Source organism: Burkholderia sp. AU28863, assembly GCF_002223195.1.
In the GTDB taxonomy this organism is placed as follows: Bacteria; Pseudomonadota; Gammaproteobacteria; order Burkholderiales; family Burkholderiaceae; genus Burkholderia; species Burkholderia sola.
Genome location: NZ_NKFE01000005.1, coordinates 169,505 through 282,055, shown reverse-complemented (window position 1 = coordinate 282,055; position 112,551 = coordinate 169,505). Strand labels below are relative to the sequence as shown.

107 protein-coding genes and 1 pseudogene (2 of these 108 only partly in view) are annotated in these 112,551 nt (G+C 68.7%); 54 read left to right on the top strand and 54 right to left on the bottom strand.

The window, feature by feature from the left end; all coding sequences use genetic code 11:
* The 4 genes from CFB81_RS17820 to CFB81_RS17805 form a co-directional block, all read right to left on the bottom strand.
* Nucleotides 1–129, bottom strand: partial view of an SgcJ/EcaC family oxidoreductase gene (locus CFB81_RS17820; protein ID WP_069618856.1) — the 5' end (the start) only. Its footprint begins 345 nt before the window's first position; the window shows 129 of its 474 coding nt (coding positions 1–129); it begins with the start codon at nt 127–129; the stop codon falls past the left edge of the window.
* A gap of 67 nt (nt 130–196) precedes the next feature.
* A complete protein-coding gene (locus CFB81_RS17815; protein ID WP_089436038.1) occupies nt 197–1,063 on the bottom strand; it encodes a DJ-1/PfpI family protein in 867 nt (288 codons plus the stop codon).
* 152 nt (nt 1,064–1,215) lie between these two features.
* Nucleotides 1,216–1,962, bottom strand: coding sequence for an SDR family oxidoreductase (locus tag CFB81_RS17810; RefSeq protein ID WP_089436037.1), 747 nt, complete (start codon nt 1,960–1,962; stop codon nt 1,216–1,218).
* A 271-nt stretch (nt 1,963–2,233) separates the two neighbouring features.
* Nucleotides 2,234–3,139 (bottom strand): IclR family transcriptional regulator, encoded by a 906-nt coding sequence (locus CFB81_RS17805; RefSeq protein WP_089436036.1) that lies wholly within the window; start codon nt 3,137–3,139, stop codon nt 2,234–2,236.
* Nucleotides 3,140–3,433: 294 nt separating this feature from the next.
* Between CFB81_RS17805 and CFB81_RS17795 the strand changes: the two genes are divergently transcribed.
* From CFB81_RS17795 to CFB81_RS17770, 6 genes are read left to right on the top strand one after another with little or no spacing between them, the layout of a single operon-like run.
* Complete coding sequence (locus tag CFB81_RS17795) at nt 3,434–4,516, top strand: ABC transporter ATP-binding protein (protein ID WP_089436035.1); 1,083 nt, start codon at nt 3,434–3,436, stop codon at nt 4,514–4,516.
* Complete coding sequence (locus CFB81_RS17790) at nt 4,517–5,497, top strand: ABC transporter permease (protein WP_069618861.1); 981 nt, start codon at nt 4,517–4,519, stop codon at nt 5,495–5,497.
* Complete coding sequence (locus CFB81_RS17785; RefSeq protein ID WP_089436034.1) at nt 5,494–6,288, top strand: ABC transporter permease; 795 nt, start codon at nt 5,494–5,496, stop codon at nt 6,286–6,288. Before CFB81_RS17790 ends, CFB81_RS17785 begins: the two co-directional genes overlap by 4 nt.
* Nucleotides 6,288–6,635, top strand: a complete 348-nt coding sequence (locus CFB81_RS17780; RefSeq protein WP_089436033.1) for a (2Fe-2S)-binding protein — start codon at nt 6,288–6,290, stop codon at nt 6,633–6,635. The genes CFB81_RS17785 and CFB81_RS17780 overlap by 1 nt, the downstream gene beginning before the upstream one ends.
* Nucleotides 6,632–8,074: an NAD(P)/FAD-dependent oxidoreductase gene (locus tag CFB81_RS17775; protein ID WP_089436032.1), complete on the top strand. Its 1,443-nt coding sequence runs from the start codon at nt 6,632–6,634 to the stop codon at nt 8,072–8,074. The genes CFB81_RS17780 and CFB81_RS17775 overlap by 4 nt, the downstream gene beginning before the upstream one ends.
* Nucleotides 8,067–9,218, top strand: a complete 1,152-nt coding sequence (locus CFB81_RS17770; RefSeq protein ID WP_089436031.1) for an FAD-binding oxidoreductase — start codon at nt 8,067–8,069, stop codon at nt 9,216–9,218. The genes CFB81_RS17775 and CFB81_RS17770 overlap by 8 nt, the downstream gene beginning before the upstream one ends.
* Nucleotides 9,219–9,231: 13 nt before the next feature.
* On the opposite strand, the pseudogene CFB81_RS17765 reads toward CFB81_RS17770, so the two are convergent.
* Nucleotides 9,232–9,562, bottom strand: a pseudogene (locus CFB81_RS17765) (zinc ribbon domain-containing protein); the annotation flags it as partial.
* Nucleotides 9,563–9,828: 266 nt separating this feature from the next.
* Between CFB81_RS17765 and CFB81_RS17760 the strand changes: the two are divergent.
* Both CFB81_RS17760 and CFB81_RS17755 read left to right on the top strand, forming a co-directional pair.
* Nucleotides 9,829–10,875, top strand: coding sequence for an ABC transporter substrate-binding protein (locus CFB81_RS17760; RefSeq protein WP_069618867.1), 1,047 nt, complete (start codon nt 9,829–9,831; stop codon nt 10,873–10,875).
* A gap of 169 nt (nt 10,876–11,044) precedes the next feature.
* On the top strand, nt 11,045–12,382 hold the full coding sequence (locus CFB81_RS17755; protein WP_089436030.1) for an MFS transporter: 1,338 nt from the start codon (nt 11,045–11,047) through the stop codon (nt 12,380–12,382).
* An 11-nt stretch (nt 12,383–12,393) separates the two neighbouring features.
* On the opposite strand, the gene CFB81_RS17750 is transcribed toward CFB81_RS17755, so the two are convergent.
* Nucleotides 12,394–13,404, bottom strand: coding sequence for a 3-hydroxybutyryl-CoA dehydrogenase (locus CFB81_RS17750; RefSeq protein ID WP_089436029.1), 1,011 nt, complete (start codon nt 13,402–13,404; stop codon nt 12,394–12,396).
* Nucleotides 13,401–14,507, bottom strand: coding sequence for an NAD/NADP-dependent octopine/nopaline dehydrogenase family protein (locus tag CFB81_RS17745; protein WP_089437049.1), 1,107 nt, complete (start codon nt 14,505–14,507; stop codon nt 13,401–13,403). The genes CFB81_RS17750 and CFB81_RS17745 overlap by 4 nt, the downstream gene beginning before the upstream one ends.
* A gap of 149 nt (nt 14,508–14,656) precedes the next feature.
* Between CFB81_RS17745 and CFB81_RS17740 the strand changes: the two genes are divergently transcribed.
* Both CFB81_RS17740 and CFB81_RS17735 read left to right on the top strand, forming a co-directional pair.
* Entirely contained in the window at nt 14,657–15,631 is a 975-nt protein-coding gene (locus CFB81_RS17740) for an AraC family transcriptional regulator (protein WP_089436028.1), read from the top strand.
* On the top strand, nt 15,628–16,665 hold the full coding sequence (locus CFB81_RS17735) for a LysR family transcriptional regulator (RefSeq protein ID WP_089436027.1): 1,038 nt from the start codon (nt 15,628–15,630) through the stop codon (nt 16,663–16,665). Before CFB81_RS17740 ends, CFB81_RS17735 begins: the two co-directional genes overlap by 4 nt.
* A 26-nt stretch (nt 16,666–16,691) precedes the next feature.
* Here CFB81_RS17735 and CFB81_RS17730 read toward each other — a convergent pair whose 3' ends face one another.
* Entirely contained in the window at nt 16,692–17,810 is a 1,119-nt protein-coding gene (locus CFB81_RS17730; protein WP_089436026.1) for a porin, read from the bottom strand.
* Nucleotides 17,811–18,221: 411 nt separating this feature from the next.
* Between CFB81_RS17730 and CFB81_RS17725 the strand changes: the two genes are divergently transcribed.
* Together CFB81_RS17725 and CFB81_RS17720 are read left to right on the top strand one after the other, a co-directional pair.
* Nucleotides 18,222–19,625 carry an MFS transporter gene (locus tag CFB81_RS17725; protein WP_089436025.1) on the top strand — a complete coding sequence of 468 codons (1,404 nt, stop codon included), beginning with the start codon at nt 18,222–18,224 and terminating at the stop codon, nt 19,623–19,625.
* Between the two features lie 216 nt (nt 19,626–19,841).
* Nucleotides 19,842–20,822, top strand: coding sequence for a PDR/VanB family oxidoreductase (locus tag CFB81_RS17720; protein WP_089436024.1), 981 nt, complete (start codon nt 19,842–19,844; stop codon nt 20,820–20,822).
* 127 nt (nt 20,823–20,949) lie between these two features.
* On the opposite strand, the gene CFB81_RS17715 is transcribed toward CFB81_RS17720, so the two are convergent.
* Complete coding sequence (locus CFB81_RS17715) at nt 20,950–21,867, bottom strand: LysR family transcriptional regulator (protein WP_089437048.1); 918 nt, start codon at nt 21,865–21,867, stop codon at nt 20,950–20,952.
* A gap of 140 nt (nt 21,868–22,007) precedes the next feature.
* Here CFB81_RS17715 and CFB81_RS17710 point away from each other — a divergent pair, with 140 nt between their 5' ends.
* The 3 genes from CFB81_RS17710 (at nt 22,008) to CFB81_RS17700 (ending at nt 24,300) form a co-directional block, all read left to right on the top strand.
* On the top strand, nt 22,008–23,291 hold the full coding sequence (locus tag CFB81_RS17710; protein ID WP_089436023.1) for a Rieske 2Fe-2S domain-containing protein: 1,284 nt from the start codon (nt 22,008–22,010) through the stop codon (nt 23,289–23,291).
* A complete protein-coding gene (locus CFB81_RS17705; protein ID WP_069618877.1) occupies nt 23,288–23,791 on the top strand; it encodes an aromatic-ring-hydroxylating dioxygenase subunit beta in 504 nt (167 codons plus the stop codon). Before CFB81_RS17710 ends, CFB81_RS17705 begins: the two co-directional genes overlap by 4 nt.
* Nucleotides 23,792–23,913: 122 nt before the next feature.
* Nucleotides 23,914–24,300, top strand: a complete 387-nt coding sequence (locus CFB81_RS17700) for a tautomerase family protein (protein ID WP_089436022.1) — start codon at nt 23,914–23,916, stop codon at nt 24,298–24,300.
* A gap of 50 nt (nt 24,301–24,350) precedes the next feature.
* Here CFB81_RS17700 and CFB81_RS17695 read toward each other — a convergent pair whose 3' ends face one another.
* Nucleotides 24,351–25,898 carry a sensor histidine kinase gene (locus tag CFB81_RS17695; protein ID WP_089436021.1) on the bottom strand — a complete coding sequence of 516 codons (1,548 nt, stop codon included), beginning with the start codon at nt 25,896–25,898 and terminating at the stop codon, nt 24,351–24,353.
* A gap of 147 nt (nt 25,899–26,045) precedes the next feature.
* Between CFB81_RS17695 and CFB81_RS17690 the strand changes: the two genes are divergently transcribed.
* The 5 genes from CFB81_RS17690 (at nt 26,046) to CFB81_RS17670 (ending at nt 30,203) form a co-directional block, all read left to right on the top strand.
* On the top strand, nt 26,046–27,239 hold the full coding sequence (locus CFB81_RS17690; protein WP_089436020.1) for an acyl-CoA dehydrogenase family protein: 1,194 nt from the start codon (nt 26,046–26,048) through the stop codon (nt 27,237–27,239).
* 96 nt (nt 27,240–27,335) lie between these two features.
* Complete coding sequence (locus CFB81_RS17685; protein WP_011356094.1) at nt 27,336–27,713, top strand: hypothetical protein; 378 nt, start codon at nt 27,336–27,338, stop codon at nt 27,711–27,713.
* An 8-nt stretch (nt 27,714–27,721) separates the two neighbouring features.
* Entirely contained in the window at nt 27,722–28,243 is a 522-nt protein-coding gene (locus CFB81_RS17680; RefSeq protein ID WP_089436019.1) for a nuclear transport factor 2 family protein, read from the top strand.
* A gap of 31 nt (nt 28,244–28,274) precedes the next feature.
* Nucleotides 28,275–29,399: an amidase gene (locus CFB81_RS17675; RefSeq protein WP_089436018.1), complete on the top strand. Its 1,125-nt coding sequence runs from the start codon at nt 28,275–28,277 to the stop codon at nt 29,397–29,399.
* 60 nt (nt 29,400–29,459) lie between these two features.
* The gene (locus tag CFB81_RS17670) at nt 29,460–30,203 is read left to right on the top strand and encodes an SDR family NAD(P)-dependent oxidoreductase (protein ID WP_089436017.1); all 744 of its coding nucleotides are present in this window, start codon (nt 29,460–29,462) and stop codon (nt 30,201–30,203) included.
* Between the two features lie 12 nt (nt 30,204–30,215).
* On the opposite strand, the gene CFB81_RS17665 is transcribed toward CFB81_RS17670, so the two are convergent.
* Nucleotides 30,216–30,848 carry a response regulator transcription factor gene (locus CFB81_RS17665; RefSeq protein ID WP_089436016.1) on the bottom strand — a complete coding sequence of 211 codons (633 nt, stop codon included), beginning with the start codon at nt 30,846–30,848 and terminating at the stop codon, nt 30,216–30,218.
* Between the two features lie 351 nt (nt 30,849–31,199).
* Between CFB81_RS17665 and hpaC the strand changes: the two genes are divergently transcribed.
* Complete coding sequence (gene hpaC / locus CFB81_RS17660) at nt 31,200–31,745, top strand: 4-hydroxyphenylacetate 3-monooxygenase, reductase component (RefSeq protein ID WP_089436015.1); 546 nt, start codon at nt 31,200–31,202, stop codon at nt 31,743–31,745.
* 11 nt (nt 31,746–31,756) lie between these two features.
* Here the strand turns inward: hpaC and CFB81_RS17655 are convergent, their stop codons facing one another.
* Together CFB81_RS17655 and CFB81_RS17650 are read right to left on the bottom strand one after the other, a co-directional pair.
* Complete coding sequence (locus tag CFB81_RS17655; protein ID WP_089437047.1) at nt 31,757–33,007, bottom strand: YbfB/YjiJ family MFS transporter; 1,251 nt, start codon at nt 33,005–33,007, stop codon at nt 31,757–31,759.
* Nucleotides 33,008–33,186: 179 nt separating this feature from the next.
* Complete coding sequence (locus CFB81_RS17650) at nt 33,187–33,732, bottom strand: alpha/beta hydrolase (RefSeq protein WP_089437046.1); 546 nt, start codon at nt 33,730–33,732, stop codon at nt 33,187–33,189.
* A gap of 115 nt (nt 33,733–33,847) precedes the next feature.
* Between CFB81_RS17650 and CFB81_RS17645 the strand changes: the two genes are divergently transcribed.
* The 3 genes from CFB81_RS17645 (at nt 33,848) to CFB81_RS17640 (ending at nt 35,842) form a co-directional block, all read left to right on the top strand.
* Complete coding sequence (locus tag CFB81_RS17645; RefSeq protein WP_089436014.1) at nt 33,848–34,303, top strand: Lrp/AsnC family transcriptional regulator; 456 nt, start codon at nt 33,848–33,850, stop codon at nt 34,301–34,303.
* 404 nt (nt 34,304–34,707) lie between these two features.
* Complete coding sequence (locus tag CFB81_RS36595) at nt 34,708–34,830, top strand: hypothetical protein (protein ID WP_256976237.1); 123 nt, start codon at nt 34,708–34,710, stop codon at nt 34,828–34,830.
* A gap of 58 nt (nt 34,831–34,888) precedes the next feature.
* Nucleotides 34,889–35,842, top strand: a complete 954-nt coding sequence (locus CFB81_RS17640) for a leucyl aminopeptidase (RefSeq protein ID WP_069618889.1) — start codon at nt 34,889–34,891, stop codon at nt 35,840–35,842.
* 16 nt (nt 35,843–35,858) lie between these two features.
* Here CFB81_RS17640 and CFB81_RS17635 read toward each other — a convergent pair whose 3' ends face one another.
* The gene (locus CFB81_RS17635) at nt 35,859–36,368 is read right to left on the bottom strand and encodes a GNAT family N-acetyltransferase (RefSeq protein WP_089436013.1); all 510 of its coding nucleotides are present in this window, start codon (nt 36,366–36,368) and stop codon (nt 35,859–35,861) included.
* Nucleotides 36,369–37,000: 632 nt separating this feature from the next.
* On the opposite strand from CFB81_RS17635, the gene CFB81_RS17630 reads away from it, so the two are divergent.
* From CFB81_RS17630 to CFB81_RS17615, 4 genes are read left to right on the top strand one after another with little or no spacing between them, the layout of a single operon-like run.
* Nucleotides 37,001–37,675, top strand: a complete 675-nt coding sequence (locus CFB81_RS17630) for a PAAR domain-containing protein (protein WP_306427155.1) — start codon at nt 37,001–37,003, stop codon at nt 37,673–37,675.
* Between the two features lie 17 nt (nt 37,676–37,692).
* Nucleotides 37,693–38,241, top strand: a complete 549-nt coding sequence (locus CFB81_RS17625) for a M35 family metallo-endopeptidase (RefSeq protein WP_256122002.1) — start codon at nt 37,693–37,695, stop codon at nt 38,239–38,241.
* Between the two features lie 12 nt (nt 38,242–38,253).
* A complete protein-coding gene (locus CFB81_RS17620; RefSeq protein WP_089436011.1) occupies nt 38,254–38,724 on the top strand; it encodes a hypothetical protein in 471 nt (156 codons plus the stop codon).
* A gap of 33 nt (nt 38,725–38,757) precedes the next feature.
* Nucleotides 38,758–38,964: a hypothetical protein gene (locus CFB81_RS17615; RefSeq protein ID WP_256122003.1), complete on the top strand. Its 207-nt coding sequence runs from the start codon at nt 38,758–38,760 to the stop codon at nt 38,962–38,964.
* A gap of 7 nt (nt 38,965–38,971) precedes the next feature.
* Here the strand turns inward: CFB81_RS17615 and CFB81_RS17610 are convergent, their stop codons facing one another.
* Both CFB81_RS17610 and CFB81_RS17605 read right to left on the bottom strand, forming a co-directional pair.
* Nucleotides 38,972–40,990, bottom strand: coding sequence for a VTT domain-containing protein (locus tag CFB81_RS17610; protein ID WP_089436010.1), 2,019 nt, complete (start codon nt 40,988–40,990; stop codon nt 38,972–38,974).
* A gap of 108 nt (nt 40,991–41,098) precedes the next feature.
* Nucleotides 41,099–41,551 (bottom strand): hypothetical protein, encoded by a 453-nt coding sequence (locus tag CFB81_RS17605; RefSeq protein ID WP_089436009.1) that lies wholly within the window; start codon nt 41,549–41,551, stop codon nt 41,099–41,101.
* A gap of 334 nt (nt 41,552–41,885) precedes the next feature.
* On the opposite strand from CFB81_RS17605, the gene CFB81_RS17595 reads away from it, so the two are divergent.
* The gene (locus tag CFB81_RS17595; RefSeq protein ID WP_089436008.1) at nt 41,886–42,533 is read left to right on the top strand and encodes a response regulator transcription factor; all 648 of its coding nucleotides are present in this window, start codon (nt 41,886–41,888) and stop codon (nt 42,531–42,533) included.
* Nucleotides 42,530–44,329: a sensor histidine kinase gene (locus tag CFB81_RS17590; RefSeq protein ID WP_089436007.1), complete on the top strand. Its 1,800-nt coding sequence runs from the start codon at nt 42,530–42,532 to the stop codon at nt 44,327–44,329. The genes CFB81_RS17595 and CFB81_RS17590 overlap by 4 nt, the downstream gene beginning before the upstream one ends.
* 35 nt (nt 44,330–44,364) lie before the next feature.
* On the opposite strand, the gene CFB81_RS17585 is transcribed toward CFB81_RS17590, so the two are convergent.
* The 3 genes from CFB81_RS17585 to CFB81_RS17575 form a co-directional block, all read right to left on the bottom strand.
* Nucleotides 44,365–44,556: a hypothetical protein gene (locus CFB81_RS17585; protein WP_249190396.1), complete on the bottom strand. Its 192-nt coding sequence runs from the start codon at nt 44,554–44,556 to the stop codon at nt 44,365–44,367.
* Between the two features lie 128 nt (nt 44,557–44,684).
* Nucleotides 44,685–45,995 carry an MFS transporter gene (locus CFB81_RS17580; protein WP_069618897.1) on the bottom strand — a complete coding sequence of 437 codons (1,311 nt, stop codon included), beginning with the start codon at nt 45,993–45,995 and terminating at the stop codon, nt 44,685–44,687.
* Between the two features lie 120 nt (nt 45,996–46,115).
* Nucleotides 46,116–47,141: an ABC transporter substrate-binding protein gene (locus CFB81_RS17575; protein WP_089437045.1), complete on the bottom strand. Its 1,026-nt coding sequence runs from the start codon at nt 47,139–47,141 to the stop codon at nt 46,116–46,118.
* A gap of 237 nt (nt 47,142–47,378) precedes the next feature.
* Between CFB81_RS17575 and CFB81_RS17570 the strand changes: the two genes are divergently transcribed.
* Nucleotides 47,379–48,044 carry a response regulator transcription factor gene (locus CFB81_RS17570; RefSeq protein ID WP_027782307.1) on the top strand — a complete coding sequence of 222 codons (666 nt, stop codon included), beginning with the start codon at nt 47,379–47,381 and terminating at the stop codon, nt 48,042–48,044.
* A complete protein-coding gene (locus CFB81_RS17565) occupies nt 48,031–49,455 on the top strand; it encodes a sensor histidine kinase (protein ID WP_089436006.1) in 1,425 nt (474 codons plus the stop codon). The genes CFB81_RS17570 and CFB81_RS17565 overlap by 14 nt, the downstream gene beginning before the upstream one ends.
* Nucleotides 49,456–49,511: 56 nt before the next feature.
* On the opposite strand, the gene CFB81_RS17560 is transcribed toward CFB81_RS17565, so the two are convergent.
* The 5 genes from CFB81_RS17560 to CFB81_RS17540 all read right to left on the bottom strand — a co-directional run bounded on the left by CFB81_RS17560 (nt 49,512) and on the right by CFB81_RS17540 (nt 54,723).
* Nucleotides 49,512–49,961, bottom strand: a complete 450-nt coding sequence (locus tag CFB81_RS17560) for a hypothetical protein (RefSeq protein ID WP_089436005.1) — start codon at nt 49,959–49,961, stop codon at nt 49,512–49,514.
* Between the two features lie 87 nt (nt 49,962–50,048).
* A complete protein-coding gene (locus tag CFB81_RS17555; RefSeq protein ID WP_089436004.1) occupies nt 50,049–50,813 on the bottom strand; it encodes an ABC transporter ATP-binding protein in 765 nt (254 codons plus the stop codon).
* On the bottom strand, nt 50,810–51,667 hold the full coding sequence (locus CFB81_RS17550) for an ABC transporter ATP-binding protein (protein WP_089436003.1): 858 nt from the start codon (nt 51,665–51,667) through the stop codon (nt 50,810–50,812). Before CFB81_RS17550 ends, CFB81_RS17555 begins: the two co-directional genes overlap by 4 nt.
* Nucleotides 51,668–51,678: 11 nt before the next feature.
* Complete coding sequence (locus tag CFB81_RS17545) at nt 51,679–53,490, bottom strand: ABC transporter permease (RefSeq protein ID WP_089436002.1); 1,812 nt, start codon at nt 53,488–53,490, stop codon at nt 51,679–51,681.
* Between the two features lie 39 nt (nt 53,491–53,529).
* Complete coding sequence (locus CFB81_RS17540; RefSeq protein ID WP_089436001.1) at nt 53,530–54,723, bottom strand: ABC transporter substrate-binding protein; 1,194 nt, start codon at nt 54,721–54,723, stop codon at nt 53,530–53,532.
* Nucleotides 54,724–55,078: 355 nt separating this feature from the next.
* Here CFB81_RS17540 and CFB81_RS17535 point away from each other — a divergent pair, with 355 nt between their 5' ends.
* Genes CFB81_RS17535 through CFB81_RS17520 form a run of 4 tightly spaced genes read left to right on the top strand, consistent with a single transcriptional unit; the run spans nt 55,079 to nt 58,669 of the window.
* Complete coding sequence (locus tag CFB81_RS17535; RefSeq protein ID WP_089436000.1) at nt 55,079–56,092, top strand: LysR family transcriptional regulator; 1,014 nt, start codon at nt 55,079–55,081, stop codon at nt 56,090–56,092.
* Complete coding sequence (locus tag CFB81_RS17530) at nt 56,089–57,549, top strand: NAD(P)-binding domain-containing protein (RefSeq protein WP_089435999.1); 1,461 nt, start codon at nt 56,089–56,091, stop codon at nt 57,547–57,549. Before CFB81_RS17535 ends, CFB81_RS17530 begins: the two co-directional genes overlap by 4 nt.
* Nucleotides 57,546–58,076: a CMD domain-containing protein gene (locus CFB81_RS17525; protein WP_089435998.1), complete on the top strand. Its 531-nt coding sequence runs from the start codon at nt 57,546–57,548 to the stop codon at nt 58,074–58,076. The genes CFB81_RS17530 and CFB81_RS17525 overlap by 4 nt, the downstream gene beginning before the upstream one ends.
* The gene (locus CFB81_RS17520) at nt 58,073–58,669 is read left to right on the top strand and encodes a peroxidase-related enzyme (RefSeq protein ID WP_089435997.1); all 597 of its coding nucleotides are present in this window, start codon (nt 58,073–58,075) and stop codon (nt 58,667–58,669) included. The genes CFB81_RS17525 and CFB81_RS17520 overlap by 4 nt, the downstream gene beginning before the upstream one ends.
* A 257-nt stretch (nt 58,670–58,926) precedes the next feature.
* Here the strand turns inward: CFB81_RS17520 and CFB81_RS17515 are convergent, their stop codons facing one another.
* The 4 genes from CFB81_RS17515 to CFB81_RS17500 all read right to left on the bottom strand — a co-directional run bounded on the left by CFB81_RS17515 (nt 58,927) and on the right by CFB81_RS17500 (nt 64,825).
* Entirely contained in the window at nt 58,927–61,695 is a 2,769-nt protein-coding gene (locus CFB81_RS17515) for an Hsp70 family protein (protein WP_089435996.1), read from the bottom strand.
* A 5-nt stretch (nt 61,696–61,700) separates the two neighbouring features.
* Nucleotides 61,701–63,542, bottom strand: coding sequence for an Hsp70 family protein (locus tag CFB81_RS17510; protein ID WP_089435995.1), 1,842 nt, complete (start codon nt 63,540–63,542; stop codon nt 61,701–61,703).
* Nucleotides 63,539–64,123 carry a DUF2760 domain-containing protein gene (locus tag CFB81_RS17505; RefSeq protein WP_069618910.1) on the bottom strand — a complete coding sequence of 195 codons (585 nt, stop codon included), beginning with the start codon at nt 64,121–64,123 and terminating at the stop codon, nt 63,539–63,541. Before CFB81_RS17505 ends, CFB81_RS17510 begins: the two co-directional genes overlap by 4 nt.
* Nucleotides 64,124–64,384: 261 nt before the next feature.
* Nucleotides 64,385–64,825 carry an Rrf2 family transcriptional regulator gene (locus tag CFB81_RS17500; RefSeq protein WP_069618911.1) on the bottom strand — a complete coding sequence of 147 codons (441 nt, stop codon included), beginning with the start codon at nt 64,823–64,825 and terminating at the stop codon, nt 64,385–64,387.
* 140 nt (nt 64,826–64,965) lie between these two features.
* On the opposite strand from CFB81_RS17500, the gene CFB81_RS17495 reads away from it, so the two are divergent.
* The 5 genes from CFB81_RS17495 (at nt 64,966) to CFB81_RS17475 (ending at nt 70,040) form a co-directional block, all read left to right on the top strand.
* Nucleotides 64,966–65,880, top strand: coding sequence for an NAD(P)/FAD-dependent oxidoreductase (locus CFB81_RS17495; protein ID WP_089435994.1), 915 nt, complete (start codon nt 64,966–64,968; stop codon nt 65,878–65,880).
* Between the two features lie 113 nt (nt 65,881–65,993).
* Entirely contained in the window at nt 65,994–66,953 is a 960-nt protein-coding gene (locus CFB81_RS17490; RefSeq protein ID WP_089435993.1) for a LysR family transcriptional regulator, read from the top strand.
* Nucleotides 66,954–67,082: 129 nt separating this feature from the next.
* Nucleotides 67,083–68,213, top strand: coding sequence for a DSD1 family PLP-dependent enzyme (locus tag CFB81_RS17485; RefSeq protein WP_089435992.1), 1,131 nt, complete (start codon nt 67,083–67,085; stop codon nt 68,211–68,213).
* Nucleotides 68,214–68,321: 108 nt separating this feature from the next.
* Nucleotides 68,322–69,293 (top strand): ornithine cyclodeaminase family protein, encoded by a 972-nt coding sequence (locus CFB81_RS17480; protein ID WP_089435991.1) that lies wholly within the window; start codon nt 68,322–68,324, stop codon nt 69,291–69,293.
* A 24-nt stretch (nt 69,294–69,317) separates the two neighbouring features.
* Nucleotides 69,318–70,040, top strand: coding sequence for an HAD family hydrolase (locus CFB81_RS17475; RefSeq protein ID WP_069618916.1), 723 nt, complete (start codon nt 69,318–69,320; stop codon nt 70,038–70,040).
* A gap of 56 nt (nt 70,041–70,096) precedes the next feature.
* Here the strand turns inward: CFB81_RS17475 and CFB81_RS17470 are convergent, their stop codons facing one another.
* The gene (locus tag CFB81_RS17470) at nt 70,097–70,714 is read right to left on the bottom strand and encodes a glutathione S-transferase family protein (protein WP_069618917.1); all 618 of its coding nucleotides are present in this window, start codon (nt 70,712–70,714) and stop codon (nt 70,097–70,099) included.
* 95 nt (nt 70,715–70,809) lie between these two features.
* The gene (locus CFB81_RS17465) at nt 70,810–71,178 is read right to left on the bottom strand and encodes a hypothetical protein (RefSeq protein WP_089435990.1); all 369 of its coding nucleotides are present in this window, start codon (nt 71,176–71,178) and stop codon (nt 70,810–70,812) included.
* A gap of 80 nt (nt 71,179–71,258) precedes the next feature.
* Between CFB81_RS17465 and CFB81_RS17460 the strand changes: the two genes are divergently transcribed.
* Both CFB81_RS17460 and CFB81_RS17455 read left to right on the top strand, forming a co-directional pair.
* Nucleotides 71,259–71,726, top strand: a complete 468-nt coding sequence (locus CFB81_RS17460; RefSeq protein WP_069618919.1) for a MarR family winged helix-turn-helix transcriptional regulator — start codon at nt 71,259–71,261, stop codon at nt 71,724–71,726.
* 146 nt (nt 71,727–71,872) lie between these two features.
* The gene (locus tag CFB81_RS17455) at nt 71,873–72,634 is read left to right on the top strand and encodes an isocitrate lyase/phosphoenolpyruvate mutase family protein (protein WP_089435989.1); all 762 of its coding nucleotides are present in this window, start codon (nt 71,873–71,875) and stop codon (nt 72,632–72,634) included.
* Between the two features lie 185 nt (nt 72,635–72,819).
* On the opposite strand, the gene CFB81_RS17450 is transcribed toward CFB81_RS17455, so the two are convergent.
* A complete protein-coding gene (locus CFB81_RS17450) occupies nt 72,820–73,719 on the bottom strand; it encodes a LysR family transcriptional regulator (protein ID WP_089435988.1) in 900 nt (299 codons plus the stop codon).
* A gap of 105 nt (nt 73,720–73,824) precedes the next feature.
* On the opposite strand from CFB81_RS17450, the gene CFB81_RS17445 reads away from it, so the two are divergent.
* Nucleotides 73,825–74,703: an aldo/keto reductase family oxidoreductase gene (locus tag CFB81_RS17445; RefSeq protein ID WP_089437044.1), complete on the top strand. Its 879-nt coding sequence runs from the start codon at nt 73,825–73,827 to the stop codon at nt 74,701–74,703.
* 56 nt (nt 74,704–74,759) lie between these two features.
* On the opposite strand, the gene CFB81_RS17440 is transcribed toward CFB81_RS17445, so the two are convergent.
* Nucleotides 74,760–75,962, bottom strand: a complete 1,203-nt coding sequence (locus tag CFB81_RS17440) for an MFS transporter (RefSeq protein ID WP_089435987.1) — start codon at nt 75,960–75,962, stop codon at nt 74,760–74,762.
* Nucleotides 75,963–76,031: 69 nt separating this feature from the next.
* Between CFB81_RS17440 and CFB81_RS17435 the strand changes: the two genes are divergently transcribed.
* On the top strand, nt 76,032–77,081 hold the full coding sequence (locus CFB81_RS17435; protein ID WP_089435986.1) for an AraC family transcriptional regulator: 1,050 nt from the start codon (nt 76,032–76,034) through the stop codon (nt 77,079–77,081).
* Between the two features lie 103 nt (nt 77,082–77,184).
* On the opposite strand, the gene CFB81_RS36155 is transcribed toward CFB81_RS17435, so the two are convergent.
* Together CFB81_RS36155 and CFB81_RS17425 are read right to left on the bottom strand one after the other, a co-directional pair.
* Nucleotides 77,185–77,352, bottom strand: a complete 168-nt coding sequence (locus CFB81_RS36155; RefSeq protein ID WP_179235996.1) for a hypothetical protein — start codon at nt 77,350–77,352, stop codon at nt 77,185–77,187.
* Between the two features lie 85 nt (nt 77,353–77,437).
* Nucleotides 77,438–79,354 carry a DUF3857 and transglutaminase domain-containing protein gene (locus tag CFB81_RS17425; protein ID WP_089437043.1) on the bottom strand — a complete coding sequence of 639 codons (1,917 nt, stop codon included), beginning with the start codon at nt 79,352–79,354 and terminating at the stop codon, nt 77,438–77,440.
* Between the two features lie 706 nt (nt 79,355–80,060).
* On the opposite strand from CFB81_RS17425, the gene CFB81_RS17415 reads away from it, so the two are divergent.
* The gene (locus tag CFB81_RS17415) at nt 80,061–80,924 is read left to right on the top strand and encodes a crotonase/enoyl-CoA hydratase family protein (protein ID WP_069618924.1); all 864 of its coding nucleotides are present in this window, start codon (nt 80,061–80,063) and stop codon (nt 80,922–80,924) included.
* Nucleotides 80,925–80,974: 50 nt separating this feature from the next.
* Here CFB81_RS17415 and pdeR read toward each other — a convergent pair whose 3' ends face one another.
* From pdeR to CFB81_RS17395, 4 genes are all read right to left on the bottom strand, one after another.
* Nucleotides 80,975–82,978, bottom strand: a complete 2,004-nt coding sequence (gene pdeR, locus CFB81_RS17410; protein ID WP_069618925.1) for a cyclic di-GMP phosphodiesterase — start codon at nt 82,976–82,978, stop codon at nt 80,975–80,977.
* Nucleotides 82,979–83,555: 577 nt separating this feature from the next.
* Nucleotides 83,556–87,194: a hydantoinase B/oxoprolinase family protein gene (locus tag CFB81_RS17405; protein ID WP_089435985.1), complete on the bottom strand. Its 3,639-nt coding sequence runs from the start codon at nt 87,192–87,194 to the stop codon at nt 83,556–83,558.
* 128 nt (nt 87,195–87,322) lie between these two features.
* The gene (locus CFB81_RS17400) at nt 87,323–88,621 is read right to left on the bottom strand and encodes an MFS transporter (RefSeq protein WP_069618927.1); all 1,299 of its coding nucleotides are present in this window, start codon (nt 88,619–88,621) and stop codon (nt 87,323–87,325) included.
* A gap of 84 nt (nt 88,622–88,705) precedes the next feature.
* Nucleotides 88,706–89,479, bottom strand: coding sequence for a putative hydro-lyase (locus tag CFB81_RS17395; RefSeq protein ID WP_089435984.1), 774 nt, complete (start codon nt 89,477–89,479; stop codon nt 88,706–88,708).
* Nucleotides 89,480–89,684: 205 nt separating this feature from the next.
* Here CFB81_RS17395 and CFB81_RS17385 point away from each other — a divergent pair, with 205 nt between their 5' ends.
* Both CFB81_RS17385 and CFB81_RS17380 read left to right on the top strand, forming a co-directional pair.
* The gene (locus tag CFB81_RS17385) at nt 89,685–90,617 is read left to right on the top strand and encodes a LysR family transcriptional regulator (RefSeq protein WP_069618929.1); all 933 of its coding nucleotides are present in this window, start codon (nt 89,685–89,687) and stop codon (nt 90,615–90,617) included.
* A gap of 151 nt (nt 90,618–90,768) precedes the next feature.
* The gene (locus tag CFB81_RS17380; protein ID WP_089435982.1) at nt 90,769–91,659 is read left to right on the top strand and encodes a hypothetical protein; all 891 of its coding nucleotides are present in this window, start codon (nt 90,769–90,771) and stop codon (nt 91,657–91,659) included.
* A gap of 10 nt (nt 91,660–91,669) precedes the next feature.
* Here CFB81_RS17380 and CFB81_RS17375 read toward each other — a convergent pair whose 3' ends face one another.
* The 6 genes from CFB81_RS17375 to CFB81_RS17350 form a co-directional block, all read right to left on the bottom strand.
* Nucleotides 91,670–91,996, bottom strand: coding sequence for an antibiotic biosynthesis monooxygenase (locus tag CFB81_RS17375; RefSeq protein ID WP_069619066.1), 327 nt, complete (start codon nt 91,994–91,996; stop codon nt 91,670–91,672).
* Nucleotides 91,997–92,060: 64 nt separating this feature from the next.
* The gene (locus CFB81_RS17370; protein ID WP_089435981.1) at nt 92,061–93,047 is read right to left on the bottom strand and encodes a YkgJ family cysteine cluster protein; all 987 of its coding nucleotides are present in this window, start codon (nt 93,045–93,047) and stop codon (nt 92,061–92,063) included.
* Entirely contained in the window at nt 93,041–93,796 is a 756-nt protein-coding gene (locus CFB81_RS17365) for a MetQ/NlpA family lipoprotein (RefSeq protein WP_256976330.1), read from the bottom strand. The genes CFB81_RS17370 and CFB81_RS17365 overlap by 7 nt, the downstream gene beginning before the upstream one ends.
* Before the next feature lie 53 nt (nt 93,797–93,849).
* Complete coding sequence (locus CFB81_RS17360) at nt 93,850–94,899, bottom strand: formylglycine-generating enzyme family protein (protein WP_089435979.1); 1,050 nt, start codon at nt 94,897–94,899, stop codon at nt 93,850–93,852.
* A gap of 15 nt (nt 94,900–94,914) precedes the next feature.
* Nucleotides 94,915–96,864 carry an arylsulfatase gene (locus CFB81_RS17355; protein ID WP_089435978.1) on the bottom strand — a complete coding sequence of 650 codons (1,950 nt, stop codon included), beginning with the start codon at nt 96,862–96,864 and terminating at the stop codon, nt 94,915–94,917.
* Between the two features lie 137 nt (nt 96,865–97,001).
* The gene (locus CFB81_RS17350; RefSeq protein WP_089435977.1) at nt 97,002–97,931 is read right to left on the bottom strand and encodes a LysR family transcriptional regulator; all 930 of its coding nucleotides are present in this window, start codon (nt 97,929–97,931) and stop codon (nt 97,002–97,004) included.
* A gap of 127 nt (nt 97,932–98,058) precedes the next feature.
* Here CFB81_RS17350 and CFB81_RS17345 point away from each other — a divergent pair, with 127 nt between their 5' ends.
* The 6 genes from CFB81_RS17345 to CFB81_RS17320 all read left to right on the top strand — a co-directional run bounded on the left by CFB81_RS17345 (nt 98,059) and on the right by CFB81_RS17320 (nt 103,630).
* Nucleotides 98,059–99,078 (top strand): NAD(P)-dependent alcohol dehydrogenase, encoded by a 1,020-nt coding sequence (locus tag CFB81_RS17345; protein ID WP_089435976.1) that lies wholly within the window; start codon nt 98,059–98,061, stop codon nt 99,076–99,078.
* Between the two features lie 193 nt (nt 99,079–99,271).
* Nucleotides 99,272–99,562, top strand: coding sequence for a co-chaperone GroES (locus CFB81_RS17340; protein WP_011694564.1), 291 nt, complete (start codon nt 99,272–99,274; stop codon nt 99,560–99,562).
* A 12-nt stretch (nt 99,563–99,574) separates the two neighbouring features.
* The gene (groL, locus tag CFB81_RS17335) at nt 99,575–101,215 is read left to right on the top strand and encodes a chaperonin GroEL (RefSeq protein ID WP_069618936.1); all 1,641 of its coding nucleotides are present in this window, start codon (nt 99,575–99,577) and stop codon (nt 101,213–101,215) included.
* A gap of 567 nt (nt 101,216–101,782) precedes the next feature.
* The gene (locus CFB81_RS17330) at nt 101,783–102,043 is read left to right on the top strand and encodes a hypothetical protein (RefSeq protein ID WP_256976226.1); all 261 of its coding nucleotides are present in this window, start codon (nt 101,783–101,785) and stop codon (nt 102,041–102,043) included.
* A gap of 132 nt (nt 102,044–102,175) precedes the next feature.
* Nucleotides 102,176–102,697 carry a PTS sugar transporter subunit IIA gene (locus tag CFB81_RS17325; RefSeq protein WP_089435974.1) on the top strand — a complete coding sequence of 174 codons (522 nt, stop codon included), beginning with the start codon at nt 102,176–102,178 and terminating at the stop codon, nt 102,695–102,697.
* A 48-nt stretch (nt 102,698–102,745) separates the two neighbouring features.
* Entirely contained in the window at nt 102,746–103,630 is an 885-nt protein-coding gene (locus CFB81_RS17320) for an acetylglutamate kinase (protein ID WP_089435973.1), read from the top strand.
* A gap of 80 nt (nt 103,631–103,710) precedes the next feature.
* Here CFB81_RS17320 and CFB81_RS17315 read toward each other — a convergent pair whose 3' ends face one another.
* From CFB81_RS17315 to CFB81_RS17270, 10 genes are all read right to left on the bottom strand, one after another.
* On the bottom strand, nt 103,711–105,720 hold the full coding sequence (locus CFB81_RS17315; RefSeq protein ID WP_089435972.1) for a family 2A encapsulin nanocompartment cargo protein cysteine desulfurase: 2,010 nt from the start codon (nt 105,718–105,720) through the stop codon (nt 103,711–103,713).
* Nucleotides 105,695–106,627, bottom strand: coding sequence for a family 2A encapsulin nanocompartment shell protein (locus CFB81_RS17310; RefSeq protein WP_006479760.1), 933 nt, complete (start codon nt 106,625–106,627; stop codon nt 105,695–105,697). The genes CFB81_RS17315 and CFB81_RS17310 overlap by 26 nt, the downstream gene beginning before the upstream one ends.
* 137 nt (nt 106,628–106,764) lie before the next feature.
* The gene (locus tag CFB81_RS17305) at nt 106,765–106,986 is read right to left on the bottom strand and encodes a helix-turn-helix domain-containing protein (protein ID WP_011356215.1); all 222 of its coding nucleotides are present in this window, start codon (nt 106,984–106,986) and stop codon (nt 106,765–106,767) included.
* Between the two features lie 8 nt (nt 106,987–106,994).
* On the bottom strand, nt 106,995–107,933 hold the full coding sequence (gene epsC / locus CFB81_RS17300) for a serine O-acetyltransferase EpsC (protein WP_069618940.1): 939 nt from the start codon (nt 107,931–107,933) through the stop codon (nt 106,995–106,997).
* Between the two features lie 28 nt (nt 107,934–107,961).
* On the bottom strand, nt 107,962–108,432 hold the full coding sequence (locus tag CFB81_RS17295) for a rhodanese-like domain-containing protein (protein WP_069618941.1): 471 nt from the start codon (nt 108,430–108,432) through the stop codon (nt 107,962–107,964).
* Between the two features lie 370 nt (nt 108,433–108,802).
* Nucleotides 108,803–110,203 carry an amidase family protein gene (locus tag CFB81_RS17290; RefSeq protein ID WP_089435971.1) on the bottom strand — a complete coding sequence of 467 codons (1,401 nt, stop codon included), beginning with the start codon at nt 110,201–110,203 and terminating at the stop codon, nt 108,803–108,805.
* Nucleotides 110,204–110,279: 76 nt separating this feature from the next.
* Nucleotides 110,280–111,071 carry an alpha/beta fold hydrolase gene (locus CFB81_RS17285; RefSeq protein WP_089437042.1) on the bottom strand — a complete coding sequence of 264 codons (792 nt, stop codon included), beginning with the start codon at nt 111,069–111,071 and terminating at the stop codon, nt 110,280–110,282.
* 84 nt (nt 111,072–111,155) lie between these two features.
* Nucleotides 111,156–111,503: a DUF4148 domain-containing protein gene (locus CFB81_RS17280; RefSeq protein ID WP_069618943.1), complete on the bottom strand. Its 348-nt coding sequence runs from the start codon at nt 111,501–111,503 to the stop codon at nt 111,156–111,158.
* 289 nt (nt 111,504–111,792) lie between these two features.
* Nucleotides 111,793–112,335, bottom strand: coding sequence for a cytochrome P460 family protein (locus tag CFB81_RS17275; RefSeq protein WP_069618944.1), 543 nt, complete (start codon nt 112,333–112,335; stop codon nt 111,793–111,795).
* Nucleotides 112,335–112,551: the final stretch of an alpha/beta fold hydrolase gene (locus CFB81_RS17270; protein ID WP_089435970.1), read on the bottom strand. The gene runs 827 nt beyond the window's last position; only the last 217 of its 1,044 coding nucleotides appear in the window; its start codon lies off the right edge, out of view; it ends in the stop codon at nt 112,335–112,337. Before CFB81_RS17270 ends, CFB81_RS17275 begins: the two co-directional genes overlap by 1 nt.

The window sequence follows — 112,551 nt, the reverse complement described above, 5'->3', positions numbered from 1 at the left end:
TCGCGCGTTTTCGGCCTTGATGGCCGCTTCCGGCAGGCGTTGCGCACCGCCGGCGACAGCCGGCGCCGTGAATGCAAAAAAGGACACGCACGCTGCGAGCGCAGCCGTACAAAGATGAATCTGTCGCATCGAATGAATTCCGAATCGGGTTTGAATTGAAGAGGCGGCGACGCTGCACGCGTCGCCGGCAAGCGCGTCAGCGGACGCCGGGAACGCGTGCGAGTCCCTTTGATGCGCCGGGCAGCTTCTTGTCGACCATCGCGACGAGTTCGGGCCGTGCGTCTCGCGGATGACCGGAGTGGAACGGCGGGTCGGGATCGTATTCGACGACGAGTTGCGTGTATTCGGCAGCCTGCCGGCCGCGCAGCTTCGCCGCCACGCGCAGCGCGAAGTCGATGCCTGCCGTCACCCCGCCGCCGCTCATGAAGCGGCCGTCGTCGTCTTCGACGAAGCGATCGGGAACGGGAATCGCGCCGTATTCGGCCAGCTTGTTGACGAACGCCCAATGGCACGCGCTGCGCTTGCCGTTGAGCACGCCCGTCGCGGCGAGCACGAGCGAGCCGTTGCACACCGACGTCACGTGTTTCGCGCTTTCCGCCAGACGCCGGATCTGCGCCTGATACGCCGGTCGCATCGGCGCCGACAAATCGGAGCCGCCGGGCACGAGGATCACGTCCGTCTTGTCGATGTCGGCCAGCCGTTCGGTCTTGCCATACACGACGCCGAATTCGAGCGTCACGTTGCCGCCATCGAGGCTCGCATAGCGAACGTTCGTATTCGGCAGCCGGTGGAAAATCTCGCTGGGGCCCGCGAAGTCGAGCAGCGTGCCGCCGTCGTAGTTGACGATCAGGATGTCGAGCGGCGCGTTCGGCGCGAGCAGCCCGGCGCTGCCCGCCTGCGCCTGCGCCTGCGCCGGCGCAGGCGTGGCGTGCGCGAGCAACGCGCCGCCGCCCAGCACGGCGCCGAGCGTGGCGGCGCTGCCGAACTTCAGGACATCGCGGCGCGACCGGCCTGCCCGCGTGAGTTGCTTGGCAGAGGCATGGTTATCGCTACTGTCGGTCAAGATGATTGCTCCTTGCACTTCGGCCCATGGGCGAGCGCAACCCCGCCGGGCCGGATCGAATAACCGCCACCGCGAACGGCGTGGCGGACGTGAAATCGGAATGAGGATGAGCCGGGACGACGTGCCGGCCTCGGGAAGCGTGACGCGCCGGCTTAAAGCTGCGACGCACCGCCGTCGACGACCAGCTCGGTGCCGATGACGTACGAGGATTCGTCGCTGGCCAGATAAAGCGCCGCGTACGCGATATCGTCGGCCGTGCCCATGCGGCCCGCCGGATTCGCTTCCGCGAATTCGGCCTTGCGGTCGCGCACCCATTCGTCGGGCTTGCCCCACCTGGAAAGCAGCGGCGTATCGATCGGGCCGGGCGCGATTGCGTTGAAACGGATTTTCCGGTCGAGAAATTCATACGACCAGCTGCGGGCCAGCGATCGCACGGCGGCCTTCGCCGCCGCGGTCAACGAGATGCCATGCTTGCCTGTCTGATCGACGAACGAGGTATTGAGGATCACCGACGAACCTTCGCGCAAGTACGGCAGCGCTGCCTGAAGCGTGAACACCACGCCCTTGACGTTGACGTCCATGATGTCGTTGTAGAGCGTGTCGTCGATGTCGTCGACGGCGGACGGGAAAGCCCAGCCCGCGTTGGCGAACACGACGTCCAGGCCGCCGAACGTCTCGTCGACCTCGGCGGCAATCGCGCGCATGTCGTCGAGTGATCGTACGTCGCCCTTGAGCACGATCGCATGCGCGCCGAGCTCCGCCTTCACGCGCTCGAATACGGCTTCGTCGCGCCCCGTCACCGCGACGCGCGCGCCTTGCGCAATGAACAGCTTCGCGGTGGCCAGACCGATACCGCTGGTGCCGCCCGTGATCAACGCCGATTTACCCTTGAGTCGCATCTTCCGTTCCTTTTCATGTGATGAGTGAGCAGGCCTGATACGCGACACGCGGTGGTGGTCGCGTGCTTGTTCCGGCTTGATCGTTCACGTGCAGTATGGAACGGGAGGCAGATGTCTCAAAGGTCGTATAACCCTCGAAAAACGTCATTCGAGTTGTGCAAGCGGCGCCGCTAAAAAACAAAAGCGCGCAGGGCCACTGGACCCTGCGCGCCTTGACCGGACGGGAATGGCTTGCGCAAGCGAACCAATGAAACGGCAGCGCGCGACGCGGCTACACGGTTTTCCCCGATAACCCGTGCATCGGCCGCCGCAACGCGGCGTCGAACGGATTGGTGCGCGGCCCGATCGCATCGGCCTGCCGCCGCAGCAGTTCGACGACCATCGGCATCCGGTCGTCGCCGAGCCGCGACGCGAGCGTGCCGACGCTCAGCGCGCCGACCGGATAACCGGTGCGATCGAGGATCGGCACCGCGACGCCGGCCATCCCGTCGAGCACGCCGCTGTTGCGGCCCGCGTAGCCGAGCTGCCGCACGCGTTCGATCTCGGTGCGCAGATACACCTCGTCGAGCACGCCGTAGCCGCGGATGCGCGGCACGTTGAAACGGATCACTTCCTCGCGTTCGGCCTCGGGCAGGAACGCGAGGATCGCGAGGCTGCCCTGCCCGACGCCGAGCGCGATGCGCCCGCCGATGTCGCCGGTAAACGAGCGGATCGGAAACGGCCCTTCGCACAGGTCGAGACACACGGCGTCGAAGCCGCTCTTCACAAGCAGGAAGATGGTTTCGCCGAGGCTCGCGCACAGCCGCAGCAGCGCGGGCCGGCACAGCGTGCGCATGCTGCTCGGGTTGCCGGCCAGCGCGGCGAGCGCGAAGAAGTCGACGCTCAGCCGGTACAGCTTCGACTGCTCGTCCTGTTCGACCATCCCTTCGGCGATCAGCGATTGCAGGATCCGGTGCGCGGTGCCCTGCGTGAGACCGACGGCTTTCGCCAGATGCGTGACACGCACGCCGTCCTGCTGCATGCCGGCCAGCGCGCGCAGGATCGCGAACGCACGCTGCAGCATGCCGGTGCCCGGCGCACCGGCCGCATCGGCCGGGTCGGCCGGGTCGGCGGCGTCCTCGTCCGGGCGCGGCGTCCGTGCGGCCGGCGACGTTCCGGTCGAATGGGGTTCCTGCATGCCGGCTCTCCTCGACGATTTCATTGAACGGAATACGATAGACCCGATTGTCGTCCGGCCGAAAATCCGCGGGCATCCGGGTGTGCACGGGATTGACGCGCGCATTTCACCGGTCGGCCGCCCTTCATCCACCGGAACGATTCGCGGGCGATTTTCGCGTTCATTCCATTGAATGGAATTTTTCAGAAATTCATCCCGTTCAGCAGAATTCGAAATTGACGCTCCGAAATATGGCTGGCTAGAGTCCGCGTCATCGGCGCACCGGCCATGCGGTGTGCGAACCCGGAGCTCCCCATGTCGTTTCTCACGCTTACGGATCTGACGAAAACGTTCGGCGAGCTCACCGCCGTCGCGGACGTCAACCTGTCGGTCGAGCAAGGCGAATTCGTGTCGCTGCTCGGACCGTCCGGCTGCGGCAAGACCACCACGCTGCAGATGATCGCCGGCTTCGTCGACGTCACGCGCGGGCGCATCGCGCTCGACGGGCAGGACATCACGCACCTGAAACCGAACCGCCGCGGGCTCGGTATCGTGTTCCAGAGCTATGCGCTGTTTCCGCACATGAGCGTCGCGGAGAACGTCGGCTTCGGCCTCGACATGCGCGGCGTCGACAAGGCCGAGCGCGCGGAGCGCATCCGCGCGGCGCTGGCGCTCGTGCGGCTCGACGCGCTCGCGCACCGCTTTCCGCGCGAACTGTCGGGCGGCCAGCGGCAGCGCGTGGCGATCGCGCGCGCGGTCGTGATCGAGCCGCCGGTGCTGCTGCTCGACGAACCGATGTCGAACCTCGACGCGAAACTGCGCGAGGACATGCAGTTCGAGCTGCGCGCGATCCAGCGCAAGATCGGCACGACGACGATCATGGTCACGCACGATCAGTCGGAAGCGCTGTCGATCAGCGACCGCGTGGTCGTGATGGAGGCCGGCCGCATCACGCAGACCGATACGCCGTACCGCGCGTACGAGCGCCCGGAGAATCATTTCGTGTCGCAGTTCATCGGCAAGGCGAACCTGCTGCCCGGCACCATCGTCGCGCACGACGGCCACGCGATCCGCATCGACCTCGGGCACGATCTCGCCGAGACCGGCCACACCGCGCACCTGCCGCCGCGCGAGCGCGACATGCGCGTCGGCGATGCGGTGTCGGTCTGCATCCGCCCCGAGAAGCTGCGACTGTGCGCGCCCGACGCCGGCCGCTTCGCCGCGACCGTCACGAGCCGATTCTTCCTCGGCAGCCAGTGGCTGTACCGCGTCGACAGCGCGCTCGGCGAAGTGCTCGTGTGCTGCCAGAACGAAGGCGCGGAGCCGCTCGCGGAAGGCGCGCCGGTCGGCATCGACTGGCACAGCGACGCCGTGCGCGTGATGCGCCGGGAGGCCTGAATGGGACAGCCTTCCCGCCCGCTCTCGACCGACGGCGCGCCGGCCGGGCTCGCGGCCGCCCCGGCAGCCGCCGACGCAATGTCGCCGCGCGCCGTCGGCGGCCACGCGCCGCGCGCGAGCTGGCGCGCCCACGCGCCGCTGTGGCTGATGTGCACGCCCGCCTTCGCGCTGTTCGCCGCGCTCGTGCTCGTGCCGCTCGCGATGACGTTCGTGCTGACGTTCTACCGCTTCGACCCGGCCACCGGCCCGATCGCCGCGTTCCAGTTCGGCAACTACGCGGAAGTGCTCGGCTCGTCGTACTTCCACACGATCTTCGCGCGCACGTTCGGCATCGCCGCGCTGACGACCGCGATCTGCGTCGCGATCGGCACGCCGGAGGCGTACGTGCTGTCGAAGATGCGCGACCCGTGGCGTTCGCTGTTCCTGCTCGCGATTCTCGCGCCGCTGCTCGTGTCGGTGGTCGTGCGCGCGTTCGGCTGGAGCATGCTGCTGAACACCAGCGGCCTCGTGAACCAGGCGCTCGCGCTCGTCGGCCTCGGGCCGTACAAGCTCGAATACACGACGTTCGCGATCGTGATCGCGCTGGTGCACGTGATGCTGCCGTTCATGGTGATTCCGGTGTGGACCGCGCTGCAGCGGCTCGATCCGCAGACCGAACACGCGGCGCTGTCGCTCGGCGCGTCGCCGTTCACGACGCTGCGCCGCATCGTCGTGCCGCAACTGATGCCGGGCGTGCTGTCGGGCAGCCTGATGGTGTTCGGGCTGTCGGCGAGCGCGTTCGCGATTCCGGGCCTGCTCGGCGGCCGTCGGCTGAAGGTCGCGGCCACGGCCGTCTACGACGAATTCCTCGGCTCGCTGAACTGGCCGCTCGGCGCGACGATCGCGGTGCTGCTGCTCGCCGCGAACCTCGTCGTGATGCTCACCTACTACCGCGTGCTCGAACGCCGCTACGCGCGCAGCCTCGGAGGCGCATCGCGATGAGAAAGAACGGCCCCTTCGCCCTTGCCTTCCACACGCTCGTGATCCTGTTCGTGCTCGCGCCGCTCGCGATCGTCGTGCTGGTCGCGTTTACGCCCGACGAAACGCTGACGCTGCCGACCCGCGGCGTGTCGCTGCGCTGGTTCCGCGCGATCCTCGACTATCCCGACTTCGTCACCGCGTTCGTCAACAGCGTGAAACTCGCATTCGCGTCGGCGACGCTGTCGCTCGCGATCGCGTTGCCGGCCGGCCTCGCGATCGGCCGCGCGACGTTTCCCGGTCGCGCATTCCTGAACGGGCTGCTGCTGTCGCCGCTCGTGATCCCCGGTCTCGTGCTCGGCATCGCGCTGCTGCGCTTCTTCGCGCTGATCGGCGCGACCGGCTCGTTCGCGTGGCTGGTGCTCGCGCACATGATCGTCATCACGCCGTTCGTGATGCGGCTCGTGCTCGCGTCCGTCGCGGGCCTCGACCGCAGCATCGAGCAGGCCGCGTGTTCGCTCGGCGCGGACCCGTGGACGACCTTCCGCCGCATCACGCTGCCGATGATCGTGCCCGGCATCACCGGCGGCTGGCTGCTCGCGTTCATCAACAGCTTCGACGAGCTGACGATGTCGATCTTCGTCACGTCGCCGCAGACGGTCACGCTGCCCGTGCGCATGTACATGTACGCGACCGAATCGATCGACCCGATGATGGCGTCGGTATCGGCGCTCGTCATCTTCATCACCGCCGGCGCGATGCTGCTGCTCGATCGCGTGTACGGCCTGAACCGCATCCTGATCGGCCAACATTGATGACGACTCCCGTTTCCCGTTCCACCGGCATCGCGGACGACGGCGCGCAGTTCGTGCGCATTGCCGAACGCGAGCGCGCCGCCGTCACGTTCACGCTCGACGGCCGCGCCGCGCACGCGCTTGCCGGCGACACCGTGCTCACCGCGATCCTCGTCGCGCAGCGTCGCGTGCGCGTCAGCGAATTCAGCGGGCAGCCGCGCGCGGGGTTCTGCCTGATCGGCGCGTGCCAGGACTGCTGGGTGCGCACCGAAGCCGGTGCGCGCGTGCGCGCGTGCTCGACGCCGATCGCCGAAGGCATGCGGATTCTCACGACCGCCCGACCGGCCGCGACCGGAGACGCATCGTGAGCGCCGCACTGCAACCGGTGATCGTCGGCGCGGGGCCGGCCGGCGTGCGCGCGACCGAGGCACTCGTCGACGCCGGGCTGCGCCCGGTCGTGATCGACGAGAACGCGCGCTGGGGCGGACAGATCTATCGTCAACCGCCGGCCGACGCCGCGTTCGTGCGCGGCAAGCGCACGCTGTACGGCTTCGAGGCCGCGAAGGCCGACGCGGTGCACCGGACGATGGCCGCGCTGCTGCCGCACGTCGACTATCGGCCGAACACGCTTGCGTGGTCATGCGGCATGGGCCGCGTCGACACGCTGCAGGACGGCCGCGAAGTGACGGTGCCGTACTCGCACCTGATCGTCGCGAGCGGCGCGACCGATCGCACGCTGCCCGTGCCGGGCTGGACGCTCGCGGGCGTCTATACGCTCGGCGGCGCGCAGGTCGCGCTGAAGGCGCAGGGCTGTGCGATCGGCCGACGCATCGTGTTCGCGGGCACCGGGCCGCTGCTTTACCTCGTCGCCTACCAGTATGCGAAGGCCGGCGCACACGTCGCGGCCGTCCTCGACACGAGCCCGCTGCGCCGCCAGGCCGCCGCCGCGCCCGCGCTGCTGCGCATGCCGTCGATCTTCGCGAAAGGGCTCTACTACAACGGCTGGCTGCGCGCGCATGGCGTCCCGATCGAAACGGGCGTCACGCTCGAGCGCGTGCTCGGCGACCAGCACGTGACGGGGCTCGCATGGCGCACCGCCGGCAACGACGCACAGCCCGCGTCGCCGCGCCTGCTCGATTGCGATGCGCTCGGCCTCGGCTTCGGCCTGCGCGCCGAAACGCAGCTCGCCGATCTCGCCGGCTGCCGGTTCGAATTCGACCCGCTCAATCGCGCGTGGCTGCCCGAACGCGACGCGGCCGGTCGCACGTCGGTACGTGGCATCTACGTCGCCGGCGACGGCGCGGGCATCGCGGGCGCGGACGCGGCCGAAGCGTCGGGCCGGCGTGCGGCGCTCGCGCTGCTCGACGATGCCGGCATCGCATCGCGCTCGCCGTCCGGCCAGCCCGGCGCGGCGGCGCTCGACCGCACGCTCGCCCGCATCGGCGCATTCCGCACGGGCCTCGAGGCGGCGTTCGCGCCGCCGGCCGAACAGGTTGCCCGCTGCCCCGACGACACGATCGTGTGCCGCTGCGAGGAGATCGACGCGGGCACGCTGCGCCGCTGCGTGCGCGACGGCGCGGCGACCGAATTGAACCGGCTGAAGGCGCTGACCCGCGTCGGCATGGGCCGCTGCCAGGGCCGCATGTGCGGCGACGCGGCCGCGCTCGTGCTGGCCGTCGAAACCGGCCGGCCGCTCGCCGACGTCGGCCGGTTGCGTGCGCAACCACCCGTGAAGCCGTTTCCGATCTCGGCGGCGCTCGCGGGCGACGACGTCGCGGCGATTCCCGACGAGGCGCGCGATGAGTGAGATCCGGCATTACGACGTCGCGATCGTCGGTGGCGGCCTCGTCGGCGCGTCGGCCGCGCTCGCGCTCACGCGCCGCGGACTGCGCACCGGGCTGTTCGAGCGGCGCGACTGCGGCGCGCAGGCGAGCGGCGTGAACTACGGCGGCGTGCGCTGCCAGGGCCGCCCGGTCGAGCAATTGCCGCTCGCGCTGCGTGCACGGCGCATCTGGGATCGCCTGCCCGAGCTGATCGGCATCGACGGCGAATTCGTCGTGTCCGGCCACTTGCGGCTCGCACGCAGCGACGCCGACCTCGACGCGCTCGACGCATACGCCGTGCTCGCCGGCGAACACGGCTTGCCGCTGCGGCTGATGCGCGGCGACGCGTTCCGCCGCCGCTACCCGTGGCTCGGCCGCGCGGCGCTTGGCGGCTCACTGTGCGAAACCGACGGCCATGCGAACCCGCGCCTCGTGTCGCCCGCGTTCGCGCGCGCGGCCCGCGCGGCGGGCGCGGACGTGTTCGAGCACACTGCTGTCGACACGGTTCATCACGACGGCACACGTTTTCACTTGCAGGCGGGCGGCCGCGCGCACACCGCGACGTGGCTGATCAATTCGGCCGGCGCGTGGGCGAACACGATCGCCGAACGCTTCGGCGAGGCCGTACCGATGGAGCCGATCTACCCGAACATGTGGGTGACCGAACCGCTGCCGCCATTCATCACGCACAACCTCGGCGTGTACGGCGGCGGTGTCTATGCGCGCCAGGTCGCGCGCGGCAACTGCGTGATCGGCGGCGGCCGAGGCCGCGGCGATGGCGAGTTCGGCCAGCCGTCGGTCGACACGACGCGCGCGGTGATGCGCGATGCGTGCGCGCTGTTGCCCGCGCTGCGCGACGCACTGCTGATCCGCACGTGGAGCGGCGTCGAAGGCTGCACGCCCGACCACAACCCGATCATCGGCGCGAGCCGGACGACGCCGAATCTGCTGCATGCGTTCGGCTTTTCCGGCGGCGGCTTCCTGCTCGCGCCGGGCGTCGGCGACGTGCTCGCCGATCTCGTCACCACCGGCGAAACCGTCACGGCACTCGATGCATTCTCGATCGGCCGCTTCTTCCCGCAAGCCGCGCCGACCGCCCCTTTCCGTCAAGAGGAGATCCAAAATTGACGTCCCCCTGCGCCTAAAGGCGAAGGATTCCCACAGCTGGCGATGCACGTCCGCATCGGAGAATGATCAGCGCAGCATTGGTATCACGATAATGTGCGACACCACATCTACAGCAAGCTCACTCTCTTATTCGCAGTCCTGCGATACCTTTCAGCCGCGTCGTGCTGTCTTTCGATTCGCACGCCGAGCAAGACTGGGTAGAAACCGCTTCCTTCGACTTTCTTGAACGTGGCTCCGTGCGTAATCGCCTTGTAGCAGAGCTTGTCCCGGAAAGACGACCAGAACGCGTCGTAGACGCTTTTCGCCATCCTGGTATTGGCGAGTTTCGTGGCCGACACGAGCCCATTCAAGTCGAATCCGTCGATCACCTCTTGTTCCACTTGAGCGCATGCTTCCGCGTGTCGTTGCAGAGGTTCCAGACGTAGTTCTCTACGCGGCTCGTTCAGCAAACCGTCGAGCGACTTCACCCGGTAGCTGTAGACAAGAACCATACCGGTGATCTTAACCCGTGGAAGAAGCTGCCTGTCAACAGCAATCCTTTCACTCCTCGCCACACCCCCAAAGGAAGTCCCCTTGGGAGAAAGGCCGGGGTTTCCAGGAGTAAATTTTGATGAAACTGCTCGGAACGATCGCGGCGGCCGCCGCACTCTGCGTGGCAGGCGCCGCCGCGCCCGCGATCGCGCAAACGAAGACGATCTACGTCGGCATGAACGGCGGGCCGATGGAAAAGGCCTATACGAGCCAGGTGCTGCCTGACTTCGAGAAGGCGAACAACGTGAAAGTGGTGATCGTGCCCGGCACGTCGTCGGACGTGCTCGCGAAGCTGCTCGCGAACCGCAACAAGCCGCAGATCCACGTCGCGTTCCTCGACGACGGCGTGATGGCGCGCGCGGTGAGCCTCGGCGTGTGCCAGAAACTCGACGATTCGCCGGTGCTGAAGGAGCTGTACCCGTTCGCGCGGATGAAGGACGACGTCGGCGCGGGCGTGCAGCTCGGGATGACCGGCATCGCGTACAACAGGAAGCTGTTCGCCGAGAAAGGCTGGGCACCGCCGACGTCGTGGATGGATTTCGCCGATCCGAAATACAAGGGCAAGGTCGTGTTCCAGTCGGCGTCGAGCAGCACGTTCGGGCTGCACGGCTTCCTCGCGATCAACCGGCTGCTCGGCGGCAACGAGCAGAACGTCGAGCCCGGCTTCGGCAAGTGGGCGAGCACGGTCGGGCCGAACGTCGTCGAGTACATCCCGAACTCGGCGAAGATCTCCGAGATGGTGCAGACCGGCGAGGCCGGCCTGTTCCCGCTGACGCCGACCGGCGTCGGCGACCTGCAGGACAAGGGCATCCCCGTCGCGTACGCGAACCCGAAGGAAGGCCCGGTGCTGCTGCTCGTCGACCTGTGCGTGGTCGCGAACAATCCCGATCCGCAACTCGCGCAGAAGCTCGCGCAATTCCTGCTGTCCGCGCCCGCGCAGACGAAGGCGGCCGAGGCCGGCAAGCAGATTCCGACCAACCGCCTCGCGAAGATGCCGGCCGCGATGCAGCAGAGCCTCGGTAACGTCGATGATCTGGTACGCAAGGTGACGGTGGTCGACTGGACCGCGATCAACGCGCGTCGCGCGCAGTGGGATACGCGCTGGAACCGGCAGATCGAGCGGTAAGGGGCGCAGGCGCGCGCCGGCACGGAGCCCGCGCACCACGACCATCATTTGCGGGAGTGATGACACTCCCCTTTTTCTGCGGATTTGACCGGGGAGCGGCGAGCCGACAACACTAGCCCGCAGTGCCGCACAAGACGGCACACGCCCGCCTCCCCCTTCAGAGTCCGCCATGTACCCGACCGACACCGTGCAATCCCCGAGCGCCGCCCGGCCGCTCGCCGACCGGCAGCTACGCCGGATCGTCATCGCCTCCGTCGCCGGCAACGCGATGGAATGGTATGACTTTTTCGTCTACGGCACGGCCGCGGCGCTCGTGTTCGGCCACGTGTTCTTTCCGCCCGGCGCCTCGCCGCTCGCCGGCAGCCTCGCCGCATTCGCGGCGTTCGCGCTCGGCTTCGTCGCGCGGCCGCTCGGCGGGATCGTGTTCGGCCACGTCGGCGATCGCTACGGGCGCAAGGCGTCGCTCGTGTGGACGCTGCTGATCATGGGTGCGTCGACGTTCGCGATCGGCCTGCTGCCGACCTATGCACAGATCGGCCTGTGGGCGCCGGCCGCGCTCGTCGTGCTGCGCCTGCTGCAGGGCATCGCGTCCGGCGGCGAATGGGGCGGTGGCGTGCTGATGATCAGCGAGAACGCGCCGCCCGAGCAGCGCGGCTATTACGCGGCGTGGAGCCAGCTCGGCGTGGGCGGCGGCTTCGTGCTGTCGTCGGCCGCGTTTCTCGCCGCGCAGGCGCTGCCCGACGACATGTTCCGCTCGTGGGGCTGGCGGCTGCCGTTCCTCGCAAGCATCGCGATCTTCGCGATCGGCATCTATATCCGCCGCCATCTGCCGGAAAGCCGCGACTTCGAGCAGGCCGGCAAGCGCGGCGCGCATACGCATCTGCCGATCGTCGAGTGCATCCGCCGCCATCCGAAGGAAATCCTGCTGGCGATGGGGCTGCGCGTGGCCGAGAACGGGGGCGCCTACATCTTCCTCGCGTTCTCGCTCGTCTACGGCAAGTACGTCGGGATTCCGAACGGCACGATGCTGACCGGCGTGATGATCGCGATGATCGTCGAGATGGGCGCGATGCTCGCCTGGGGCCGTTTGTCCGACCGGATCGGCCGCAAGCCCGTATACCTGATCGGCGCGCTGAGCCTCGTCGCATGCGCGTTCCCGTTCTTCTGGCTGCTCGACACGCGCGTGACGCCGCTCGTGTGGCTCGCGCTGACGGTCGGCACGGCGGTGAGCCACGGCGCGATGATCGGTACGCTGCCCGCGCTCGTCGGCGAGCTGTTCAGCACCGAGGTACGCTACTCGGGCGTCGCGCTGGGCCATGAAGTCGCGTCGATCTTCGCGGGCGGGATGTCGCCGCTGATCGCGACCGCGCTGCTTGCGCGCTATCACGCGTCGTGGCCGGTGTCGCTGTTCCTCATTGCGCTCGGCCTCGTCACGGTCGCGACGCTGTGCGTGATGCGCGAGACGCGCACCACGCCCCCCGACGGTTCGCGCGGCAACGAGGCATGACCACGCGACGCTCAGCGCCCGGCGTCGCGCCGCGCGCTGTCGAACGCCGGCGCCAGCCCGAGATGGTCGAGCAGCCGCGCGAATTCGCCGAGCCGCTGGCGCATGTACGCAGGCACGTCGACCGCCGCATAGTCGTGAAAGCCGGCGCCCGTGCGCACGCCGTCGCGCCCGGCTTCCATGTTGCGCACGACGCTCGTGGCCGGCGCGAAACGCGGGCCGATCTCGCCCGCCAGGTACTGCGACGCGTAGTACAGGATGTCGCAGCCGCCCCAGTCGATGAATTCGAGCAGCCCGAGCACCGCGAAGCGCGGGCCGAAACCGGTGCGGATCGCGGTGTCGATGTCCTCGGCGCTGGCCACGCCCTCCTCGACCATCCGCGCGGCCTCGTTCATCGCGAGCGCCTGGATGCGTGGCACGATGTAGCCGGGCGCCGGCCCGCAGATCACCGGCTTCTTGCCGACGCGTTCCAGCAGCGCCGCGAGCGCGTCGACGACAGCTTGATCGGTCGCATCGCCGCGGCTGACCTCGACGAGCGGCATCAGCAGCGCGGGATTCAGCCAGTGTGCGTTCAGCATTCGCGCCGGGTGCGCAACGTGGCGCTGCAATTCGGTGACGACGAACGTCGACGTGGTCGACGCGATCGTTGCGTGCGCATCGACGTGTTCGCCGAGCCACCGCAGCGCGTCGGCCTTTGCATCGAGCACTTCGGGCAGCGCTTCGAACACGATATCGGCATCGCGCACCGCGTCGGCCGCGCCGTCCCGCGCCACGAGCACGATGCGCGCGACGACGTTGCTGGCCTGCGCGGCATCGATGCGACCCAGCGCGACCTGTGCATGCAGCGGCCGCGCGATCTCGTCGCGCGTGCGATCGTCGAACGCGCGCCAGCCGGCCGCATCGCGCGGCTTGAAATCGATCAGCGTCACGTCGAGGCCCGCGAACGCGAACACGAGCGCGATGCCCTGCCCCATGCGTCCCGCGCCGAGCACGTGGATGCGCGTCACATCGGCGGCCGCCTTCATGCCGCGTACCCCACGTCGAGCAGCGCGCGCAGCGCGTCCTTCGACAGCGCCGCGAGCCCGAGCCGCTCAAGCGTGCGGCCTTCCGCATACAGGTCGCGCACCGCGACCGCGCTCGCGACGCTCAGCAGCCCCTGCGCGACGGGCGTCGGCACGCCGGCCCAGCGCCCGCACGACACGATGAACGACAGCCCGATCCGGGTGTCCTCGAGCATGTAGCGATGCGTGCGCAGATCGATCTTCTCGCGCCAGTCGCCGCTATCGGTCAGCTTCCCGTGCGCGCCGCGCCCGTACATCCATTCGTCGCCGTCGGTCGCGTAGTGATCGGCGAGCGGGAAATGCGGCGCACGGTAGCCGAGCGCTTCGCGCACCGCGATGCGTTCGGCGTCGAGCGCGTTCGTCACGCGGCGGATCGACGGCTGCGTGCCTTCGTTGTGGATGTCCCACGCGTCGAAATGTTCGAGCGGCCCGGCGTTCATCAGGATCAGCGGCGGATGGATCACCGGGCCCGCATTCATCAGCGCGCCGGACAATGCATCCTCGACCGGCTCGACCGACGGATAGCCGGCGCGCAACACGTCGAACGCCCAGCCGGCTGCGTTCGCCGGCCACACGCCGGTCGGCAGGCGCGTCGCGTACGCGCTGATCACGACATCGTTGTCGCGATGCTTGCGCACCAGATACGGCAGCGTGCCTGTTTCGGCGAACGCGACGCGCGAACGGTTGCCGGCGTCGGCCGCCGCGCGGGCGAACACGACGCTGCCGAACGTGCCGGGCGGCAGGAACACGACCTGGCCGTCCTCCAGCAGCGGCGCGACCCGCGCGGCGAGCGCGTCGTGCGATGTGGCCGGCAACGGCACCACGACGAGCCGCGCGCCGTGCAGCGCGGCGGCCAGATCGTCGGTCAGGCGGATCGCGCCCGGCGCATCGCCGAGCGGCACCGCGCGCTTGCAGCGATAGTCGGTGACGTTCAGCACGCCAAGCGCACGCAGCCGCGCATGCGGCTCGCGATCGCGCCGCCACCACGTCACGTCGTGGCCTTTTTCGAGCAGGTCGATGGCCGCCGCATGGCAGCCGTGGCCGCCGCCCAGAACACATACCTTCATCGTCTTCTCCTGGTGATCGAGTACGTCCGAGACTACGCGGCCGCCTGCGCCGCGTCGCTTCAAAACACGCAACGACGCGCCCGTTCGCGCAACGCAATCGCGAGGCCGCGCAAGCCGACGCGCCCCTGCATCCGTTACGAGGTCTATCAATGGACATCGCCCTTTCCCGCCATGCGCCGAACCGGCTCGGCACACTGCACGCCCCCGACGAAGTCGAACGCGCGGTCGCGCACCGGCTCGGGCCGCACCGGATGGCCGCGTCCGGCCGCGATCCGTTTCGCGCGGAGCTGTACGAAGTGCCGCTGCATCACGGTGCACTGCTCGAACTCAGCTACGGACGCGAAACGCGCATCGAATTCGGCGACGACGCCGATCACTTCCTGTTCCGGCTGACGCTCGTCGGTGCGTGCGAGCTGCAGGCCGGCAGCGTCGTCGCGCGCGCCGGCCCCGGCGAGTTGACCGTGTCGTCGCCCGCGCTCGCGAGCTGCCTGCGTACGAGCCCCGATTGCCGCAACCTCGTGCTGCGGCTCGAGCGCGGCGCGCTCGAACGCAAGCTGCAGGACATGCTTCACGCGCCGCTCGCACGACCGCTGCAGTTCGACGTGGCAGCCGGCGGCGCCGGCGCGGGCGGCGCGCTCGTGCTGCCGACCTTCGAATACCTGTGCCGGCTCGGCGCGCAGCCGGGCATCGGCACCGCGTCGCCGGCGTTCGGCGCCGACCTCACCGCGTGGCTGATGTCGCTGCTGCTCACGCACCTGCCGCACGCTTACAGCGACGCGCTGCTGCGCGGCACGCCGCCGCTGCCGGCCCATGTGCGGCGCGCGTGCGCGCATGTCGATGCGCACCTCGGCGAACCGCTCGCGCTCGCCACGCTGGCGGCCGTCGCGGGCGTCGCGCCGCGCACGCTGCAGCATGCGTTCCGCGCGTTCCTGCACACCACGCCGGCCGCGTACGTGCGCGAACGCCGGCTCGCCGCCGTGCATGCGGCGCTGCAACGCGGCAACGCGCGCAGCGTGACCGACGTACTGATCGCGCACGGCATCCATGGCTTCGGCCATTTCGCGAAGGCGTATGCGCGGCGTTACGGCCACGCGCCTTCCGTCACCGCGAGGCAGACACGATGACGCTCTCCGCTTCCGGCCGCCCGGCGGCCCCGCCCCGCCCCGAACCCGCGCCGCACAACAGCGACTCCGCCGACGGCCTGCGCGTGCAGGATCTCGATCTCAACCTGTTGAAGACGTTTCGCGCGGTGTATGAAGAGCGGCACGTCGGCCGCGCGGCGCTGCGGCTCGGCGTCACGCAGCCGTCGGTCAGCTACGCGCTCGGCCGGCTGCGGCTGATGTTCCGCGACGCGCTGTTCGTGCGCACCGGCACCGGCGTCGAGCCGACCCCGCGCGCGCAACGGCTCGCGATCTCGGTCGACAAGGCGCTCGCGATCCTGCAGGACGTGCTCGACGAAGGCTCGCGCTTCACGCCCGACAGCACGCAGCGCGTGTTCCGCCTGCACATGAGCGATTTCGCGGCGAGCGCGTTCCTGCCGACGCTGCTCGCCGCGCTCGACCGGCGCGCGCCGGGCGCGGTGATCGAGACGCTGCACGTCGACGAATGCCAGCTCAACGTCGCGCTCGAATCGGGGCGCATCGACTTCGCGCTCGGCCATTTCGCCGATGCGTCGAGCCACTTCCAGCGCACCGCGCTGCTGCACGAACGCTGCGTGCTGCTGATGCCGCGCCGTACCGCGCAGCGCGCAGGTTTGCCCGACGGTTTCGTGCTCGACGACACGGCGCCCGATGCGCTGCGCTTCGTCGCGGTCACGTCGCATCCGCAGTCGATGCAGCTGCTCGAACGGCACGAACTGATGCCGCGCGTGCGGGCGGCGCTGCCCGACTTCATGGTGGTGCCGGCGCTGCTGCAGGACGGCGACTACGCGCTGATCCTGCCGGAGACGATCGCAATCACGTTCGCGGCGCGCCAGCCGTGCGTGCTGTACGAGATCGCCGGCGCCGGCGAATGGGCCGTCAACGCGTACTGGCATCGCCGCTTCGACGCGGACCCCGGCCATCGCTGGCTGCGGGCGCTGCTGCTCGAGCTGTTCAACATCGGCGAGCAGGCGCCGTTCGACGCGTGGCTCGCGCCGCAGCCGCCCGCCTGCGCGTAGCGGTGCGGGCGGGCCCGCCGACACGCTCAGAACGACGTGAGAATGCCCGCGACGAGCGAGCTCGCGGTCGCGCCCGGCTTCGCCACCGCGACACCGCCGCCCGCCGCGCCGTTGACGACGAAGCGTGCATGCGCGCCGTTGCGCACCATCGCGGCGCCCGTGTACAGCACCGTGCGCTTCGACAGCGGGTAGTCGAAGCGGATGCCGTACGAATCGGCATTGCCGTCGCTATCGGCCACCTTCCGGTAATGGCCGACGCTCAGCAGCAGCGACGCGCGGCCGATCGGCACCGTCGCGCTGAGTTCGACGATGTCGCTGTGCGGATACGCGCTCTGGCTGTCGATCGCGGTCGCGACGTCGGGGCCGCCGCGATGGCGCATATACAGCGCGGCGATCTTCACGACGTTGAAGTCGTACGAAATCGCACCGAGCGTGTAGTTGCCGTTCGCGGCCGTGCTCGTGGCGCCGAGCGTCGATGCGGCGACCGGGCTGAACTTCTGCTGCATGGTGTCGATGTCGACCGACAACCCGCCGCGCACGTAGTTGATGCCGGCGCCGTACGTATCGCCGAGCGTCGCCGGCTGCCCGGCCGCGCCGTTGGCGCCGCGCGCGGCCATCGCACGCAGCAGGAAGCCCGCGTAGCGCGGCGACGTGTAGCGCATCGAGTTGCGCACGCGCAGGAACGCGGGCCCGACGAAGTTGTTGGTCGCGTTGCCCCATGCGAGCCCCGCGCCGAGGCCTGGCAGGCTGTACGTGACGAGCGTCGTATGCAGGATCGTGTACAGCTCGCCGAACTGCACGCCGCCGAACGGCCCCGTGATGCCGACCCACGCTTCGCGGCCAAACAGCGCGCCGCTGTTCGACAGCGCGCCGCTCGCCGCGTTGAAGCCGTCCTCGAGCTTGAAGATCGTCGCGTAGCCGCCGCCGAGATCCTCGACACCCTTCAAGCCCCACTGCGACGCCCACAGGTTGCCGCTGCCCATGCGCGTCACGTGGTTCGGCCCGGCGTTCGCGTATTCGATCGCGGTGTCGATGCGGCCGTAGAGCGTCACGCTCGATTGCGCGACGGCAGGCAGCGCGTTGCACGCGAGCAGCGCGGCGAGCGGTACGGCAAGCCGGAAGGCCCGCCCGTTCGAATGGTTCATCTGCGTCGTCCCGTAGAAGTTGCGGCGCCTGTCGGCATCGCGCCGCTTGATGTGAAGCGCGTTCGCTTTCAGAGACGAACGCTGCCGATCAAAACCGGCCCGAGTCTAGGAACGACAATTTCGGACGTCGACGCAATGCGCTCTATAACGCTTATAGACGCGCCGCATGACGCGCACGGGCCCCGCCGCACGCGCGCTGCGCGGCGGCCCGCGCGCACGGCCTCGGTGTTTTCTTTATCCGGGTCGGTAGATGTCCGTGTGGCGCGGCTGTCACTCCGGCTATGGCGGCCGAATTTGGCCGACTACGCTGCGTCACCGATCGTGTCATCCGCACGCTTTCGCGCCCGCGACGGCGCCCGGCCCGCGAGGCCGATGCCGCGCTTTTCCACCGCCCGCTCCTGGAGAACCCGCATGTCCGCATCCACGGCCCGCGCTGCCGACAGCAAGCGCTATACGTACGAATGGTATGTCGTCGTCATCTGCATGCTCGCGTACATCTTTTCGTTCGTCGACCGCCAGGTCCTCGTGCTGATGATCGAACCGATCAAACGCGACCTGCACCTGTCCGATACGCAGTTCAGCTTGCTGAACGGCTTCGCGTTTTCGCTGTTTTATGCGGTGATGGGCCTGCCCGTCGCGTATCTCGCCGACCGCTATGCGCGCCCGCGCATCATCTCGCTCGGCATCGCGCTGTGGAGCGTCGCGACCGCCGCGTGCGGGATGAGCCAGCACTTCGTGCAGATGTTCGTCGCACGGATGGGCGTCGGCGTCGGCGAGGCCGCGCTGTCGCCCGGCGCGTATTCGATGCTCGCCGACTACTTCCCGAAGGAGAAGCTCGGGCGCGCGATCGCCGTGTATTCGCTCGGCTCGTTCATCGGCGGCGGCATCGCGTTCCTGATCGGCGGCTACGTGATCGCGCTGCTCAAGCATGCGAGCGCGTTCACGCTGCCGGTGGTCGGGCAGGTGCATGCGTGGCAGGTCACGTTCCTGATCGTCGGGCTGCCGGGCATCCTCGTCGCGCTGCTGTTCGCCGCGACCGTGCGCGACCCGCAGCGCAAGGGGCTCGCGCAGGATCGCTCGGGCGCCGTGCGGCGCGTGTCGATGCGCGATTCGCTGCGCTTCGTCGGCATGCACCGCGCGACCTTCGCGTGCCACTACCTCGGCTTCTCGTTCTACGCGATGACGCTGTACTGCCTGCTGAGCTGGACGCCCGCGTTCTATATCCGCCGCTTCGGGATGACGGCCGTCGAAGCCGGCTACACGCTCGGCATCGTGCTGCTGGTCGCGAACACGGCCGGCGTGTTCTGCGGCGGCTGGCTCAACGACTGGCTGCTGCGGCGCGGCCGCGGCGATGCGCCGATGCGTGCCGGCGCGATCGGCGCCGCCTGCATGGCGATTCCCGCGACGCTGTTCACGCAGCTCGACAGCCTGCCGGCGTCGCTCGCGATGCTGGTCGTCGCGATGTTCTTCGCGTCGTTCCCGATGCCGACGTCGACCGCCGCGATGCAGACGCTCGCGCCGAACCAGATGCGTGCGCAGATCTCCGCGCTGTTCCTGCTCGTGTCGAACCTGATCGCGCTCGGGATCGGCACGACCGTCGTCGCGCTGTTCACCGATCGCGTGTTCGGCGCGCCGGCCGCGGTCGGTCATTCGATGTCGATCGTCAACGTCGCGGCGGCGACGCTCGCCGCGCTGCTGCTCGCCGTCGGCTGCCGCCACTATCGCCGCAGCCTCGAGCGTGAACGCGGTCATGCATCGGCATCGGCTTCGGCTGATGCGGCCGTCGACGCCGGCAACGCCATTGCCGCTCGCTGAAGTCGCGCGGTTCACCAATTGCGTGGTCGGCGCACCGGCCGCGCGATTGCCGCCCCGCTGACCGGCGACGATCGGCACGCCCACCATCATCCATCTCACTTATTCCACCATCACTTTTTAATCGATTTGATTTATGCAACGCCCGTCCCTATTCTCGACTGCATGACGGCGCGGGGCTCTGCCGCGCCGCGTTCTTCTACCCCACGGAATTTCCCCATGCAAGCGAACCGCCACCAGGTCCGGATCGACGCGCTGATCGACGCGGCGCAGGACATCCGCTGTTTCCGGGTCTCGCGCGTCGACGGCCAGCCGTTCGACGCGTACGAACCGGGCGCCCATATCGACGTCACCGCGCCGTCCGGCATCACGCGGCAATACTCGCTGTGCGGCAACCCCGACGAGCGCGGCAGCTATCTGTTCGCGGTGAAAAAGGAAGCGCAGTCGCGCGGCGGCTCGCGTTCGCTGCACGATGACGTGAGCGTCGGCGCCGAATTGTCGATCGGCACGCCGCGCAACCTGTTTCGTCTGGCCGATGACGCGAGCGAGCACGTGCTGGTTGCGGCCGGCATCGGCATCACGCCGCTGCTGTCGATGGCGTATGCGCTGCGCCAGCGCGGCGCGCGTTATCGACTGCACTATTTCGCGCGCAGCCGCGACCATGCCGCCTTCGTCGACGAACTGTCCGCCGAACCGTTCGCATCGCACGTGACGTTCCATTACGGCGTCGAGCCCGATGCACTCGCGGCCGAACTCGGCCGCTGCATCGAGTCGATCGACCTGGAAGCGCATGTCTATACGTGCGGCCCCGGGCCGTTCATGGATGCCGTTGTCGCAGCCGCGGCCAGGCGAATCCCGGAAAACGCGATTCATCTCGAACGCTTCGCGGCGGAGCCGTCCACATCCGTCACCATCGCGGACGCCGCACCGGCAGAGGGTTTCGAAGTGCGCCTGCAACGCAGTGGCCAATCGGTGCGCGTCGCGCCCGGTACGTCGATCGTCGACGCACTTGCAAAGATCGGCGTCGAAGTCGATACGTCATGCGGCGAAGGCGTATGCGGCACCTGCATGGTGCCCGTCATCGACGGCGAACCCGATCATCGCGATCACTGCCTGAGCAAGGCCGAGCGCGCGAGCAACACCGTGATCTGCTGCTGCGTGTCGCGCGCGCGCTCGGCGGTGCTCGTGCTCGATCTCTGATGCGCCGAGCACGCCGACGTGCTGCCGCACGGATTCACTGATTGACTGACGGAAGGCGCCCCGGCGATGGACATTCAGCCACGACGGTAGCATCACGCGCGAGCTGCCTGCCGCACACCGCCGATCGTCATTCGTCGAAACGCTCGACGATTTCAGCGAGCAGCGCGCGCATCCACGCGTTGCCTTCGTCCTCGTGGAAATGCTCGTGCCAGTGCATCGTCACCGGCGCGGGCGGCAGCGTGACCGGCAGGTCGTACAGGCGGAATGCGTTGTCGCGGTTCAGGATCTGCGCGAGCCGCCTCGGCAGCGTCGCATACAGATCGGTGACCGACAGCACGCTCGGCAGCGCGACGAAGTGCGGCACCTCGAGCGCGATGTTGCGGCCCACGCCCTGCGCGCGCAACGCGTCGTCGAGTGCGTGGTGGCTGTGCTCGACCGATTTCACGTTGACGTGCGCGGCGCGCACGAACTGCTCGAGGCTCAACGCGGCCGCCGCCGGCAGCCCGCGCCGGCGCCCCGTCATGCACACGTAGGGTTCCTCGAACAGCACCTGGTGGCGCGTACGCGGCATCAGCTCCGGCAGGTTGCCGATCGCGAAATCGAGCCGGCTTGCGCGCAGCGCCTCCTCGATCTCCTCCACCGGCAGCGGCTGCACGCTCAACGTCACGCGCGGCGCGCGCTCGCGCAGCGCCTGGCAGATCGCCGGCAGGTACGCCATCTCGCCGGCATCCGACAGGGACAGCCGGAACGTGCGCGTGCTGGTGGCCGGATCGAAGCGCTCCGCATAGCGCAGCGCGACGCGCACCATGTCGAGCGCCTTGCCGACGATGCCCGCGAGTTCGAGCGCGACCGGCGTCGGCTGCATGCCCGAACGCGTGCGCACGAACAGCGGATCGTCGAACAGCGTGCGCAGCCGGCCGAGCGAATAGCTGACGGCCGGCTGCGACAGCGCGAGCCGCTCGCCGGCCTTCGTCAGGCTGCGTTCGTCGACGATCGCCTGGAATACGCGCAACAGGTTCAGATCGAGATGATCGACCGATGTCATCGTGACCTCCATCATTTGCCGCATTTATTTGATTATCGATTTTAGATCAATTTGACCGATATGCGACAGAAGACGAGACTCGTCTCCGGACGCTGCGCACGGCGCGGCCCGATTTTCGCGACTCTTTCCCCACGACGACGATGAGCGACATTGCCTACCAGACGATCGACACCCGCGCCTTGCAGGGTCTCGCGCAGCCCGACCGCATCGCGCCCGCGATGTATCACGATCCCGCGCTGTTCGAAGCCGAGCTCGACCGCATCTTCTACCGCACCTGGATCTGGGTCGCGCACGAAAGCGAACTGCCGAACCCGGGCGACTTCATCACGACGACGATCGGCCGCCAGCCGGTGATCGTCGTGCGCGACAAGACCGGCGAGATCAACGTGCTGCAAAACCGCTGCCGCCATCGCGGCGCGACCGTGTGCGAATCGCACAAGGGCAACGCGAAGGGCTTCACGTGCCCGTATCACAGCTGGTCGTACGCGCTCGACGGCACGCTGCGCGCGCTGCCGTACGGCGACGGCTACGAAGGCGTGTGCGACAAGGGCGACCTGCCGCTCGTGAAGCTGCGCGTCGGTGTGTACCAGGGGCTCGTGTTCGCGAGCTTCAACGACGCGATCGAGCCGCTCGAGGATTTTCTCGGCGGCGCGAAGCCGTGGATCGACCTGTTCATGAAACAGGGCGCCGGCTACCCGATCAAGGCGAACGGCGAGCACAAGTTCAAGTTCAAGGGCAACTGGAAGATCCAGCTCGAGAACACCACCGACCTCTATCACTTCCCGGTCGTGCACAAGTCGTGGATGAAGTCGATCGACGACGAGACGGCCGCCGCGATCACGAGCTTCATGACGAGCGAGGACGCGTTCTGCCGCGCGCTCGGCAACGGCCACAGCCTCGCGGTGCTGATGCCCGAACTGATCGATCTCGACGACGACGACGGCGCACCGCTGGCCGAACGCTTCGCGCCGCTCGCGGCGAAACTCGCCGAACGTCACACGCCCGAGCAGGTGCGCCGTATCGTGCGCTCGCTGATGGGCGTCGGCTTCAACCTGAACCTGTTCCCGAACCTCGCGCTGTCGATGGCGTTCTTCCGCGTGCTGCGGCCGATTTCCGCGAACGAAACCGAGATCCGCCACGTCGCGCTCGCAATGGATGGCGGCCCCGACGAAGCGAACCGCGAGCGGCTGCGCATCCACGAGCACTTCCAGGGCCCGTTCGGCTTCGGCAGCCCCGACGATGCGGAAGCGTGGGAGCGCGTGCAGCGCGGCGCGCAGGCGGGGCCCGACGTGCCGATCCTCGTGAATCGCGGGCTGAACCGCGAGACGACCGCCGCGAACGGCGAAAAGACCGCGCATGCGACCGACGAGACCGGCATGCGCGAAGCCTACCGGCAATGGCGCAACATGATGGAGCAGCAATGATGGACGACCGCAACGCCCTCTTTTCCGAGCAAACCTTCGCCCGCGCGGTCGAATTCGTGTGGCGCGAAGCCGAGATGCTCGACCGCCGCGACTACCGTGCGTGGCTCGACCTGTGGGACCCGGCCGGCCACTACGTGGTGCCGATCGATCCCGACGCGACCGATTTCGCGGCGACGCTGAACTACGTGTTCGACGACCGGGACATGCGCGAGAAGCGCGTGCAGCGGATGGTGTCCGGCTATTCGGCGTCGGCCACCGACGCGGCGCGCACGGTGCGCACCGTGTCGCGCTTCACGCGGGAAAGCGGCAGCGCCGATACCGTCGAGCTGAAATCGGCGCAGGTCGTGGTCGCGTACAAGCGCGGCGTCGCGACGCTGTTCGCGGCCGACGTCACGCACAAGCTGCACGTCGATGCCGAAGGCGAGATGCGGATCGCCGAAAAGGTCGTGCGCCTGATCGACTCGACCGAAGCGCTCAGCGCGATCGGCTTCCTGCTGTAAGCCGCGGCCGGTTCACCGTCGCCAACGCAACGGTGAACCAGGCACCTTCACCTGTGAGCGGCTGCCGGTTCGCCGTCTCCCGCGCAAAGGTGAACCGGTCACCTTCACCTTTCCGGACCCTCATGCCCACACTCGAAGTTTTCCTGCCGGCCGGCCACGACGACGCACGCAAGGCCCAACTGATCGCAAGGCTCAGCAACGCGACCGTCGACGCGATCGGCGCACCGATCGAATCCGTGCGCGTGCTGCTCACCGAGCTGCCCGCGACGCATATCGGCCTCGGCGGCCGCAGCGCCGCGGACGGCGCGCCGCCGTCGCTGCCGGTGATCGTCGCGATCCTGATCGCCGGCCGCACCGACGCACAGAAGCGCGCGCTGATCGCCGCGCTGTCCGATGCGGGCGCGAACGTGCTCGACGCGCCGCTGCAGGCGACGCGCGTGATCATCAAGGACATTCCGACCACCGACTTCGGCATCGGCGGCCAGACCGCTCGGGCGCTGGGGCGCTGACCATGCGTCGCGCGTCGCCGCCCCGCCGCACTGCGCCCGAGCGGTTGCGCTCACCCGTCGGCGAGCGGCAGCGTCACGCGGCAGTCGAGCCCGCCGCCCGCGGCCGGGCTCGCGGCGATCCGCCCGCCGTGGCGCGTGACGATGCTCTTGCACAGCGACAACCCGATTCCGTTGCCGCCCGCCTTCGACGACGAGAAACCGTCGAACAGCCGGTCGTGCGCGCCGGCCTCGATGCCCGGCCCATTGTCGATCGCATGCAACTCCGCATGGCCGGCCACGTTCGCGGTGCCGAGCGTCAGCGTGCGCGGCACGCGCTCGCAACCGGCGAACGCCTCGATCGCATTGAACGCGAGATTCAGGATCACCTGCCCGATCAGCACGCGCTCGCAGCGGATCGGCAGCGGCGCGTCGGCCTGCACGATCGCCACCGTCACGCCGGCCTCCTTCGCGCGCAGCTCGATGAAGTACGCGACGTCCGCGAGGATGTCGCGCAGGTCGGCCCGCGCGACGACCGGCTCGCGCTTCACGATGAACTCGCGCACGCTCTTGATGATCAGCGCCGCATGCTCGGCCTGCCGGTCCGCGCTGCGCAGCCCCCAGATCGCGTCGTCGACGGCGCCGTTGCCGTTCAGCCGCCGCACCGCGCCTTCGATGAAATTGCGCACGGCCGCGAGCGGCTGGCTCAGTTCGTGCGCGATCACGGTCGCCATCTCGCCCATCGCGTTGTAGCGGCCCGCGTATTCGAGCATCCGCGCCTCGGCGCGCCGCGCGTCCTCGATCGCGACTTCGTCGCTCACGTCGCGAAACTGCACGAGCAGCCCGTCGAGATCGCCTTCGATCTCGACCTGCCGGCACAGGATGCGCAGCCAGCAGGCGGAGCCGTCGCGCCGCACGATCCGGTAGCGCTGCGGCGCGGACGGGCACGCGGACGGCGCGTCGCGCAACTGCGCGACGAGCCGGTCTCGATCGGCCGCGGAGCAATAATCGAGCACCTCGCCGAGCGGCTCGTCGGGCGCGAGCCCGAGCACGCGGCGGCCCGACTCGCTGATGAACTGCACGCCGCCGTGCGGCGTCACGACCGCGATGCCTTCGTCGAGATCCTGCATGAACTCGCGCAGCCGCGCCTCGTAGCGGCGCAACTGCTGGCGGACCGCCTCTTCCGCGCTGATGTCGCGGAACTGCACCATCACGACGTCGCGCCCGCGCAGCGGCACGTAGGTCGCGGTGGCCTCGGACAGCATGTCGACGCCCGTACGCGAGCGATAGCACCATTCGTACACCTGCGGGCCGTCGACGAGCGCGCGATCCCATGCGCTCACCGCGATCTCGCGCCGGTACTTCGGCTCGGGGCGCGTCATGTCCGGCGCCTTCAGCGGCAGCAATTCCTCGACGGAAAAGCCGAGCGCGATGCACGCGGCGCGATTCGCCCATACGATCGCCCGGGTGCGCGCGTCGTGCAGCAGCACGCAGGTGGTCAGCGCGTCGAGCAGCCGGTGGAAATCGTCTTCGTCGGGAAAACTCATGATCGGATTCGGGGGAAGGCGCGCGGCATCGCGCGACCGGAAACCCAACATAGCACCGGCGCGCGCCGATCGCATCTGAAGATTTCTTTAGGCCGGCACGGAGCGTCACCAGTCGCGCGGCCCAACGCACCAATTGCTGCGTGTTTTCGGCGTTTCTAGACTGGCTGCACAGTCTTGCCCCCGCAACCGACACCGGAATCGCCCCATCCCCAGGAGACTTTCATGCCGCAAGCCGCCCTCGCCATCGAATCCGCGCCGACCTCGCCGCGCGCGGCCAGTCCCGCGGCCGCGCCGTTGTCGCCGCTCGACGCGGTGATCGAAACCGTCGCCGCGCGCCGCGACGAATTCGACCGGCTGTCGCACGTGCCGCGCGACGTGATCGCGCTGTTCAAGCAGGCCGGCATCTATCGCGCGGGCACGCCGCGCCGCTTCGGCGGCGATGCGCTCGCGCCGACCGCGTTCCTCGACATGATCGAACGGATCGCGACCGCCGACGGCTCGGCCGCGTGGGTCGCGAGCTTCGGCTCCGCGAACGTCTACCTCGCCGCGCTGCCGCTCGACACGCAGGCCGAGCTGTACGCGAGCGGCCCCGACCAGGTGTTCGCGGGCGGCCTGTTCCCGGTGCAGCCCGCGCAGGCCGCACCCGGCGGCTGGCGCGTGAACGGCACATGGAAATTCGCGAGCGGCTGCAAGGGCGCCGACTGGCTCGGCGTCGGCATCGCCGTGCCGGGCGCGCAGGACGCCGCGCCGAACAAGCCGCGCACGGCCGTGTTCCGCGCCGCTGACGTCGAGATCGTCGAGAACTGGAGCGTGGTCGGCATGCAGGGCACCGGCAGCCACGACCTGCGCGTGAACGACCGCTTCGTGCCCGAGGCGTGGACCTTCGTGCGCGGCGGCGAACCGACCGTCGACGAGCCGCTGTACCGTTACCCGACCGTCGCGTATGCGGCGCAGGTGCTGGCCGTCGTCAACCTCGGCCTCGCGCGTGCGGCGCTCGACGTCGTGAACCGGATGTCGGGCGGCCGCCAGACGACGACCGGCGCACCGCGTCTCGCCGATCGCGCGTATTTCCGCATCGAGCTCGCGAAGGCCGAAGCGCAACTGCGTTCGGCGCGCGCGTTCTTCTACGATGCGACCGACACCGTGTGGCAATCGATCCTCGCCGGCAACCCGGTGACGCCCGACCAGGTGAGCCTGCTGCGGCTCGCGGCCACGCAGATCGCCCGCGAAGGCGCGAGCGTCGTCGAACGCGCGTACCGCCTCGGCGGCACGGCGGCGATCTACCGGTCGCATCCGCTGCAGCGGCTGCTGCGCGATGCGATGGTCGTCACGCAGCACGCGTTCCTCGCCGAAGGCAACTTCGACGGCGCGGGCGCGGTCTTCACCGGCGTCACGCCGTTTCCCGGCTATCTGTAACCGGCATCGCCCGACACTTTCGCTGAACGCGCATGCACCCGCCGCGCCGTCGCCGGCCGGCTCATGCGCCCGACCGATTCCTCTGGAGAACCCGATATGTCCGATTCGAATCCGCTGCCGCTGCGCGTGCTGTTCTGCTGCGGCGTGTCGCAGAATTTCTTCGACCTGCCGCGCGAGAAGATCGGCGAAGTGTGGCAGGCGTACGGCGCGATGCTCGCGGCCGTCGAAGCGATGCCCGGCGTGCGCGTGCTCGGCGTGATGGACGACGACCGTCTCGTGGTCGGCCAGGCCGACGGCGCGCCGTGGACCTTCTACATCATGGCCGACGTCGCCGATTTCGACACGACGGTCGCCGTGTGCAACCTGTACCGCACGACGCCCGTCGGCGAATACAACCTGTGGCGCTACGGCAAGATCGAGGCACGTGTCGGCCGCGCGCTGACCGTGCCGCCGGCCGCGAAGCCCGCGGCGTGAGGCGCGCGATGACCGATCTGTCTCCCGCTGCGATCGACGCGCTCGCACGGCGCGTCGCGGCGCTCGACGCCGAGCGCGCGGTGCGCGCGACGATCGCGCGCTACATGGCGCTGTGCGACGTACCCGAAGCGGCAGGCGAAGGCCCGTCGCTGGCCGAGCTGTTCACGGCCGACGCCGTGTGGGAAGGCATCGGCCCGCAGTACGCGCGGAAATTCGGCCGCCTCGAAGGCCCGGCCGCGATCGTCACGATGCTCGGCCGCTATCTGCCGCCCGACCCGCATTTCTCGGCGAACCTGCACTTCCTGACGTCGGAGTCGATCGAGATCGGCGCCGGCCATGCAAGCGCGCGCGGCCGCTGGATCATGCTGCAGGCGTCGCGCTACGCGGACGGCTCGGCCGAGCTGATCGCCGCGCGGCTGACGATCGATTTCGCACCGGCCGCCAACGGCGCCACCTGGCTGATCCGCCATTTCCGCACCGAACGCGTGCTCGACGGCCCGTGGCCGCTCGCCGCCGCGCCACGGTCCTGATGTTTCCCGCTGCTTTCGCACGATACCGATCATGACAGGCTTCATCGACACCTTCACGCCAGGCGGCCCCGGCCCGACGATCGCGATCAAGGACACGATCGACATCGCGGGCCATCCGACCCGCGCGGCGAGCCGCGCGCTCGCCGATGCGCCGCCTGCCGCGCAGCATGCGGACGTGGTCCGCCTGCTGCTCGACGCCGGCTGGCAGATCGCCGGCAAGGCGAACATGCACGAGCTCGCATTCGGCATGACCGGCATCAACGACTACACGGGCACACCTGTCAATCCGCAGGACGCCACGCGCATTCCGGGCGGCTCGTCGAGCGGTTCCGCGTCGCTCGTCGGACTCGGCGCCGTCGACGCGGCGCTCGGCACCGATACCGGCGGCTCGATTCGCGGGCCGGCCGCGTGCTGCGGCGTGGCCGGGCTGAAACCGACGTTCGGCCGCGTGTCGCGGCGCGGCGTCGCGCCCGCGGACACCACGCTCGATTGCGTCGGGCCGTTCGCACGGGAGATCCGCACGCTCGTCGCGGTGATGGCCGCGATCGCGCCGGGCTTCGAACGCGCGCAAGCGGAAGCATCCGCGGCAGGCTGCACGATCGCGCAACTCGCCGTCGACGCCGATCCGGCGATCGCGGCTGCGCTCGACGCGGCCGTTCGCGCGTCGGGCCTGCGTTCGCATACGGTCGTGCTCGATGAAATGCCGGCCGCGTTCGCGGCCGGGCTCACCGTGATCAACGCGGAAACGTCGCGCGCGTTCGGCCATCTGGTCGCGACCGGCAAGCTCGGCGCCGACCTCGATACGCGATTGCGTGCGGCCGCAACGACCGCGCCTGCGGCATTGAAGGAAGCCGAAGCCGTGCGTGCGCGCTTCACCGCGCAGGTCGATGCCGCGCTCGAACACGCGGACGTGCTGGTGCTGCCGACGCTGCCCGCGTTGCCGATCACGCTGCAGCAGGCACGCGACGGCGTCTCGGTGATCGCGATGTCGTCGCTGATCCGGCCGTTCAACCTGAGCGGCCATCCGGCCCTCAGCCTGCCGCTGCCGCTCGCCGGTTCGCGGTTGAAGGCCGGCTTGCAGATCGTCGGACGCAAGGGCGCGGACGAACGGGTCTGCGCGATCGCGGCACACTTCGAAGCGGCGTTGGCCGCATGAACCACGACGCGGGCGCCGCCGCCACAGGCGTGCGCCCGCGAACCACGGAACTTTCACACCATGTCAGACCGAGTCGTTCTCGTCACCGGCGCCGCGCGCGGGCTCGGCGCCGTCATCGCCGAACGCTTCCATGCGGCCGGCTATCGCGTCGCGCTCGCCGACATCGCCGCCGACGCCGTTCATGCGCATGCGCGCGAGCTCGACCCGAGCGGCGAACGCGCGATCGCGCTGCCGCTCGACGTCACGTCGAAACGCGATTTCGAAGCCGCGCGCGATGCGCTCGTCGCGCGCTGGGGCGCGATCGACGTACTCGTCAACAACGCGGGCGCATCGAAGGTCGTGCCGGCGATGGAGATCACGGCCGAGCAGTTCGATCAGGTGATCGACGTGAACCTGCGCAGCGTGCTGTTCGGCTGCCAGGTGTTCGGCCAGTATTTCGCGCAGCGCGGCGCGGGCCGCATCGTCAACATCGCGTCGCTCGCCGGGCAGAACGGCGGCTCGGCGACGGGCGCGCACTATGCGGCCGCGAAGGGCGGCGCGCTGACGCTGACCAAGGTGTTCGCTCGCGATCTCGCCGCGCACGGCGTGACCGTCAACGCGATCTCGCCGGGCCCGCTCGATCTGCCGATCGTGTACGAAAGCGTCGCGCCGGAAAAGCTGCGTCAGGTGCTCGCGAGCCTGCCGGGCGGCAAGCTCGGGTCGGCCGGCTTCGTCGCGGACGCGGCCGTGCTGCTCGCCTCGGGCGACGCGCATTTCGCGAACGGTGCATGCTGGGACATTAACGGCGGACTGTACATGCGCTGAACGCGCAACGCCTCATCGCGACGACGCCCCGTCGTCGCCCCACACGACCATCACGTCGCGCACGAGCGCGGCGATCGACGTCGCACCGAGCTTCTCCTTGATGCTCGCGCGATGCACGTCGACGGTCTTCACGCTGATCGACAGATCCGACGCGATCTGCTTGCTGCCCTTGCCGTCCACGACGCCGCGCAGCACTTCCTTCTCGCGCGCGGTCAGCGCGTCGAGCCGCTGGCGCAGCTCACGGTGGCGCTGGCTCACCGCATGCCGCTGCTGCGCGAGCCGCAGCGCGCGCTGCACGCGCTCGAGCATCTGCTGCGAGTTGTACGGCTTCTCGACGAAATCGATCGCGCCGTTCTGCAGCGCGCGCACCGACATCGGAATGTCGCCGTGTCCGCTGACGAAGATCACCGGCAGCGTCGCGCCGCGCGCATTCAGTTCGGCCTGCACGTCGAAGCCGCTTTTCTCCGGCATCCGCACGTCGAGCACGAGGCACGCGGGCAGGTTCACGTCGAAGCGCGCGAGAAAGTCGGCCGCGTTCGCGAACCCTTCGGACGCGATGCCGACCGATTCGAGCAACCACGCGAGCGACGTCCTCATGCCGCCGTCGTCGTCGACGATGTATACGATCGGTGCGGGTGACGTCATCGCGGGGGTCTCGCTGAATGTCGGTATCGGTATCGCACGTGCCGCGCGCAACGCCGCTGGCCGGCGTGTCGCGAGCGCCGCTCGCTGGGGTGTGCGGCACATCATAACGAGCCGAAAACCCGCTGCAAACCCCTTCATCTGCCGCACGAACGCGCCATCACGGTTTTTTTCGCGCGCGATGGCGCGCATCTAGGTAGAACCTTTAGACACGTTGGCAGGAACGCCATCCCGATCGTCAATCGTGCGAATGGTCGGCTGCATTTTCGCGGCGTACGCTTGGATCATCGTCGGCCAAGCGATGCTGCATCGGCAGCGCCCGCGATCGCCGCTTTCGTCCAACCAGGAGCGCCCATGTCTTCCACGACCGATATCCAGCGACCGGCGCGCGTCGAGCCGACCGACGCGCAAAAGGCCTTCCGCCAGGCGATGGCCCATCTCGGCGCGGCCGTCAACGTGATCACCACCGCGGGGCCGCACGGCCGCTGCGGGATCACCGCGAGCGCCGTGTGCTCCGTCACCGACGCGCCGCCGACGCTGCTCGTGTGCCTGAACCGGTCGAGCGCGATGCATGCGACCTTCGAGCGCAACCGGCAGGTCTGCATCAACGTGCTGCCAGCCGAGCACGAGCTGCTCGCGCGACACTTCGCGGGGCTCACCGACCTGCCGATGGAACAGCGCTTCGCGTTGCCCGTGTGGGATCGCGGCGAACAGGACGTGCCGGTGCTGCGCGATGCGCTCGCGAGCCTGCAGGGCACGATCGCCGAGATGAAGGAAGTCGGCTCGCATTCGGTGATGTTCATCGAGGCGACGTCGATTCGCGTGCGAAACGACGGCGACAGCCTGATCTATTTCAGCCGCGCGTTTCATCGCGTGTCGCGCACCGCGTGCATGCGGTGATCGGCACATGACTACGCGGACGTGCGCAGCGCGCGCTGCCCGGCCGCGAATGCCGCGCCCGCGAACAGCGTCAATGCCGAATACACGAGCCCGCGCGCGAGCCCCGCACTGTCCGACACCCAGCCGATCGCGACCGGCCCCGCGATCTGCCCGAATGCGAAGACCGTCGTGAATGCGCTGATCCCCTTCGCCCAGCCGTCGGGCGGCAGGTTGTGCCGCACGAAGGCCGTCGTCGACGCGACCGCCGACAGGAACGTCGCGCCGAACAGCAAGCCCGATGCGAATGCGGCAGCCGGGTGCACGAACAGTGCGGGCATCAGCGTCGCGACCCCGAGCAGCGCGTTGAGCACGGCGAGCGCCTGGCCGCCGCGCATCCGGTCGAGCAGCCCCGACCACAGCCGCGCCGACACGACGGTCGCGACGCCGAGCATCACGTAGAACGCGGCGACGACCGTGCCGCTCATCCCCGCGCCGCGCAGCAGCGCGACGATGAACGTCATGTAGCCGATATAGCCGACGCCGAACAGCGCATAGCCGGCCAGCGCGAGTGCGAAGCGGGCCGGGCTCGCGGTCGCCGCCTGTTTCGCACCGTCGGCCCGCGCGGCGGGTGCCGCATGTGCCTGCTCGATGCGGCGCGCGGCCGACACGGCTACCGCCGAGAACAGCACGCACGCCGTCGCGAGTGCGAACCATGCGGGCTGCCAGCCGTGCACGCGTGACACGAGCGTGGCCGGCACGAGCAGCGACGACGCGACGATGCCCCATCCGGTGCCGCCGTAGTAAAGGCCGAGCAGCAGCCCCGCATCGCGCGGCGACGCGGAAGCGAGCCGCGCGGCCAGCACGCCGCCGCCGATAAAGATCAACGCGCTGCCGCCTCCCGTCGCCAGCCGCTGCGCGAGCAGCGCGTGCATGTCCGACGTGAGCCCGCCCGCGGCCATCAGCACGGCGGTCAGCGCGCAGCCGGCCGCGAGCAGCGTGCCCGCGCGCCAGCGCCGCGACAGCAGCGGGAATGCGAGCGCGCCGATCAGGTAGCCGGCCGCGTTCGCGGTGTTCAGCGCGCCGGCCTGCGCGAACGTCCAGCCGAGATCCGCCTTCATCGGCGGCAGCAGCAGCGCATACGAAAAGCGCGCGAGGCCGAGCGCGATCGCGCTGCCGAGCGACAGGCAGATCGCGAGCCGCCACGCGGCCATGCGGCCGGGATCGGTTGCGCCGGCGTCCGGCCGCGAGCGGCCGGCACGCTCCGGTTGCGGCACTGCACGCATCGGGGTGTCTCCTTCGTTGTTCGGTTCCGGGGTTTGCGCCGCCGTCGCTCGATCATACTGGAGCCGCCACGAAATCGGCACGCGCGGCAGCGGCACAACCGCGACGGCCGCCGCGCCCGGTTCCCGCTCCCCGACACGACGGCCGGAAAACGCGGGAGGCCAGCCGGCGCTGGCACGCGCTACCGCCCGAGTCCGGCCGCAAACGCCGCCAGCAGCGCGCGCCCTTCGGGCCATCCGGCCAGCCCGGACGCCGCGTTCAGGTGGCCGCGCGCGCCGAGCAGAAGCGGCGCCGCACCCTGTTCCGTTGCCCATTCGAGCGCGCGCCCCGACGGATCATACGGATCGTCCGCGCTCGCGATGGCCAGCACCGGCAGGCGCCCGAACCTGCCGTTCGGCAGGTTCGCGAACGCCGCGGCGGCAACCGGAAAGCACGGTCCTGCCGGGTCGGGCACGGCCACGAGAAACGCGCCGCGCACCGCGCGCGCCGACACGGCATGCCAATGCGCGAACAACAGACAGCCCAGCGAATGACACACCACGAGCGGCGGCGCCCCGGCGTTCGCGACGGCCTCGTCCAGCGCGGCCATCCAGTCGGCCAGGTCGGGCGCGTCCCATGAAGCCGGCGCGATGCGCGCGGCGCCAGGCAACGCCGCCTCCCAGTGGCTCTGCCAATGATCCGGTCCCGAATTGCCGATACCCGGCACGATCACGATCGCTCGATCCATCATTCCCTCCGTCAACTGAAGCCCAGAGTGTGACTACGCGTCCGTCGACATGGAATGGCAAGTCATCGGTTATTGAGACAAAATGCCGATGAATCAACGGTACGGGAGGACCGTCATGCCGGACGAAGCACTGGATCGCCTAGATCTTGCGATCCTCGAAGCGCTGCAGGACAACGCGCGGACGCCGCTGTCGGAAGTCGGCAGGCGCATCGGGCTGTCGCAGCCCGCCACGTCGGAGCGCGTCAAGCGGCTGGAAGAACGCGGGATCATCGCCGGTTACGGCGCGCGGATCGATCCGGCGGCGCTGGGGCTGGGCATGATGGCCATCATCCGGCTCAAAACCACTCACGAGCACATCCAGCCGGCGCTGCGCACGTTTGCCGAGATGCCGCATGTCGTCGAGGTCCACCGCATGACCGGCGAGGACTGCTTTCTGCTGAAGGTGCTGGTGCCGACCCCGGGCCAGCTCGAAACCCTCATCGACGCGATTGCGCGCTTCGGCGCGGTCACGACTTCGCTGGTGCTGCGCTCGGAACCGACGAAGGCGATCGGAAAGGCGCTGCTCGGATGACGTGCGGAGGTGGACCGACCGAGCGACGCGTGAAATCGGCACACCGGTTCGAGCACCGGGCGGTCGTGCATACGATTTTCGTGAATGACATAAATCGCATCAATCCGCTCAATTAAATTCAAATTAGAAATAACCGAATTCATTTCGCCGCCACCATTCCATTTTTCTAAAAAAATGACGTGCGATCTGTCGCTCGTTTTACCCATGTTTTCCAATATGTGGGCTGGGGATTCCCTTGTTTAGCACGTCTCGGCTAAAAACATTGCGACGCATTGCATTCGTAAATTCATCAGAATAATATCGACGCCACTCGCCCGGCATTCACAAAATTCCGAACGAGGAGCGGCAATGTTTTTGCCGCGCTTTCATGTTGAATCACTCATGTTCACCACAGGAGAATTGACATGCAGGAAACCCAGAAAATCGAATTGCTTGACTGGATGCAGGAAGACACGCACCCCGAGGCCGTCGACATGATGGTCGAGGACGCGGTGGTGCCGTTCGGCACCGCGCTCTGGCCGGTCTGAGCGGGCCACCCGTTCTCGCGGAGGGGCCTCGGCCCTTCCGCCGCTTCCGGAGATACGCATGCTGAACCTGCACCGCGCGCTCGGTTTTCACCCGGCGCTGCGCGACAAGCTGGCACGCGGCGAATCGGGAAAACTGCTGGTCGGCTATGACACCCGCAACCGCGACACAGCGTTGCGCGCCTTTTCCGCCCTGCCCGATTCGCTCGACGCGACCACCCTCTGCCTCGAAAGCACTGCGCCCGCCGACATCGCCGCCGCGCTCGACGACGCCGACCTGTTCGTGCTGCTGTACGACTCGTCGTGCCTGCCGACGCCGTCGCCGAGCGGGCCGCCATTTCTCGCCGCGATCCGCCCCGCGATCGTCGAACACTGGAGCAAATCGGTTTTATTCAAGGATTACGGCCCGCACCTCGACGAGGCGTTCGCCGAATCGCTCGACGACATCGCCGCGCGCAACGGCCGGCTGATCGAGGCCGCCGCACGCGCGTCGCAGATCCGCTTCATCGACGAAGCCGGCAACACGCTGACGGGCTCGCTCGCACCGGATCAGAAATGGACGAGCGTGGACGGCATGGGCAACCTCGACGTCGTGCCCGGCGAGATCGCGACGCACGTGACCGACCTGAACGGCACCGTCGTGTTCAGCGGCACGTTTCTCGGCACGGTGCCGTTCGCGATCAAGTACAAGGTGGCCGAGCGGCTCGCGACGCTGCATGTCGAGCACAGCACGATCGTCGATTTCGACACCGACGACGCGGGCTTCCGGCGCGATTTCACGACCTATCTCGACCGGCACGCGAATCACCGGCGGATCGAGGAATTCGGCATCGGCACGAACCTCGGCATTCGCGGCCTGTACGGCCGCAACGCGGGGTTCGAGGAACGCCATCCGGGCCTGCATCTCGGCCTCGGCGGCGGCGAAAACGGCAGCCACCATCTCGACCTGATCTTCGCGCGCGGCACGCTCGCGCTCGACGAACGGATCGTGTTCGACGGCGCGTTCGCCGTCTGACGCGGCAGCGGGTCGCTCAGGCTTCGGCGGCCGCCGCGTCGCCGAGCCACTTGAACATCACGAAGCAGTCGACGAAGCCGAGCCGCGCGTGACGGTATGCGCGCGGCACCCGGCCGACGATCTCGAATCCCAGCTTCTGCCACAGCGCGACCGCGACCTCGTTCGTCGCGACCACCGAATTGAACTGCATCGCGAGGAAACCGCGCTCGCGCGCCACCTGCTGCGAGTGCTCGCACATCAGGCGCGCGACGCCGCGTCCGCGCGCGACCTCGCTCACCATGTAGCCGCAGTTGCTCACGTGCTTGCCGGGCCCGGCCGCGTTCGCCTTCAGGAAATACGAGCCGAGCACCACGCCGTCCTCTTCGGCGATCCACGTGCAGAGCGGCGCGTCGAGCCACTGTGCGCGTGCGGCTTCCCGGGTCGGCTCGGGATCGAATGCATAGGTTTCCTGAGCAGCGACGACGGCGCGGTAGGTCGGCCAGAAGCGCGCGAAATCGTCGTCGGTCATCGGGCGAATCGTGATCATGCGGGGGCTCTCTCGTGAGGGTGATGTCGGCAGGGCCAGACGGGCGAACGAGCGATCGTACCGCGATTCATCGCGGGTCGCGTTATCGCTGCGCTGCGATACGCGACCGGCGGTGCGCCGTATCAGCGCTTGGACGCCTGACGGAAACTCGACGGGTTGACGAAGCCGGGCCGCACGGCCTGCCGCCGATTCTGATCCATGCTGACAGCCATGCAGTGCTGTTTTCCAACGTGCGGTGCACCGTCATGTGTTTCATCTGCAGGCGTTTTATCTACGCTCGGCGCAAGATACATTGCGCACGCTCGGTTTGCGTAGGGGTAGGTCGGGCCACGCAGACACGTCTGCATTGGCCGATTCGCGAGCGCTACTTCGTCTCAATCTGAACCGACTGAGTCCACGCCACCGCACGCCATTCATGCCTCCCCGACCACTCTCACAATCTGCAACAATCTACCGCCATTCCATCTCAATAATACGGCATTTCGCGACCTTCCTGCCTTATCATCAGCACCCCAAATTGATGGAGAAAACTGCGGAATGGCCAAGTAGAAGTGGTTCTCCCATCTGCCTTGTTCGGCGTCGGTCGGCGCTTGCTGCCGTCAATTCTCGGCAACCGTGGGGCGGCGTCGAACATGCGACAACAAACACTAGCAAAGCGGGGAACTCCAATGAGAAAGGCGGCTGTCCGGGATAACGATCCGACGACAACACGCGGCTTCGTCATCGCAATTTCTTCGACGATTTACGACAAAGGAAAACGTGTCGCATTGAGCGGCGATAAAGCGACATGCGGAAATTGCGAGGGTACCTTCGAAATTATCGGATCCGGACAGGGCATGTCAGAAACCGGCCGAAACGTCGTGGTCGACGGTGACCGGGTAACGTGCCCATGCATGAAAAATCGCGTCATTGTAGGCCGCAACCCCGGGATATTTCTAAAGTCGTCGGGAAACGCGCCGCTCGCGGAATCGAGTTCCTTCCACCGGTGCCCCGCAGCGCCCGCACCGGCAGTTCACGACGAGCGGATCCGGTTGATCGATCGATTTTCCGGATGGCCGCTCGCCGACATCCGTTATCGAATCACGGATTCTTCAGGTCGGCTCGTCGAGGGACGGACCGACGAAAAAGGTCTGACATGCCGGGTCGAGACATCCGGTCACGACGTAATCGACATCGAGATATATCGGGGAACCAACCAATGTGCAATAGAAATACGGATCCGCTGCACGACGACGGATGGGAATCCGTCGGCACCGTTGCCACGAATACGACAGCGGACTCGATCCGGGATATCGAACTGGATCTGACACCGATATGCCAAAACATGTCGAACAAAACATTCCGGTCATCGATCGTCCGACTTCGCGACATGGCCATTCCTTTGATTCGGGATCGCGTTGCCGGGCTGGCGCGATGGGACGACGCCGAGCAGTCGCGCGCACGGAAGTGGTTCGGCCGAAGCGACGACATCGCACGCGATACCCTGCGGCTCGGAATGCCGAAGCTGTTGGACGTCATGCAATCGCTCAAACCGGAGAACGTCATCAGGTGGGATCAGCAGAAACAACGAAACATCACGTGCACCGTCTTCCCGGACAACGGCCACACGGATGCCGCAGTATGCAAGCCCGATTCCGAGAAGCGTATCATCGCGATCTATTCGCGTTTTTGCACATCGCCGCCAGCGCAACGCTGGCGAGGATGCCAACTACTCACACTCATTCACGAATGCACGCACTTCGCGGATGTGTTCGACTCCACCGACGAAATGTATGGCGTGTCAATCGGTTTGACCTTCTGGGCACAATCCAATCCCGACAAAGCAATTCGCAACGCGGACAGTCTTGCGTGCTACGTCGGCTTCGACGGATAAGGAACTCGCGTGATGCGCCCCATTCTCTTTGCGCACCTGTTCGCGCTTTCGATATTCGTCGCAACACCGCTCGCATACGCATGCACGATTTCGACGGACATGGCGGATACATTGCCGCTGAATTCCACCGACATCCCCAACAAGGCACGGATACGGATCGCTGAAATGGTTCTGGAGGCCCGCAACTGGCCGAATGTCGGTATTCGTGGAATCGTCTACGCAGGAGGTTACATCCGGGAACGGGATCCGGCCGCCCTCGCTCACCGGCGAGCCGCTGCACTGAAAACCTACCTTATTCAGCTGGGCATCGGTGAACAGAACATCTGGGTAGATACAAGGACCATCAAGCACCCGGACGTCGACAACGACGGACGCCTTTCGCTCAATCAGATTGCCGTGACGCTGGTCCCGATATGCGACGGAGGGTGCGAGCGCTTGTGCGCCGATCCGCGCGTGACGCCGACATCCCAGCCCATTCGCTAGCCCTGTCCCAACCCATACATCAACGAAGCGACCATGAACCCATCCAACGGCGCTGTATCGCATCACGACGCGGAAGTCGTCGAACTACGCACCGACCCAGAGCTTTCAGCCGCCTATTTGAACGTCGCGGCTGAATCGCTCGGCGATCCCGACAATCACGCCGCGGCCCTCCTCGCACTGCAAGCGGTCATCGAAGCAGGCAATCTTTCCCGTCTTCCCGCTGCTCGCCCGCAAACCTGAACGCCCCTCACGGCTGAACCATCCACACCAGCAGCATCTCATCCGGCGCGGCCGTCATCCCCGCCGGCGGATGCGCGATCGCCGGCTCGACCGCCAACGCGTGCGCGATCGCCGCCGCATCATCGATCGTCGTCGTGTGCACGATCGTCATCAGCCGCGCCGGCCGGCGCAGCGTTTCGCGATACAGCGCGCCATACCACAGCGGCCGCATGCCGAGCGCATCCTGCAACACGTACGGATAACGCCACAGCCGCAGCACGAAGCGGCTTTCCGGGTGGGCCGGATCGACGCGGACGAACACGCGCCGCGTGCTCTCGCCATGCGTATAGCGCGGCAGCACGGGCAGCGTATCGGCGGGCGCCTGCGGCAGCAGCCAGCGCAGCGCGGTGGCCGGCGACCACGGCGTCGCGCGCTGCCAGCCGGCCTGCGCGAGATGGCGGTCGAGCGTGTCCGACGTCGCGCTCCATTGCAGCGGCAGATATTCCTCGCGGTCGCCGCCGATCTCGGTGCGCCGCGCCGGCACGCGCTGCCACCCGCCGCGCAGCCACTGGTCGACGGTCATCGCGACCACATCGCCGACATGCGGACGCGCCGCGCGATCGAGCTGCCACTGCGCGGGCACCGTCCATACGCCGGCCGTCGCGAGCACGACGACGACCGCGACGAGCGCGCCGCGCGGCTGTACATGCTCGCGCACGCGCCAGTATGCATAGGCGCCGGCGAGCAACGCGAACCATGCGAGACCGAGGCTCCACCCGCCCAGCAAACCCGACAACCAGGTATCGCCGACGTACAGCCGCGCGAAGCCGCCGAGCACGATCCACAGCACGACCGCCGTCACGACCGGAATGCGCCACGGCGCGGGCCGGTCGCGCGCCAGCACCCAGCCAAGACCGCTGCTCGCGAGGATCGCGAAGGCGGCGTCGCCGTCCGGCAGCGGCACGTGCAGCGCGCCGGGCGGCAGGCTCGCGGGCGTCGCGCCGGGCGCGCCCGCACCGAACACCGGCACGAGCACGACGGCGACGCCGATCGTCGCGAGCCACCATGCGGCCGTCAGCCAGCAGCGATGGATCATCAACCAGACGAGAAACGCGGCCGCGACGATCAGCCCCGTGTCGTGTCCGTGCAGCACGGCGAACGCGCTCATCGCGGCGTCGGCGGGCGGCGTGCGCAGGCGCTGCAGGAACGCGTACAGCGCGATGTCCGCATGCATCAGCGGATCGTTCGCGACGACGTCCTGCACGATCCCCGCGAACAGCCACACGCAGCCGATGAACAACAGCGCGAGCACGGGCACCGCGCCCGGCAACCCGCGCAGGTACGCGATCCCGTCGTGCAGCCGCGCGCCGAACCGCGGCCAGCGGTGCACGCACGCGTGCACGGCTTCGGCGAGCGCACGACACAACAACGGCCAGCCGCGCCGCAGCGCGACGCGCACGCCGATCCACACGAGCGCGACCAGCGCGGCCACGACCAGCAGGATCGCGGCGACCCGCACGCTGATCGCCGCGGCCAGCGCGGCCGACGCGCCGAACAGGATGCCCGGCGCGACGTGCACGGGCGCCCACACGAGCGCCGAGATCACGTTGACCGGATAGAACGACCGGCGCGGCAGTGTCGCGCAGCCGACGACGACCGGCACCACCGCACGCACCGGCGCGAGAAAGCGCGCGAGCACGATGCTCTTCATGCCGTGACGCAGCACGAATTCCTCGCCGCGTGCGTAGGCGTTCGCAGAGCCGAAGCGCGCCCACGCACTACGGATCATCCCGCGGTAACGTCGTCCGAGTTCGTAGCTGATCCCGTCGCCGATCACCGCGCCGACGGCCGCGACGCCGATCGTCGCCCATGCGTCGAGCGCGCCCGCGCCGATCAGCGCGCCGGCCGCGAACATCACGGCGCCGGCCGGCACGACCGTGCCGATCAGCGCGATCGCCTCGGCGCACGCGGCCACGAACACGATCGCCAGCACGAGCAGCGGATGCGCGCCGATCGCGCCGATCCACGCGTGGATCGTGTCGCTCATCGCACACTCCCGAAAGGTGCGGCCCGGTGCACGAACATCGGGCCGGCAGCGGCCTTGGATACGTTCATCGCGGCATGCGCACGCTCGCGCCGGCGTCGCAGGCCAGTGTCAATCGAACTCGTGTTGCCGCGCGTCGGCCTCGAGCGGCGCGTCGTGGTAGCCGACCGTCGCGATCTCGTGCAGGTAGCGCGCAAGAAACGCGCCGATCGAGCCGGCGGCCTCGTATTGATGCACATGACGGAACTCGTGGGTCAGCAGCCGGCGCGTGTCCTGCCCGCGCAGCACGTACACCGCATGACCGAGCGTGAGACCGATCGTCGCGGGTGACAGCAGCCCCGTGTCGCGGGCGATCGCGGCAAGCGTCGGCGTGTCGGGAAACGGCATGCGCTCGACCGCCAGCACGCGAATCCGGTCCGGCTGCGCGACGCCCACCGTGCGCGCATCGTCGGCTTGCCCGGGCGTCAGCGGCGCGCCCTGCGCGAGCCCGCGCGCCGCCTCCGCTTCGGCCCAGGCGACCGCAGCAGGCAGGGCGGACGGCAGGATATCGGCCAGGTCGATCATTGCAGGGCTCCTCGGTTCGCGCGGATGGCATCGGGCACCAGTTTAGTCCCGAATCGGAACGGTTCGCGGAGCGGGCCCGCCGATGCCGCGCCGGCCCGCGTCGGGTGCAACGATCATCCGGGAATACCCTGATTCGCGCGGGCTGCGCACGATGCGCTTTCCAATGAATTATTTCGTTGCAGTATGCATTCCGCGATCGACGCTCCTGAAAATTTCGCGAACGAGTACCGTTTTCGGGTTCGGCGGAATATATTGGTCAGAAGAACGGCCGCGGCGACAACCGGACAGCGACGACGGCAACCCGCGGTGTCATCCCGAAGAGGACCGCTGGAAGATGATCAGGGTAATTCTGGCTGACGATCACGCAGTCATGCGGGACGGACTGCGTCACATTCTGGAGATGGCCGGCGGCTTCGAGATCGTCGGCGAGGCGAGCGACGGCGCGGGCACGCTCGCGCTGGCCGAGCGCGCGGCCGCCGACGTGCTGCTGCTCGACCTGTCGATGCCCGCGCCGACCGGCATCGAGCTGATCCGGCTGGTCAAGCGCCGGGCGCCGTCGCTGCGCACGCTGGTATTGACGATGCACGCGGAAGCGCAGTACGCGGCGCGCGCGTTCAAGGCCGGCGCCACCGGCTACCTGACGAAGGACAGTGCGACCGCCGAGCTCGTCGAGGCCGTCGGCAAGGTGGCGGCGGGCGGCGTCTACGTGAGCCCGTCCGCGGCGGAAAGCCTCGCGCACACGCTGCGCGCGCCGGCTCACGCCCTGCCGCACGAGCGACTGTCCGCGCGCGAGTTCGACGTGATGCGCCGCATCGTCGCCGGTCAGACCGTCACGCGGATCGCGTCCGAACTCGCGTTGAGCGCGAAGACGGTCAGCACGTACAAGACGCGAATCCTCGAGAAGATGGGGCTGCCGCACGAAGCCGCACTGGTCCGCTACACGGTGCGCCACGATCTCGACCTCGGGGCCGACGACGCATGATGGCCGCCTTCCGCTTCCCGCCCGCGCCGCCGCCGTCGGATAACGACGATCCGGATACGTCGCGCCTGTTCATGTCGTCGCTGCCGCCGGGGCGGCGCGAACGGCGGCTCGCGCTCGCGACGGTACTCGTATCGGCCGTGATCTTCGCCGCGCTCGCGCCGTTCGCGGCGATGCCGCTCGCGCCGGGCTGGGCGTTCATTCCCGTGTACCAGTCGGCGATCGTCGTCAACGACATGGTGACGGCCGGCCTGCTGCTCGGTCAGTACGCGATCCTGCGCGAGAAACCGCTGCTCGTGCTGGCGGGCGGCTATCTGTTCACGGCGTTCATGGCAGGCACGCACATGCTGACCTTCCCCGGCCTGTTCGCGCCGACCGGCCTGCTCGGCGCCGGCGAGCAGACCACCGCATGGCTGTACCTGTTCTGGCATGGCGGCTTTCCGCTGTCGGTCGCCGCGTACGCGCTGCTGCGCGCGACGTCGCGCGGGCGTCCGGCTCCGGCCCCGGCCCCGCCGCGCCGCGCGGCGATTCCCGTCGGCCTCTGTATCGCCGCCGCGATCGGCGCGACGGCCGCGCTCGCGCTGTTCGCGACCGCCGGCCACGACCTGCTGCCGCGCATCATGAGCGGCAACCGGATGACCGCGACGATGACGAAGGCGATCACGGTCGTCTGGGGGCTGAACCTGGTCGCGCTGATGCTGATGTGGCGGCAGCGGCGCCGCCATTCCGTGCTCGACCTGTGGGTGATGACGGTGCTCGTCGCGTGGCTGTTCGACATTGCGCTGTCGTCGATGCTGAACCACGGGCGCTTCGATCTCGGCTTCTACGCAGGGCGCGCGTACGGCCTCGTCGCGTCGGGCGTCGTGCTGTTCGCGATGCTGTTCGAGAACGGCCGGCTGCACGCGCAGACGGTGCGCGCGCTGGCCGGCGCACGCTTCCAGCATCTGCTCGTCGTGCAGAAAAGCGCGCAGTTGAACGATGCGAACGAACGGCTCGAACAGCGCGTCGCCGCGCGCACCGCGCAGTTGAGCGCGTCGAACCGCGACCTGCGGCGCGAAGTCGAGGAGCGCGTGCGCGCGGAGCGGGCGTTGCAGGCGTCGCGCGAGGAGCTGCGCGAGATCGCCGCGATCAGCGCCAGCGCGCGCGAAGCCGAGCAGCGCCGCATCGCGCGCGAGCTGCACGACGAACTGGCGCAGTCGCTCGCGGCGCTGAAGAACGATCTCGAATGGCTGATCGATCGCGTGCCGCAGGACGACGCGTCGCTCGCACGCAAGATCGCGGCGATGCATGGGCTCGCGCGCGGCGCGGTGGCCGCGACGCGCCGCATCGCGTCGGACCTGCGCCCGCTGATGCTCGACGATCTCGGCTTCGCGGCGGCGATGCAATGGCTCGTGGAGGATTTCCGGCACCGTCACGGGATTGACTGTTCGCTGCACGTCGAGCCGCCCGAGCTGCAACTCGACGAGCCGTATGCGACCGCCGTGTTCCGCATCGCGCAGGAAGCGCTCGCGAATGTCGCCCGGCACGCGGCCGCGTCGCACGCGGACGTCGAGCTCGTGTACGGCAGCGAAGCGATCGTGCTGACGATACGCGACGACGGCGCGGGCTTCGATCCCGCGGTGCCGCGCAAGTCGGCTTCGTTCGGGCTGGTGGGGTTGCGCGAGCGTGCGTATCTGGTCGGCGGCACGCTGCGGATCGCGACGACGCTCGGCGAAGGCACGACGGTCGAGGTCGAGATTCCGCGGGCGCCGGCGCCCGTGGCGCTCGCGCATGGCGGGCACGAGAGTTCGCGGGGCTAGATGGAGGGCGGCGGAAGCCGCCGCACGGCGACGACTTAGTCGACCGCCTTCGTCGAACGCGCCGCTTTGAGCATGCGCCCGAGTTTCGCGCGGACGTTTGCCGCATCGATGTATTCGCCGGTCAGCCGTGCCTCGTCACGCGATGCCAACCCGCGTGCGACAAACTCGCGCTGCGCGGGGTGCGCAACGCCATCGCAGGACATGTTCATCGTCGTCACTTTCTTCATTGCCGGCTCCATTCGTCGCATGTACACCGCATGGTAGCGCGCTCGATTACTTGCCGCCGAACCCGCACGCGGCGCCCGATTTCAGGATCATCCGAAACCGGCCGACGCTGCGATAGCGCCGCACGCCATCACGCCCGCGCCGCGACCATTCCCCGCTCCGAGCGCGTCCACGCGACCAGCGCGCCGACGCCGAGCAGCGCGAGGCACACGATCGGCACGATCATCGGCCCGAACGCGGTGCCCGTCACCTTGCCCGCGAACGGCATCAGGTTCTGGCTGAAGAAGCCGCCGAGGTTGCCGATCGAGTTGATCGCCGCGACGCTCGCGGCCGCCCGCGCACCGGTGAAATAACGCGGCGGCATCGACCAGAAGCACGGATACAGCAGCGGGATGCACGCGCCGCCCAGCACGAGCGCGATGAAGCGCAGCGGCGTCGACGGCAGCACGAGGCTCAGCAGGAAGCCGAGCGCGCCGAGCGCCGCGACGATCGCGATCGTACGCAGGATGCTCTTCGCGCGGCGCAGCTTCGCCGGCAGCCATACCAGCAGCACCACCGCAAGCGCCCACGGCAGCATGCTCAGGAAGCCGTTCGTCGTGCTCGACACGCCGAACGATTTCACGAGCGTCGGCAGCCAGTACGTGACGCCGTACAGCGACGTCGACATCAGCATGTAGGTGGCCGCGAACAGCATCACGCGCGGATCGAGCAGCGCCTTCCAAGGCTGACCATGCTCGGCCTGCGCCGGCTTCTCGCGCTCCAGCGCGGCCGCGACGATCTGCTTCTCGCGCTCGTCGAGGAACGGCGCTTCGCGGAACGATGCAGGCAGCACGCGAAACACGACGATCGCGACGACCACGGCCGGAATGCCCGTCGCGACGAACACCCACTGCCAGCCCGCGAGCCCCCACACGCCGTTCAGGCTCAGCAGCAGGCCGCCGACCAGCGAGCCGAGCATGTTCGCGAGCGCGCTGCCGAGCGTGAAGATGCCGAGCACCTTCGCGCGGTAGCTCTGCGGAAACCACAGCGTCAGGTAATAGATCACGCCCGGATAGAAGCCGGCCTCGGCGATGCCGAGCAGGAAGCGCAGCGAGCAGAACGCGGGCATCGACGTCGTGAAGCCCATCAGCACCGTGATGAGCCCCCACGTCAGCATGATCCGCGCGAGCCACACGCGGGCGCCGTAACGATGCAGCGCGAGCGTGCTCGGCACCTCGAACAGCAGGTAGCCGATGAAGAACAGCGACGACGCGAGCCCGAACGCAGCTTCCGTCATCCCGAGGCTGTGGACCATCTGCAGTTTCGCGAAACCGACGTTCTGCCGGTCGATGAACGCGATCAGGAACATCACGACGAGAATGGGCAGCAGGCGCCGCGCCATCTTCGACATGATGCGCTGTTCTTCGGCGGACGCAGGGTCCAGGGTGTCGGTAGCGTTCACTTCAGGCTCCTTGGGTGAATCGGTTGCGTATCGGTTGAATCGGTTGAATCGGCGCCGCGCTTGACGAACGCGCAGGCGTCAGGTGGTTCGATGAATGGCATCGGATCGCGACCGGGCGGCTCAACCCGACCGGTAGTCGTCGAGCATCGGCGCGAACATCTCGTGCCACGTGCGCGGCTTCGCCTTGATCGTGCCGGCGAGGGACAGGAATTCGACGTAGTCCATCAGCTGGTTCGGCCGCACCGAGAAACGCGTGTCGGGCGCGGCGAGCATCCGCATCACGTCGTCGTGCGACACGCCGACGCCCGACGACGCCGCATAGAGCGCGGCCGCCGCGCGCGGGTCCTGCGCGATCAGGCGATTCGCTTCGTCGAGCGCGCCGAGAAACGCGGCGGCGAGCGCCGGCTCCGCATCGACGAGCCGCTTCGGTGCGAACACCACGTCGAGCGTCAGCGGGCCGAGCACGTCGACCGAGTTCACCACGCGATGGATGCCCGGCTGCCGCAATTCGAGCGTCGAGAACGGCGGCGACGTGAAGTGCGCGGTCACACCGCTCTCGCGCCGGATCAGCGCCTGCATCGCCTGCGGATGCGGCAGGTTCACTGTGATCGAATCGAGCTGCGCGAAGTGCGTCGGGCCGAGCTGCCGGCTCGCGACCATCTGCAGCACGACCGCCGACAGCGACGTGCGGATGCCCGGCACCGCGATCCGGTCGGACGGCGTGAAGTCGCGCAGCGACACGAGGCCCGCGCGATTCGCGTTCAGCGACAGCGACGTGGTCGACAGCCCGCTGATGCCGATCACCTCGACGTTCGGTATGCCGCGCGCCCGCGCCCACAGCTCGATGAAACCCGGCGCGCCGGCGGCCGCGAAATCGAGCGTGCCGGCCATCATCGCGTCGTTGACGGAATTGCCGCCGTCGAGCAGCACCCATTCGACCGCGACGTCGCGCACGCCGCGGCGCGCCGCATGCCGCTCGAACAGCCGCTGCTTCTCCATCACGAGCAGGGGCAGGTACAGCACGCCATAGCCTTTCGAGATCCGCACCGTGCGCGGCTTCGCGCGCACGAGCGCCGGCGCCCCGAGCACGCCCAGCACGCCGAGGCCGGCCGCGATCAACGCGCGGCGGCGCGGCAGCGTGGTCATGCGCGCGCCGCCGTGCGGCGGACGGCCGGCGGCCACGCGCAAGCCGGCGTGGCGCCGCGGCGCGCGTTCGTCGTGCCCGTGACATGCTGCATGTTGCCGTCTCCATGAATATTTCTGGTATTAATGCCGTCCTTGCATCCCGCTTCCGGCTCGACACAGGTTATCGGCCGAGTCTGAGAAAATGCTGACATCCCGGCCCCGGGAAAACCCCTAACTCACCTACCTGCGAACGGCACCATGCGCATTCTCGTCGTGGAAGACGATGCCGAAATCGGCGCGGCGATCCGCAGCCGCCTGGCGCGGCTCGGCCACGCCGTCGATCTCGAAACCGACGGCGCGACCGCGAACGGGCTGCTGCGCGTCGAGCGCTTCGATCTCGTCGTGCTCGATGCGAACCTGCCCGGCATGGACGGCTTCACGGTACTGCGCAACCTGCGCGCGTCCGGCAGCACGACACCCGTGCTGCTCGTCACCGCGCGCTCGGCGATCGACGACCGCGTGAGCGGCCTCGGCCTCGGCGCCGACGACTACCTCGTGAAGCCGTTCGACTACCGCGAACTCGACGCACGCGTGCAGGCGCTCCTGCGCCGCAACAGCGGCCACGCGAACGACGTGCTGACGCTCGGCGGCCTCGTGATCGACCGCAGCAGCCGCCTCGCGGAACTCGACGGGCAGCCGCTGTCGCTGTCGCGCCAGGAATTCGCGCTGCTCGAAATCCTCGCGAGCCGTCCGCAGCGCATCTTCTCGAAGGAAGAACTGCTGAATCAATTGTTCAGCTTCGGCAACGAGCCGACCGCGAACGCGGTCGAGCAATACGTGACGCGCGTGCGCCGGAAGCTGCAGGGCAGCTCGGTCGAGATCCGCACCGCGCGCGGGATGGGGTATCAGATTGCCGCGCATTGACTGGTTCCCGAAGACGCTGTTCGGGCGCACGCTGCTGTTCGTCGCGCTCGTCGTCGCGACCGGCGCGCTCGCGCTGGCCGCGATCGCGCGCTACTACGCGGGCGTCGCGGCCGAACGCGCATACGATCAGCTGCTCGCCGGCGCGTCGATCCAGGTCGCGGAAAACCTCTACGTGCAAGGCGGCGTGCTCGCGCTGAATCCGCCGGTGGCTGCGTTGTCGACGCTGTCGCGCTACGACCTCGTCTACTACAAGGTGGTCGATTCGCGCGGCGTGGTCGTGGCCGGCTATCACGATCTCGCGAGCCTCGCGACGCTCGCCGCCGCGAAACAGGGGCCCGCGTTCGCGAATGCCGTCTACCAGGGGCACCGGGTGCGCACCGCGACGATCGCGCGCTACATGCCCGAGGAAAGCACGCCGGGCTGGGCGCGCGTGACGGTTGCGCAGACAACCAACGCGCGTCAGCAGCTGACGAACGACATGAGCATCAAGGTGTGGACGCTGATCCTGTTGATGAGCGTGCTCGCGATCGGCGCGAGCGGCCTCGCGATCCGGCGCGGGCTGCGCCCGCTCGCGCAGATCGGCACGATCATCGCCGCGCGCGACCCGGCCGACCTGCGGCCGGTGGCCGTCGATACGCCGAGCGAAATCGACGCGATCATCGGCTCGATCAATGGCCTGATGCACCGCCTCGCCGAGCGGATCAACGCGATGCAGCGCTTCATCGCCGACGCCGCGCACCAGATGCGCACGCCGCTCGCGCGACTCGATGCGCAGATCGAGCTGCTCGACGGCGAATCCGATCCCGCGCGTCACGCGGCGCGGCTCGATGCGCTACGCGCGACCTCGTCGGACGTCGGCCGGCTCACCGGCCAGTTGCTCAATCATGCGATGGTGATTCATCGCACCGAGGCCGTGCCGCTGCAACCGGTCGAACTCGTCGCGCTCGCGAAAGAGGTCCTGGGCCGCACGATTCCGCTCGCCGGCGAGCGCGACGTGGCCGTCGCGTTCGCGAGCGACGCGCCGCACGCATGGATCGACGGCGATGCGATCAGTCTGCAGGAAGCGCTGTCGAACGTGCTGCACAACGCGCTGCTGCACGGCCATGCGGACGACATCGTCGTGGCGGTTGCGACCATGGGCAACGCGGATCAAGCGGTGACGCTGACCGTCACCGACAACGGGCGCGGGATACCGCGCGAGCATTGGGACGCGGCGTTGCAGCCGTTCGTGCGGATCGCGCCGGACGGCAGCGAGCGACGTACGGGGTCCGGGCTCGGGCTCGCGATCGTGCAGGAAGTGATGAAGGCGCACGGCGGGCGCGTCGGGTTCGCGTTTCCCGATGCGGGCGGGTTCGCGGTGGTGCTGACGTTTCCGCGCGCGGCGACGACGCCCGCCGCAAGCGACGCTTAGGCAACCGCGAATCCAGCGCAGGCACGCCCGATCGAACGCCACCGGGTGGCGCGCGTTCAGTCGTCGCTGCCCCGATCGTCGTCGGCGTGGCGTTGCGCGTGTCGCGCAACCCGTTGATCCAGCTCGTCATACTGGCGGTCGCAGAACAACCGGCACAACGCATCGACGTCGACGCGCGTTCTCACGTCGATCGTGTCGACGTGCTGCTCCAGCTTGCCCTTGCCGATGCCGAAGAGCCCCTTCTTCATCCGCATGGACACCGCATTCAGCTGGAAGCCGTTCGAATGCGCATCCGTCAACGCAGTCACCCACAGCTCACGCTGATCGTCGGCATGCTGCAGCACGAGCGCCGGCAGCGGGCCGTCCTGCGTCTCGTTCCATTCGACGTGCTGGGCCGCCCAAGGGAACGCATCGATCGCATGAACGAACGACGCGTAGTCGGTCGCGCCCTGCTGATCGAGCTGATTGAAATCGTAGCCGACTTTCTGGATGGAATAGGTCAACATGGCGCGGTGCTCTCCGTGGTGTCGATCGCGACAGAACGCCAATCTACTCCACATTTGACGACGGCTGGCAGCACCTGCTTGCACCGCCTACGCCGCCACCGCCTCCCCACCGAGATACGCATCGCGCACGCGTTCGTCGTCGAGCAGCGTTTTCGCGGGCCCTTCCAGCACGACGCGCCCCGTCTGCAGCACATACCCGTAGTGCGCGATCTCAAGCGCGAGGCTCGCGTTCTGCTCGACCATGAACACCGTCACGCCTTGCTTGTTGATCGCGTCGATCAGCTCCAGCACCTTGTCGACGTAGAGCGGCGACAGCCCCATCGTCGGCTCGTCCATGCAGATCAGTTTCGGCCGCGCCATCAACGCGCGCGCCATCGCGAGCATCTGCTGCTCGCCGCCCGACAGCGTGCCCGCGCGTTGCGTCAATCGTTCACGCACACGCGGAAACAGATCGAGCACACGCTCGTAGTCGTCGGCCACCGCCGCACGATCGCCACGCGTGTATGCGCCCATCAGCAGGTTCTCGCGCACGCTCATGTCGCCGAACAGCCGCCGCGCCTCGGGCACGGCCGCGATCCCGCGCCGCACGCGCTGCGGCGTCGCGAGCGCCGTCACGTCGTCGCCGTCGAAACGCACGACGCCGCGGCGCGGGCGCATCAGTCCGAGAATCAGCTTCATCGTCGTCGACTTGCCGCTCGCGTTGCCGCCGAGCAGGCTGACGATCTGCCCGCGGCCGACTTCGAAATTCACGTCGAAATGCACCTGCACCGGTCCGTAGAACGTGTCGAGATGTTCGAGTTTCAGCAGCGCGTCGGTCATGGTCGTATCAGGCACGGAAGATTGCACGGTCATGCGGCCGCCTGCGCGGTGCGCTCGGCCGGTGTGCCGCCAGCGTGGCGGCGGCCGAGATAGGCTTCGATCACGCGCGGATCGTGCCGCACGTCGCGCGGCGCGCCTTCGGCGATCTTCACGCCGTTGTCGAGCACCATCACGCGGTCCGACACGCGCATCACGAGTTCGAGCTTGTGCTCGATCAGCAGGATCGTCAGCCCGCGCGCTTTCAGCGACTGGATCAGCTGAAGCACCTCGGCCGTCTCCGTCTCGTTCATCCCGGCCGTCGGCTCGTCGAGCAGCAGCAGGCGCGGATGCAGCGCGAGCGCGCGGCCGATCTCCACGCGCCGCCGGTTCGCATACGACAGGCTGTGCGCCGGATGATCGATGCGCGGCGTGAGCCGTTCGCCGAACCCGGCGACGATTGCGCGCGCCTCTTCACGCAATGCCGCTTCCTCGCGCCGCACCGACGCGGGCCGCACCAGCGCGCGCAGCACTTCGGCGGCCGCGCCGAGCGCCGGCCAGCCGGGCCGCGCCGCACGCAGCCGCGCGTGCGCGCCGATCAGCACGTTGTCGAGCACGCTCAGGTTGCCGAACACGCGGCCGTGCTGAAACGTGCGCGCGATGCCGAGCGCCGCGAGCCGCTCGGGCGCGGTGCCCGTGATGTCGCGGCCGTCGAACGTCACGCGGCCGGCGTCGGGCCGGTCGGCGCCCGCGATCAGGTTGAACAGCGTCGACTTGCCCGCGCCGTTCGGGCCGATCACGCTCAGCAGTTCGCCGTCCGCCAGCGTCAGGTTCGCGCCGTCGAGCGCGGTCACGCCGTCGAAGCGGCGCGTCAAACCCCGCACGTCGAGCAGGGGTCGAGTGGTCGTCATCGCATTCCTCCTCACACCGTGCCGAGCAGGCCCTGCGGCCGGAACCGGACGAGCAGCAGCAGCACGAGGCCGTAGATCAGCATCCGGTAGTCGGCCGCCCAGCGGAACAGCTCGGGCAGCCCGATCAGCGCGATCGCGCCGACGATGCCGCCGAGCACGTTGCCGAGCCCGCCGAGGATCACCATCGTCAGCGCGAGGATCGACACCTGCGAATCGAAGGTCTGGTGATTGATGTAGCTGTACAGATGCGCGGCGATCCCACCGCTCACGCCCGCCGCGACGCCGCCGACCGCGAACGCGATCGCCTTGTAGCGGTTCGGCGCGATGCCGTGCGCCCGCGCGGCGACGTCGTCCTCGCGCACCGCGCGCAGCGTGCGGCCCAGATGCGAGCGCAGCAGCCTCACCTGCACGAGCGCGAACACGACGAGCACCGCGAACGTGAACCAGTACGCGGCGCGCGCGGTCGTCGCCCACGGCAGCGGCGCGATGCCGGTGATGCCGAGCGGGCCGCGCGTCAGGCCGTCCCAGTTCAGGATAACGAGGCTCACCACTTCGCCGATGCCGAGCGTCGCGATCGACACGTAGTGCCCGCGCAGCCGGAACGCCGGATAGACGAGCAACGTGCCGAGCACGGCCGTGATCGCGCCCGCGCACGGAATCGTCACGGCCGGCGACCAGCCGAGATCCGACGACAGCAGCGCCGACGCATACGCGCCGATCACGAGCAGCGCCGCATGGCCGAGCGAGATCTGCCCGACCGTGCCCGCGACGAGCGTGAGGCTCAGCGCAAGCAGCCCGTACAGCCACTCGTTGGTCAGCGTCTGCAGCACATAAGGCGATGCACCGAGCCACGGCAGCACGGCCGCCGCCGCGATCAGCGCGACGAGCACCGGCCGCGGCACGCGCACTGCTTTCGCGGCGGCGAGGAAGGTGCCCGTCATCGGCTCGGGCGGCAGCGCGCGGTTCGCGCTGAACAAGCCGTTCGGCCGCCACACGAGGAACACGATCAGCAGTCCGAACGCGAACAGGTCGCGATAGCTGGTGCCGAACAGCGCGACGCCGTAGCTTTCGACGAGACCGAGCAGCAGGCTGCCCGCGATCGCGCCCGGCACGTTGCCGAGCCCGCCGATCAGCAGCGCGACGACGCCCTTCAGCGTCGCCTGGAAGCCCATCGCCGGATCGATGCTGTTGTAGTACATGCCGACCAGCAGCCCGCTCACGCCGCCGAGCGCGCACGCGATCGCGAACACGGTCTGGTTCACGCGATCGACGTCGACGCCCATCTGCAACGCGGCGTCGCGATCCTGCGCGGTCGCGCGCACGGCCCAGCCGAGCCGCGTGAAGCGCAGGAAGCCGTACAGCAGCGCGGCCGCCGCGATGCCGATGCCCGCGATCAGCAGGTCGAGCGAGCCGAGCGTCGCGCCGGCGATCCGCACGTGCCAGTCGGGCAGCGGCGTCGGAACCGCGCGCGGGTCCGCGCCGAACGCAAGCTGCGCGAGCTGGTCGAGGATGAAGCTGATGCCGATCGTCGCGAGCAGCGGCGCGATGCGCGCGGCATGGCGCAGCGGCCGCAGCCCGATCCGTTCGATCGCGATGCCGAGCGCGCCGCAACCGACGACGACCGCCGCGAGCGCGACCGGCAGCGGCAGTCCGAAGCGCGTCAGGCACAGCCAGCCGATGAACGCGCCGACCATGTACACCGAACCGTGCGCGAAGTTGATCAGGTGCGACACGCCGAAGATCAGCGCGAGCCCGACCGCGAGCAGCGCGTAGATGTTGCCGACGATGAGGCCGTTGAGCGTGTAGTCGAGCCAGGAAGCCATTACGATGCGTCCGTCAGGTGCAGGCGGTTCATGTCGGGGTCAGCGCGCCGCGAGCTGCGGCTTCGCGCCGTCCCACAGCGCCCACTGCCCGTGCTTCACGACCAGATACACGGTGCGCGCGCCCGCGACGCGGCGCGTCTGCGGATCGAAGCGCACCTTGCCGAAGATCACGCTCGGCACGTCGCTGATCTTCGCGAAGCCGTCGTGCGCGGCCTGGCGCGTCGTGCCGTAGCGGCGCAGCACTTCGGCCGACAGGATCAGCGCGTCGTACGCGCGCGCGACGAATGAATCGGGATCGGCGTGGAATTTCGCGCGATAGCGCTGCACGAACGCCTGCACCTCGGGGCGCGGTTCGGCCGGGAAGAAGTTCGATTCCGTATAGACACCGTCGACAGCCGTGCCGCCCAGTTCGAGGAACTTCGGCGAATACACGGAGCCCACCGCCGCGATCGGCAGCGTGACGCCGGACGTGCGCGCCTGGCGCACGATCTGCGCGCCGTCCGCGTAGTACGAAATCAGCACGATCGAATCGGGCTTCGATTCGCCGATGCGCACGAGTGTCGAGCGGAAATCCTTCTCCGCCGGCTGGTAGCCTTCGGCCGCGACGACCTGCGCGCCAAGCCCCGTCACCGCCTTCGCGAAGATGTCCTTGCTGGTGCGGCCCCAGTCCGTGTTCAGGTACAGCACCGCGATCCGCTTGAAGCCGAGTTCCTTCACCGCATAGCGCGCGAGCAGCGGCTGTTCCTCCGCCTGGCTCAGCGCGGTGCTCCACAGATAGTCGCCGCCCTTCGTGAAATCCGGATGCGAATTCGTGAAGCCGAACTGGATCAGTTGCCCGCGCTGGTAGATCGGCGACGCGGCCATCGACGTCGCGCTCGAGAAGTCGCCGAGCTCGATCGCGATGCGCGGATCGGCGACGAACTTCTGCGCGATCGCCACCGCCTGGCGCGGGTCGCTGCGGCTGTCCTGGAAGTCGATCGCGAGCGGCCGGCCGTGAATGCCGCCGCTGCCGTTGATCTCGTCGAGCGCCAGATCGAAGCCGCGCTTCCACTGCTCGCCGTATTGCGCGTCCTGGCCCGTGAGCGGCCCGCTCACGCCGATCACCACCGGCTCGCCCGACACGCCGGCCGCGAGCGCGCCGCCCGTCGACAAGCCCCATGCGGCAGCGAGCGCCGCCACCGTGCCCAGCACGCGCCGCCATGCGCCGCGTGCGTCGTTCCCCGAAACGTTCATGCGTCCCCCAGCTTCCGTCAATCGAAAAGAGTGAGGGCATGTAACCATCGGGTTCGGGACGATCCAACGAAGTTTTGCGCATATCGATATCGCCTGCGGCGCGAAGCGGATGACGCTCATGATCGATCTTGGCCGCCCGCTGCCTCGATCGACATGCCGGCATGCATCGCATCGCATTGATTCGATTGGCGTTTCGTTCTCGTCACCCCGCGCAGCCGGCGCGCATGCGCGCATGGCCGGCCGCCGCGACGCTCGCCTGCTTCGCAGTTTTCCCGCTGTCGATAGCAAAAATCATTATATGAATCGTGCATGATCACGCTCCTACAATGCGAAAATCGCATCATCGGAACGCGTCATGGAGTTGCATCAACTCGAAGCCTTTTCCGCGGTCATGTCGGCCGGCAGCGTCACCGGCGCGGGCGAACTGCTCGGTCGCTCGCAGCCGGCCGTCACGCGGCAGATCCAGGAACTCGAAGCCGATCTCGGCTACGCGCTGTTCGACCGGCACGGCCCGCGCGTCACGCCGACGCGGCGCGCGTTCCTGCTGTACGAGGAAGTCGAACGCTCGCTGGTCGGCTTGCGCGCGATCGAGGCGCGGGCCCGCGCGCTCGGCGACGAAACCGCCGAACCCGTGCGCATCGCGGCCACGCCGTCGCTCGCGGCCACGCTCGTGCCGGCCGCGCTCGCCGCGCTGCCCGACGACGCGCATGCGCCGCACTACCAGTTGCGCAGCGAGTCGGCCGAGCATGTCGTGCACGAGGTGCTGGCCGGCACGGCCGATGTCGGCGTCGTCACGCTGCCGATGGCGCATGCCGGGCTCGACGTGCACTGGATCGCGCAGACGCCGTGCGTCGCCGTGCTGCCAGCCGGCGATCCGCTCGCCGCGAAATCGCGCATCGCGCTGCGCGACCTCGCGCGGCGCCGCATCGTGACGGTCGCGAACCGGCACCGGCTGCGCCAGCGGATCGACGCGGCATTCGCGGCCGCGCGTGTCGAGGCGCGCGTGTTCATCGAAACCAATGCGTCGCTGAATGCGGTGATGGCCGCGCGCGCGGGCATCGGGATCGGCATCGTCGATCCGGCTACCGGCGTCGCGCTGCCGGTGGACGGCGTCGTCGCACGCCCGCTCGACGTCGACATCCCGTTCGCGTTCGGCGTCGCGACGCCGGCCGGCAAGGCGCGCTCGGCGGCCGTCGATGCGCTGCTCGACGCGCTGCGCCGCACGACGCGCGCGCTGCTCGACGACGTGATTTTTCACGACGCCGCCGCGCACGATGCGCTGCTGCGCGGCGACCGGCTGCGCACCGCCCGCACGGCGCGCCCGCCTCGACCGACCCGTGCACGCCGCACACGGCCGGAGGTCGCATGACGACCCAGCTCGACGCACTCGAAGCACGGCTCGCGCAGGACCTGCGCTGGCTCGACCTGCCCGCGCCGTCGTGGGTGCCGCCACGTGAAGTGGACGGCGCGCGCGTGCTCGACGTCGCGATCGTCGGCGGCGGCATGGCCGGGCTCGCGGCATCCGCCGAACTGCGCCTGCTCGGCATCGACAACCAGTGCGTGATCGACCGCGCGCCGGCCGGCTACGAAGGCCCGTGGGTCACGTTCGCGCGGATGGAGACGCTGCGTTCGCCGAAGCAGCTCGCGGGCCCCGCGCTCGGCCTGCCCGCGCTGACGTTCCGCGCGTGGTTCGAAGCGCAATACGGCCGCGACGCGTGGGATGCGCTGTACAAGATCCCGCGCCCGCAATGGATGGACTACCTGCGCTGGTATCGGCGCGTGCTCGACCTGCAGGTGCGCAACGACACGACGCTCGTCGCGCTGCGTCCACGTGAGGACGGCCTGCTCGCGCTCGATATCCGCGCAAACGGCGAAGGAGACACGCTGCTCGCGCGGCACGTCGTGCTCGCGACCGGCCGCGACGGCCTCGGTGGCCCGTCCGTGCCGCCCGTCGCGCAACGCGCGCCGCGCACGCGCTGGGCCCATTCGTCGGAGCCGATCGATTTCGCCGCGCTCGCGGGCAAGCGCGTCGGCGTGGTCGGCGCGGGCGCGTCCGCGTTCGACAACGCGGGGACCGCGCTCGAAGCGGGCGCCGCGCGCGTCGACCTGTTCTTCCGCCGCGCGGACATTCCGCGCATCAACAAGCTGACCGGCATTGGCAGCCCGGGCCTCGTGCACGGCTACGCCGATCTCGACGACGCGACGAAGTGGCGCTTCATGCACTACGCGCTGACGTCGCAGACGCCGCCGCCGCGCGACAGCGTGCTGCGCGTCTCGCGTCACGATCATGCGCATTTCCATGCGGGCAGCCCGATCGAGACGCTCGCCGACCACGCGGACGGCCTCGACGTGACGACGCCGCGCGGCCGCTACACGGTCGACTTCCTGATCTTCGCGACGGGCTTTCATTCGGACTGGACGACGCGCGACGAATTCGCGTCGTTCGGCGCGCACGTGCGGCGCTGGAAGGATCGCTATCGACCGGACCCGGCGCTGGGGCTCGACGAGCTCGCCGAGTCGCCCGATCTCGGGCCCGCGTTCGCGTTTCAGGAGCGCGAGCGCGGTGCGTGCCCGGCCGTCACGCGCATCCATTGCTTCAATCATGCGGCGAGCCTGAGCCACGGCAGGCTGTCCGGCGACATTCCGGCCATCAGCGCGGGCGCGCAGCGGCTCGCGCGCGGCATTGCGAGCCGGCTGTTCGACGCCGATCGCGACCGCCACTACGACGCGCTCGTCGCCTACGCGAATGCCGAACTGCAAGGCGATGAATGGCGCGATGCCGGCACCATCGGTCACTTTGACGACGAAGGAAAACCGAAACGATGACTGACTCCATCACGCCGGCCGCCGTGCCGGATACGATCGATGCGGCGGCCGGCCTGCGGGAAGGCGACGCCGTCGCCACGCTGCGCCGCGCACGCGGCAAGGTGCTGCTGCATACGCAACTGAGCGAAGCCGCGCTGTTCGATCCCTCCCTGCCCGATCTTTCGCCGGTCGAGCGGCTGCATGCGGCACGGTATGTCGCACGGCAGTCGAATGCGCACGCGCTGGCCGACATCTATCGCACGCGACTGCTCGACGCAGGCGGCACGCTCGACGACATCGAACGCGCCGATGCCGACGCGTTCGATGCGCTGCCTCGCCGCCTCGGCGCGATCCTGCTGCATGCGAAGCGCCTGACGCACGCCGCGGTCGACGCACGCGCGGCCGATCTCGACGCATTGAAATCGGCCGGACTCACGACGCCCGCGATCGTCGCGCTGTCGCAGCTCGTCTCGTTCGTCGCGTATCAGTTGCGCGTCGCCGCCGCCGCGCACGCACTTCAGGCACGTGCCGCCAAGGAGGCCGCATGACGACGACTACCGCCCACGGCTTCACGTTCGATACGCTCGGCTGGCGCGCGTGGCTCGACACGGTCCCGCTCGACTCAGCGACGCCCGAGCAGCTCGCGGTGCTCGAAGCGAGCCACCCGCAAGCGAAAACGTCCGATTATTACCTGCTGCTCGTCCATCTGCCCGAGATCCTGCTGCAGCGCTCGGGCGTGTTCAACGCGATCATGTACGGCCCCGGCGGGCTGTCGCGCGCCGAGCGCGAACTGGCGAGCACGGCCGTGTCGCGCGTGAACGGCTGCGTGTACTGCGCGTCGGTGCACGCGCAGCGCTTTACGCAGCTCGCGAAACGCACCGATGCGATCGAGCAGGTGTTCGACGATCCGGCGACGGCCGGCACGACGGCGCGCGAACGCGCGATCGTCCGCTATGCGATCGGGTTGACCGAACGCCCCGACGCGATCGATGAAAGCGACATCGCCGCGCTCGAAGCCGAAGGGCTCACGCACGAGGAAATCCTCGACCTGTCGCACGCCATCGCGATCTTCGCGTGGGCGAACCGGCTGATGCTGACGCTCGGCGAGCCGGCGTTTCCGGCGCCGGCGGCCAGCGCCTGACCGCACGCAGGGACGTGGCACGTCCCTGCCCGCGTCACGCCTTGTGCGTCGACAACGAGATGCTCGTCCCGGTATTGGCGATCCCCGTTCGGCAACCGTGCGCGATGGCGCAGAAATCGGATCAGCGGAAAAGCGTCGCGACGTGGTGTCGCACGCCCGAATGAAACCGGCTTCGACGTCGTGCGATGAGCGGCGCGACCGCGACCGAGACCGGACGCTTCGATCCGCGAACGAGATCGAAGCCGCCCGGACCGCTCTCAATCGCCCAACAGCTTCAACCCGGCCGGCAGCGTTTCGCCGAACACGCGCACCGTATCGGCTTCGTCGAACGCGACCGCTTCACGGACCCTGTCGATCCACGCCGCGGATGCGCTCGCGGCCGACAGGCGCTTGATGACCGCCTCGCGCGTGTCGTCCGGCAGATCGCGTGAGCGATCACCCGTCATCCGCGCAATCTGTGCAGCCGCGAACGCAGCCGGCTCCACCTGTTTCCAGTCGAGCGCGAACAACGCGTCGAGCCAGCCGATGACGATTTCCGCCGGCACGACGCTATGCGCGCTGCCATAGAACGGCCGGCGCGCACCGATCCGCCCGAGCGCCCACGCGCACAACGCACGTTCGGCCGGCTTCTGCAATTGCACGATCAGGCGCTCGGCCAGCTCGACCTTGCGCTCGACAGGCAGCCGCTCGAGCGACGCGGACAACCGCGTCATGTCGGCCGGCCCGACCTTGGCCGGATCGAACGGCAGCTTGCGCCGCTTGTCGTCGGACGGTTCGAGGAACGCGATCGCGTCGCGCACCTGCGTCTGCGCATCGTCGTCGAGGCCGCCGGCCACGCGCCGCCACAGCGTCCACCACTCGGACCACACCTGCGCGTCGGTCACGTATTGAATGCCGTCGTCGAACAGCGGCCACAGCTGCTCGATCCGCCATGCGTCGAGCGGATGGCCGAAACCCGGACGCAGGCAATACCCGGCGAGATTCAGCCACGCGCGCTCGTGATCGGCCGAGCGGCGGCGCCGCCGCGCCCGCGCGAGCAATGCGTCGAACAGTTCGCGCGCGAGCGCGACGTCCCAGTCTTCGCGCGCGCCGAGTACCTGTTCGAGTTGCGCGCGCAACCGGCGCGTCTCCTTCGGCGTGACGCCCGCGGCCTTGCTGCCGAACGAGCGCTCGATCAGCTCGATCGCCTGGTCGAGCCGCGGATGCCGGCTGGGCGAGGCATCGTCGCCGTGAACCGGCGCATCGCCGCGCAACTGGAACTCGAGCCGCCAGCGGCGCGCCGCATCGTCGGTCGCGATGCAATGCATTTCGAGCGTGCCGACCTCGGTCAGCGACGCGGTGAGCTTCACCGGCGTTTCGCGCGCGTCGCCGCCCGCCTTCGCGTCGACGACCGTCGCGATCGGCGGCAGCCGCACGAAATCGCCGCCGTCGAGATCGACGAGATCGCCGGGCCGGTACTTCGTGTCGGCCACCGTCGACACGAGGTGAAAACGCACCGGCTGCCCGAGCTGCAGCGCGAACGTGCGATCGTCGAGCCGGATCTCGCGGCCTTCTTCCGCGCCGCGCGGCAGCAGGCAGACGCCGCGTGCGGCAGCCCCCTCGGCGCCATCGTCGAGCACGAGGAAATAGCTGCGCGCGGAGCCGCCGCCGATGCGCGGCGCATGGCCGGCACGCGCGAGCCCATAGGCCACCGCGCCACGCGCGACGGCCACGTCCGGATGCGCGTTGTGCAGCACGTCGAGCGGGGCGCCGCGCCACGCACCGAGCGTCTGCGCGAGACGGCCGGCGAGCGCGCCCGCGCGGAACACGCCGCCGTTGAGCAGCAGCGTGTCGGGCAGCGGGCCTTGCGCATGACGGTTCAGGAACGCGGCGACGTGGCGCGTGACGGCCGGGTCGCTCGCATACGGCAAGCCGAATTCGACGATTGCCGCGCGCGCACGGCGTGGCAATTCGCAGGCCTCGACCTGCGGAAAGAACCCGTCGACGACGACCTGCTCGACTTCCTGCCGCGTCAGCTCGGCCGAGCGCGCGCCGCCGACGAGCTTGCTGCCCGCGCCGAGCAGCGTGACGGTGACGGACGCCGGCGCGTCGTCGCCGAGCAGCCGCTCCTTCGCCGCGCGGCAGCGCTCGACGAGCTGCGACAGGCTCGCGGCCGACAGCCGCGTGCCGGGCTCGGTCAGTCGCGATTCGACCAGGCGCGCGAGCGCGAGGTCCATGTTGTCGCCGCCGAGCATCAGATGGTTGCCGACGCCGACGCGCGTAAAGGTCGGCTCGCCGTCGTCGCCCGGCGCGACGTCGACGAGCGTGAGGTCGGTCGTGCCGCCGCCGACGTCGCAGATCAGCACGCGCCGCGGCGCGGCGAACGTGTCGCGCAACGTCGCGCGCTGGCCGTACAGCCAGTCGTAGAACGCGGCCTGCGGTTCTTCGAGCAACCGCAGCGCCGGCAGTTTCGCGCGTCGCGCGGCCTCGACGGTCAACGCGCGCGCGCCGTCGTCGAACGACGCGGGCACCGTCAGGATCACGTCCTGCTGCGCGAGCGGCGCATCGGGAAAGCGCGCGTCCCACGCGTCGCGCACATGCGCGAGATAGCTCGCGCTCGCATCGACCGGCGATACCTTGTCGACGCCGTCGGCCGCGCCCCACGGCAGGATCGCCGCGAGCCGGTCGACCGACGCGTGCGACAGCCAGCTCTTCGCGCTCGACACGAGCCGGCCCGGCACCTGCGCGCCGAGCGTGCGCGCGTAGCGGCCGATCACGGCCGGCGGTGCATCGGTCTTGGCCGATTGCGCATTCGCCTTCGTGTTGGCCTTCGGATCGGCCGCCCACGGCAGCCGCAGCGCGTCCGGCGGCAGCTCGCCCGCCGCCGGGTGATAGCGCACCGACGGCAGCAGCGGCTGCGCGGCCACCGCGCCGGGGCCGACCAGTTGCTCGACGTCGAACACGCGGATCGCGTCGGAACCGGCCTCGACGTACGCGACGACCGTATTGCTCGTGCCGAGGTCGATGCCGACCGTATAACGCTTCATCGCGCTCAGGCGGCGCCGCGCACGTCGAACTCGACCTTCCAGCGCTCGTTCGTGCCGCTCGGGATCGCCTCGAGTTCGAGCGTGCCGGCTTCGGTCACGCGCGCATGCAGCTTAACCGGCACGACTTCGCCGACGGTGCGCCCTTCGGCGGGCAGCGTTGCCTGGATTTCCTCGAGCTCCTGCAGCTCTTCCGCCGACCAGTAGTCGAGCAGCGTGCCGACCTGGTCCTGACGGCGCACCGACGACCCGAAGAAGCGGAACTGCACCGGTTCGCCGACGACGAGGCCGAACTCCTGCGGCGGCAACGCCGCGTCCGAGCCTTCCTCCATCCCGAACGGCGCGACGCACAGCGCCTGCACCGGCGGCTCCAGCCCCGGCACCGCGGGCATCGCCGATTCGATCGCGACGTAGTACGCGCGCGCCGTGCCGCCGCGAATGCGCACGCCGCGGCCGCGCTTCACGTAGCCGTAGTACGCCGCGCCGCGCGCGACCGCGAGATCGAGATCCGCGCCTTCGAGCAGGCGCGCGGGCGGCGCGCCTTCGGCGGCGAGCCAGCCGTTGAGCGTGTCGAGCACGCGCTGCGTGAGCAGCGTCGACTTGAACACGCCGCCGTTGAACAGCACGGCGGTCGGATGCAGGAACGTCGCGCCTTGCGGCAGCGTGCGCTGCACGCCTTCGAGCGTGTCGAGCGCCGCGACCTGGCGGCCGAGAAACGCCGCCAGATGGCGTGTGATGCCGGCGTCCTGCGCATACGGCAGGCCGAGCTGCGTCAGGCCGACGCGCGCGCGGCTCACCGGGCGCGCGGCCGCATCGACTTGCGGGAAGAAGCCTTCGAGGATCGTCTGCGTCAGTTCCGCGCGCGTGAGTTCGGTGCGGATCGACCCGCCGATCAGCTTCGAGCCGCGGCTCGGCACGACGAGCGGCACCGCGTCGGTCGTCGGGTCGGACAGCAGCGTTTCCTTCGCCGAGCGGCACGCGTAGGTCAGCGCGCGCAGTTGCCACGGATCGGCCTGCGTGCCCTGCTGCGCGAGCTTGCGTGCGACCACGTGCGCGAGCGCGAGGTCCATGTTGTCGCCGCCGAGCAGGATGTGCTCGCCCACCGCCACGCGATGCAGTTCGAGATTGCCGTCGCGCTCGACCACCGCGATCAGCGACAGGTCGGTCGTGCCGCCGCCGACGTCGACGCACAGGATCAGGTCGCCGACCTGCACCTGCTTGCGCCAGCCGCCTTCGCTCTTCTGAATCCAGCTGTAGAGCGCCGCTTGCGGTTCCTCGAGCAGCGTCATCCGCGAATAGCCGGCGGCGCGCGCGGCCTCGGCCGTCAGTTCGCGCGCGGCCGGATCGAACGACGCGGGGATCGTGACCGTCACGTCCTGGTCGGCGAACGGCGCGTCCGGATGCGCGTGGTCCCATGCTTCGCGCAGGTGCGTGAGATAGCGGATCGAGCTTTCCAGCGGCGACACGCGCGCCACTTCCGGCGGCGCATCGCTCGGCAGGATCGCCGCGCGACGATCGACGCCCGGGTGGCACAGCCAGCTCTTCGCGCTCGACACGAGGCGGATCGGCGTGCCGGCGCCGCGCGTGCGCGCCATCTCGCCGACCGCGAACGCGCGCGAGGCCGTCCACGGCAGCGTCAGGTCGCCCTGCGTCAACTCGCTTTCATGCGGCAGGTAGAGGAACGACGGCAGCAGGTCGCGCGATTCCAGCGCGCCCGGTGCGGTCAGCTGCGCGATCGGCAGCACCTGCTGCACGATCTTTTCGCCGTCGCTCGTGCTGCTGTCGACGTACGACAGCGCGCAATGAGTCGTCCCGAGATCGATACCGATCGAATAGCGCGGATCGCTCACAGTTCCACCTCCGCCGGTGCGATGACCGATGCGTCGTGGCTGCCCGTCAGCTTCGGCAGGCGCACGTCGGAAACACGCCAGCCGCGATGGCTGACGGTGCCCGTGAACGGCGCGGAGCCGACCACGTTGCCCGTCACGCGCACGGCCGTCGCGTCGAAGCCGGCCGGCAACGTCACGCGGCTGCCTTCGGCTTCGTCGCGCACCGGCACGATCGTGAAGTGTTCGCGCAGCGCGGCGCGGCAGCCGTCGTGCACGAGGCGCGCGGCCGCGCCGATGTCGGCGTCCGCGTAGCCGGCGATGTCTTCCTCGACGAAATCGATGAAGCGCGCATCGCGTTGCAGCAGGCCGAGCAGTTGCAGCGCCGCCTGCGGGCTCGCTTCGCGCAGCTCGGGCGCTGGCGCCTTCACCGGCGCGGGTGCGACGGGCGCGGCAGCCGGCGTCGGGACCGGCGCGACCGGTGCCGGGGCGCCATCGCGCACGCGCAGCACGCCGGCCGCGAACTCGCGGTTGCCGAGCACGGAGAAGAACGTGCCGACGGCCAGCGACAGCCGGCCGAAGAAGGACAGGTTGGATTCGGGCATGGGGTCTGGACTCCTGTGGGCTCGCGGCAGGGCGAGCGTTTCTTGCCTGGGCGCCGGGTGGCGGCGTGCGGCATGCGCACTGCCGCCGCCCGGCGCGTGATTCGAACGCGCCCTCGCGGGTGCGGAAAACCCGTATTTTGCCCTGTGGCGGGCGAACCGGGCAGAAGTTGGGGGACAGAACGTGGCGGCGCGACGGTTTCGATCGCGCCGGCGCGCGTCGAAGCGTGCGTTATGTGCGTACTGCGGGCGTGCTGCGCTGCGTCAGCGAGGCTTGCGCAGCCGCGCCGCCTTCGCTTCGAAATCGTGCGACAGCATGCCGAGCGTGACTTCGCCGAAACGCGCGAGCAGCGCTGCTTCGGCGTCCTTCAGCGCCGCCGACAGATGCGCGTTGACCGCCTGTTCGACCAGGCATTCGGGCGCGTCCTCGGACACCAGGTCGGAAAACAGCGGCGGCTCGCCCACCGCGCGATAGACGTCGAGCAGCGTGATGTCGTCGAGCGCGACGCTCAGCGCCCAGCCGCCGCCGTGCCCCTTTTCCGACTGCACGTAGCCGCAATCGCGCAATCCGCCGAGCAGGCGCCGCACGACGACCGGGTTCGTGCCCAGCATCGTCGCGATCGTCTCCGACGTCAGCGGGCCGTCGGCCTGGTCCATGTGGATCAGCGCATGCAGCATGCGCGACAAACGACTGTCGGTTCTCACGGGCGGGACTCCCCTCTCTCGAAACTTCTGAAGTTGCATGAATGATACCATCGCCCTATCATGCAACCTCTCGTGTTTCATGAGTTGGCCGCCATCGGAGCACGTCTGTCCGTCATGCAGGTTCGGAAAGGAGGGGATGTATGAATACCCATCATGAAGTGATCGTGATCGGTGGCAGCTTTGCCGGGCTGTCGGCCGCGATGCAGCTGGCACGCGCACGCCGCCGCGTGCTCGTGATCGACGCCGGCCGGCCGCGCAACCGCTTTGCCCAGCATGCGCACGGCTTCTTCGGACAGGACGGCAAGCCGCCTGCCCAGATCGTCGCCGAAGCGAGCGCGCAGCTTGCCGCATATCCGACCGTGCAGCGCATCGACGGCGACGCGCGCAGCGCAGAGCGCGACGCGAACGGACGCTTTCACGTGACGCTCGCCGACGGCAGCCGCGCGAGCGCCGACCGGCTGATTCTCGCGACCGGCATCCGCGACGAACTGCCCGCGCTGCCGGGGCTCGCCGAACGATGGGGCATCAGCGTGCTGCATTGTCCGTACTGCCATGGATATGAAGTGAGCGGCCAGCGGCTCGGCGTGCTCGCCACGCATCCGCTGTCGGTCCATCAGGCGATCCTGATTCCGGACTGGGGCCCGACGACGTGGTTCACGCAGCGCGTGGTCGAAGCGAACGAAGAAGAAGCCGCGTTGCTCGCTGCCCGCGGCGTGCGGATCGAACGCTCGCCGGTCGTCGAGATTCTCGGCGACGCGCCGCGTATCGACGCGCTGCGGCTCGCCGACGGGCGGGTCGTGCCGATCGACGCGTTGTTCGTCGGCGCGCGCACCGGCATGGCGAGCGACCTCGCGCAGCAGCTCGGCTGCGCGTTCGACGAAGGGCCGCTCGGCGCCGCGATTCGCGTCGATGCGTGGAAGCGGACGAGCGTCGCGGGCGTATATGCGGCCGGCGATGCGTCGAGCCTGATGACCAATGCGACGTTCGCATCGGCATCGGGGGTGGCGGCTGGCGTGGGCGCACATCGATCGCTGATTTTCGGATTGGATGCGTAGGCGGGCGGGAAGCGACGCGTCACATCGGGCGACGGCGCCGGGCGCGTTGCGGCCGTCCTCATCGCGGCCGCCCCGCGCCACGTCGATGGCTTCGCCGCGCGATCTGCGGTTTAATGCTCGATACCCTCCGCATTAAGAGCCATGAAATGCTCGACCTCGACGACCTTCGACTCGTCCGCGCGATCGGCACGTCGCGCTCGCTGGCCGCGGCAGCCCGGCTGCTCGACCTCACGCCGCCCGCGGTCACGATCCGCCTGCAACGGATGGAGGCGCGCCTGAACGCGCGGCTCGCCGTGCGGCAGCCGAAAGGCATTGCGCTGACCGACGAAGGGCAGCGGCTGTGCCAGGAAGCCGTCGGCATTCTCGAGCGCGTGGAGGCGCTGCCGGTCAGCATCGCGGGCGACCACGGCGACGTGCAGGGCACGCTGCGCGTCGTCGCCCCGCTCGGCTTCGGCCGCAAGTACGTCGCGCGGATCGTGCGCGACGTGCAGCGTGCGCATCCGAAGCTCGAAATCTCGCTCCACCTGTCGGAAAGCCCGTTGACCAGCGCATCGGGGGCCGACGTGGTCGTCCATGTCGGCAGCCTCAGGTCGTCTTCGTGGATCGGCTATCCGCTCGCGCCCAACGAGCGCTTCCTGTGTGCGAGCCCCGGCTACGCGCGCCGCCTCAAGGACCTGAACCATCCGTCCGACCTGACGCGCTACGACTGCCTGTGCCTGCGTGAGAACGACGAAGACATCCCGCGCTGGCGCTTCTCGCCCGGTCGCGGCGTCAAGGGCGAATCGCGGCGGGCTACCGTCATCCGCGTCGCCGGCGCGCTGTCGTCCAACGACGGCACCGTCATCACCGAATGGGCGCTGGCCGGGCTCGGCATCGTCGAGCGTTCCGAGTGGGACGTCGCGCCGCTGCTCGCGAACGGCAAGCTCGTGCGGTTGCTGCCCGGCTGGAGCCTGCCGCCCGCGCCGGTAACGGCGCTGTTGCCGTCGCGTACCGGCCGCTCCGCGCGGCAGCGGGTGTTTCTCGACGCCGCGCGGCAGTTTCTCGATCCGCCGCCGTGGCGCGCCAACGCGTGAGCCGAGGCCACGCTCCGCGAGACTCGGCCGATTAAATTTTGCTTAATGGCAGATTAGTTCCGCATTAAACACGCTGCGCGCCGACTGCCCTACAGTGTCCGCATCGGCAACCCCGCAATCGGACGCATCGTGGACCTTCACACCCTCAACACCCCGGCCGCCTTGATCGATGTCGGCCGCATGCAGCGCAACATCGCGCGCATGCAAGCGCATCTGGACGCGCTCGGCGTGCGGTTCCGGCCGCACGTCAAGACCACCAAATGCCGGCACGTCGTCGACGCGCAGATCGCGGCCGGCGCGCAGGGCATCACGGTATCGACGCTCAAGGAAGCCGAGCAGTTCTTCGCGGACGGCATCCACGACATCGTCTACGCGGTCGGCATGGTGCCCGCGAAGCTCGGCCAGGCGCTCGCGCTGCGCCGGCAAGGCTGCGACCTGAAGATCGTCGCCGACAGCCTGCCGGCCGCGCACGCGATCGCGGCCTTCGGGCGCGAGCACGGCGAACGTTTCGACGTGTGGATCGAAGTCGACGTCGACGGCCACCGCTCGGGCATCCCGCCCGAAGCCGAGCTGCTGATCGACGTCGGCCGCGCGCTGACCGACGGCGGCATGCTGCTCGGCGGCGTGCTCGCTCACGCGGGCTCCAGCTACGAATACGACACGCACGCGGCACTCGTCGCGATTGCCGAACAGGAGCGCAGCCGCACCGTGCGGGCCGCGGAGCGCCTCAGGGCCGCCGGGTTGCCCTGCCCGGTCGTGAGTATCGGGTCGACGCCCACCGCGCTGGCGGCGGAACGGCTCGACGGCGTGACCGAAGTGCGCGCCGGCGTGTACGTGATGTTCGACCTCGTGATGCATAACATCGGCGTGTGCGACCTCTCCGACATCGCGCTGTCGGTGCTGACCACCGTCATCGGCCATCAGGAAGAAAAAGGCTGGGCGATCGTCGACGCCGGCTGGATGGCGATGAGCCGCGACCGCGGCACGCAGCGGCAGGCGCGCGATTTCGGCTACGGACAGGTCTGTACCGACGCCGGCGACGTACTCGGCGGCTACCTGATGAGCGCCGCCAACCAGGAGCACGGGATCGTGTCGCGAGCAGGCACGCCGGATACGGACATCGCGCAGCGGTTTCCGATCGGCACGCGGCTGCGCATCCTGCCGAATCACGCGTGTGCGACCGGCGCGCAACATCCCGAATACCAGGCCGTCGGCGATGACGGCGCCGCGCAGATGTGGCCACGCTTCTACGGTTGGTGAGCGAGATCCCGCTTCCATCCTGCATCCTTTGCGCATTGACTATTTGTCTATATTTGGACAAACTTTAAACATCCGATTTCGTCTCGTGCCGACCAGGCGCCCTCGACCATGCCGACCGACGCCCGCCTCCTTCTCCTCGACCGCGATGCCATCGAGCCCGCCCTGCAGGCCGGGCAAGTGATGGCGGCTGTCCGCGAAGCCTTCGTGCTGCACAGTCAAAGGGCCGGACGCGTATTCCCGGTCGTGCGCGAGAAACTGCACACCGGCGGCGTGTTCGGCATCAAGTCAGGCGACGTCGCCGCTCAGGACTTGCTCGGCTTCAAGGCCGCCGGGTTCTGGCCCGGCAACCGGGCGCGCGGCGGCGAGCCGCATCAGGCCACCGTCGCATTGTTCGATCCGGCGACGGGCCGGCCGCTGTGCATCATGGACGGCAACGCGATCACCACCGCGCGAACCGGCGCCGCGGGCGGCCTCGGGCTGCAACAGTTCGCGCGCCGCGACAGCACGCGGCTCTGCGTGTTCGGCACTGGCGTGCAGGCGCGCGTGCAGCTCGACTACGCGCTCGCGCTGCTGCCGCGGCGATGCACGGTGCAGTACGTGACCGTCAGCGGCGAGCCGGACCCGGCGTTCGAATCGCGCTTCGCCGACCGGTGCACGATCGGCGTGGCGCGCGACCGCAACGACGCGGTCGCCCATAGCGACGTGGTGATCACCGCCACGCCGGGCGGCGGCGCGTTGTTCGACGCGGATGCCGTGCAACCCGGCACCCACCTGACGTGCGTGGGCGCCGATACCGCCGGCAAGCGCGAACTTCCGGCCGGCGTGCTGGCACGCGCGCGCATCGTCGTCGACGATCACGATCAGGCGCGCAGCATCGGCGAGTGCCAGTGGGCGCCGGATTTGCCGCGCACGGAAATCGGTGACATCCTCGCGGGTGCGGCATCGGTCAACCGTGCCGCGCACGAGATTACCGTCTTCGACATGACGGGGCTCGCGCTGCAGGACCTGACCGTCGCGCGCTTTCTGTATCGACACGCGCTCGACAACGGCACCGGGGCCTCCGTTCCGTGGCCCTGGTAAAACGACTTCCCGCTTCCCACCGCCATGCGTCTCGCCAAAGTTTCCGCCCTCTCGTTCGACCTCGACGACACCCTGTGGCCGTTCGGGCCGTCCGTCGTACGGGCCGAGGCGACGCTTCGCGCATGGTTGATCGAACACGCGCCCAACACAGCAAGCGTGCTGCCGACGCAACAGGCACTCGCCGCGCTACGTGAGGAATACGAACGGTTGCGCCCCGATCTCGCCAGCGACTATCGCGCGATGCGAATCGGGTCGATCCGGCTCGCACTGGAACGCGCGAACGAAGATGTCTCGCTGACCGAGCGCGCTTACGACGTCTTCTATGCGGCGCGCAATCGCGTCGAGTTCTACGAAGACGCGCTGCCGGCGCTGGCGTGGTTGAGCGCGCGCTTTCCGTTGATCGCGGTCACCAACGGCAACGCCGATCTTCGGCTCACTGGCGGCGGCGAATTCTTCCGCACGACGCTCAGCGCGCGTGCATTCGGCTTCGCCAAGCCGGAACCCGAGATCTTCCACGCGGCGGCGGACGCACTCGGCGTGCGGCCGGCCGAATTGCTGCATGTCGGCGACGACTTCCATCTCGATATCGTCGGCGCGTTGAATGCGGGGCTTCAGGCCGCGTGGGTCGTGCGCGGGCCTCGGGCGGAGGAAGAACCGGCGCCGCAGCATGCGGTGACGCCGCATCTCAGGTTGCGCGATCTGGCGATGCTGTGCCGTGCGCTGGGTGCGCCCGATACGGTTTCGTGATCGTGGGGCGGGCGCGGCGCGTCACGCCGACGCCGCGCATGCCCCCCGTTTCGCTTTCACGCCGCCTTCCTCGCCTCCGCGATCCGCTGCGGCGCCTTCGGCCGCGCATACAACCGTTCGAGATACGCGCGCAGTTGCGGAAACGGTTCGATCAAATGGCATTCGCTCGCCCAGTCGATCAGGTAGGCCGTCACGCAATCGGCGACCGTCAGCGTATCGCCGACGATGAACTCGCGCCCCTCGAGATGCGTGTCGAGAATCGCGGCCATCGTCGTGAAATCCTCGCGCGCCAGTTCGATATCGGCCGGCGAGCGCTTCTCCGGCGGATAGAGGAACGTGTGCCGCGTGATGCGCCACAGCGGTTGCTCGAGCTCCGTCACCGCGAACATGACCCACCGATAGGCTTGCGCCCGCAACGCCGGATCGACGGGCAGCAGCGCCTTCTCCGGGTACTTGTCCGCGAGATACAGCACGATCGCGGCCGATTCGGGAATCACGAGGTCGCCGTCCACCAGCACGGGCACCTTGCCGGCCGGATTGAGTCGCAGGAATTCGGGGCGCTTGTGCTCGCCCTCGAGCAGGTTGACCGACACGAATTCGAAATCCGCATCCAGTTCCTTCAGCCCCCACAGCGCGCGCTGCGAGCGCGTGCCGGCAAATCCGTAAAGCTTCATCGCCAGTCTCCATCCATGAATGTCGAGAAAATGTCTGCATGCCGGACACGACGGATCGAACGAAGCGACGCGCGTCGCCCGGCATCACGCGTCGCTCACGCGCCGGGAATCGCCAGCACCGGCATCACGTCGACCGATACGCCCGGGAACAGCGTGAAATGCGGATGCCCCACGAACAGCGCGGCGGCCGCGTCGTGCGACGCCGCCCGCACGACGGTGAAGCCGGTCAGCGCATTGGTCGTATCGCGGATGCCGGCTGCGTCGATGCGCTTGGTCTTGCCGAGCGGCCCGCCCAGTTCGACGATCGCGTCGCGATGCCGGTCGACCCACGCATGCCATGCGGCGATGCCGTCGCGCTCGCGCGTGCGCCGCTCGTCGTCCGGCAGCGCGAGCCATGCCTTCATCGCCGGGCTATCCTGGCTCCCGAGAAATACGGCGAGATACAACTGTTGTTGCGCACTCATGCCTTCTCCTCCGATGACGGCGCGGCGGGCTGCCGCGCCTCGACCTTGACAAGATAGGTTGATATCAACACAATTGCAACATGGCACGAAAAGAAAAGCTTCCCTTCGAAACGACGCTGATGGTGCGCGATTGCTGCCTGTGTTTGCACATGCAGCGCGCGGCGCGCAATCTCGCGCGCATCTTCGACGACGTGCTGCGCCCGCTCGACCTCACCAACGGCCAGTTTTCGCTGCTGATGTCGTTGAACCGGCCGCAACCGGCCCCGATGAAATCGGTCGCGTCGCTGCTTGCGATGGACCGCACCACGCTCACGGCCGCGCTCAAGCCGCTCGAGCGGCGCGGCCTCGTCACGATCGTCCAGGATCCCGACGACGGACGCAGCCGCCTGCTCTCGCTGACGCCAGCCGGGCACGACCTGCTGGCCGAAGCGTTCCCGCTGTGGCAGCAGGCGCACGCCGAGATCGAGCGGCCGTTCGCGCCGGGCGAAGTCGACCAGTTGCGCGGCCAGTTGCGCGCGCTGTCGGTCGATCCGGACTCGCGCGACTGAGGCGGCGCGCGGATCGCGCTGCGGTGCTCGCGCGCACTTCCTGTCACGCGCTGTCAGCAGACATTGCGCAAGCCGGTCGCACCGCCCGATTCGGTGGCAATATCGCTCGGCACGACAATCGGTCCGCTATCCATCAGGAGACGAACATGGGCAACAACGAGAAAGGCGCGATTTTCCGGTCGCTTCACCGCGCGGGCCAGCCGCTCGCGCTGTTCAACGTGTGGGATGCCGGCAGTGCGCGCACCGCGGCCGACGCGGGCGCCGTCGCACTCGCCACCGGCAGTTGGTCGGTCGCGGCGGCCAACGGTTTCGCCGACGGCGAGCAGATGCCGCGCGCACTGATGATGGACGTGCTGGAGCGGATCGTGCGCGCGACGGACTTGCCCGTCACCGTCGATCTCGAAAGCGGCTACGGCGAGCGGCCGGAGGAAGTTGCCGAGACGATCGCGCTCAGCATCCAGGCCGGCGCGATCGGCTGCAATCTCGAAGACAGTTTTCCGACCACGGGCGAACTGCGCGACGTCGACGAAGCGGCGGCCCGCGTCGCGGCAGCCCGGCAGGCGGCCGATCGCGCGGGCGCCGATTACTTCATCAACGCACGCACCGACGTGTTCTTCACGGCGGCAGCCGATACGCACGACGAACGCTTGCTCGACGCGACGCTGGCGCGCGCCCGCGCGTATGCGGCGGCCGGCGCCGACGGCCTGTTCGTGCCGGGCCTGCGCGCGCCGGCGCTGATTCGCGCACTGACGGCCGCGTCGCCGCTGCCGGTGAACGTGATGCGCGTGTCGGAAACACCAACGATTGCAGAACTCGCCGAGTACGGCGTGGCGCGCATCAGCCACGGGCCGTATCCGTATCTGCAGGCGATGAAAGCGTTGGCGGCGCTGGTCAAGCAAGGCGGGTAACGGATTCGCGGGGCGGGCGCCCTGCTGCGCATCACACGACGACGTTCCGTATGATCGGCGCCCGCCTCCGCGTTTCGGTTGTCCCGCGCTTGCCGCGCGTGGGCCTCGCGCGCGGGTCGGCCGCATGAGCGACGACGGCGCGCGGCACCTGCTCGACGCGCATGCCCCGGCGCGCCGCCCCATGGTCAGGGTCTCTTGATGAAATCGATGAACGCGCGTAGCGCAGGCGGCACCAGACGTCGCCCGGGATAATACAAAAAGGGGCCAGAGAACGGCCGCCACCACGATTCGAGCACGGGTTCGAGCGCGCCGCTGTCGAAATGCGGACGCACCCAGTCTTCGAACAGATGCAGGATGCCCGTACCGGCGATCGCCGCATCGACCATCAGCTCCGTCGCGCCGCCGATCTGGACCAGCAGCGGCCCGGCGGCCGGCTCGACCCGCACGACCTCGCCGTCGCGCTCGAACTCCCACGGCGGCATCGCGCCGCTTGCGAAACGCCCGCGCAGGCACCGATGGTCGAGCAGGTCGCGCGGATGTTGCGGCCGGCCATGCCGGTCGAGATAGCCGGGCGCCGCCGCGGTCGCGAACCGCTGGATGCGCGGGCCGATCGGCACCGCGATCATGTCCTGTTCGAGCCGTTCGTCGTAGCGAATGCCCGCGTCGCATCCGGCCGCCAGCACGTCGACGAAACTTTCGTCGGCCGTCACTTCCAGCCGGATGTCCGGATACGCATCGAGAAAGCGCGGCACGATCGCCGGCAATACGAGCCGCGATGCGCTGACCGGTACGTTGAGCTTCAGCGTGCCGGCCGGTCGGCCCCGGAATTCGTCGATGCCGTCGAGCGCCGCCGCCACTTCGGTCAGGGCGGGCCCCAGACGCGCGAGCAGGCGCTCGCCGGCCTCGGTGGGCACGACGCTGCGCGTCGTGCGGTGCAGCAGCCGCACGCCGAGCCGCGCTTCCAGCCGGCGCACGGCCTCGCTCAGCCCCGACGCGCTGAGGCCCGTCATGCGTGCGGCGTCGCGGAAGCCGCTCGCACGTGCGACGGCCATGAATGCGTTCAGATCGCCCAGGTCGGTTTGCATTGTTCGCCTTTTCGTACAACCCGTGCGAATTATGCCCGCTTATCGCGCAGACGCCCCGTCCTTATGCTGAACGCATTCATTCATCTCTTCGACAGGAGCAAGGTCATGCCCGATATTCGCCATACCGCCACCTTCAGGCTCGGCGATCGCCACGTCAAACGGATCGGCTACGGCGCGATGCAGCTGGCGGGCCCCGGTGTATTCGGCCCGCCGAAAGATCGCGAGGCCGCGTTGAACGTGTTGCGCGAAGCCGTCGAATCCGGCGTCGACCATCTCGACACCAGTGACTTCTACGGCCCGCATGTCACGAACCGGTTGATTCGCGACGCGTTGCATCCCTATCGCGAAGATCTCGTGATCGTCACCAAGATCGGCGCGCGGCGCGGCGACGACGCATCGTGGCTGCCCGCCTTCGCGCCCAACGAACTCGAACGGGCCGTGCACGACAACCTGCGCAACCTGGGGCTCGATGTGCTCGACGTCGTCAACCTGCGCATCATGTTCGACACGCACGGGCCGGCCGAAGGATCGATCGAAGCGCCGCTGACCACGCTCGCCGAGCTGCAGCGGCGCGGGCTCGTGCGGCACATCGGCCTGAGCAACGTCACGCCCGCGCAGGTCGCGCAAGGCCGGCGGATCTGCGACATCGTCTGCGTGCAGAACCACTACAACATCGCGCATCGCGGCGACGATGCGCTGATCGACGCGCTGGCCCGCGACGGCATCGCGTACGTGCCGTACTTTCCGCTCGGCGGATTCTCGCCGCTGCAGTCGTCGACACTGTCCGGCGTCGCGGCCCGGATCGGCGCGACGCCGATGCAGGTCGCGCTCGCGTGGCTGCTGCGCCGCGCGCCGAATCTTCTGCTGATTCCGGGCACGTCGTCGGTCGCGCATCTGCGCGAGAATCTCGCGGCGGCCGATCTCGATCTGCCGGCCGACGCGCTCGCGGCACTCGACCGCATTGCGGGCGCCGGCGCCGCCTGACCGGCGGACGGTCGCCTGACAGCCCGTGCGACACGCGCCGCCGGGCCGCCAGACGGTCAGGACGCGACCACGCCGACCCGCTTCGGCACGCCGGTCACGATCGTCGCGACCGCCACCGCCAGCACGATCGCCGCGCCGACGAACACGCCCGCCGCGCCGTTCGCGTCGAACACGACGCCGCCGACGGCCGCACCCGTCGCGATCGCAAGCTGGATCGCCGCGACGATCAACCCGCCCGCGCTCTCGGCCTCGTCGGGCACGGTGCGCGTGACCCACGTCGACCATGCGACCGGCACGCCGCCGAACGCCATCCCCCACAACGCGACCAGCACCGCGTCGATCATCGGCGCGCGGCCGAGCACGACGAGCGCGATGCCGAGCACGACCATCAACGCGGGCATGCCGATCAACATCGGCCGCAGCCGGTGTTCGAGCACGCGGCCCGCGAGCGACGTGCCGACGAAGTTCGCGATGCCGTAGCCGAGCAGGATCGCGGACAGTCCGTTCACGCCGACGCCCGCCACCTGTTCGAGGAACGGCCGCAGATACGTGAAGAACGCGAAATGTCCGGTGAACACGAGGATCGTCGCGAACATCCCGAGGCCGACGGTCGGCCGGCGCAGCACGTCGATCAGCGTGCGCAGCCGCGTCGTGCCGCTCGGCGGCATCGACGGCAGCGTGAGGGTCTGCGACACGAACGCGATGCCGCCGAGCGCGGCCGCGATCAGGAACACGTTGCGCCAGCCGATCAGGTGACCGAAGTAGCTGCCCATCGGCGCGGACGCGATCGTCGCGACCGCCACGCCGCTGAAGATGATCGACAGCGCGCGCGGCACCATCGCCGTCGGCACGAGCCGCATCGCGGTGGCGGTCGCCATCGTCCAGAAGCCGCCGAGCGCGATGCCGAGCACGACGCGGCCGAACAGCAGCATGCCCAGGTTCGGCGCGAATGCGACGGCGAGATTCGACGCGACGAGCAGCACCGAGAACACGAGCAGCACGCGCCGCCGGTCGATCGTGCGTGTGAGCGCCGAGATGAGCAGGCTCGTGACGAGCGCGACCGTGGCCGTCGCCGTGACGGCTTGCCCGGCCACGCCTTCGGTCACGCCGAGGCTGTCGGCCATCGGCGTCAGCAGGCTCGCCGGCAGGAATTCGGCCGTGACGAGTCCGAACACGCCGAGCGCCATCGCGAATACCGCGCCCCAGGCCGGTTCGCGAGGGGCCGCCGTCGAGGCGGCCGAGGAGATTCCGGGATTCATGCGGGTTCCGTGTCGGTTAGGGAAAATACTGATGAGGGGCTATCGTAAGGAACAGCGGCAGGACGGTCTATGACATACAATCCGTCGTTATTGATCGTTCGTCCGAATCTCGCTATGTCCGAGCCGCTGCTTCCCCCGATTCCCGACGCGCACGACCTCGTCAGCGAGCTGCTGCTGGGAATGCGCCTGAGCGGCGTCCAGTACCGCCGGATCCAGGTTGCGCGGCCGTTCGGGCTGAATTTCGGTCATGCGCCGGGCCGCGCGCAGTTTCATTTCGTGGTGCGCGGGCCCGTGCTGCTGCGCGACGCGTCGGGCGAGACGATGCGGCTCGAGGCCGGCGACGCGATCCTGTTGCCGCACGGCGGCATGCACGCGCTGGTATCCGATCCGGACGTGCCGTGCCGCGAGATCAACGGCTTCGAGATCGCGAAGATCTGCGATACGGTCGCGTCGGTGGCGTCGGCCGGCGTGTCGCCCGCGACCTGCGCGACGACGGAGCCGGGCGCCGGCGATGCGCTGATCTTCAGCGCGTGCATGGAGCTCGATCTCGGTGGCATGCAGCCGCTGGTCGGCACGATGCCCGCGTTCATGCACGTGGGCACGCTGCTCGCGCGCTACCCGGAGATCCGCCCGATGCTCGACGCGATGGAGCGCGAAGCGTGCACGGCGCGCGCGGGCTTCGCGGGCATCCTCGCGCGGCTCGCGGACGTGGTCGCCGCGTTCATCGTGCGCGGCTGGGTCGAATGCGGATGCGGCGACGCGACCGGCTGGGTGCAGGCGCTGCGCGAGCCGAAGCTCGGCCGCGCGATCGTCGCGCTGCATCGCGACCCGGGGCGCAACTGGAGCGTCGCGGAACTCGCGACCGAAGCGGGCGTGTCGCGCTCGGTGTTCGCCGAGCGCTTCCTCGCGGCGACCGGGATGACGCCCGTGCGCTACCTGACCGAGTTGCGGATGCGGCTCGCCGCGCAGTGGATCGCGCGCGAGGGCGAGACGATCGAAGCCGTGGCGTACCGGCTCGGCTACGGGTCGCTCGCGGCGTTCAGCCGCGCGTTCAAGCGCGTGGTCGGGCGGCCGCCGGGCGCGGTGCGCGCCAAAGGCGACACGCACGCCGGCGTGTGACGTGTCACGCTTCGCGCGCGGCGCGGGGCGGCACAGGGCAAAGCGAACGCGCGCCGAGTCACGCCGGCATCGCTCGATCCGGCGTCGCCCGAGACGATTGCGCTCAGCCGCCGGGCGCGTCGAGCTTGTCCACCAGCGCCGTCGCGCACTCCACGGCCAGCGCCGCGCACTGCTGCGCACCCACCGGCGCGCCGTTCGTCATCGCGCCTTGCACGATCCGGCCCAGCAATTCCTTCGACAGGTCGGCGATCTCGTGTTCCCGTTCCGTCATGGTCCTCTCCTGCACGTCGGCCGGCTTCGGCCTCTCGTGCGATCGCGCCGGGCGCGGCGTGCACCGCGTGCATCGCACCCGACTTTCAACGTTGCCTTGCCCGCACGACGATCTGCGCCTGCGTGTCGCGTTCGATGCGTTCGAGCGACGCGCGCAGCGCCGTGAACTCGTCGGGCGTGCAGACCTGTCGGCCGAATTCGGCCTTCATCCTCCTCTCGACCTGCACGACCCGCGCGGCCGCGTCGAATACGTAATGCGACGTGAAGTCGACGAAGCGGTCGTGCACGGCCGTATCCACCGGCAGGTCGGTCACCGCGACGTCGGCCGGCAGCGCGATCTGACCGGTCTCGTCGAACGTGCCGCCGACACACGTCCACGGCTGCGTGCGCACGGGTTCGGCCAGCCAGCCCTCGACCTGCGTCGCGATGCCGCCCGTGAGGCTCGACAGCGCCGGCACGGCGGTCGTGCCGTCCGGCCACACGAAGTGATCGAGCGTGCCCGCATACGTCACGTCGAATGGCCCGTCCGTCGCGCGACGATCGCTCGTCGCGATCTGCGCGCGACCGCGCAGCCCGCTTTGCCGCAGGCGTTCGTTCGCGAGCTGCCGGATGCGGTCGGGCACCGCACGGCGAAACAGCGTGCGTTCGAGCTCGGCGGTCCAGCCGTCGTCCTCGACGAGCGCGTGAAACCGCGCGGCGCCCGGTTGCACGGCATCGATCGCCACACGCGCGGTGCGACGCTTCGACTGCGTGGCGGGCGTGCGCGACAGCACGCCGGTGTCGACGAGCAGCGCCGGCCGGTCCATCACGATCGGCGGCAGGTAGCCGAACGCGATGCCGGCCGTCGTGGTGTCCGCGTAGACGCCGAGATCGGGCAGCCACGTGATCGCGTGATTGATCGCGCCGCCGCCGTAACCGGGCACCGACGGCAGCGTGTACACGGAGCCGAGATTGATCAGCACCGGTTCGCTGCGGATGCCGACCGCCGCGAGCAACGCGCCGAACAGCGCGACGTGGTCCTTGCAGTCGCCGTAGCGGTTGCGCAGGATGTCCGTCACGCGGTGCGGCGCGGCGGCCGTCTCGCCAAGAAAGAGCGCGACGTAGCGCACGTTCGCCTGCACCCAGGCGTACAGGATGCGCGCCTTGTCGCGCGGACCGGCGGCGTCGGCGGTAAGCGCGCGTGCGAGCTGCACGACGGCCGGATCGTTCGCGCCGGGGTCGACGGCCGCATTGCGGTAGCGCGCGGCGAACGCCGCATAGTCGGGCAGCGTGGACACCACGAGCCGGTCGCCGTAGGTCGGATAGCCGACTGAGCCGTTCTCGATCCGGTCGTATGGGCCGTGCCGGTAGTCGAATTCGTAGCGCGTGCGGCCGTTCGCCGTCACCGGCGGCAGCGCGACGTAGCCGCGCGCGTCCGCGTGCAGCGGCATGTCGGCCGGCAGGTCGAAGATCAGCCGCTGGTTCTCCACCGGTTCGCGCGACGGTTCGACGTAGTAGCCGAAGTAACCGGCGTTGACCGGCTTCGTGCGCGACTTGCGGAACGCGATGCGCGTGCTCGACCCGGCCTCGACGCCCGGAAACACGACCGTGCGCAGCAGCCCGTCCTGGAACGTCGGCGCGCCGGCCGAGCGCGGCTCCTGGACGTCGCGAATGCCGTCCGGACCGACCGGATGCGCGACGCCGTCGCGATCGATCGTCTCGGCCGCGACCAGGTCGACCTTCTCCAGGTTCTTGTCGAACCACACGTAGCGCTGCGCGATCGCGTCGATGCCGTTCGCATCGTTCGCGCGCAGGGTCGAATCGTCGTCTTCGTCGAGCGAGCCGTCGTGCTGGATCACGAATACATGGACGTCGCTGACGAGCGTGACGGGCGCTGCGTCGGCCGCAGCGCGTGAGTCACCCATGTCGCGCATGTCGCGCGTATCGGCCACGGCCGTACCCGCGCCGAGCGCCACGACGCACGCGCACAGGCAACCGGCCCATCGGGAAGGAAAACGCACCACGTCGAAGTTCTCCGCGCGTTCGTTGCCGGACGCCAGCGCCGCGCGCCGGTGCGGCAGCCGTGCCTGCATGATGCGCACATGACGGCCGCCCGCGCCACCCGCGCGCGTGGCCGTCGTGCGGCCCAGTGTGGGCGACGTGCCGGCGAGCGTCAAGCCGCGCCATCGGATGGTGACATCCTGCCGATCGACGACGCTTTCGAGACCGGTTGACCGCGTGATTGCGCTCGCGTGGCTGGGCGTGATCGGGTTCGGCATCCCGCCGACGGCGCGGCATCTCGATGCGGCGGCATCCGGAACCGATCGACACCGCGCAGCCATGCGCGCTGCGCGATCCCTGACGCTAACGGCGAGACGAGGCGCCCCCACGTCGGTCGCCCGACCCACAACGGCCGAACTGTGCCCCGACGCCATTTTCGGCGCGTAAGCGACCGGCGATGCCGGCCGCGTCATCCCCCCGCGCCCGCTCCGCACCAGCCCCTCCTGTCCCGCCGACTTCGGCCCGTCGTTCCGCCGTCCGTCGTCCCCCACCGCTTCGCCCGAACGCGATCTCGCACGGTGTCCCGGTCGTGCGTTTTTCCCCGCAATTCGACATTTGTGCGCGCGCAACAATGGCGATGCCTCGCGCCAGGCGCCATGCAGGCACCCCGATTCCCGCATGGCGCCTGGCGCGGCGCGCTTTAAAAACCACATCTCACGAGGACATACCATGCAACTCCAATCTCATCCGGCATGCCGCCCGTTTTACGAAGCCGGCGAACTCTCGCAACTGACCGCCTTTTACGAAGAAGGCCGTAATGTCATGTGGATGATGCTGCGATCGGAGCCGCGGCCGTGTTTCAACCAGCAGCTCGTCACCGACATCATTCATCTCGCGCGCGTCGCACGCGACTCGGGCCTCACGTTCGACTTCTGGGTGACGGGCTCGCTCGTCCCCGAGCTGTTCAACGTCGGCGGCGACCTGAGCTTCTTCGTCGACGCGATCCGCAGCGGCCGGCGCGATCAACTGATGGCCTACGCGCGCTCGTGCATCGACGGCGTGTACGAGATCTACACCGGCTTCGGCACCGGCGCGATCTCGATCGCGATGGTCGAGGGCAGCGCGCTCGGCGGCGGCTTCGAGGCCGCGCTCGCGCATCACTACGTGCTCGCGCAGAAGGGCGTGAAACTCGGGTTCCCCGAGATCGCGTTCAACCTGTTCCCGGGGATGGGCGGCTATTCGCTGGTCGCGCGCAAGGCGAACCGCGGCCTCGCGGAATCGTTGATCGCGACCGGCGAAGCGCATGCGGCCGAGTGGTACGAAGACCAGGGGCTGATCGACGAGACGTTCGACGCGGGTGACGCGTATCTGGCGACGCGCACCTTCATCGACGTGGCGAAGCCGAAGCTGAACGGCATCCGTGCGATGCTGCGCGCCCGCGAACGCGTGTTCCAGCTGTCGCGCTCGGAGCTGATGGACATCACGGAAGCGTGGGTGCATGCGGCGTTCACGATCGAGCCGAAGGACCTCGCGTACATGGAACGCCTGGTGATGCTGCAGAACCGGCGCGTGTCGAAGCTGCGCACGGTGTAAATGCGACGGGCGCCGCCGACGGCCGGCGGCGCCTTTTTCCGGAACGACGCTCAGGCGATCAGCCTGAGCTTTCTCGTCTCCGCGAGCCACGCCTCGAACGCCTGCGCCGGCATCGGCCGCGCGTAGTAGTAGCCCTGCGCGTGATCGACGTCGAGCTGCTTGAGGAATTCGGCTTCCGCATGCGTTTCGACGCCTTCGGCGACCACCGCGAAATTCAGCGCCTTCGCGAGCGACACGACCGAGTGCACCAGCGCCTGCGAGCGCGGGTTGCGGTCGATGGCCGTGATGAAGGTGCGATCGAGCTTGATCGCGTCGAGCGGCAGGCGCGACAACTGCGACAGCGACGAATAGCCGGTGCCGAAATCGTCGAGATGGATCTCCGCGCCGAGCTGGCGGAACTGCCGCATCAACCCGATAGCCGCCTCCTCGTCCTCGATGAAGCAGCTCTCGGTCAGCTCGATGTCGAGCAGGCCGGGCTTCAGGCCCGCGCCGTCGAGAATCGACGCGAACTGATGGACGATGTTCATGTCCTGCAACTGCCGCGCGGACACGTTCACCGCGATCCGGATGCCGAGCCCCTTCGCCTTCCACGCGGCGGCCTGTGCGGCCGCGGTGCGCATCACCCAGCGCCCGAGCGGCGCGATCAGCCCCGACTCTTCCGCGAAACGGATGAACTCGATCGGCGCGACGAGCCCGCGATCGGGCGACTGCCAGCGGATCAGCGCCTCGACGCCGTGCACGTCGCCCGTCGCGATATCGACGACCGGCTGGTAGTACAGCACGAACTGCTCTTCCTCGAGCGCCTTGCGCAAATTCGTGTCGAGCCACATGTACTTCGCGACCTTCTGGTTCATCTCGAGCGAGAACACGCGATACGTATGCTTGCCCTCCTCCTTCGCGACGTACATCGCGGTGTCGGCGCAGCGGATCAGCGTCTCGAGCGAATCGCCGTGCTGCGGGTACATCGCGATGCCGATCGAGCAGCTCGTGTAGACCTCCATCAGCCCGAGATGGATCGGCGTGCGCAGCCGTTCGAGGATGATCTGCGCGGTCGCTTCGAGCAGCGGGCGCGTGCCGTGTTCGAACAGCACGAGGAATTCGTCGCCGCCGAGCCGCGCGAGCGTCGCGCCGGACGGCAGGCAGCCGTTGATGATCGCCGACACGTCCTGCAGCAGGCGGTCGCCGGTGATGTGCCCGTAGTGATCGTTGACGCGCTTGAAGTTGTCGAGATCGAGGAACAGGATGCCGACCTGGCCGCGCGTATTGGCGTCGTCCTGCGCGATCGCCGCGTGAATGCGCTCGCTGATCGCATGGCGGTTCGGCAACCCGGTGAGCACGTCGGTGTTCGCGAGCTCGGTGAGCCGCTGCTGCGCGTTGCGCTCCTCGGTGATGTCGATGCCCGAGCAGATCAGGAACTGCTCTTCGACGCCGCTGCCGCTCTGCACGAACTTGTTGCGGAACTGGAACAGGCGCGGCCCGTTGACCGTGTTGATGTAGCGCTCGACCGCGAACGACTTGTTGCTCGCGAAGAAGCCCGTGATGTTGGTGCGCGACTGCGCGCCCTGCTCCGGGCTCATGAACAGCTCGAACGCGCTGCGGCCGATCACGTCGACCTCGCGCTTGCCGGTCACTTCCTCGCACAGACGGTTGAAGCGCTGCACCATCCCGTTGCGGTCGAGGATCACGACGAGGGAATTCACTTCCGACACGACCTGTTCGGCGAACGCGAGCCCGTGCGACAGGTCGCCGGCAACGGACTCGGTATCGGAATAGGCGGACGCCGTGCCGGCCCAGTCGACCGTATTGACCTTCTTGCCGACGAGATGGAGGCTGACCGTGCTGCCGAACAGCACGATGTCGAGCACGAGGTGCGACGTGACGCCGGTCAGCGCGCGGATGCGCGCGGCCTGTTCGACCGTCAGCGCGACCGCGACGTTGGTCAGGCCGCGGACCGCGGCCAGTTCGAGCGCATTGCTGTCGCTGCCGAGACGCCAGCAGGGGCTGCGCGTACCGACGTGCGCCTCGAGCACCGCGCTATCGTTTTCGTCATCCATGGACACGCCCCGATCCAAAAAAAACGCACAGTGTAGACGGAGGCGAGTAAGCCCACCGCCTTCCCGGGCCGCGCAGCGCACGTGCCCGGCAGGGCAGCCGTGATTGCCGTGACAGCGGCCTCGTCCCGTACTTGTTTGCAGCTGATGCGACCGGCGTTCGCGCGTGATGCGCGCAGGTTCTGCCTTACGAATGATGAGAGCCATCTTATCAAATGACAATGAAGAATGGCACTCACATTTAGAGAAGAGTGTCAAGGAATCGGGACTCGATTGGCAAGCCGGACTTTTCATGATTGGCCGCTTGCGCGTGCGCGCGTGGCGCGGTGCGCATCGCGGGTGGCGTGCCGGGCCCCGGCGCCCCGCCGGGCGGGCGTTCGAGGCCGGTCCATCGATATGGGGCCTGATCTTTCGGGAGCCCGTGGCGGCAGGGTCGAATCGGCCGCCGTAATTCGCAGTTTCCCGTGTTTTTTGATTCCATTCGTGCGCGAATACGCGGTTTTATTCCACAGTTCGTTGCAATATTCCCCGCCCGCCCGCCGTCGCACCCGGCGCGGCGCATCCGCGCCGGGTGCGCGGGTCAGCCTGCCGCGCCGTAGCCGCCGCCGCCCGGCGTTTCGACGACGAACACGTCGCCGGGCGCCATCTGCGCGCGCCCGATGTGGTCGAGCGCCTCGACCGTGCCGTCCGCCCGCTCGATCGTGTTGCGGCCGAGCGCGCCGGCTTCGCCGCCCGCCGCGCCGAACGGCGCGTGGACCCGGTTGTTCGACAGGATCGACGCGGTCATCGGCTCGAGGAAGCGGATCCGCCGCACCGCGCCGTCGCCGCCGCGCCAGCGCCCGCCGCCGCCCGAGCCCGCGCGGATCCGGTGCGAATCGAGCCGCACCGGGTAGCGCCATTCGAGCACCTCGGGATCGGTGAGCCGCGAGTTCGTCATGTGCGTCTGCACCGCGGCGACGCCCGCGAAGCCGTCGCCCGCGCCGCTGCCGCCCGCGATCGTCTCGTAGTACTGGTATTGATCGTTACCGAATGTGAAGTTGTTCATCGTTCCCTGGCTCGACGCGATGCAGCCGAGCGCGCCGTACAGCGCGTTGGTGATCGCCGACGACGTCTCGACGTTGCCCGACACGACGGCCGCCGGGTAGTCGGGGTTCAGCATCGAGCGAGCCGGCACGATCACGGTCAGCGGCTTCAGGCAGCCGGCGTTCAGCGGGATGTCGTCGCCGACGAGCGTGCGGAACACGTACAGCACGGCGGCCATGCAGACGGCCTTCGGCGCGTTGAAGTTGTTGTCGAGCTGCGCGGACGTGCCGGTGAAATCGATCTCCGCGCGGCGGGCGGCACGATCGACGCGGATCGCGACGCGAATCTCCGCGCCGTTGTCGAGCGGGTAGCGGTACGCGCCATCCTGCAGCGCACCGATCACGCGCCGCACGGCTTCCTCGGCGTTGTCCTGCACGTGCGTCATGAACGCGAGCACGACGTCGCGGCCGAACTGCGCGACCATCCGGCGCAGCTCGTCGACGCCCTTCTGGTTCGCGGCGACCTGCGCGCGCAGGTCGGCCATGTTCTGCTCGACGTTGCGCGCCGGATAGCGGCCGGATGCCAGCAGCGCGCGCGTCTCGGCATCGCGCAGCACGCCGGCCGACACGAGCTGCCAGTTGTCGATCAGCACGCCTTCCTCGTCGATATGAGTCGAATCGGGCGGCATCGAGCCCGGCGTCGTGCCGCCGATGTCCGCATGGTGGCCGCGCGAGCCGACATAGAACAGCGGCGCGTCCGAGCCGTCCGCGAACACCGGCGTGATGACCGTCACGTCCGGCAGGTGCGTGCCGCCGTGGTACGGATCGTTCAGCATGAACACGTCGCCGTCGCGCATGCGGCCGCGGTTGCGCTCGATCACCGTGCGGATGCTCTCGCCCATCGAGCCGAGATGCACGGGCATGTGCGGCGCGTTCGCGATCAGGTTGCCGTCGCCGTCGAAGATCGCGCACGAGAAGTCGAGCCGCTCCTTGATGTTCACCGAGTACGCGGTGTTCTGCAGCCGCAGCCCCATCTGCTCGGCGATCGACATGAACAGGTTGTTGAAGATCTCGAGCCGCACCGGATCGGCGTCGGTGCCGAGCGAGCGGCGCGTCGGCAGCGGCGTCGTGCGCGTCAGCACGAGATTGCCCTGGGCGGTCATCCCGGCGCGCCAGCCGGGCTCGACGACGGTCGTGCCGTTCTTCTCCGCGACGATCGCCGGGCCGTCGATCGTATCGCCGGCGCGCAGCGTGTCGCGCACGACCAGCACCGCGTCGTGCCACCGGCCGCCGGAATAAAAGCGCACGGCCGTGCGCGCTTGCGGCGCCGCGCCCGCCTCGCGCGGCGCGAGCGGCGCGATGTCGACCGGCGCATCCGAGCGGCCGATCGCCTCGACCGATGCGAGCTCGGCCACGAGCGGCGTACCGGGCATCAGGAACGCGTAGCGCTGCCGGTACGCAGTTTCGAACGCCTGCTGCATCGCCGCGACCGAGCCGGCCGGCACGTCGAGCGCGGAATCGGTGCCCTGGTAGCGCAGGTGCACGCGTCGCTCGGTCGCGATCCGCTCCGGCGGCACGCCCTGTTCGAGCAGCGCGCCGATGGCCTCGTCGGCCAGCCGGTCGAGCGCCGCGTTCAGCGCCGGCAGCGACGCATCGGTCAGCACGGCCTCGACCGCGCGCTCGCGCATCGCGGTCTGGTCGGCGAGGCCCATCCCGTACGCGGACAGCACGCCCGCGAGCGGATGCGCGAACACCTGTGTCATCCCGAGCGCATCGGCCACGCCGCACGCGTGCTGGCCGCCCGCGCCGCCGAACGTCGTCAGCACGTAGCGCGACACGTCGTGGCCGCGCTGCACGGAGATCTTCTTGATCGCGTTCGCCATGCTGCCGATCGCGATCTCCAGGAACCCTTCGGCCAGTGCTTCGGGCGTCTCGCGCCGGCCGGTCGCCGCGTGGATCTCGTCGGCAAGCGCCGCGAATTTCGCGACCACGCCGTCGCGGTCGAGCGGCTGGTCCGCATGCGGGCCGAACACGCGCGGGAAATGATCGGGCTGGATCTTGCCGAGCATCACGTTGCAGTCGGTCACCGTCAGCGGGCCGCCGCGCCGGTAGGCGGCCGGCCCCGGGTTCGCGCCGGCCGATTCGGGCCCGACGCGCAGCCGCGCGCCGTCGAAACCGAGCACCGAGCCGCCGCCGGCCGCGACGGTATGGATGCTCATCATCGGCGCGCGCATCCGCACGCCGGCCACCTGCGTCTCGAACGCGCGCTCGAATTCGCCGTTGTAGTGCGATACGTCGGTCGACGTGCCGCCCATGTCGAAGCCGATCACCTGGCCGAAGCCGGCCGCGCGCGCCGCGCGCACCATCCCGACGATGCCGCCGGCCGGGCCCGAGAGAATCGCGTCCTTGCCCTGGAACGCGTCGGCGCGCGTGAGGCCGCCGCTGCTCTGCATGAACTGCAGGTTCACGCCCGGCATCTCATGTGCGACCTGCTCGACGTAGCGGCGCAGGATCGGCGACAGGTATGCGTCGACCACGGTCGTATCGCCGCGCGACACCATCTTCATCAACGGCGACACCTCGTGCGACACCGACACCTGCGTGAAGCCGATGCGGCGCGCGAGCGCCGCCAGCATGCGTTCGTGCGCGGTATGGCGATAGCCGTGGATCAGCACGATCGCGAGCGCACGCACGCCGCTGTCGAACACGCGGCGCAACGACGCTTCGGCACCCTGAACGTCGAGCGGCACGACCACGTCGCCGTGCGCGCCAACGCGCTCGTCGATCTCGACGACCGTCTCGTACAGCGCGTCAGGCAGCACGATGTCGAGATCGAACAGGCGCGGCCGGTTCTGGTATGCGATGCGCAGCACGTCGCGAAACCCGCGCGTCGTGGCCAGTGCGGTGCGTTCGCCCTTGCGTTCGAGCAGCGCGTTGGTCGCGACCGTCGTGCCCATCTTCACCATGTCGACCTGCGCGGGCGTGATCGGCTCGTCCGCCGCGAGGCCGAGCAGGTGGCGGATGCCGGCCACGGCCGCGTCGCGGTACTGCTCGGGGTTCTCCGACAGCAGCTTGTGCGTGACGAGCGTGCCGTCGGGCCGCCGCGCGACGATGTCGGTGAACGTGCCGCCGCGGTCGATCCAGAATTGCCAGCGCGCGGTGTCGGAGGGAACGGAGGAAAGGTGTCGGTCAGTCATGATGTCGGTCGATGCGTCGTTGATTCGAGGGACGAGCGCCGCCGCACGGCGCGCGTCGCGCGCCGTGTCACGGTGTCGAGGAAAGGGGAGGAAAAACGCGGGGCGGGCCGCCCCGCCGCTGCCGTCGGTCAGGCGGCGTCGAGTTCGCGGCCGCGGGTCTCGGGCAGCGTCAGCGCGGCGACGATCACCACGCCGTACGCGGCGACCGCGAAGATGCCGATGCTCGTGCCGAGCCCGTACTGCTTGGACAGCGCGCCGATCAGGAACGGGAACAGCGCACCGATCGCGCGGCCCACGTTGTAGCAGAAGCCCTGACCGGAGCCGCGCACGCGGGTCGGGAACAGCTCGGTGAGGAACGCGCCCATCCCCGAGAAGATGCCCGATGCGAAGAAGCCGAGCGGGAAGCCGAGCCACAGCATCGATGCGTTGGTCAGGTTCAGCGACGTGTACGCGAACGCGATCACCATCGAGCCGACCGCGAACAGGATGAAGTTCGGCTTGCGGCCGAGGCGGTCAGTCAGGTACGCGCTCGTCAGGTAGCCGACCCACGAGCCGAAGATGATCATCGCGAGATAGCCGCCGGTGCCCATCACCGTCAGGTGCCGTTCGGTCTTCAGGAAGGTCGGCAGCCACGTCGTGATCGCGTAGTAGCCGCCCTGCGCGCCGGTCGTCAGCAACGCCGCGCGCAGCGTCGTCGTGATCAGCTTCGGCGCGAAGATCTCGGTGAGGCGCGGCGCGTCGGCCACTTTCGCCTGCGCGGCCTTCTCCTTCTCGTAGACGTCCGGCTCCTTCACGTAGCGGCGGATCGCGACGACCAGCAGCGCGGGCGCGAGCCCGACGAGGAACAGCGCGCGCCACGCCTGCTCGGCCGGCAGCACCGAGAACAGCAGCGCATACAGGAGCGCGCACAGCCCCCAGCCGATCGCCCAGCCCGACTGCACGAGGCCGACCGCCCTGCCGCGATCGCGCGCGCGGATCACTTCGCCGATCAGCACCGCGCCGGCCGTCCATTCGCCGCCGAAGCCGAAGCCCATCAGCGCACGCGCCGCGACGAGCTGATGGTAGTTCTGCGCGAGCCCGCACAGCGCGGTGAACACCGCGAACCACAGCACCGTGAGCTGCAGCGTGCGCACGCGGCCGATGCGGTCGGACAGGATGCCGGCGATCCAGCCCCCGAGCGCCGACGCGAGCAGCGTGATCGTGCCGATGAATCCCGCGTCGGCAAGCGTGATGCCCCAGGTCGCGACGAGCGTCGGGATCACGAACGACAGCATCTGCGTGTCCATCCCGTCGAGCATGTAGCCGACCTTGCAGCTCCAGAATGCGCGGCGTTCGCGCGGCTGCGCATCCGCGTACCACGAGAACAGGCCGCTGCGCTCGCGGCTCGCGGGCTCGGCGGCGGGCGCCGCGAGGGTCTTGCTTTCCATGGTGGTGCTCCTGTCGTGATGCGTCGTCAAATGGCGTGTGGTGCGGTGTGTCGCAGGTGCGCCGCGTGCGCGGCGCTCGGCCGGTCAGAACACGGCCAGCGATGCGTTCGTGATGTCGGTCATCAGCATGTGGCCGGGCGTATGCGCGATCGCGATCGGCAGCTTCGCGTCCATCAGCGCGGTTTGCGGCGTCACGCCGCACGCCCAGAACACCGGCAGCTCGCCGTCGCGGATCGTCACCGCGTCGCCGAACTCGGGCGCGTCCAGATCCTCGATGCCGAGTTCCCGCGGATGGCCGATATGGATCGGCGCGCCGTGCACGCCCGGGAACCGGCTCGTGATCTGCACCGCGCGGATCGCGTCGGCGCCGCGCAGGGGCCGCATCGACACGACCAGCTGGCCGCCGAAAATCCCCGCGCGGCGGTTCGCGATCGACGTGCGGTACATCGGCACGTTGCGCCCCTCCTCGACGTGGCGCAACCCGATCCCTTCGCGGGCAAGCATGTCCTCGAACGAGAACGAGCAGCCGATCGCAAATACGACGAAATCGTCGCGCCACAGCGCTTCGAGCGATTCGACGCGCTCGGTCAGGCGGCCGTCCCTATATACGTTGTAGCTCGGCACGTCGGTGCGGATGTCGAGATCCTCGCCGAGCGCGGCGATCCGGAACGCGCCCGGTTCGCCGACGCCCAGCAGCGGGCAGGCCTTCGGGTTCGCCTGGCAGAAGCGCAGGAAATCGTGCGCGTACGCGTCGGGCAGAATCGCGAGGTTCGCCTGGGCAAACGGGCCGCAATGGCCGGCGGTCGGGCCGCGGAACGCGCCGCGGCGCACGGACTGGCGAAATTCGGAAGGCGTCATGATGGTCGGTCGCAGATCGGGATGGCGGGGCGATAACGGTGGTGGGTCATCGGATATGGCGAAGAATAGAAAGGAAAAAATTTTGTCGCCAACGAGTTTTTTTGCGCCCGTTGTATAGAATTTCTTAACGACTCTGCGGGTTTTCCCCGGTCCCGTTCGCTTTTCGTCGCCGGCAAGCTGCGCATCCATTGCTCGCCCGACCGCCATGAACACGCGTTTTCTCGAAACCTTCGTCACGCTCGCGAAGCTGCGCAACTTCCGCACAACGGCGGCTGCGCTGCACGCGACGCCGGCCGCGATCTCGCAGCGCGTGAAGGCGCTCGAGGACGAACTGCACACTATCCTCGTCGATCGCGACAGCCGCGCGTTCCGGCTCACGCCGAACGGCGAATACCTGCTCGGCTATGCGAAAGCCGTCGTCGAGGCGACGCAGGAACTGCAGGCCGCCGCGTCCGGCGAGCGCGCGCTGCGCGGCAAGCTGCGGCTCGGCGTGATCGAGACGGTCGTGCACAGCTGGCTGCCGCACTATATGCGGCGGCTCGCGGCCGACTATCCGCAACTGGAAATCGACCTGACCGTCGACGTCAGCGTCGTGCTGCAGCGCCGGCTGATGGCCGGCGAGCTCGATCTGATCATCCGGGTCGAGGGCAGCGACGAGGCGTCGGTCGTGTGCGACGCGCTCGCGAACTACCCGGTGCGCTGGATCGCGCGCGCCGGACTGCTGCCGAACACGCGCACCGGCCTCGCGCGGCAGGTACTGCGCCAGCCGATCCTCACCTACGGGCGCGGCACCGCGCCCCATCGCGCGCTGGAAGACATCGTCCGCACGCTCGCGCACGCACACGGCGTGCCGCTATCGGAGACGCGCATCACCGGGTCGCCATCGATCTCGGTGATCGTGCAACTGGTGCGCGACGGCTTCGGCGTCGCCGCGATTCCGGTGCTGTTCGTCGATGCGCTGATCGAGAGCGGCGAAGTCGTCGAGTTGCCGCTGCAGCCGTCGCCGCCGTCGATCGTCGTGTCGATGTCGCGACGGGCGGACGCGCCGCGGTTCGTGCACGGTGCGTCGATCGCCGCGCGGGCGGCGTGTCATGAGTATTGCGAAAAAAGCACGCGGTTGCTGGTCGAAGCGCTTTGACTTTTCAGCGGCGAGCGACACACGTTCGACATTGCCGCGCGAATCGCCCACAATCGCGTTCGGCGCGTCGCCATATCGGCGCCGCGCATCGCGAATGACGGGCCGGCCGGCATTCGTCGCTTCGCATGATCGTGCACCACGAGAAGGCAACATGCAGATTCGCTCCGCTTCGTCCCGCCTGAACCTCGCGCGCGTCGTGATCGTCGCGCTGTATGTCGCGTCGCTGCTGCTGCCCGTCGCGGCCGAACCGCCGAATGCGGTCGGCGCGGTAACCTGGTGGCGCGGCTACACGGTGCTCGCGCTTGGCGAACTCGCGATCCTCGACCTGCAATTCGCCTGGCTCGGCAATCCGTTGCTCGTCGTCGCGCTGCTCAGGCCGAGCCGTACCGTGTCGGCGCTGCTGGCCGTGGTCGTGGTCTTTGCGCTCGGCTGGCATACGATTCCGACCGACGCGAACTACGAAACGATCCGCACGTTCGGCGCCGGGTACTACCTGTGGATCGCGGCGATGGTGGGCGCCGCCGCGTTACCTTGGATCGACGGGCGCGAGCGGCAGGTGGGCGTGACACCGAGCCGTGCCGCCGGCGCCGTGGACGGGGTCGTACCGAACGGCGCCGTCACCGCCACCGGCGGCCCGGCCCGGCCGAATGCCGCGCCGGCATCGACGCGTCCGCCTGCCCGGCAGAGCGGCTGGACCGTGACGGCAACCGATACGCGCATCGAGTCGACCGATCAGACCGGGACGACACGCGGCATCACGCTGTCCGAGCTCGGCGCGATCCTGATCGAAACCAACGACCAGGGGCCGTTCGTGTCGGATGTCTGGTGGGTCCTGTTCGATACGAACAAGCAGTTCGCGTGTGCCTTTCCGCAGGATGCCGAAGGTGCGAAGGCGGCGGTCGACCGGCTGCTCGACCTGCCCGGCATCGACCACCGCAAGGTCATCGACGCGCAGACGTCGATCCAGAACGCGACGTTCCCGATCTGGGAGCGTGCGGCGCGCGAACCGGCCACGCCGGGAGAAACCGGCGCGACCGCCTGACCGGCGACCGTTACGCGGATGACCCCGCATGCGGCGGCGTCAGCTTGCCGTCGCCATACTCGCGCAGCACCTGCGAAATCACGACGCGATACCCGTCCAGCCAGCGCGCCTGCTTCGCCTTGGCCTCGAGATGCGCGGGATGCTGCATCAACTGCCGCAGCGCCGCCTCGGATTCCCAGTAGTAGACGTTCTGGACCAAGCCGGCTTCCGCGTTCTCCCACGTTTCCTCGCCGAGATAGCCGGGCGTCGCGCGCGCCATGTCGGCGATCTGCCGGTCGAGCCGGTGGAATTCGTCGTCGTACTGCCCGGCACGAAAAATGAAGGTCGACGCGTACATGCCGCTCACTCTGCCACGATTGAAAGAGCGCCAAGTGTAAGGCACGCGCGGCGTGCCGCGATCGTCACGCGGCGAGCGAAGCGGCGCCGACGCGATCGTCGAGCCACGCGTCGATGCGCGGCGCATCGTCACGCGTGGCGGCGGTGGGTGACGGCATGGCCGCGAGCGCTTGTCGCGCCCGTTCCAGCGCCTGCGCGAAGCCGCGCAATTCGTGCGTCGCCGGCCGGTCGTCGGGCCGTCGGCGCGCGAGCGCCGCTTCGACGTTCGCGCCGATCAAGGCCAACTGCGCGTCGATGAAGTCGATGCACAGCGCGCGGCAATGCGCGGATACCTGAGCGACGACGAGCAGGACCGGCACGATCGACACGGTCAGGTAGCCGCCGGGCGCCAGCCGCGACAGCGCATGGCGCACGCCCTGCCCGCCGTCGGTCAGCGACGCGAACACGGCGTCGCGCCACACCGCGCGCTCGAACACGAGCGCATCGCGATGCGCGTCGAGCGCCGCACGATCCGCGACCTGTCCGGCCGTCACCAGCGGAATCGGGAACGACGATTCGTTCGCGGGCTGCACACTTCCGGCCTCGACGATGCAGTTCGCGCCCAGCCAGGCCGCATCGTCGCGCCGTGCCGCAAGCACATGGCCCTGCAACCGGTCGGGCAGCATCGGATCGAGCGGCACCGCGCGGCAGATCGACGGCTTGTTCGCGTGCACGCCGCAGCGGCCGTCGTCGGCGAGTGCCGCGCAACGCCCCAGCGACGGATAGTCGTAGCCTTGCAGCGTCAGTGCGAGCCATTCGGGATACGCGCCGCCGCCGCGATGGAGCAGCCGGTCCGCCAGCGCATCGGCGGCCGCGACGTCGTCCGCCTCGAGCGTGTGCTCGCCCCCGCCTGCCTGCCAGCGTTCGCCGATCCGCCGCTTCGGTACGCGACGAATCGTCAACGCGCCGACGAAGCGGTGCCGATGCCGGAACAGCTCGCGCAACGACAGCGCCGGCGCGCTGTTGCAGCAGCGGCCGCACGCGTTGCACGCGAGCAGGTAGGTGTCTACCACGGCCGCCGTACCGAATCCTGGTAGCGCGTGAGGATGAAGCGCGCGACGTCGTCCGAGTGATACGCGGCGACGAGCTGCGCGACCCACGGCTTCGCGCGATCGGCGTCTCGCACCGTGAGCACGTTCGCATACGGCGAGCGGGCGTCCTCGAGGCTGATGCTGTCGCGCGCGGGCTGCAGCCCGGCGCGGGCCGCGTCGTCGCTGTCGATCGCGACGAACGCGGCCGTATCGAGCGCCGCATAAAGGCGGTCGCCGCGCAGCGCGACGAATTTCAGCGCGAGCCGGTTGCTCGTCACGTCGCGCAGCGTCGCATGCAGCCCGGCTTTTTCGCGCAGCGTCACCAGCGTGTCGTTCTGCAGCAGCACGAGCGCACGCGCCATCCCGCGTGGATCGGCGGGCAGCGCGACCGTCGCGCCGGGTTGCAGTTCATTCAGGTTCTTCAGCTTGCGCGAATAGAACGCCATCGGCAGCGTGACGGTCGGCGCGACGGCGGTGAGCGCATAACCTTTCGCCTCACGCGTGGCGCTCAGGCGCTGCGCATCCTCGAAGCTGGCCGCGTCGATCCGCCCGTCGGCCAACGCCGTGTCGATGCGCGACGCATCGTCGAATTCGACGACGTCGACACCGAGCCCGCGCGCGGCGGCCACCCGCTTCACTTCGTCGAGGATCTGCGCATGCACGCCGCGCGTGACGCCGACGCGCACGGCCGGCGCCGACGCTTCGGCAGCCATCGTCGATCCCTGAGGCATCAGCACGCAGGCAGCCAGCAGCCACGCCGAAACGAATCGCCCGATATCCGTCGTCACGACGCATCCCTCAAGATCGTGCGAAACCCGATATGCGATGCGCCGAGATCCGCTTCCTGTTGTTCGCGCGACGATGCGCGATAGCGCACGCAGTAATCGCGCGAACACAGGAACGAGCCGCCCTTGATGACCATCGGCGTATCGTGCCGGTGCGTCGGCGGTGCGACGGCCGCCGTGTCGCCGTTCGTATGCGACTGATGCGGGCCCGTGTACGCATCCTTCGTCCATTCCCATGCGTTGCCGATCATGTCGTAAAGACGAAAGCCGTTCGCCGCATAGCAGCCGACGGGTGCCAGCCCCGCGTGACCGTCCTCGGCCGAGTCGAGCACCGGAAACGCGCCCTGCCAGTAGTTCGCGGCCGGCTTGCCGTTCGCGTCGCGCGGCGCCGCATCGAGCGAGGCGTCGTCGCGGCCGGCCTTGCCCGCGTATTCCCATTCGGCCTCGGTCGGCAGGTCGCGGCCGAGCCAGTGCGCATACGCGAGCGCATCGCGCTGCGTGACGAGCGTCACCGGCAGGTTGCCGAGCCCGTCCACGTCGCTGCCGGGCCCGCGCGGATGCCGCCACGACGCACCCTTCACCCACGACCACCATGCGAGGTCCCGCGTATTCATCTCGTCGCGCGTGGGCACATGGAACACCGCCGCGCCGCCCTGTTGCTCGGCCTCGGTCACGTAACCGGTGGCCTGCACGAAGGCCGCGAACTGCGCGATCGTCACGTCGGTCTGGTCGATCCAGAAGCCGCCGACGCGCGTCTTGCCGTCGCCGGCCGGACGCTCGTCCGCATAACCGCGCGTGCTGCCGAACACGAACGCGCCGCCGCGCAAGTGCACCATTCCGGCCTTCGGATCGTCGCGCCACTTCGCCGGCAGCCCCGAATAGCGCTTGCACTCCCGCTCCGAGCCGAGCGGCGCGAGCGCGCGGCCGCGATTCAGCGCGTCGAACGCGCCGCCTGCCGGCGCCGCCGGATTCGCGTAGCCCACCGCGAACGCGGCAGCGAACAGCGTGGCGGCCAGCGCAGCGCCGATCGTCCAGAAACGCAACCGCATCGTGTCGCCTCGCGATCAGTAGTAGCCGCGCGGACGCAGCGGCTCGACGCCACCGACATTGCTCATGTAGCTCTTCCACTGATCGACCAGCGTGCCGATCACCGACGGGTTCTGCGCCGACACGTCGGTCGTCTCGCCACGGTCCGCCGCGAGGTCGTAAAGCTGCCAGTGACCGTCGAGCGGGCCGAGCGGCGGCTCGGTCCACAATGCCTTCCAGCGACCGTCGGCGCTGCGCAGATACGCGCGGCCGTATGCTTCGTCGCCGAACGGCGTCGTATGCACTTCGCCCGTCGTCGAACCGGTGAGCACCGGCAGCAGCGACTGGCCCGTCACCGGATATACGTAGCGGTTGTTGTAAATGACCTTGCCCTTGTTCTGGTCGACGCCCGTCAGCGTGTTCACGAGCGGCGGCGCCGGTTGCGACGGCGGCGTGACGCCCGCGACCGCGAGGAACGTCGCCGTGTTGTCGGTCACGTGCGTGAATGCGCGCAGCGTCGGCAACGGTTGCGACTGGCCCGGCAGGTGCACGATCGTCGGCGTCGACACGCCGCCTTCGCCCGAATAGCCCTTCGTGAGCCGGAACGGCGCCGCGCTGACTTCGGCCCAGCGCAGCCCGTACTGCAGGCGCTGCGCGTTCTGCTTGCCGTTGTCGGTGCCGAGCGCCGAATAGGTGGGCTCCTGCGCGTTCGCGGTGTCGGTTGCGGTCGGGTCCGCGCCGGAATCGATTGGCCAGCCTTCCGCGCCGTTGTCCGACTGGAACATGATGAACGTATTGTCGTATTCGCCGATGTCCTTCAGATGCTGGATCAGGAGTCCGATGTTGTAGTCGAGGTTCTCGACCATCCCCGCGTAGATCTCCATGTAGCGCGCCTGGGCCTTGCGTTCGGCCGGCGACAGGCTCGACCACAGCTTGTCGACCTTGCCGGTGCCGTAGTCGCTGTAGCCGTCCGCGGCCGAATGCACCGCGCTGATGTACTTCGCGTTCGCGGTGCCGTTGTTCGCGGTCGCGGGCGATGCCGCCGTCGTCTCCGGCAGCCCGTCGAACGGCTTGAAATCGGCGGGAATCAGGCCGAGCGCCTTCTGTCGTGCGATCCGCGCGTTGCGGATCGCGTCGTAGCCGGCGTCGTACACGCCCGCGTACTTGTGCAGCCACGGATCGGGCACCTGCAGCGGCCAGTGCGGCGACGTGTAGGCCGCGTACGCGAAGAACGGCTTGCCGTCCTGCTTGTTCGCATCGATGTACGAGATCAGCTTCTGCGTATAGAAATCGGTCGAATAGAACACGGCCGGGCTGCCGCCCGTACCGCCCGGTTGCCCGGGCTGGCCCGGCTGCACATAGCGGCCGTCTTCCGTGTAGTTCGACGAGCCGGCAGGCTCGTGCGCGAAGTGATTCGTCGCCGCGCCGCCGAGCAGCACGTAGCTGCGCTCGAAGCCCCACTGGTCGGGTGTCTGCCCGCTGCCCGTCGCACTGCCGACGATCCCCGAGCCGATGTGCCACTTGCCCGCGATATACGTGTGATAGCCGGCGTCCTTCAGCAGTTGCGCGAACGACAGCGCGCGATCGTTCAGATAGCCCTCGTAGCCGGGCAGCCCGCGCCGCTCGTCGGTCGGCACGCCCATCGTGCCTTCGCCGACGAGATGGTGATCGGTGCCCGACACCAGCATCGCGCGCGTGATCGCGCAGACGGTGCCCGTGTGGTGGTTCGACAGGATGCGGCCCGACGCGACGAGCGCGTCGAGGTTCGGCGTGTTGATTTCGCCGCCGAACGCATGGATGTCGGAATAGCCGAGATCGTCGGCCATGATGTACAGGATGTTCGGGCGCTTGGCCGGGGGCGTCGCGCTGGCCTGCGGCGGCGGAGCGCTGTCGACGCCACCGCACGACGCGAGCGACACCGCGCCGGCAATCGCGGCGCAAACGACACGGAAACGAAAAGCATGCAACGGCGACGCGGACTTTTTCATTCTGGTTGACGCTCGATCTACGGGAGCGGCGATCTTAGCGTCGCTCGCGCAGCGCCCAAAGTCGGATTCGTCACATGCTAACGGGGTGGGGGAATATTGCGGTGCGCGTCGTCCGCCACGCGCCGCGCCGACATGTGTCAGCGGCGCTCGCCGTTCGCGTCGTCCGACGCCAGCATCTGCGGAATCTCGTCGACCAGCGCATCGACGACCACCCGCACCTTCGACGGCACGTGACGCGCCGCCGGCCGCACCACGAACACCTCGGCGCCCGACACGCTGTTGCTGTCCATCACGAGCGCGAGGCGGCCGTCGCGCTCGTACGGCGCCATCAGCCAGCACGGCAGCCACGCAAGACCCGCGCCGGCCGCAGCCGCATCGGCGATCGCCTGCAGGTCGTCCAACCGCAGCCGGCCGGCCGCGCGATGGTCGTGCACCGCGCCGTCCGCGCCGATGATCCGCCACGGCGTCGGCTGTCCGCCGCGCGAATACGCGATGCCGACGTGCGACGCGAGTTCGTCGAGCCCCGACGGCCGGCCGTGACGCGCGAGATACGCGGGCGATGCGCAGATGCCCATCCGCTGCACGCCGAGCTTCCGGCCGACCAGCGCGCTCGTATCGGCCAGCTCGCCAATGCGCACCGCCAGGTCGAAACCGTCGTTGACGAGATCGGCCACGCGGTCGCTGAACGACATGTCGATTTCGAGCCGCGGATGGCGCTCGACGAGGCGCCGCATGACGGGCGCCACGCACTGCCGTCCGAACAGCACGGGCACGCTGATGCGCACGCGCCCGGCCGGCTCGCGGCGGCCCGCGTCGAGCGCGGCCTCCGTCTCGCCCAGTTCGGCGAGCAGCCGCCGGCATTGCTCGTAATAGACGAGCCCTTCGTCGGTCAGGCCGAGCTGGCGCGTCGTGCGCTGCAACAGCCGCGCACCGAGACGCAGTTCGAGCCGCGCGACGATCTTCGCGACGGCCGAGCGCGTCATGCCGAGGCGCAGCGCCGCCGCCGCGAAGCTGCCCGATTCCACCACGTCGACAAATTCGGCGACGCCCCTCAGCCGTTCATCCATGCCGCTCCGCTCCCGTGCGATGCCAGGGTTGTTTCCATGCCGGCGACAATCGTTGGCCGAATTCTCGCCAATGCGTCCACCCGCGCAACACTATGATAGTCCCGACTATCTCGAAAAAGGAGTCGACATGCATGCATGGCAAATCAAACCGGGCGACGGCATTGCCGGGCTCCGGCGCATCGACGCGACGCTGCGGCCGGTCGGGCCGACCGATGTCGTCGTCAAGATCCATTCGGCCGCGCTGAACTATCGCGATCTGATGTTCGCGCGCGGCGACTATCTCGGTATCGGCACCGACGCGCTGATCCCGGTCGCCGATGGCGCCGGCGAAGTGGTCGAGACCGGCCGCGACGTCACGCGCTTCAAGCCGGGCGACCGCGTGATCAACACCTACTTCCCGCGCTGGATCGACGGGCCGCCGACGCCGCACAAAGTGTCGGGTTCGCCCGGCGCACAATTCGATGGCGTGCTGGCCGAACGCTTCGTCGCCGACGAAACCGCGCTGGTCGCGATTCCCGCGCATCTCGACTACGACGAAGCGGCGACGCTGTCGTGCGCGGGCGTCACCGCGTGGAACGCGCTGTTCGTCGGCGGCGGATTGAAGCCCGGCGCGACCGTCGTGCTGCTCGGCACGGGCGGCGTATCGATCATCGCGCTCCAGCTCGCGCAGGCGACGGGGTTGCGCACGATCGTCACGTCGTCGAGCGACGCGAAGCTCGAACGCGCCCGTGCACTCGGTGCGGACGCAACGATCAACTATCGGACGACGCCCGAATGGCAACATGAAGTATTGCGGCTCACCGGCGGCGCGGGCGCGGATCTCGTCGTCGAAGTCGGCGGCCGCGATACGCTGCCGCGCTCGATCGCCGCGACGAAGCTCGGCGGCATCGTGTCGATCATCGGAGGCCTCAGCAGCTTCGGCGGGCCGGTACTCGATCTGCTGCCGCTGATCGGCGGCGTCAAGCAACTGCACGGCTTCATGGTCGGCAGCCGCGCGATGCTCGACGACGTCGTGCGGCTCGTCGACGCGAAGCGGATCGAGCCGGTGGTCGATCGCGTGTTCGGCTTCGACGAAGCGCCGCAAGCGTATGCGTACCTGCAATCGGGGCAGCACTTCGGCAAGGTGGTGATTCGCGTCGCGTCGTAACGCCTGAGGGCGGCACACGCCGCCCTCTCCCGCATCCTCCCTCTCCGTTCCCCGTCTTCCCGTCCAAAGCGCATTCGCGCAAATGCTTTTCCGAATCCGTTATTGGATCGCGCCGCCCTGCATTTTTATACTCGTCAGCACTCTCTGTTAAAGAGTGCCAGCCAATTTCGACAGAACAGCACAGGACGAAAAAATGAGCCTACGCCCCTTGCACGACCGCGTGATCGTGAAGCGACTCGACCAGGAAACCACCACCGCATCGGGCATCGTGATTCCCGACAGCGCCGCCGAAAAACCCGACCAGGGCGAAGTGATCGCCGTCGGCCCCGGCCGCAAGGACACGGACGGCCAGCGCATCGTGCCCGACCTGCAGGTCGGCGAGCGCGTGCTGTTCGGCAAGTACGCGGGGCAAGCCGTCAAGGTGGACGGCAACGAGTTTCTCGTGCTGCGCGAAGAAGACATCGTCGCGGTCGTCAATCAATAACGGAGCGCAATCATGGCAGCCAAGGAAATCATTTTCAGCGACATCGCACGGTCGAAGCTGACCGAAGGCGTGAACATTCTCGCGAACGCGGTGAAGGTCACGCTCGGACCGAAGGGCCGCAACGTCGTGCTCGAACGCAGCTTCGGCGCGCCCGTCGTCACGAAGGACGGCGTGTCGGTCGCGAAGGAAATCGAACTCGCGGACAAGCTGCAGAACATCGGCGCGCAGCTCGTGAAGGAAGTCGCGTCGCGCACCAGCGACGCGGCCGGCGACGGCACGACGACGGCGACCGTGCTCGCGCAGGCAATCGTCCGCGAAGGCCAGAAGTACGTGGCGGCCGGGCTCAATCCGCTCGACCTGAAGCGCGGCATCGACAAGGCCGTCGCGTCGGCCGTCGACGAATTGAAGAAGATCAGCAAGCCGACCACCACGAGCAAGGAAATCGCGCAGGTCGCGACGATCTCCGCGAACGGCGAGGAATCGATCGGCCAGCGCATCGCCGAAGCGATCGACCGCGTCGGCAAGGAAGGCGTGATCACCGTCGAGGACGGCAAGTCGCTCGCCGACGAGCTCGACGTCGTCGAAGGGCTGCAGTTCGATCGCGGCTACCTGTCGCCGTATTTCATCAACAATCCGGACAAGCAGATCGCCGAGATCGAAAACCCGTACATCCTGCTGCACGACAAGAAGATCTCGAACATCCGCGACCTGCTGCCGGTGCTCGAACAGGTCGCGAAGTCGGGCCGGCCGCTGCTGATCATCGCGGAAGACGTCGAAGGCGAAGCGCTCGCGACGCTCGTCGTGAACAACATCCGCGGGATCCTGAAGACGGTCGCGGTCAAGGCGCCGGGCTTCGGCGATCGCCGCAAGGCGCTGCTCGAGGACATCGCGATCCTCACCGGCGGCCAGGTCATCGCCGAGGAAACGGGCCTGACGCTCGAAAAGGCCACGCTCGCCGAACTCGGCCAGGCGAAGCGCATCGAGGTCGGCAAGGAAAACACCACGGTGATCGACGGCGCGGGCGATGCGAAGAACATCGAGGCGCGCGTGAAGCAGATCCGCGTGCAGATCGAAGAGGCGACGTCCGACTACGACCGCGAGAAGCTGCAGGAACGCGTCGCGAAGCTCGCGGGCGGCGTGGCGGTGATCAAGGTCGGCGGCGCGACCGAAATCGAGGTGAAGGAGAAGAAGGATCGCGTCGACGACGCGCTGCACGCCACGCGCGCGGCCGTCGAGGAAGGCATCGTGCCGGGCGGCGGCGTCGCGCTGATCCGCGTGCGGCAGGCGATCCGCGAACTGAAGGGCGCGAACGCCGACCAGGACGCCGGCATCAAGATCGTGCTGCGCGCGCTGGAAGAACCGCTGCGCCAGATCGTCACGAATGCGGGCGAGGAAGCGAGCGTCGTCGTCGCGAAGGTCGCGGAAGGCACGGGCAACTTCGGTTACAACGCGCAGACGGGCGAGTACGGCGACCTCGTCGAATCGGGCGTGCTCGATCCGACCAAGGTTACACGCACCGCGCTGCAGAATGCGGCGTCGGTGGCCGGGCTGCTGCTGACGACCGATGCGACCGTGTTCGAAGCGCCGAAGGATGCGGCGCCGGCCGCCGCGCCGGGCGGCCCCGGCGCGGGCGGGCCGGGGTTCGATTTCTGACGATGCGACAACGTGCGCGCCGGTTTGTCGGCGTGCGCGCGGTTGGGCAGGGTCCTGCAACGCGTGGCGACGAAAGTCGTCACGCGTTTTTCTTTAAGACCGACCGTGTACGGAGCCGTTGGCGCACACCAAACGTTCTGATGCGCGCCCTGCCGCACGAGCGCGCATCTCTGGCAGTGCAGCACCGCGCGACTCACATGCCTTTACGACCTTTTTACTTGCACCTGCGCACCCGTTCACTAGAATGGGTTCGCCATCCACGACCGAGCACGCGCCATGCGCATCCGAAGTTCTCGTCCTCCGAGTTGCTTTTTCGCCTGACAGGCCGGACGCTTGCGTCTCCTTCCCGAGCCACCGTCCTGCCGCAGACGGACGATGGGCGCCGTAGTCCTTTCCGCGCACGCTTGAACGCGATGTCGATACGGTCGTCACGCATCGCAATGCGTGCGTTCGAGCACGGGCATGCGACGCAAGCCGCGTGACGACGCGTGATCGATCCGCCGATTCTAGTCAGTTGCCTTGCATCACCGATTTCATTCACGGGACCTTCCGCTTCCGCAACATCGCGTGCCCCGTCTCGATCGTCTTTCATACAGGAGCCGTGAAATGATGCTGGGTTTGACGTTCTGGAAACACGTGATCGGCAGGCGGACCGAAACCCTCCACGAGGCGCGAACGACGGCGCACGACCGCCGTCGCCGGGTGTCGAGAACGCTCGTACTGGCGAGCGCCGCGGTCGCGTTCGCGGCAATCGCGTTCGGTGCGCCGGTCGTCGGCATTTCGGTGTTTCTGCTGACAACGCTGCCGTTCGCGCTGTCGGGCACTTGAGGCCATCCGCATCGGGCGCGACGCCATCGCCGTTCGATACGAAATTTTAATGCCCGCCCACCGCGTATCTGACACCGTCTTTACGCGCGCTTGTCTAGGATTTCCCTGTCATCCCGACACGGAGCAATCCGCATGCAAACGCAGCAGGCCGCCGTCGGCGGCCAATCCCCCCTCCCTCACCGACGCGGCAGCACCCCGTTCGCGACCCGGCTCGCCGACGCCTGTCCACCGGACAACATCGTGCTCGATGTGCCCGTGGAAAGCGCGAGCCAGTTGTTCGACCTGGTCGCGCGCCATGTCGCGAGTTGTAGCGGCGTATCCGCTGAGCGGATCCGGGCCGAACTGAGCAAGCGCGAGCAACTTGGCTCGACCGGCCTTGGGCAAGGCGTCGCGATTCCACACGCTCGCATCGACGGGCTCCGCTCGGCCGTCGCGCTGTTCGTTCGCGCGCGGTATCCGTTCGGATTCGACGCGCCGGACCGCAAGCCCGTGCGCGAATTCATCGTGCTGGTGCTGCCGCACGCGGACGACCGCGTGCATCTCGAACTGCTCGCCGACGCCGCGCGATGGTTCAGCGAACGCGCGATCCGGCAGGCGTCGCGCGATGCGCGAACGCCCGACGAGATTCACCGGCTCATGCAACGCACTGTTTGACCCGACATCGCGCAACGACAGGCATCTCCTTCATCATTTCGGATTCCCATGTTCCCAGACCCTGATACTCCCACTCGACGCGCGGCCGGGCTGACCCGCTCGCTGCCTTTCATGCAGGCGCTGCACGGACAGACCGTCGTCGTCGTCGACGGCGGTACCGCGAGCAACGCCACCTCGCGCTCCGCCTTCGCACAGGATGTCGCGCTGCTCGCGCTCACCGGCATCCGTCCGATCGTGATCCAGAGCATCCCGACCGCGTCCGGCACGCAATCGGTCCACACCGTGCATGCGGCCATGACCGGCGTCAATCATGAACTGGTGCGCCTGATCGGCAGCCACGGCGCGCGGGCGATCGGAATCGACGGTCACGACGGCGGCTTGCTGGTTGCCGGCGCTGAACCCGACTGCGCGAGCACGAGCACGGTCGCACGATTCGACAGCGCTGCGTTGAACGCGTTTCTCGACAATGGACTGGTGCCTGTCGTGATGCCCGTCGCACCGGACGACGCGGGCCACGATCGGCTGCTGCGCCCGGAGCGGCTCGGCAGCCTGTTCGCGCAACGCACGGGCGCTGTCACGCTGGTGATGATGGTCGACAGCGCATGGCTGCGCGAACTGGGCGAGCTTGCCGGCCTGTACGGCATCACGGAGCTCGAGCAATGGCTCGCCGAGCATCCGGCCGCCGACGCGGCGCCGTGCGTGCGCGACGCGCTCGATGCGCTTGCACACGGCGTGCAGAACGTCCATCTGGCCGATATCGGGCGACCCGATTCGCTGATCGAGGAGCTGTTGACGGAAGAAGGATCGGGCGTGGTGTTCTGCCGGCGCGGCAACACCGATCTGCTGTCGGAAATCCGCCGCTACTTCGCCGATTCGGCGTGCGTGCTGCGCGACGGGTTCAGCGTCGAGAAGAAGCCGGTCGTGCGCTTCTGACCGGGCAGCATAAAAATGCTTGCGGCGGCCCGCGAAGGCCGCCGCAAGCGGACCACATCAACATCGGCGCAACGAAAGCGTCAGCGTCGCGCCGCCAGTCTCCTCACGACACTCACCAGCGCATCGACTTCATCGCACGTGTTGTAGAACGCGAGCGACGGCCGCACCGTGGCTTCGAGCCCGAAACGCCGCAGGATCGGCTGCGCGCAGTGATGCCCCGAGCGCACCGCGATGCCCTCTTCGTTCAGCGCCTGCCCGACTTCCTCGGTTTCATAGCCCTTCAGCACGAACGACAGCACGCTCGCCTTGTCGCGCGCGGTACCGACGAGCCGCACGCCCGGCACCGGCGCGAGCACGCTCGTTGCATACGCGAGCAAATCGTGCTCGTAGCGCGCGATGTTCTCGATGCCGACACGGTTCACGTAGTCGAGCGCCGCGCCGAGCCCCACCGCGTCCGCGATGTTGCCTGTGCCGGCTTCGAAGCGGTTCGGCGGCGGCTGGAACACCGTGCGCTCGAACGTCACGTCCGCGATCATGTTGCCGCCCCCCTGCCACGGCGGCATGTCCTCGAGGATCGCGCGCTTGCCGTACACGACGCCGATCCCGGTCGGCCCGTAGATCTTGTGCCCGGAGAACACGAAGAAATCCGCATCGAGCGCCTGCACGTCCACACGCATGTGCGAGATCGACTGCGCACCGTCGACGAGCGCCTTCGCGCCCGCGCGATGCGCGAGCTCGACGATCTCCTTCACCGGCACGACCGTGCCGAGCGCGTTCGACACCTGCGTGACGGACACGATCTTCGTGCGATCGTTGAGCAGCTTCCGGTATTCGTCGAGCAGCACCTGCCCCGAATCGTCGACCGGAATCACGCGCAGCTTCGCCCCCTTCTGCGCGGCAAGCTGCTGCCACGGCACGATGTTCGCGTGATGCTCGAGATGCGACACGACGATCTCGTCGCCTTCGCCGACGTTCTGCACGCCCCACGTCTTCGCGATCAGGTTGATCGCCTCGGTCGTGCCGCGCACGAACACGATCTCGTCGGGCGACGATGCGCCGATGAAGCGCTGCACCGTTTCCCGTGCATGCTCGTATGCATCCGTCGCGCGGCCGGCCAGTGCATGCGCCGCGCGGTGGATGTTCGAGTTCTCGTGTGCATAGAAGTATGCGAGGCGGTCGATCACGGCCTGCGGCTTGTGCGTCGTCGCCGCGTTGTCGAACCAGACGAGCTGCTTGCCGTTCACGCGCTCCTGCAGGATCGGGAAATCGCGGCGGATCGCGTTCACGTCGAACGGCGGATGCGCGCCGCGATACAACTGGCCTTGCGGCTCGGCTGCCTGCGCATCGTCGATGAAATAACGCGGCACATCCGCGCCCGATGCACCCGACGCACGCGATACCGGCACGTCGCGATGCACGGCGAGCAGCGCGCGCAGCGCGTCGTCGCCCGGCAGCCCGAACGCTTCCGGCGACGCCAGCCCGTTCGACGGCACGACGATGTCCTGCGGCGTCCCCTGCCAGCCTTGCAGCGAACCGTCGGTGAAGTAGTACGGCGACGCCTTGGCCGCACCTTCCGGTGCCGGCGCATTGACCTGCGGCACGCCGAGCGCCGCGCCGCCGACACGCGGTTCGAGCGCGGGCGCGATCGACACCGCGTTGTCGGGCAGCCCGTTCTGCGCGGCCGCATGCGGCGCAAGCGCGGGGGCGCGGTTGCCGAGCGACAGCACGTGCGTCGGCGCGGACGGCGCGAGGTTCGCGCCCGGTACCTTGCCTTGCGGCAACGCAAGACCCGGCACACCGGTGCCCGCCCCGCCCGGGCCCGCGAGCGGCGAACCGCCCGGCACCGGGTTGCTCACCGACGCGAGGATCGGCGCCGCGGCCGGCAAGGCCGACGGCACGCCGCCGACCGCGCCGCTACCCGCCGACAGCCCGGGCGCGGTGGCCTGCCCGGGCGGCGTCGCGAAGAACTCGGACGCGAGCCGCGCGAGCGTCGCCGGGTCGGGCAAGCCGGCCGGCAGCGGCGCGTGCGGCAGCGCGTGCGCGTCGCCGCCGGCCAGGCCGGGATTAACGGTAGGTGTCGGGATAGTCATGGAACTTGGCGATTTCGACGTCATCGAGGACAGCCAGCGCATCCGGCGAATGGACCGCGAGCGAGCAATACAGCGAGATCAGGTACGACGCGATCGCCTGGTTGTTGATCCCCATGAAGCGCACCGACAGGCCCGGCCCCTGCTCGCCCGCGACGCCCGGCTGGTACAGGCCGACGACGCCCTGGCGCTTGTCGCCGACGCGCAGCAGCAGGATCTTGGTCTTGCCGTCCGCGACCGGCACCTTGTCCGACGGAATCAGCGGAATGCCGCGCCACGTGAGGAACTGCGAGCCGAACAGGCTGACCGTCGGCGGCGGCACGCCGCGCCGCGTGCATTCGCGGCCGAACGCGGCGATCGCGAGCGGGTGCGTGAGGAAGAATGCCGGCTCCTTCCACACCTTCGTCAGCAGCTCGTCGAGATCGTCCGGCGTCGGCGCGCCCGTCAGCGGGAAGATCCGCTGTTCGTCGGTCACGTTCGCGAGCAGCCCGTAATCGGGGTTATTGATCAGCTGGCTTTCCTGCAGCTCCTTGATCGTCTCGATCGTCAGGCGCAGCTGTTCCTTGATCTGGTCATGAGGACTACTGTAAAGATCGGAGATCCGCGTATGCACGTCGAGCACCGTGCTCACCGCATTCAGGAAGTACTCGCGCGGCTGTTCCTCGTACGGTACGAAGGTCTGCGGCAGCACGCTTTCGTCCTCGAGCTGCGTGCACGCGGCGCGCACCGCCTCCGGGTTCTTCACCTGGTTCAAGCGGTAGATGCCAGCCTCGACCGGCACCCATTGCAGCAGATGGGTCAGCCAGCGCGGCGTGATCGTGGAAAGCTGCGGGACGGTCTTGGTAGCGTTCGCTAGTTGGCGGGCGGCGTGATCGCTCAGCGCGGCCGTGCCGCTTGCAACGGTCGACATGTGTGGCTCCGGGTTCTTAAGATGAAAAACGGGATTGCTTATGACGCTGGGTGATTATCGGGAGCACGCCCTTGCCGGCTCAACATGCTATAGCCGTCAGGTCGTGCACCCGAAAGGGGAAAACGATGGGGGCGGCCTCAGGTAACGTACGCGCCCGGCAGTAGCGTCGAGATCGACACGTCGAACGCGCGCGCGATCTTGTCGGCCGTGACGATCGACGCGATCGCTTCGCCGCGCTCGATCTCGCCGACATACGAGCGGTTCAGCCCCGCATGCTCGGCCAGCTGCTCCTGCGACCACGTGCGCGCTTCGCGCAGCTTGCGCACGTTGGCGCCGAAGTGATGGATGAGGTCGCTCATCGCGCCTCCTAGGCGACGCGGGCCGCCGTGCGCGGCGCGGCGTTCGCTTCGCTGCGCAGCACGGCCTGCGTGACGTTTTCGCCGGCCGGCACGTCCTGCGTGAGCCACACGTTGCCGCCGATCACCGCGCCGCGCCCGATCGTCACGCGGCCGAGAATCGTTGCGCCCGCATAGATGACCACGTCGTCCTCGACGATCGGATGGCGCGCGAGCCCTTTCTCCAGATGGCCGGCCGCATCGCGCGGGAAGCGCTTCGCGCCGAGCGTGACGGCCTGGTACACGCGCACGCGCTCGCCGATGATCGCCGTCTCGCCGATCACGACGCCCGTGCCGTGGTCGATGAAGAAACCCGCGCCGATGCGCGCGCCCGGATGGATGTCGATACCGGTTTCCGCATGCGCCTGCTCGGCGATGATCCGCGCGAGCAGCGGCAGGCCGAGCCCGTACAGCTCGTGCGCGAGCCGATGGTGGATCATCGCGAGGATGCCCGGATAGCACAGCAGCACCTCGTCGACACTGCCGGCCGCCGGATCGCCGTGGAAGGCCGCCAGCACGTCGCTGTCGAGCAGCCGGCGAATCTCCGGCAGGCGCGCGGCGAACGCCTGTACGGCCTTCGACGCGACTTCGTCGACGTTGTCCACCGGCCCGTCGGCGTTGCGCTGGCGCGCCGCGTAGCGCAATTCGAGCGTCACCTGCGTGAGCAGCGCGTTCAACGCCGCGTCGAGCGCGTGAGCGACGTGGAGGTTCTCGCTCTCCTGCCGCAGGTCGGGCGGCCCGAGCCGCATCGGGAACAGCACCCCCTTCAGCCCGCCGACGATCTGCGCGAGCGCCTCGCGCGCCGGCAAATCGCGCCCGCCCGGTTCGAGCGAGCGCCGCTGCTTTTCGCGCCACGCGCGGCGCACCGTCTGCAGCGACTGAACGATGTCGTCGATATCGAATGCGGCCATGCTGCCTTCTCCCCGTAACGGCCGTGAATCAATCCTGCGCCCACGGCAGGCCGCGGAAGCGCCAGCCGTTGTGGCCGCCGCGATGCTGCCGTTCGTCGAGGTCGCCCTCGAAGCCTTCGAGCACATTGAATACCTGCGTGAAACCACCCTTCGTTGCTGCCTCGGCCGCCTGGGCGGAGCGGTTGCCGCTGCGGCACAACAACAGCACGACCGCGTCCTTGCCGGTTTTCGCTTCCAGCTCGCGCACGAAGCGCGGGTTGCGCGTCAGGCTCGTGCCGGTCGCCCACGGCACGTGCAACGACTCCGGCACGTAACCGACGAATTTCCGTTCCTCGGCCGTGCGCACGTCCACCAGCACTGCGTCGCCCGCCGCGAACAGCGCCCACGCGGCTTCGGGCGCGACGCCGCCCGCGTAGGGCGTGCCGGCCGCCAGGGCCGCCGCGCGCGCGTCTTCGAGCGCCTGTTGCGCAGCGGTGCGTTCTTCCAGTTCAACCGTCATGACACTTCCTTGTATTCTCAGATTCGTATGAACAAAGACACCGGGAATGCGGCTGTCGCAGCTTGCGTGCTGTCTATAGCCGTCAGCGCCACTATGCGAGTGCGGCCGGGGAAGCAGAACCAATAAAAATTCATTTCTTAATCAGCGCCGTGGGGAATGCAATAGCAGACGCGCGCTATCGATGCGCGGTCGTCGACGGGAGGGAAAGGAAGGACGGGGGCCGTTCGATGTCGTGCATCGAAGGGATTCGAAAGGAGGAGGACGATCGGCGCGGCATGCGGCGCATCGTCATGGAATCCGGAATGAAGCGGATCGCGCGACGCATCGACGAAGCCACCGAGCCTCGCCGATGCATGTGTTCTTCAGTACGTCACACTACCGGGTCGACCACCGCGACTGGCGCGCCACGCGCCTCGATATCGCGCCCCGCGAGCAGACACAGATCCTCGCGATGATGCGTGGCGACCACCTGCACGCCCACCGGCACGCCGTTCACGACCGACGTCGTGACGGTCAGCCCCGGCAGCCCCATCGCGGGCAGCGCGCGCAACGTGAGCTGCGCTTCCCACACGCGTTCGAAGCCGTCCGGCCCTTGTCGGTCGAGATCGTCGGGGAACGGCAGTTCCGATGAAACAGGCAGCAGCAACACCGGATATTGATCGAGGAACAGCCGCCACTCTCGCGTCAACGTCGTGCGTCGGACCAGCGCGCGGCTGATCACGTCGGCCGGCAGATCGCGCACCTTGCCGCGCACGGCGGCGATCACCGCAGCCGCGCCCGGATCGCCGTCCTGCTCGACCGCGTTCGCCAGCGCGTCGAAGCCATCGCCGAGCCACAGCTGTTCCTGCAGCAGCGCGGCCTCGCGCATCGGCGGCGTATCGTCGATCTCGTCGACGGTCCAGCCGGCATCGACGAGCCGGCGCGCGGCATCGCGCAACGCGGCCTCGACTTCGGGCACGACCGCCAGGCCGCGCGGACGCACGCACAGCGCCGCGCGCTTCGGCACCGCACGCCCATCGAACGGCACCGCGACGTGCCACGGATCGCGCGGGTCCGGTGCGGCGAACGCCCGCAGCGCGAGCGAGAGATCGTCGATCGTGCGCGCGATCGGTCCGGCCGCCGACATCAGTTGCGCGCCGATCGCCCGCTCGGGCGACGACGCATTGAATGCCGGCACGCGACCGAGCGACGGCCGGATCCCGTGTACGCCGCATGCATAGGCCGGGTAGCGCACCGAGCCGCCGATGTCGGTGCCGACCGCGAGCGGACCGATCCCGGCTGCCACGGCCGCCGCCGCGCCGCCGCTCGATCCGCCCGGCGTCAGCGACGCATTGCGCGGATTGCGCGTATGACCATGCACGCGATTCGACGTGAACCAGCGCAGTGCGAACGTCGGCGAATTGGTGCGGCCGAGCAGCACTCCGCCGGCCTTGCGGATGTTGGCGACCACCGGGCTATCGGCGGGCGCGATCAGGTTTTCCTGCAGGCGCGTGCCGTTGGTCGTCGCGAAGCCGGCCTGGTCGACGTTGATCTTCACGGTGACGGGTACGCCCGCGAGCGGCCCCGGATCATCGCCGCGCGCGATGGCGCGATCGACTTCGTCAGCCTGTCGCCGCACGTCGTCGGGGCGATGTTCGACCACCGCGTTGATCGCCGGATTCACCGCATCGAGACGATCGAGCACGGCGTCCGCCACTTCACGCGCGGACACGTCACGCTGCCGCACGCGTTTTGCGAGTTCGCTTGCCGACAGCTGCCAGAGTTCGGTCATGACTTCTCCTGGTGAAAGGACATCACAATCACTCGCGGCGCCGCGCTTCCTCACGAAAGCGCGGCGCCGCATGCGCTCACTGCGTATCCCGCTTCGCGCGCTCGGCGGCGGCGATGATCGCGTCGGCCACGGCCTTCGGCTGGCTCAGCATCGCGACGTGGCTCGCGTTCACCCGCGCGACCGTCGCGCCGATGCGCTTCGCCATCGCTTCCTGCAGCGTCGGATCGATCATCCGGTCGTGCGTCGCGACGACGAACGTCGACGGCTTCGCATGCCATGCGGCTTGCGCGACCTTCTCCGAGATGCACCCGCCATACCACGGCCCCTGGGTCGCGGCAACGATGCGCTGCTGCGCGGGCGGCAGATCCGGCGCGAAATCCTGCGCGATCGCCTTGTCCGACAGCCGCGCGAAACCGCCGGCGTCCTTGCGCAGTTCGCCGGCCCATGCCGGTGCCGGCAGCCCCTGCGTGACGTCGGCGATCGACTGGCCGTTGTCCGGCGCGAACGCCGCGACGTACACGAGCGACTTCACCTTGTCGTCGTTGCCCGCGTCGCTGATCACGACGCCCGCCCACGAATGGCCGACCAGCACGACCGGCCCCTTCTGTTCGTCGATCGTGCGCTTCGTCGCGGCCGCGTCGTCGGCGAGCGAGCTCAGCGGGTTCTGCACCGACACCACGTGCAGCCCGCGCGCCTCGAGCAGCGGAATCACGCGGTTCCAGCTCGACCCGTCGGCGAATGCGCCGTGCACGAGCACGACGTTGGTGCCCTTCAGGTCTTCCTTCGGCGCGGCTTGCGCCGCGACCGCACCGAACAGTCCGCCGATCATCGCGGCGGATACCAGAACGCGTTTCATCAAACCGGCCATCGTCATGCTCCGTTCCTTATCGTATCGTTGAAATGAGGTGCTGCCCGAGCGGCCGCGCCTGCATGCGGCAAGCGCGGCGGCGGATCACGAATGCGCGTACAGGTCGTCGGCGGCGTAGCGTGCGGCGCGCGACTGCACGGCATCGCGATGGCCGGCCGGCGTCGATGCATCGGCCACGTTGTCGCCTTGCGACTTCGACGGGCCGTTCTGGTCGGAACGCGCGACCTGCTCGGCAGCCGCGGCGGCGTTCTCTGCGGCGGCGATGTCGTCCGGGTAGTGCGCTTCGCTGCCGGCCGGGTTGTAGCCGGCCTTCTCGAGACGGACGAGGTCGGCGCGCACTTCGGCGCGCGTGAGGCCGTGGCCGGTATCGGCGAACGACAGCGCGGGGGCGACGGCGAGGACGGCAACGGCGAGGATTCGAGCGGCTTTCATGAAGGTTCTCCTTGAACGAAGTTGAGGTATCGAGCATTGGGCATCCGGTGCGAACGCCTGGCACCGAACATCTGCTGCATGTCGACAGTAGAACCCGCGCACGTATCCGGCATGTTTCCGGAACCGGGCTTTCTGCATGTCAGTTTTTCAGGAACGACCGCAGATACAGTGCGATACACACGCGCTTGCCGATTCGATTCGATCCGTTTCGCCCCGCGCCGCGCACCACGAAAAAAAGGCGTGCCTCGCCGGGCACGCCTTTCCGTCCACTTCACGCTCACGCGTCACGTCACGGCGCGAGCCGCGTGAACACGTAATCGTGGTTCTTTACCCGCGCCTGATGGCACGCAAAGCACGTCTGATGCTGGCCGATGTCGGCCGGCACGCCGTTGATGAAGCGGCCGAACCCCCAGCCGCCCGTCGCCGCATAGCGGCGCGAGTCCTTCACCATCACCTGCACGGTCGTCGCCTGGCCGGGCACCGTCGCGGGCGGGAACTCGTCGGACGGCTTGCGCTTGTACGCGAGCTTCACGAGGATCGTGCCGTCCGGGAACGGCAGCGTCGCCTTCTCGAGCGCACGCATCGCAACCGGATTGCCGAGCACCACGCGCAACTCGTCGAGCGGTGCGGCCTCTTCGGCCGGCGCGACCATTTCCCACTTCCGGTAGCCGGGCGGAATCGTCACGCCGTAGATCGGCGACGCGGCCGCGGCCGGCTTCGACTGTTCCGCGAACGCGGCCGGCCCGCTCGCCGACCACGCGCCGGCCAGCAGCACGCCCGCGACGAACCCACGGCGCGCGCCGCGCCGCCATCCTCCCACGCGGGCCCGCATCACAGATGCTCCACTTGCAGGATCGCATCGGCGAAGGCCTGCGGCGCTTCCTGCGGCAGGTTGTGACCGATGCCGCCGGTGATGGTCCGGTGCTGATACTTGCCGGTGAACTTCTTCGCGTACGCGGCCGGGTCAGGATGCGGCGCGCCGTTCGCGTCGCCTTCCATCGTGATCGTCGGCACGCTGATCGAAGGCCCGGCGGCGAGACGCCGCTCG

Coding starts and splice junctions, on each gene's coding strand:
- CFB81_RS17810 (WP_089436037.1), bottom strand. CDS start 1,962: ATGCGACTCAAGGGTAAATCGGCGTTGATCACGGGCGGCACCAGCGGT.
- CFB81_RS17805 (WP_089436036.1), bottom strand. CDS start 3,139: ATGCAGGAACCCCATTCGACCGGAACGTCGCCGGCCGCACGGACGCCG.
- CFB81_RS17795 (WP_089436035.1), top strand. CDS start 3,434: ATGTCGTTTCTCACGCTTACGGATCTGACGAAAACGTTCGGCGAGCTC.
- CFB81_RS17790 (WP_069618861.1), top strand. CDS start 4,517: ATGGGACAGCCTTCCCGCCCGCTCTCGACCGACGGCGCGCCGGCCGGG.
- CFB81_RS17785 (WP_089436034.1), top strand. CDS start 5,494: ATGAGAAAGAACGGCCCCTTCGCCCTTGCCTTCCACACGCTCGTGATC.
- CFB81_RS17780 (WP_089436033.1), top strand. CDS start 6,288: ATGACGACTCCCGTTTCCCGTTCCACCGGCATCGCGGACGACGGCGCG.
- CFB81_RS17770 (WP_089436031.1), top strand. CDS start 8,067: ATGAGTGAGATCCGGCATTACGACGTCGCGATCGTCGGTGGCGGCCTC.
- CFB81_RS17760 (WP_069618867.1), top strand. CDS start 9,829: ATGAAACTGCTCGGAACGATCGCGGCGGCCGCCGCACTCTGCGTGGCA.
- CFB81_RS17755 (WP_089436030.1), top strand. CDS start 11,045: ATGTACCCGACCGACACCGTGCAATCCCCGAGCGCCGCCCGGCCGCTC.
- CFB81_RS17750 (WP_089436029.1), bottom strand. CDS start 13,404: ATGAAGGCGGCCGCCGATGTGACGCGCATCCACGTGCTCGGCGCGGGA.
- CFB81_RS17745 (WP_089437049.1), bottom strand. CDS start 14,507: ATGAAGGTATGTGTTCTGGGCGGCGGCCACGGCTGCCATGCGGCGGCC.
- CFB81_RS17740 (WP_089436028.1), top strand. CDS start 14,657: ATGGACATCGCCCTTTCCCGCCATGCGCCGAACCGGCTCGGCACACTG.
- CFB81_RS17735 (WP_089436027.1), top strand. CDS start 15,628: ATGACGCTCTCCGCTTCCGGCCGCCCGGCGGCCCCGCCCCGCCCCGAA.
- CFB81_RS17730 (WP_089436026.1), bottom strand. CDS start 17,810: ATGAACCATTCGAACGGGCGGGCCTTCCGGCTTGCCGTACCGCTCGCC.
- CFB81_RS17725 (WP_089436025.1), top strand. CDS start 18,222: ATGTCCGCATCCACGGCCCGCGCTGCCGACAGCAAGCGCTATACGTAC.
- CFB81_RS17720 (WP_089436024.1), top strand. CDS start 19,842: ATGCAAGCGAACCGCCACCAGGTCCGGATCGACGCGCTGATCGACGCG.
- CFB81_RS17715 (WP_089437048.1), bottom strand. CDS start 21,867: ATGACATCGGTCGATCATCTCGATCTGAACCTGTTGCGCGTATTCCAG.
- CFB81_RS17710 (WP_089436023.1), top strand. CDS start 22,008: ATGAGCGACATTGCCTACCAGACGATCGACACCCGCGCCTTGCAGGGT.
- CFB81_RS17705 (WP_069618877.1), top strand. CDS start 23,288: ATGATGGACGACCGCAACGCCCTCTTTTCCGAGCAAACCTTCGCCCGC.
- CFB81_RS17700 (WP_089436022.1), top strand. CDS start 23,914: ATGCCCACACTCGAAGTTTTCCTGCCGGCCGGCCACGACGACGCACGC.
- CFB81_RS17695 (WP_089436021.1), bottom strand. CDS start 25,898: ATGCGATCGGCGCGCGCCGGTGCTATGTTGGGTTTCCGGTCGCGCGAT.
- CFB81_RS17690 (WP_089436020.1), top strand. CDS start 26,046: ATGCCGCAAGCCGCCCTCGCCATCGAATCCGCGCCGACCTCGCCGCGC.
- CFB81_RS17685 (WP_011356094.1), top strand. CDS start 27,336: ATGTCCGATTCGAATCCGCTGCCGCTGCGCGTGCTGTTCTGCTGCGGC.
- CFB81_RS17680 (WP_089436019.1), top strand. CDS start 27,722: ATGACCGATCTGTCTCCCGCTGCGATCGACGCGCTCGCACGGCGCGTC.
- CFB81_RS17675 (WP_089436018.1), top strand. CDS start 28,275: ATGACAGGCTTCATCGACACCTTCACGCCAGGCGGCCCCGGCCCGACG.
- CFB81_RS17670 (WP_089436017.1), top strand. CDS start 29,460: ATGTCAGACCGAGTCGTTCTCGTCACCGGCGCCGCGCGCGGGCTCGGC.
- CFB81_RS17665 (WP_089436016.1), bottom strand. CDS start 30,848: ATGACGTCACCCGCACCGATCGTATACATCGTCGACGACGACGGCGGC.
- hpaC (WP_089436015.1), top strand. CDS start 31,200: ATGTCTTCCACGACCGATATCCAGCGACCGGCGCGCGTCGAGCCGACC.
- CFB81_RS17655 (WP_089437047.1), bottom strand. CDS start 33,007: ATGCGTGCAGTGCCGCAACCGGAGCGTGCCGGCCGCTCGCGGCCGGAC.
- CFB81_RS17650 (WP_089437046.1), bottom strand. CDS start 33,732: ATGGATCGAGCGATCGTGATCGTGCCGGGTATCGGCAATTCGGGACCG.
- CFB81_RS17645 (WP_089436014.1), top strand. CDS start 33,848: ATGCCGGACGAAGCACTGGATCGCCTAGATCTTGCGATCCTCGAAGCG.
- CFB81_RS36595 (WP_256976237.1), top strand. CDS start 34,708: ATGCAGGAAACCCAGAAAATCGAATTGCTTGACTGGATGCAGGAAGAC.
- CFB81_RS17640 (WP_069618889.1), top strand. CDS start 34,889: ATGCTGAACCTGCACCGCGCGCTCGGTTTTCACCCGGCGCTGCGCGAC.
- CFB81_RS17635 (WP_089436013.1), bottom strand. CDS start 36,368: ATGATCACGATTCGCCCGATGACCGACGACGATTTCGCGCGCTTCTGG.
- CFB81_RS17630 (WP_306427155.1), top strand. CDS start 37,001: ATGCGACAACAAACACTAGCAAAGCGGGGAACTCCAATGAGAAAGGCG.
- CFB81_RS17625 (WP_256122002.1), top strand. CDS start 37,693: ATGTCGAACAAAACATTCCGGTCATCGATCGTCCGACTTCGCGACATG.
- CFB81_RS17620 (WP_089436011.1), top strand. CDS start 38,254: ATGCGCCCCATTCTCTTTGCGCACCTGTTCGCGCTTTCGATATTCGTC.
- CFB81_RS17615 (WP_256122003.1), top strand. CDS start 38,758: ATGAACCCATCCAACGGCGCTGTATCGCATCACGACGCGGAAGTCGTC.
- CFB81_RS17610 (WP_089436010.1), bottom strand. CDS start 40,990: ATGAGCGACACGATCCACGCGTGGATCGGCGCGATCGGCGCGCATCCG.
- CFB81_RS17605 (WP_089436009.1), bottom strand. CDS start 41,551: ATGATCGACCTGGCCGATATCCTGCCGTCCGCCCTGCCTGCTGCGGTC.
- CFB81_RS17595 (WP_089436008.1), top strand. CDS start 41,886: ATGATCAGGGTAATTCTGGCTGACGATCACGCAGTCATGCGGGACGGA.
- CFB81_RS17590 (WP_089436007.1), top strand. CDS start 42,530: ATGATGGCCGCCTTCCGCTTCCCGCCCGCGCCGCCGCCGTCGGATAAC.
- CFB81_RS17585 (WP_249190396.1), bottom strand. CDS start 44,556: ATGAAGAAAGTGACGACGATGAACATGTCCTGCGATGGCGTTGCGCAC.
- CFB81_RS17575 (WP_089437045.1), bottom strand. CDS start 47,141: ATGACCACGCTGCCGCGCCGCCGCGCGTTGATCGCGGCCGGCCTCGGC.
- CFB81_RS17570 (WP_027782307.1), top strand. CDS start 47,379: ATGCGCATTCTCGTCGTGGAAGACGATGCCGAAATCGGCGCGGCGATC.
- CFB81_RS17560 (WP_089436005.1), bottom strand. CDS start 49,961: ATGTTGACCTATTCCATCCAGAAAGTCGGCTACGATTTCAATCAGCTC.
- CFB81_RS17555 (WP_089436004.1), bottom strand. CDS start 50,813: ATGACCGTGCAATCTTCCGTGCCTGATACGACCATGACCGACGCGCTG.
- CFB81_RS17550 (WP_089436003.1), bottom strand. CDS start 51,667: ATGACGACCACTCGACCCCTGCTCGACGTGCGGGGTTTGACGCGCCGC.
- CFB81_RS17545 (WP_089436002.1), bottom strand. CDS start 53,490: ATGGCTTCCTGGCTCGACTACACGCTCAACGGCCTCATCGTCGGCAAC.
- CFB81_RS17540 (WP_089436001.1), bottom strand. CDS start 54,723: ATGAACGTTTCGGGGAACGACGCACGCGGCGCATGGCGGCGCGTGCTG.
- CFB81_RS17535 (WP_089436000.1), top strand. CDS start 55,079: ATGGAGTTGCATCAACTCGAAGCCTTTTCCGCGGTCATGTCGGCCGGC.
- CFB81_RS17530 (WP_089435999.1), top strand. CDS start 56,089: ATGACGACCCAGCTCGACGCACTCGAAGCACGGCTCGCGCAGGACCTG.
- CFB81_RS17525 (WP_089435998.1), top strand. CDS start 57,546: ATGACTGACTCCATCACGCCGGCCGCCGTGCCGGATACGATCGATGCG.
- CFB81_RS17520 (WP_089435997.1), top strand. CDS start 58,073: ATGACGACGACTACCGCCCACGGCTTCACGTTCGATACGCTCGGCTGG.
- CFB81_RS17515 (WP_089435996.1), bottom strand. CDS start 61,695: ATGAAGCGTTATACGGTCGGCATCGACCTCGGCACGAGCAATACGGTC.
- CFB81_RS17505 (WP_069618910.1), bottom strand. CDS start 64,123: ATGCCCGAATCCAACCTGTCCTTCTTCGGCCGGCTGTCGCTGGCCGTC.
- CFB81_RS17495 (WP_089435994.1), top strand. CDS start 64,966: ATGAATACCCATCATGAAGTGATCGTGATCGGTGGCAGCTTTGCCGGG.
- CFB81_RS17490 (WP_089435993.1), top strand. CDS start 65,994: ATGCTCGATACCCTCCGCATTAAGAGCCATGAAATGCTCGACCTCGAC.
- CFB81_RS17480 (WP_089435991.1), top strand. CDS start 68,322: ATGCCGACCGACGCCCGCCTCCTTCTCCTCGACCGCGATGCCATCGAG.
- CFB81_RS17475 (WP_069618916.1), top strand. CDS start 69,318: ATGCGTCTCGCCAAAGTTTCCGCCCTCTCGTTCGACCTCGACGACACC.
- CFB81_RS17470 (WP_069618917.1), bottom strand. CDS start 70,714: ATGAAGCTTTACGGATTTGCCGGCACGCGCTCGCAGCGCGCGCTGTGG.
- CFB81_RS17465 (WP_089435990.1), bottom strand. CDS start 71,178: ATGAGTGCGCAACAACAGTTGTATCTCGCCGTATTTCTCGGGAGCCAG.
- CFB81_RS17460 (WP_069618919.1), top strand. CDS start 71,259: ATGGCACGAAAAGAAAAGCTTCCCTTCGAAACGACGCTGATGGTGCGC.
- CFB81_RS17455 (WP_089435989.1), top strand. CDS start 71,873: ATGGGCAACAACGAGAAAGGCGCGATTTTCCGGTCGCTTCACCGCGCG.
- CFB81_RS17450 (WP_089435988.1), bottom strand. CDS start 73,719: ATGCAAACCGACCTGGGCGATCTGAACGCATTCATGGCCGTCGCACGT.
- CFB81_RS17445 (WP_089437044.1), top strand. CDS start 73,825: ATGCCCGATATTCGCCATACCGCCACCTTCAGGCTCGGCGATCGCCAC.
- CFB81_RS17440 (WP_089435987.1), bottom strand. CDS start 75,962: ATGAATCCCGGAATCTCCTCGGCCGCCTCGACGGCGGCCCCTCGCGAA.
- CFB81_RS17435 (WP_089435986.1), top strand. CDS start 76,032: ATGACATACAATCCGTCGTTATTGATCGTTCGTCCGAATCTCGCTATG.
- CFB81_RS36155 (WP_179235996.1), bottom strand. CDS start 77,352: ATGACGGAACGGGAACACGAGATCGCCGACCTGTCGAAGGAATTGCTG.
- CFB81_RS17415 (WP_069618924.1), top strand. CDS start 80,061: ATGCAACTCCAATCTCATCCGGCATGCCGCCCGTTTTACGAAGCCGGC.
- pdeR (WP_069618925.1), bottom strand. CDS start 82,978: ATGGATGACGAAAACGATAGCGCGGTGCTCGAGGCGCACGTCGGTACG.
- CFB81_RS17405 (WP_089435985.1), bottom strand. CDS start 87,194: ATGACTGACCGACACCTTTCCTCCGTTCCCTCCGACACCGCGCGCTGG.
- CFB81_RS17400 (WP_069618927.1), bottom strand. CDS start 88,621: ATGGAAAGCAAGACCCTCGCGGCGCCCGCCGCCGAGCCCGCGAGCCGC.
- CFB81_RS17395 (WP_089435984.1), bottom strand. CDS start 89,479: ATGACGCCTTCCGAATTTCGCCAGTCCGTGCGCCGCGGCGCGTTCCGC.
- CFB81_RS17385 (WP_069618929.1), top strand. CDS start 89,685: ATGAACACGCGTTTTCTCGAAACCTTCGTCACGCTCGCGAAGCTGCGC.
- CFB81_RS17380 (WP_089435982.1), top strand. CDS start 90,769: ATGCAGATTCGCTCCGCTTCGTCCCGCCTGAACCTCGCGCGCGTCGTG.
- CFB81_RS17375 (WP_069619066.1), bottom strand. CDS start 91,996: ATGTACGCGTCGACCTTCATTTTTCGTGCCGGGCAGTACGACGACGAA.
- CFB81_RS17365 (WP_256976330.1), bottom strand. CDS start 93,796: ATGCCTCAGGGATCGACGATGGCTGCCGAAGCGTCGGCGCCGGCCGTG.
- CFB81_RS17360 (WP_089435979.1), bottom strand. CDS start 94,899: ATGCGGTTGCGTTTCTGGACGATCGGCGCTGCGCTGGCCGCCACGCTG.
- CFB81_RS17355 (WP_089435978.1), bottom strand. CDS start 96,864: ATGAAAAAGTCCGCGTCGCCGTTGCATGCTTTTCGTTTCCGTGTCGTT.
- CFB81_RS17350 (WP_089435977.1), bottom strand. CDS start 97,931: ATGGATGAACGGCTGAGGGGCGTCGCCGAATTTGTCGACGTGGTGGAA.
- CFB81_RS17345 (WP_089435976.1), top strand. CDS start 98,059: ATGCATGCATGGCAAATCAAACCGGGCGACGGCATTGCCGGGCTCCGG.
- CFB81_RS17340 (WP_011694564.1), top strand. CDS start 99,272: ATGAGCCTACGCCCCTTGCACGACCGCGTGATCGTGAAGCGACTCGAC.
- groL (WP_069618936.1), top strand. CDS start 99,575: ATGGCAGCCAAGGAAATCATTTTCAGCGACATCGCACGGTCGAAGCTG.
- CFB81_RS17325 (WP_089435974.1), top strand. CDS start 102,176: ATGCAAACGCAGCAGGCCGCCGTCGGCGGCCAATCCCCCCTCCCTCAC.
- CFB81_RS17320 (WP_089435973.1), top strand. CDS start 102,746: ATGTTCCCAGACCCTGATACTCCCACTCGACGCGCGGCCGGGCTGACC.
- CFB81_RS17315 (WP_089435972.1), bottom strand. CDS start 105,720: ATGACTATCCCGACACCTACCGTTAATCCCGGCCTGGCCGGCGGCGAC.
- CFB81_RS17310 (WP_006479760.1), bottom strand. CDS start 106,627: ATGTCGACCGTTGCAAGCGGCACGGCCGCGCTGAGCGATCACGCCGCC.
- CFB81_RS17305 (WP_011356215.1), bottom strand. CDS start 106,986: ATGAGCGACCTCATCCATCACTTCGGCGCCAACGTGCGCAAGCTGCGC.
- epsC (WP_069618940.1), bottom strand. CDS start 107,933: ATGGCCGCATTCGATATCGACGACATCGTTCAGTCGCTGCAGACGGTG.
- CFB81_RS17295 (WP_069618941.1), bottom strand. CDS start 108,432: ATGACGGTTGAACTGGAAGAACGCACCGCTGCGCAACAGGCGCTCGAA.
- CFB81_RS17290 (WP_089435971.1), bottom strand. CDS start 110,203: ATGACCGAACTCTGGCAGCTGTCGGCAAGCGAACTCGCAAAACGCGTG.
- CFB81_RS17285 (WP_089437042.1), bottom strand. CDS start 111,071: ATGGCCGGTTTGATGAAACGCGTTCTGGTATCCGCCGCGATGATCGGC.
- CFB81_RS17280 (WP_069618943.1), bottom strand. CDS start 111,503: ATGAAAGCCGCTCGAATCCTCGCCGTTGCCGTCCTCGCCGTCGCCCCC.
- CFB81_RS17275 (WP_069618944.1), bottom strand. CDS start 112,335: ATGCGGGCCCGCGTGGGAGGATGGCGGCGCGGCGCGCGCCGTGGGTTC.